This is a genomic window from Mesorhizobium sp. M0016, assembly GCF_040324035.1.
Lineage (GTDB): Bacteria > Pseudomonadota > Alphaproteobacteria > Rhizobiales > Rhizobiaceae > Mesorhizobium.
In genome coordinates, this window is the sequence record NZ_JAMYVM010000004.1 from 265,001 (window position 1) to 375,498 (window position 110,498).

The window sequence follows — 110,498 nt, forward strand, 5'->3', positions numbered from 1 at the left end:
ATTGGTCAAGCTCCTGGCCTCCGGCGTCGACTTCCAGTCCAGGCTCAATCCATCGGACCGCATCGACGTGCTGTTCTCGCAGCCGGACGGCGACGACCAGGCCTCCGACGAATCGGAACTGCTCTATGTCTCGTCGACCTTCGGCGGCCAGACACGCAATTTCTACCGCTTCCAGATGCAGGACGGCTCGACCGACTATTTCGACGAGGACGGATCGAGCGCCGAGCAGTTCCTGCTGCGCAATCCCCTGCCGGCCGGGAAATTCCGCTCCGGCTTCGGCGCCCGCCGGCATCCGATCCTCGGTTATGTCCGCATGCATACCGGCGTCGACTGGGCGGCGCCGATCGGAACGCCGATCATCGCCGCCGGCAACGGCACCATCGAAAAGGCCGGCTGGGCCGGCGGCTACGGCAAACAGATCATCATCCGCCATGCCAATGGCTACGAGACCTCCTACAATCACCAGAGCGCCTTTGCCAAAGGCATCGAACCGGGCGTTCATGTCCGTCAGGGCCAGACCATCGGCTTCCTCGGTCAGACCGGCCTCTCCACCGGTCCGCATCTTCACTACGAGCTGATCGTCAACGGCACCAAGGTCGACCCGATGCGCGTGCGCCTGCCGGTCGGCAAGGTGCTGAAGGGCGACGACCTGGTCGCTTTCAAGCGCGAGCGCGAGCGCATCGATGAACTGCTCAAGCAGGAAGACAGCAATCCGCTGAAGGTCGCGAGCGCCAAGATCGAAGGCTAATGCATGTCGCCCAGAAGTGTGCCGCGGCTCTGGGACAAGGACATGCGTCAAAACGAACACTTAAAGCGCGTCGTATGAATCCGTTTCAGCGCGACGCGCTTTAAGCCGTCACACTCGACGCCGGCGAATCATAATCGCCCCATCAGAGCATTCCGAATCGGGTCGGCTCCGAATCAGGTCGACTGCTCCTCTTCGGCTCGTGACCAAGGCAGCTTTTGCCCCGAAACGGTGGCCCAGGCGATAACAGCGGCAAGCAGGCAAAGCACGGCCGTCACTGTCGACACGGCCGCGAACGCCGCATCGCTGGCGGCGAGCCGTGTTGCATCAAGGTCTGGCGCCAGGCCGGCCAATGCCGGTTCGCCGAATCCCGGAATGCCCGGCCTAGCGCTGGTATCGAGCATCGTCGAATAGACCCAGGCCGCGAGCGAGCCCATCGCCGCCACAGCAATCAGCCCGCCAATGCGCGAAACCGCATTGTTGATGCCGGAAGCGGCGCCGGTATCCTTGTCCTCGACCGCGGTCATGACCGCCGTCGACAGCGGCGACACCACCAGCGCCATGCCGAGCCCCATCACCGCCATCAGCGGAAAGACACCGGTCCAGAAATTGTGCATGCCGGCATGAGTGAGCAAAGCCAGCCCGGCAAAGGCGATGGCGACCACCAGGCAGCCGCTGGCGATCGGAAAACGCGGACCGATGCGATCCGACCACTGGCCGACGAGACCCGACAGCAGCGCGATCGACGCTGACAGCGGCAGGAAGATGAAACCGACCTCTTTGGTGCTCAGCCCCCATCCGGCGATCAACAGCATCGGCAGGTAGAACAGATTGGCCGACAGGGCGAAATACAGGAAGAAGGTGGCGAGGTTGGCGCCGGCAAAGGCGCCGATCCGAAACAGCTTGAGATCGATCATCGGCTCGCGCTGCCGAAGCTCGAAGACGATGAAGATGATAAGCAGCACGGCGCCTGCGGCGATGCTCGGCCCCGACATCAGCCCGCTGCCTTCGGCGCTCATCAAGGTCAGTCCGTAGGCAAGCGCCCCGAAGGCAAGCGTGGCGAGAGCGGCGCCGCCGAGATCGAGGCTTCGCTTCTCCGTCGGCGCGTCGGCGGGAATCTTGGCCAGCAGGAGATAGATCGAGATCAGCCCGAGCGGCAGGTTGACGGCGAAGATCGCCCGCCAGATACCGCCGCCAAAGGCCGACAGAGCGAAGCCGCCGAGCACCGGACCGAGCGCAGTCGTCAGCGCCGAGGCGGCGGCCCAGATGCCGATCGCCCGGCCGCGCTCCTTCTTCGGATAGGCCTTGGCGATGATGGCGAGGCTGCCCGGCACCATGATCGCCGCACCAATGCCCTGAATGGCGCGAAAGGCGATGAGCACCAGCGCATTCGGCGCCACCGCGCAGGCCAGCGAAGCGACGATGAACAGCGCAATGCCGGCAACGAAGGCGCGCCTTAGGCCAAACCGGTCGCCGGCGGCGCCGCCGGCCAGAATCAGCGCCGACAGCGTCAGCGCATAGGCGTTGGAAATCCACTGGACCTCGGCCAGGCTGGCGCCGAGGTCGACGCGCATTGCCGGCATGGCAATGGCCAGGATCGACCCGTCGATGAAGCCGAGCGCTGACGCCAGGATCGCCGCTACCAGCACGAACTTGCGCTGCGACTGCGGGCAAAATGTACCGTTGGAAAGCGACCTGGTCAGGGGAACGGCTGCGGCTTCGCTCGGAGACTTCATGAGCGTCTGCTTAGACTTGTTGCGGGCCGGCAACAACCAGCCAGCACCCTGCGCTCATGAATCCAGCTTTGGATATCGGTCTGCCTTATGGGCAGGCCGATATCACTGCGCTGGAGCGCTCACTTGCTCCGCAACATCATCGGCCGAGGGACCGCCGACGAACTCGACGGTGACGCCCGGCGACACCAGCTTGGCCAGTTCACGCGCATCCCAATTTGTCAGGCGCACGCAGCCATGGCTTTCGGTCTTGCCGATCTTGGAGGGATCGGGCGTGCCGTGAATGCCATAGGTCGGCTTGTCCAGCGCGATCCACACCGAGCCGACCGGGCCGTTCGGACCCGGCGGGATGGTCAGGATCTTGTCGTTCTGGCCCTGCTTGAAATTGATGCTGGGGTTGTAGGTGTAGTTCGGATCGAGCGCGACGCGCGACACCGTATGAGTGCCGGTCGGCGAGGGCGTGTCGGCTGAACCGATGGTGGCCGGATAGGCCGCGACCAGCTTGCCACCGGCGTCATAGGCGAACACCTGCTTCTTGTCCTTGTCGGCGACGATGCGGGCAACCGGCGTCGCCACCAGCCTGCCGAAATTGGCGACCTTGATGATGGTGCCGGGACGGCTGAAGTCGGCCTCGGGATTGAGCCCCTTCAGGTAGTTCTCGTCCATGTGGAACCGTTCGGCCAAGGCTTCGGTGACGGAGGTGTAAGCCATGCGGTCGAGCTGCGCCTTCTGGCTGTAATCCTCCGGTATCGAGGCGACATAAGGCCCGGCCGCGTCTTCGGGCGTGATCGTATAATTGGCGAAAGCATCGCCACCGGTTTGCGCCAGCGCAGCCTGGATGCCGACCGCGTCGGTCGAGCGCAGATTGCTGCCGGTGATCTGGTTATAGGCGGCAAGCGCCTTGTCGACATTGGAGCCGAAGCGCCCGTCGACGACGCCGGGTGAAGCGCCGGCGCGGTCGAGCAGCACCTGCAAGGCGGCTACATCCTGGCGTGCGTCGAGTGAAAGCGAGGGATCGACCACGGTCTTGCCACCGGCTTTCGGCGGCAGCGCGGCCTGGTCGGCGGGCGCCGCCGGTTCGGCGGGATCGATAGAGGCTTCGTTCAGCGGCTGGCGCTTGACGGGCCGCGGTTCAGCGGATTTCGGCGCTTCCGGATAGGTGTCGCTGTCATTGGCATCATCCTGCGGAGCGGCCCCCAGGAATCTGTCGCTTTCAGGATCGTATTCATCAACCGGCGGGCCGGGGATTCGTCCCTGATCGTCCAGTTGCCTGCGGCGGAAACGCGCCATGTCTTCGGGATCGTCGAGATAGTAGCGGTCGTCGTCTTCGACCGGTGCGCGTCCAAGCTCACGTGCCCGCATTTCCCGGCGCAGCGCGCGGCGGTCGAGCCTGGTCTGCGGCGGCTGGATGGCGATGACCTTGCCGGTCTCGGCATCGACGATGACGCGGTTGCCCCTGGCGTCGTAATAGATGTCGAGATTGCCGTCCTGGGCAAGCACAATGCCGCCGCTATCGGCGGCGCGGACGGCCGGCAGTGCGTTGTCCACAGTCGGCGATGCCATGGCGCTGGACGTGAGCAGCCCGGCGGCGAGCACCGAAAAGGCAAGGATCGTGCGGAACATGGTGGTCAAACTCTCCGGTACTTACAGCGCCGCGCGTCCGTTTGGACGCGCAAAGGACGCTGTAACACTTCATGTCTGCGCATGATCCTTTCCGAAAATCGAATTTCGATTTTCGGGGTCATGCGTAATTGCCGCCGCCCGGCAGTGTTCCCACCAGAACGTTCTCGCCACCGTTTGGATGCGCAAGGAACGCCCTGATCGTCAAAAGCCTGCAGGCAAACCCCTTCGCCAGCAAACCACAACATAAGCTTTCCAACATGAACCGGGCATGAAGATGGCGGATTACTGGTTGCTACAGGCCCAATTCCTTGCGCGTCTGCTTCGTCAGCTTGAGGACGACGAGGCGGTGGCTTTCGCCGAGATAGTCCTTCAGCGCATCATCATCCATGCTCTGGCTTGTCTGACGCTGGATCCATTTCATGCCGCGCGAGGCGAGATAGGGCGCCGGCCGGCAGCCGGGCTGATCCTTCAGCACGTCATAAGCCATTTCAGAGCATTTGAAGGTGACGAAGACGCCACCCTCCCGGTCATGGCCGGCGATGGTGAAGACCTTGCCACCGACTTTCCAGACATCGGCCCCGCCCCACTGCACGACATGCGTCGTCTGCGGCAGCGAGGCGCAGAAGCTGTTGTAGTCGTCCAGCGTCATCTGCACCCCCGTCAAAGGATTGTTGTTTCATAAGAAAATGCCGCGCGTCCGGTCGGACGCGCGGCGTTGGATCAGGCTGCCGCGTCGGTCGGCACCACAGTGGGCCTGGACCGGAAATTCAACCGGTCGGAGCCGGCGGTGACCTTGACGGTCGAGCCGTCGAGTATCTCGCCAAGCAGGATTTTTTCCGCCAGCGGATCTTGCAGGTCCTTCTGCATCACCCGCTTCAGCGGCCGCGCGCCATAGGCCGGGTCGTAGCCCTTCGCCGCCAGCCAGTCGATCGAATCCTGGTCGAGCGACAGTGTGATCTTGCGGTCGGCGAGCAGGCTTTCCAGCCGCTTGAGCTGGATCTCGACGATGCGGCCCATATCCTGCCGGCGCAGCCGGTGGAACAGGATCACCTCGTCGACGCGGTTGAGGAACTCCGGCCTGAACGAGGCTCTCACCACGCTCATAACCTCGTCGCGCACGGCATCGACGTCCTGCTCTTCGCCGAGATTGACCAGATATTCGGCGCCGAGGTTCGACGTCATGACGATCAGCGTGTTGCGGAAGTCGACCGTGCGGCCCTGCCCGTCGGTCAGCCGCCCGTCGTCGAGCACCTGCAACAGCACGTTGAAGACATCCGGATGCGCCTTCTCGATCTCGTCGAACAGCACGACCTGATAGGGCCGGCGCCGCACCGCTTCGGTCAGCGCACCGCCTTCCTCATAGCCGACATAACCGGGAGGCGCTCCGATCAGCCGGGCGACCGAGTGCTTCTCCATGTATTCCGACATGTCGATGCGCACCATGGCGCTCTCGTCGTCGAACAGGAAATTGGCCAGCGCCTTGGTCAGTTCGGTCTTGCCGACGCCGGTCGGTCCGAGGAACATGAACGAGCCGATCGGCCGGTTCGGATCCTGCAGCCCGGCCCGGGCACGACGCACGGCCTTGGACACCGCCTGTACCGCTTCGCCCTGGCCGACGACTCGCTTGCCGATCTCGTCTTCCATGCGCAGCAGCTTGTCGCGCTCGCCCTGCAGCATCTTGTCGACCGGAATGCCGGTCCAACGCGACACGATATGGGCGACGTGGTCGGGCGTGACCACCTCTTCGACCATGCCGGCCTTGCCGTCCTGGGCTTCGGCTTCCTTCAGCTTCTTTTCCAGTTCCGGGATCTTGCCATAGGCAAGCTCGCCGGCGCGCTGGAATTCACCCTTGCGCTGGGCAATGGCGAGGTCGTTGCGGGCCGCGTCGAGCTGCTTCTTGAGGTCAGCGGCGAGGCCAAGCTTCTGCTTCTCCGACTGCCATTTGGCGGTGATCTCGGTCGATTCCTCCTCGAGGCCGACGAGTTCCTTTTCGAGACGCGCGAGCCGGTCCTTTGACGCCTCGTCCTTCTCGACCTTCAGTGCCTCGCGCTCGATCTTGAGCTGCATGATGCGGCGATCGATTTCGTCCAGCGCCTCGGGCTTGGAATCGACCTGCATCCTCAGCCGCGACGCGGCTTCGTCGACAAGGTCGATCGCCTTGTCCGGCAGGAAACGGTCGGCGATGTAGCGGTTGGACAAGGTCGCCGCCGCGACCAGCGCCGAATCCGAGATGCGCACCTTGTGGTGCTGCTCGTACTTCTCCTTCAGGCCACGCAGGATCGACACGGTATCTTCCACCGACGGCTCGTTGACGAAGACCGGCTGGAACCGGCGGGCAAGGGCCGCGTCCTTCTCGACATGCTTCCTGTATTCATCGAGCGTGGTCGCGCCGACGCAGTGCAGTTCGCCGCGCGCCAGCGCCGGCTTCAACAGGTTCGAAGCGTCCATGGCGCCATCGGCCTTGCCGGCGCCGACCAGCGTGTGCATCTCGTCGATGAACAGGATGATGCCGCCGGCCGCCGAGGTGACTTCGTTGAGCACGGCCTTCAGCCGCTCCTCGAACTCGCCGCGATATTTGGCGCCGGCAATCAGCGCGCCCATGTCGAGCGCCATCAACTGCTTGTCCTTCAGCGATTCGGGCACGTCGCCATTGACGATGCGCAGCGCCAGACCTTCGGCGATCGCCGTTTTGCCGACGCCCGGCTCGCCGATCAGCACCGGGTTGTTCTTGGTACGCCGCGACAGCACCTGGATGGTGCGGCGGATCTCGTCGTCACGGCCAATCACAGGGTCGAGCTTGCCGGCGCGGGCATCGGCGGTGAGGTCGCGCGCGTATTTCTTCAGCGCGTCATAGCCCTGCTCGGCGCTCGCCGAATCGGCGGTACGGCCCTTGCGGACGTCGTTGATCACCTGGTTCAGCGCCTGCGCTGTGACGCCGGCCTTGGACAGGATATCGGCCGTCTTGGCCGACTTCTCCATCGCCAGCGCCTGCAGCAGCCGCTCGACCGTGACAAAACTGTCGCCGGCTTTCTTGGCCAATTCCTCGGCGGTCGAAAACACCTTGGCCAGCGGCTGCGCCAGATAAAGCTGGCCGTTGCCGCCTTCCACCTTGGGCATGGCCTCAAGGGCGGTCTCGACGCCAAGCTTGACGTCGCGCACGTTGCCGCCGGCGCGCTCGATCAGCGAGGCGGCCAGCCCCTCGTCGTCATCGACGAGGACCTTCAGCATATGTTCGGGAGTGAATTGCTGGTGATTGCGCGAGAGCGCCATGGTCTGGGCGGACTGAATGAATCCGCGGACGCGCTCGGAGTATTTCTCGAGGTTCATATCTGTCTCCTTCCATCACCGGCCCGCTTTGCGGCACCGGATCAGATTGCGGTGACGGACCCGCTCATCCGAGCCGGGTCCAGTTCACGCCAGATATGGGGCGCAAGCCATTGCCGCTCAAGACGTCCGGCTGATGATATTGCATGGCCGAGCAAACGAAAACGGCGGAGATTTCTCTCCGCCGTTTCATCGACTTATGTCTTGTGGGTCAGTTGTTGGCGTCGACGGCGGACGGGTCGCCGGCAGGGCTTTCGGCCGGCGCCGCATCAACCACGTCAACAGCGGCAGCGGTCTCGCCGGCGCCATCCACCACCTGGCCACCACCAGACTGTTCGTCACCGACCTGATCGGCATTGTTGCGCGGACGGCGCGGACGCCGCGGGCGACGGGCAGCGCCGCTCTCGGCGGCTGCCTCATTGAGTTCGGCCCGGGCGGCAAGAGCCGCCGGCGACAGGTTTTCGTACAGCGGCGCCGACTCGGAGAAACCGCTCTCGGCTTCGGGCTCAACCGCGGAAACGGTTTCCGCCTGTGCCGGGGTTTCGGTGAAGCGCTGCTGGTCGCCGCGCTGGCCGTTCTGCTCGCCACGCTGGGCAAAGTCGCCACGCTGGTCGTTCTGGCCATAGCCGCCATTGGGGCGGCGGTCACGGTTGCGGCCATTGTTGTCGCGGCCGTTGTTGTTGCGGCCATTATTGTCACGGCCATTATTGTCACGGCCACTGTTGTTCTCGCGGCCGTTTTCCTGGCCGTATGCGAGCTCGGCCGGCGTGCCCTCAATCGTCGGCTGCGGACCGTTGCCGTGGTTGGCCATCGGCGCTTGAGTCTCGCCGCCATTGCCGCTGCCGGCATTGTCAAAATCGTCGCGATCTTCATCGTCGTCGAATTCGTCGCGGTTCTGCGGGGCATTCTGGATCGGCATCTGCGCCTGTGCGGCGGCAATGATGCGGTTGTAGTGCTCGGCGTGCTGGAGGTAATTTTCCGCCATAACCCGGTCGCCGGAGCTTTGCGCATCACGGGCCAGAGTGGCGTATTTTTCGGCGATCTGCTGAGCCGATCCACGGATTTTCACGTCCGGGCCGTTGCTCTCGTAGTTGCGCGTCAGGGGATTTGGGCCCTTGCGGTTGTTATTGTTGTTATTGTTGTTGCCACCGCCGCCGCCATTGTTGTTGCGACCGCGCATGCGCCTGTTCTGCTGTTGTGGCCTCATAAGACTCTCTTCATTTTGAAATTTTCGAAAAACGTTTCGCGAACGGAGGCGCTCATGCAGCCAGCCGTTTCGTTTCTTCACCGGCGTTCGCCCGCATCAATTGCGTTGGCGCCACGTGTCATCCTGTTCCGGTTACATCACTTGCCGGACGATTCCCGCACGAAGCTTGGGCGTCGTTTGCGCAAGAAGGCAGCTATTTCCAAGGAAAACCGAATCGCTAAGAGCACTGCCTGCTTCGTCTCATCCGGTTAGGGCGGACCCTAGCCGCATTCCCCGGCATTGCCAAGCGCTTTTTTGCACTGCGTCAAGGCTTTCCCTGTTCAAACATAAGAACCCTGTCGTTTCCGCCAAGATCGACAAATGCCCCGGCCAGCCTGTAGCCGGCTGCCGCGAATATGTCTTTGACCTCATTGCGCTGCGTGTGGCCGATCTCGACCGCTATCTTGCCTTCTGCTTCCAGAAACTTTGCCGCCTCGGCGGCGATGATCCTGTAGGGGCCAAGACCGTCCACACCGCCATCAAGGGCTCTGTGCGGATCGAAATCGCGGACCTCGTCCTGCAGATTTCCAATGTCTCTAGACGATATATAGGGAGGGTTTGCGGCAATTACATGGTATCGGCCCGAAACTTTTTCGAACCAGTCAGACTGCAGCCCCACGAACCGGCCGGCGAGTCCGAGTTGCTCGGCATTGCGTATCGCGGTTGCCAGCGCGTCTTGTGAAATATCGACCCCGGTGGCGGTCGCGGCCGGAACCGCGCTGAGCAGCGCCAGCGCAATCGCGCCGGTACCGGTGCCGAGATCGAGGATACGGCATTCCCCCAGCCTTTCGGCCGTCGCGCCGGCAAAAGGGAAGACCGCCTCGACCAGCGTTTCGGTGTCCGGCCGCGGCTCCAGCGTTTCCGGCGACAGCGACAGCCGCAGGCCGTAAAACTCGCGAAACCCGAGGATGCGGTGCACCGGTTCGCCGGCCATGCGGCGCTGCAGAGCAGCGTCGATTGCGGCAACCGCACCCGCATCGACCGTCCGCTGCGGGTCGGCGATCGCCTGCGTACGGTCCGTGCCGGAAAAATGTTCGACGATCAGCCTGGCATCCAGCGCCGGGTCGGAAAGGCCGGCCGCGGCAAGCCGCTCCCGCGCCACCCGCAACAACGGCCCGAGCGCGCCGGGCAACATGTCAGCCATCGAGGCCAATATCGGCGAGCAGCTTCGACTGATGGTCGGCAATCAGCGCATTGATGACCTCATCGAGCTCGCCCATCATCACCCGGTCGAGCTTGTAGAGCGTCAGGTTGATACGATGGTCGGTAAGGCGGCCCTGCGGGAAATTGTAGGTGCGGATGCGCTCCGAACGGTCGCCCGAACCAACCTGCGATTTGCGTGACTCCGAGCGCTCCTCGTCCGCCTTGCTGCGCTCGAGGTCGTAAAGCCGCGCACGCAGAATCTGCATGGCTTTCGCCCGGTTCTGATGCTGCGACTTCTCCGCCTGCACCACCATGATACCGGTCGGCAAATGGGTGATGCGCACGGCCGAATCGGTGGTGTTGACGTGCTGGCCACCCGAACCCGAGGCGCGCATCGTGTCGATGCGGATGTCTTCGGCGCGGATGTCGATGTCGACCTCTTCGGCTTCCGGCAGAACGGCCACCGTCGCCGCCGAGGTGTGGATGCGCCCGCTGGCCTCGGTCGCCGGCACGCGCTGCACGCGGTGCACGCCGGATTCGAATTTCAGATGGGCAAAGACGCCCCTACCGGAAATGGTGGCGATGATTTCCTTGAAGCCGCCGGCATCGCCGTCGCTGGCCGACACCGTCTCGAAGCGCCAGCCGCGTTCGGCGGCATAGCGCTCATACATGCGAAACAGGTCGCCGGCGAACAATGCCGCCTCATCGCCGCCGGTGCCGGCGCGGATTTCAAGGATGGCGTTCTTGTCGTCGGCCGCATCCTTGGGCAACAGCAGGATCTGGATGTCCTTTTGCAGCTGTTCGATACGCTCTTCGACGCCGGGCAAATCTGCCTCCGCCAGGGCCCGCATCTCGGCATCGGTGCCCTTGTCGGCAAGCATCGCCTCGAGGTCGGCTTGCTCGCGCTCGACTGAGCGCAGTTCCCTGACCTTGGCCACCATGTCCTGCAACTCGGCATATTCGGAGGCCATCTTCACATAGGCATCGGCCGTCGGGCCGGCCGACATCTGCGCTTCGAGCATCTCGAAGCGCTTGACGACCTGATCCATACGCTCGCGGGGAAGATTGACCATGGCTAATGCTATAGCGGGATGGAGCGGTCGTCGGCAAAGGCCTGCAGCAGCGCCCGCATCGGCAGCCCTTGAGCCGGCGCCATCAGATTGTCGGCAAAGAAAGCCTCCAATTCCTCCAATGGCAGTTCGGTTAGCATCGCCTTTACCGGGCCGATCGAGGCTGGAGACATCGAGATCGAGCGGTAGCCAAGGCCGATCAGCGCCATGGCGGAAATGGGTTTTCCGGCAAGCTCGCCGCACAGCGTCACCGGCGTGTGGTTGCGAACCCCGGCGTCGGCGATCTGCTTCAGAACCCGCAGGAAAGGCGTCGAAAGCGTGTCGAAGCGGTCGGAGAGCTGCGTGTTCCCCCGATCGACCGCCATGACGAACTGGAACAGGTCGTTGGAGCCGACCGAGACGAAATCGACCGCCTTCATCAACTCGTCGAGCTGGAACAGCAGCGACGGCACTTCCAGCATGGCGCCCACCTTGAGGCTGGTCGGCAGATGGTGGGCAAAGCGGGAGAGATGCCGCACTTCGCGGTCGATGATCTCGCGCGCCTGGGCGATTTCGCCGAGTTCGGTAACCATCGGCAGCATCAGCTTCAGTTCGCGCCCGCCGCAGGCCTTCAGCAGAGCGCGGATCTGGGTCCTGAGCAGACCCGGCCGGTCGAGCGTCAGCCGAATCGCGCGCCAGCCGAGCGCAGGGTTTTCTTCCTGGATGGCGCCCTTGAAGTAGGGCAGCACCTTGTCGCCGCCGATGTCGATGGTGCGGAAGGTGACCGGCTTGCCGCGCGCCGCGTCCAGCACGTCGCGGTAGAGCCGCTCCTGCGCCTCGGCACGCGGGAAGGTCGAGGCGACCATGAACTGCAATTCGGTGCGGAACAGGCCGATGCCGGCGGCACCCGCCTCGGCCAGCTGAGGCAGGTCGACGGCCAGGCCCGCATTCATCAGCAGGTCGACCTGGACGCCGTCCTTGGTCACCGACGGCTTCTTGCGCAGTTCCCGGTAGACTTCCTGCCGGCGCGCCCGGAAGCGCACTTTTTCGGCATAGGCAGCTTCGAGGTCGGGCTGCGGCCGCAGATGGATGGTGCCTTCCTCGCCGTCGACGATGATGGCATCGCCGTTTTCCGCCATGGAAACGGCGCCCTTCATCTGGCCGGCGACCGGAATGCCCATGGCGCGCGCTACGATGACGACATGGCTGGTGGCAGCGCCGTCTTCCAGCACCACGCCGCGCAGCTTGTCCCTGGGATAATCAAGCAGTTCGGCCGCGCCCATCGAGCGCGCGACCAGGATGGCATCCTTCGGCAGTGACGCCGCGACGTCGTCAGGCCCGCGCCCCATCAGCTGGCGCAGCAGCCGGTTGGCGAGATCGTCGAAGTCGCTCATCCTCTCGCGCAAATAAGGATCGGTCATGTGCAGCATGCGGGCGCGCATGTCGCTTTGGACCTTTTCCACCGCCGCTTCCGCTGTCAGGCCGTTGCGGATCGCCTCTTCCAGCCGGCGCACCCAGCCGCGGTCGTTGGCAAACATGCGATACGCTTCGAGCACCTCGCGATGTTCGCCCTCGAAGGCGACATCGCGCCGCTCCAGCATGTCGTCGATAGAAAGCCTGAGCGAACCGAGCGACGTCTCCAGCCGGCGCACCTCTTCCTCACTGTCCTCGTTGAACAGATTGGTGACGACGATGCGTGGCTCATGCAGCACGACATGGCCGAGGCCGACGCCCTCGTTGAAGGACAGGCCGGTAAAGCTGACGGGACGGCGCAGGTCGAGTTCGAGGCCGGGCCGGGTCAGGCGAGCGAGATCGCCGGTGGCGATCATCTCGGCGATCACCATGGCGGTCGTTTCCAGCGCCTCGACCTCGTCGTCGCGGTAGTGGCGCATGGTCTTGTTCTGCACCACCAGCACGCCCAGCGTGCGCCCTGCCCTGAGTACGGGCACGCCGAGGAAGGAATTGTAGATCTCTTCGCCCGTCTCCGGCAGGTAGGCGAAGGCCGGATGTTCCTGCGCATTTGAGAGGTTGAGCGGCCGCGCGCTCGCGGCAATGGTGCCGACGAGGCCCTGCCCCAGCCGCAGCTGCGCCAAATGGACGGCGTTCGGGTTCAGACCTTCGGTGGCATAGAGTTCGAGCACCGAATCGGCGCGCAGCACATAGAGCGAGCAGACCTCGGCGACCATGTTGGAGGCGATGTCGCGCACGATCCGGTCGAGCCGCTCCTGCGGCTCCAGCGGCTCCTGCATGAGCTCGCGGAGCCGTTTCAGCAGAACGCGCGGGCCACTGGCCGTATCACGCATCGCGGCTTCTTCTCCAATGGGCATTTTGCCCGCCGCAGTTTCCACTGCGACCGGCGCACACGCAACAACTCAAATCGCTCTCGCTACTGCTTATCCAGACCGTACACGGAATGCAAAGTACGAACCGCGAGTTCCGTGTAGGGACCGTCGATCAGTATCGAAATCTTGATCTCGGAGGTAGTGATGGCGCGGATGTTGATCGCCTTGTCGGCCAGCGCCTTGAAAGCGGTGGCGGCCACACCGGCATGGCTGCGCATGCCGATGCCGATGACCGAAACCTTCGACATGCCGGCTTCCGACTGCACCACGTCATAGCCGATCGAAGCCTTCAGACGCTCCAGCACGGCCAGCGCCTTGTCCACGTCGCCGGACGGCACGGTGAAGGTCATGTCGGTGAACTTGCCGTCCTCTGAGATGTTCTGGACGATCATGTCGACATTGATGTTGGCCTCGGCCAGCGGGCCGAAAATGCCGGCGGCAACGCCCGGGCGGTCGCCGACGCGGCGCAGAGAAATCTGCGCTTCGTCCTTGGCGTAGGCAATTCCGGTGACGACCTGCTGTTCCACGATCTCTTCCTCGTCGCAAATAAGCGTTCCCGGAGGATTGAGCAAATCCCCCATTCCGGGCGCATCGGGATCGTCGAAGGACGACCGCACGAACGTACGCACCCTGTGCACCATGGCAAGCTCGACCGAGCGCACCTGCAAGACCTTGGCGCCGAGCGAGGCCATTTCGAGCATTTCCTCGAACGAAATCTTGTTGAGCCGCCGCGCCTTCGGCTCGATGCGCGGATCGGTGGTGTAGACGCCGTCGACATCGGTGTAGATGTCGCAGCGGTCGGCCTTGACCGCCGCGGCAATGGCCACCGCGCTTGTGTCGGAGCCGCCGCGGCCGAGCGTGGCGATGCGGTTGTCCGGGCCGATGCCCTGGAAGCCGGCGACGACAGCCACCTGGCCCTCGCCGAAGCGCTTGATCAGGAACGCGCCGTCAATTTCGAGGATGCGCGCCGCGCCATGCGCGTTGTCGGTCTTGATCGGGATCTGCCAGCCCTGCCAGGAGCGGGCATGGACGCCCATATTCTGCAGTGTGATCGCCAGCAGGCCGGCAGTCACCTGCTCGCCCGAGGCGACCACGGCGTCATACTCGCGCGCGTCGTGCATGGGCGAGGCTTCGCGCGTCCAGCCAACCAGTTCATTGGTCTTGCCCGCCATCGCCGAAACCACGACAGCGACCTCATGGCCGGCATCGACCTCGCGTTTGACGTGACGCGCCACATTGCGGATGCGGGCGATGTCGGCGACGGAGGTTCCGCCGAATTTCATCACGATGCGCGCCATGGAAGCGAAATGCCTTTGACTGAAGCCGGCCCAGGACCGAAAGGGGAAGTAAGCGCTCGACAGAAGCCGGCCGCTGAATGCGCGCCTCCTTAGCCAAATGATCACGGTTTCGCAAGGCTGGCGGCGGATGCCGGCTTCAGGATCGCGGCATATTGCGTTCGGCCCCGCCGCCGCTTACCAAATGCTGCCCGCGGGAAACTCCTTTTGGTCCGGCATATCGAATGATTGTTCGCCTTCGACGCGCCATGCGGTGGCAATCGCTGCCGCTGTTCATCGGCTTCGCCGTGCTGGCGTTGATCGTCGGCACACGCGCCGTGCTGGTCGAGACCCAGAGAGCCAATCGTGAGGCCGCGCGCGAGGCGGTCGAGTATCAGGAATTGCTTTCCGGTTTGCTTGCGATGGCTCAGGAGGCCGAGACCAGCCAGCGCGGCTATCTCCTGACCGGCGAGAAATCCTACCTCCAGCCTTATCGGCAGGCGGTCGACGCCATTCCGGGCCAGCTTGCCCGCATCCACGGCATGACCGCGCCGGACGACGAACTCGTGCAGCAGATCAACCACGTCAAGGACGCGCTTTCACAAAACCAGGCCGAATTGGCTGAGACGATTGCACTCTACGATCGCGGCGATGCGGCAAAAGCTCTGGAACTGGTCCGCAGCGGCCAGGGCAAGGCCGCCATGGACCAGATCCGGGCCAGCATGGACACGATCCGGCGCATTGGCGGCGCAGCCATCGCCGCGCGCGACGCTCATACCGACCGGGTCGAAAACTGGCTGCGAATCGGCTCGATAGCGGCGCTGCTGGCGATCTTCCTGCTTGGCGCCTACACGGTTCGCCTTTCGCGCCGCCGGTTCCGCGCAGTGGCGATCGCCCAGGAAGAGCTGATGCGCAAGAACATCGAGCTCGGCAACGAAATCCAGACGCGTGAAAAGGCCGAATCGCAGATCCGCCAGATGCAGAAGATGGAGGCTGTGGGCCAGCTGACCGGCGGTATCGCCCACGATTTCAACAACATGCTGGCGGTGATCATCAGCGCCATGAACCTCGCCCAGCGCAAGCTGACGCGGGGCGAGCACGACATCATGAAATTCATCGAAGCGGCGACCGATGCGGCGACCCGGGCCGCAAACTTGACGTCACGGCTGCTTGCCTTCTCGCGCCAGCAGCCGCTCGCGCCTCAGGTTGTAGACGCCAATCGTCTGGTCGCCGGCATGTCGGACCTGCTTCGGCGGGCGCTCGGCGAAACCATCCGCATCGAAACCGTGCTGGCTGGCGGCCTGTGGAAGACCCATGCCGATCCGAGCCAGCTCGAAAATGCCATTCTCAACCTGGCGGTCAATGCGCGCGACGCCATGGGCGAGGACGGCAAGATGACCATCGAGACCGCCAACAGCCACCTCGACGAGGGCTACGCCGCCACCCATGCCGAGGTCAAAGCCGGCCAGTATGTGATGATCGCGGTCAGCGACACCGGCGCCGGCATGCCGGCGGACGTCATGGAGCGGGCTTTCGAGCCGTTTTTCACCACCAAGCCGGTCGACAAGGGCACCGGCCTCGGGCTGAGCCAAGTGTTCGGCTTCGTCAAACAGTCCGGCGGACACGTCAAGATTTACTCGGAACCCGGCCAAGGCACCACGATCAGGATCTACCTGCCGCGCTTCTTCGGCCCGGAAGAGGCCGCCATATCTTCGGAACGAGCCGGAAATCCTGCCGTGCCGGTCACCGAAACCATCCTTGTCGTGGAGGACGATCCACGCGTGCGGGCTTCCACCACGGATGCCATGCGCGAACTCGGCTACACCGTCATTCATGCCGCAAGCGGCCAGGAAGCGCTGGAAAAGCTGGGCGACAACCCTGGTGTGGCGCTCATGTTCACCGATATCGTCATGCCGGTGATGAATGGCCGCAAGCTCGCCGAGGAGGCGCTGGCGCGCATGCCGAAGCTGAAGGTGATCTTCACCACCGGCTTCACCAGGAACGCCGTCGTCCACAATGGCGTGCTCGACCATGACGTGCATTTCCTGGCCAAGCCCTTCACCATCGAGCAGCTGGCGGCGAAATTGCGCGACGTGCTGGACGCAAGATGACCGAGGCCCTGGAAATCGTCACCTTTCGCCTCAAACCTGGAGCGGAAGCGGGCTTTGCCGCCGCCAACAACCTGGTCGCCGACTGGCTGGCGCGGCAACCTGGTTTCGTAAACCGCTGCCTGGCGCGGCGGGACGATGGCGGATGGGTCGATGTGGTGCGCTGGCGAAGTCGCGAGCAGGCTCTCGCCGCCGCAGGCCGGATCATGGCCGAGATCGGCGATTGCGAAGCGATGCGGGCCATCGATCCCGCAAGTGTTGCGATGGAACATGCGGCGATTGTGATCTCGAGGCCATAGGTCGACTAGCCAGCAGTCGCAAAAACCGGCCTTGACTTTCTTGCCCCGGCACCCGACTTCCTAGCGTCCGAGGAGACCCGCCCCATGCCAGAGGCCCGACGATCGACAATCGATGCCGGAGAAGTGGAACGCTTTTCCGCGCTTGCCGCCGAATGGTGGAACCCGAACGGCAAATTCCGTCCGCTGCACAAATTCAACCCGGTCCGGCTGGCCTATATCCGGGACCAGGTGGCGGCGCGCTTCGGCCGCGATCCGCGGGCGGCGCGGCCGTTCGAAGGCCTGCGTTTCCTCGATATCGGCTGCGGCGGTGGATTGTTGTGCGAGCCGATGGCAAGGCTTGGCGCCGAAGTGGTCGGCGCCGACGCCTCGGCAACCAACATCGAGGTGGCGAAGCTGCACGCGGCCGAAGGCGGCGTGACGGTGGATTATCGCGCTACGACCGCTGAGGATTTGGCCGATTTCGGCGAGAAATTCGACGTCGTCCTCAACATGGAAGTCGTCGAGCATGTTGCCGATGTCGACCTGTTCATCGGCAAGTGCGGCGAGATGGTCAAGCCCGGCGGCATCATGTTCGTCGCCACCATCAACCGCACGCTGAAGGCACTGGGCCTGGCCATCATCGGCGCCGAATATGTGCTGCGCTGGCTGCCGCGCGGCACCCACCAGTTCGGCAAGCTGGTGCGGCCCGAAGAGCTTGAAAAGGCGCTCGGCAGCGCCGCCATGACCATCATCGACCGCACCGGCGTGACCTACAATCCTCTCGCCGACCGCTGGGCACGCTCCAAGGACATGGACGTCAACTATATGGTGCTGGCGGAAAAACGATCGGTCTGAACGAAAGGGGGCGGCCGTGGACACTATGAGGGCCCGAGAGCTGGCGCTCGATCTTCCCGAAACGGTCGAGCAATCGCATTTCGGCAAGGCTGACTTCCGCGTCCGCAACCGTATCTTCGTCTCGCTGCCCGAAGCCGACCGTGCTGTCGTCAAGCTCGACCGCGACCAGCAAGAGATGATGGCCGCGGCTGAGCCATCGGTTTTCAGGCCCGTGACAGGCGGCTGGGGCCAAAAGGGATGGACGTCGATCATGCTCGAAGCCTGCGACGAACAGACATTCCGCAGCGCCGTTCGGACGGCCTGGCGAAACGTCGCCCCGCCGGCGCTACGGAAGCGCCTCGACGCGAGCCAAATTTAAGCTTGAGCAGTTCGAGCAAAGTGTGAAGCGGTTTTCCCGGGAAAGCGCATAGCGCTTTGCCTAGGGAATTGCGTAAACCAAAGACCCTATGCCTTCTGGCTCTGCGCCTTGGTGGTGATGATCACGCCGATGGTGATGATCACCGCGCCGGCCCAGGTCAGCAACTGGTAGTGCTCGCCGAGGAAGATGGTTCCGGCAAACAGGCCGACGGCCGCCGCCACATAGCCGATCTGGCTGAGATAGACCGGACCGCCCACGGCCTGCAGCCGGAAGAAGAAGGCAAACATCGCCGAGGCCGAAGCGACTTGCGCCACGACAACCAGCGGCACGGCCCTGAGCGGGGCGAAAGCGCCGACGCCGAACAGCGCGAGAATGCCGATCAGCAGCAGCGTCGCCGAGGCCAGGTGGCTGCCGACGGCCAGTTCGATCGGACCGGTGCCTTCGGGCCAGTCGACGGTGCGATAGATATTGCCGGCGGCAAGGCTGACCGGGATCAAAAGTCCGACCAGCACCCAGTAGACATCGGCCGGCTGGCCGGCCTCGCCGCGCGTCACCGCCACCATGATGGCGCCGATGAAGCCGACGGCGATACCGATACTGCCGAGCGTATTTGGCCGTCGAACGCCGAGCAGGATCGAAAACACCAGTGTGATGACCGGCGACAGCGTGAACATGATGCCGGTATAGCCGGCGCCGAGATGCGGGATAGCCGAAAACATCAGCAGATTGGGCACGGCGTAGGACACGGCGGCGGTGATGAAGAAATAGCGCAGTCTGTGCGAGGTGAGCCGCATGCGCTCGCCGTTCGCGAGCAACGCGCACAGCAGCACGCCCCCGGCGCCGAACGAGATGACGAAGGCCCAGACCATGGCCGGAACGCCGGCAGCCGTCGCCAGCTTGCCGAACGGCAGGGTCAGGCCGAGCAGGCCGCCGGTGACGACCAGCAGGCCAAGCGCCGATTCCCAGAGAAATTTCATCGGATGGTCCCGTCACTCACTTGCGGCACTGGGTCGAAACTGTATCTTTAGGTAGCATACCACAAAGATTCTTAACGTCAAGATACTTAGCGGTGAGACAGATGGATCGCGCGGCAAAGGCGGTGGAGCAATGGAAGCGGGAACGGCCGGACCTGGAGGTGTCGCCGATGCTGGTGCTTGGGCGGCTGAACGAAGCCTCTTCGCTAATCGCCCGCGAGCGCCTCGCCCCGCTGTTTGCCCGTTTCGGACTGCAGGCCGGCGAATTCGATGTGCTGGCGACGCTGCGCCGCTCCGGCCAGCCTTACGCGCTGACACCGACCGCTCTCTACGAGGCGACGATGGTGACCTCCGGCGCCATGACCAACCGGCTCGACCGGCTTGAGAAGGCCGGACTGATCCTGCGCGGCCCGCACCCCAACGACCGGCGTGGCATTGTCGTGCAACTGACCGAAAAAGGTCTGGCCTTGATCGACGAAGCCCTGACCGCCCACGTCGCCAACGAGCATGAAATCCTCGCCGGGCTCACCGGCACGGAGCGGGGGGCACTGGCTCAGTTGCTTGGCAAATTGATCGATAGCGCCAGCTGATCGCTCAATTGCGCTCCTCGGGAAAACTCGGGATCGGCATGAAATCGATGCCATCCTCGGCCAAGCTCTTGGCTTCGTCCAACGTCGCCTCGCCATAGATGCCGCGCGCATCGCTCTCGCCGAAATGGATCTTGCGCGCTTCTTCGGCAAACTTGTCGCCGACATAGTCGGCATTCTCGCGCACCTTCTCGGCCATCGCCTTCAGTTGCGCCAAAGCCTGCTTCTGGGTTTCGCCCATGGCCAGCGCAATTGTTTCCTGCTTCCGCGCGGTGGAGACGGCTGGCGCCATCAGCGCCTTTTGCACCTTGTGCGAGCCGCAGCTCGGGCAATCGACGAAGCCGCGCTTCTTCTGCGTGTCGAAATCGTCATTGCTGCGAAACCAGCCCTCGAATTCGTGCTCGTGCTCGCAGATCAGGGCAAAGCGGATCACGAAGCCGCGCCCCTGAGCCGCGGCGCTTCCACTGCGCCGGCATTGACGGCAAAATCGCGCGCATTCCTAAGGTTGGGGATTTTCTTACGCGCGGCCCACGACTGCGCCGTGTCGATCTCGGCGATGATCACCTCCGGATCGTCATGGTCGGCCTCGGCGAGAATTCGACCCCATGGGTCGACGATCAGCGAATGGCCATAGGTTTCGCGGCCATCCTCATGCAGGCCACCTTGTGCTGCAGCAACCACATAGGCGCCGTTCTCGATGGCACGGGCTCGCAGCAGCACATGCCAGTGCGCCTCGCCGGTCTGGCGGGTGAAGGCGGCAGGCACCGACAAGAGGTCGGCGCCGGCCATCGCCTCGGCGCGGAACAGCTGTGGAAAGCGTAGATCGTAGCAGACGGCAAAGCCGAGCCTAGCGCCGTCGATCTCGGTGACGACAGCCTCGGTGCCCGGCTCATAGGCGGCGGATTCGCGCCAGCTCTCGCCATTGTCGAGGTCGACATCGAACATGTGGATCTTGTCGTAGGTGGCAAGGGTGGCGCCGTCCGGCCCAAACAGCAGCGCCCGGTTGGCGAGCTTGCCGTCGGTGCGCAGGATGGCGGTCGAGCCGATGTGCAGGAAGACGCCGAGTTCGCTGGCGAGCTTGCGCGCGGCCGCCACGACGATGTCCTTGTCTTCCGAGGTGAAGGAAGCAGCCCTGGCTTCCTTGTCGCGGATCAGCGCACCGGTCATTTCCGGGGTCTGGATGTAGGTTGCACCGAGGCCTGCCGCTTCGCGCACCAGCCGTTCGAGATCGACCGCGTTGCGCTCGGGGCTCTCGCCCGAACGCATCTGGATCGCCGCCGCCTTGAAAATACCCATCGTCACGTCCTCTTTGAGCAATTCCAGGAAAAGTGTGTAACGGTTTTCCGTCCGGAATTGCGTAAAAACAAAGACATAGAGCGGCGCTACGAACCGCTCTTTGTCGTCGAGCCGTTGGCAAGCAGCCTATCCAGCTGCCCCCGTGCCTCCAACTCGTGGAGGTCGTCGGAGCCGCCGACATGCGTGTCGCCGATGAAAATCTGCGGAAAGGTCGAGCGGCCATGCGCCCGCGAAATCATTTCCTGGCGCAATTCCGGCGAAAACGAAGCGTCATGCTCGGTGTAGGCGACGCCCTTGCGGTCGAGCAACCGCTTGGCCGCTGCGCAATAGCCGCACATCATACGGGTGTAGATCGTCACATCGAGCATCGGTCCGTGCCTTTCCTCGACCTTATATAGTCGCGGACTCGTCGGCCCGAAAGTCCCCCGGCAGGACACGCGCAAAGGTCAGCACATCGACCGCTCCGGCGCCGCCCTTCTTCAGCGCCCTGGCGACCGAGCGCACGGTAGCGCCGGTGGTGTAGACATCGTCGACCAGAAGCACGCGGCGCCCAGTGATCTCGATTTCGGCTTCCGCAGGCACACGGAAGGCGGCGCGCACATTGTCCTCGCGCTCCTGCCGCTCCAGCCCGACCTGCTGGCGCGTGAGCTTGACGCGCCGGACCGCCGAGGGCGAGAAAGGCAGCCCGCTAAGCTGCGCAACCGCCCTTGCCAACTCCGCCGACTGGTTGAACTGCCGCCGAAAGAAGCGCCGCCAGTGCAGCGGCACCGGTACGACGACATCGGCGTCTGCAATTACCTCAGCGCCGGCGCGCAGCATCCAGCGCGCCATCCACGGCGCCAGATCGGTGCGATCCTGGTATTTCAGACCTTGCACCATCTGGCGGGCGACACCTGAATAGGCCACGGCCGCCCGCGCCCGCTCGAACGGCGGCGTATCGGCGATCGCCTCGGCCGACAGGAATCCCTCGCCCATATCGTGCGTGAATGGCGTGCCCATCACCGCGCACCATGGCCGCTCCAGCAGCCTGAGTTTCGGCCAGCAGGCACCGCACAAAACACCGGGTTGCGAGACGTGCCTGCGACAGCCGGCACAGACCGGCGGGAACAGCATCCGCGCCGGCCAGTCCAACATGGCCAGTTTCAACATGGTTTGAGCGAGGCTCTTGATCTCCATCACCGGATCGGCCACGTGGGTTTTGTCGTCCGCGCCAGGATATCACTAGACGGACAAACAGGGATGTCTACCGTTGCAGCCGATCATCGATACTGAACTTTGGCTGGTGCGCAAGCGCAGGGCGCTGGCCCACCCCGTAGCCGGCGCGGATTTTCTGATGCGGCGGGCGGCGGAAGACCTTGCCGACCGGCTCGGCGCGGTCGAGCGGAAATTCGGCAAGGCCGCGGTGCTGTTTTGCCAGACGCCGGACGCAACGGACGTGGTCGCTGCAAGCGGCAAGGCAGCGGAGATCGTGCGCGTCGAGGCAGATCCAGCGTTTCTGGACGGCCGGCCAGGGCTGATAGCACCGCTGGAAACAGTGCCGTTCCAGCCGGAAAGCCTCGACCTCGTCGTTTCACTTCTGTCGTTGCAGGCGATGAACGACATTCCCGGCATGCTGGTGCAGATCCGCCGCGCTCTGCGGCCCGACGGGCTTTTCCTCGGCGCCTTTGCCGGCGCCGGCACGCTTTCCGAATTGCGCGAAAGCCTGCTCGCCGCCGAGACCGAACTCTATGGCGGCGCCAGCCCGCGTGTCATCCCCTTCACCGATGTTCGCGACGCCGGCGCACTGCTGCAGCGCGCCGGACTGGCGCTGCCGGTGGTCGACGTCGAAACGGTGACCGTCCGCTACGATACCCTCTTCGACCTCATTGCCGATCTCAGGGCGATGGGCGAAACCAGCGCGCTGACTGATCGCAGCCGGCGACCGGGAGCGCGAAAGCTTTTTACCCGTGCCGCCGAAATCTATGCCGAACGCTTTTCGGACGCTGATGGCCGCATCAGGGCAAGCTTTTCCATCGTCTGGATGTCGGGCTGGGCGCCCGATGCCTCGCAGCAAAAGCCCTTGAAACCGGGTTCGGCGAAGGTCTCGCTGAAGACGATACTGGAAAACCCCGGCGGGCGGTGACGGCGCTCCGGATCAGTGCTCGGCGAAGGCGTTTGCGAGCCTGCTGTTGTTGTCGCTGAACAGAAACTGGATCGCATTGCTGGCCTTGCCGACACCCCCGACGATGGCAAGCGACAGCACCGCAACGATCAGGCCATATTCAATGGCCGTGGCGCCTGTTTCGTCCTGCAAAAATCGGCGCAGCAATGGCTTCATGATCGTCGATCCCTCTCATCCCCGACCATATCGCCGACCTGTTAAGAAAGGTTAACGGCACAAGCTTAACAGGCTGTGAAATGGGCCTGCGTTGAGGAAGTTCTCAAGCTGGTGTCGACCTTGTTGGTCAGCAGTCGCCGCTGCGTTGGCCGTCGGCGCGGATGATGCAGACTGAGCTCGGTGAGGGCTGCAGCACGCTTCTGCGCAGCGTATAGGTGGCCCGCGAGCCGATCGAACCCGTGCTCATCGGGTCGAGACCGCCTGCAAGAGCATCGCGGCTGGATGATCGCGTCTGGTTGTCCAGCACGGGGACCGCGATCAGCGCCAGCGCCACTGCGGCCGAGCCGAACAACAGCGTGACGCGCAATAAGCCGACGCCGGCGGCGCGAAAGCTGCGATCTGGCCGGATCGAGTCCCATTCCCTGTCGAGGCTCATGCAATCGCTCCCCGCGAACCCGCTTTGCCGCAATTTTTCACGACGAGATAAATCTTCCATTAACGCTGGCTAGATCAGACCGCGAAATGGCTTTGTATCACAACAGGTCGATGAGGAACTGGATCAGCGGCGCGTCGGCCGGCGGCATGGGATAGTCGCGCATCTGCTTTGGCCGCACCCATTTCAACGCCTGCCCTTCCCTGGGCTGCGCGATGCCGCGGAAGCGGCGGCAGACGAACAGGGGCATCAGGAGATGGAAATCATCATAGGAATGGCTGGCGAAGGTGAGCGGCGCCAGGCAAGGAATGTCAGTCTCGATGCCGATTTCTTCCTGCAGTTCGCGGATCAGGCATTGTTCCGGCGTCTCGCCTGGCTCTACCTTGCCGCCGGGAAATTCCCACAGGCCGGCAAGCTGTTTGCCCTCGGGCCGCTGCGCCAGAAGCACGCGGCCATCGGTATCGACCAGCGCGCACGCGGCGACCAGCAGCAGGCGTTTGCCGGTGATCTCGCTCATGCGCCCGGCGGCCGGCGATAGTGGTAGCGATAGACTTCGTCGAAGCCCAGCGAGCGATAGAGCGCCAGCGCCGGCGCATTGCCGGCCTCGACCTGCAGCCAGGCTTCGCGAGCGCCACGCAGCCTCGCCCACTTCAGCGCCGACAGGATCAGGTTGCGGCCATGGCCCTGATTGCGCGCCGACTTGGCGGTGGCGATCTCGAACAGACCGGCAAGATCGCCGTCATGGACGCAGATCAGCACCGCCAGAGGGTCGGCCCCTTCCTCCAGCGCAAACAGCCCGACTTCGGGTTGGATAGCGCCGATGATTTCCGAAAGACCCGGCCGCAGCGATGCATCCGAGCCGCTGACCTTGAGCGACGCGCCGAGAAAGCGGCTGATATCCTTCAGCGGAATCTGGTCCATGGCCGGCGCCAGTTGCGCGTCCGCCAGCGGCAGCCGCATCACCAGGGATTCGTCGAATGTGCTCCAGCCCTCATTGTCGAGATGCTTGGCCAGGTCCGGCCCCGACAGCGGCGAGATGCGGAAGGTCAGCGGCCTGCCATAGGCGTCGAAGCGCCGGCTGGCGCGGCCGATGCGCTCGGCAATGTGCTGGGTGTCGCCGGGATCGAGCGGGTTGACCGAGTTCAGCCGCTTGGCCGGATGGCCGGCTGTCAGCCGCACCACCCAGGTGCCGTCATAATGCACGGCCGCCGCCGGCCAGGCGCGAAACCCCGCAGCCTCGTAGCGGCGCACGATGGCGAGCATGCTTGCCGGATGCCTGGAAGCCAACTCCATCAGCTCCGGTAATCGCCATTGATGGCGACATATTCCTTGGTGAGGTCGCAGGTCCACACCGTCGCCTTGCCGCGGCCGATACCGATATCGGCGCGGATGCGAATGTCGTCGCGCTTCATATAGGCCGAGATCGCTTCCTCGGAGTAGCCCGGGTCGCGTTCGCCCTCATGCGCCAGACGGTTGTCGCCGAACCAGATCGACAGCCGGTCGCGATCGGCCGGCTCGCCGGCCTTGCCGACGGCCATGACGACGCGGCCCCAATTGGCGTCCTCGCCGGCAACCGCCGTCTTGACCAGCGGCGAATTGGCGATGGACAGCGCGATGCGCTTGGCCGAGCGCGCCGATTTGGCGCCGGTAACGGTGACTTCGACCTGCTTGCGGGCGCCCTCGCCGTCGCGCACCACTTGCAGCGCCAGCGATTTGAGCACCTTGCCCAGCGCCCGGCGGAACGCGCCGAGACGCGCATCCTTGGGATCGCTGATGGCGGGCGCGCCGCGCTTGGCAGCGGCTCCGGTGGCGAACAACAGCAGCGTGTCGCTGGTCGAGGTGTCGCTGTCGACGGTGACGGCGTTGAAGGTCTTGGCCGTGCCGCGCGACAACAAGGCCTGCAGCACGGGGGCGGCGATCGGCGCATCGGTGGCGATGAAGGACAGCATAGTCGCCATATCGGGCGCGATCATGCCGGCGCCCTTGGAGATGCCATTGATGATGACGTCGGTGTCGCCAAGCTTGACCGTCGCTGTCGCCACTTTCGGATAGGTGTCGGTGGTCATGATGGCCTTTGCCGCCTCGGTCCACAGATCCGGCTTGCCGTCCTTGACCAGTCCGGCCAGCAAATGGCTGAATTTGGTGGTGTCGAGCGGCTCGCCGATTACCCCGGTAGAAGCGAGGAACACTTCACCTGGCGTGCAGCCTGCGGCCTTGGCCGCGGCCTCGCCGGTCAGTTGGGTGGAGGCGCGGCCCTTCTTGCCGGTGAAGGCGTTGGCGTTGCCGGAATTGACCACAAGCACCCGCGCCTTGCCGGCGCCAAGGTTCTCGCGGCAGAAGTCGACCGGCGCCGAGGGGCATTTCGACTTCGTGAACACGCCGGCAACCGCTGTGCCGGCATCGAAGACTATGGCCAAGAGGTCGGTACGGTTCTTGTACTTGATCCCGGCCTCTGCGGTGGCGATGCGCACGCCCTCAATGGCAGGCATTTCGGGATATTTCTTCGGCGCGAGCGGCGAAATCGTTGCGTACATTGGGGACCTCGGGCGACGGAAAAACGCTAGGCGAAGGCCGGTTTGCCCGATAGCACGGCCCGGCGCAAGGGCGTTTTCTTGGCCGCCGCTGTGGGCAAGCCACCAGGGATTAAGCTTGCATTTCAAATCCGTTGGCGTCGGCGGGGCCTCTGGCGTTATGATATCGGCCATGGGCAGGCTGGTGATCTTGGCGGTGGCGTTTATGGGGCTTTTGCTCCTGAGCGCCGATGCGCAGCCGGAACGGCGCGTGGCGCTGGTCATCGGCAATGGCACCTATGCCGAAGCCGGCACGCTCACCAATCCGGTCAACGATGCGCTCGATATTGCCGGCAAGCTGCGCTCGATCGGCTTCGACGTCATCGAGGGCAACGATCTCGGCAAGCGCGAACTCGAGCGCAAGATCGGCGAATTTTCCGATGCGCTGGAAGGTGCGGGCGTCGGGCTTTTCTATTACGCCGGCCACGGCTTGCAGGTGGAAGGGCGCAACTACATCGTGCCGGTCGACGCCCGGCTCGACATGCCGGTCAAGCTGCAGCTCGAAGCCGTGCCGATCGACGAAGTCCTCGACATCATGGAGCAGCAGACCAAGGTCAGCCTGGTTTTCCTTGACGCCTGCCGCAACAATCCCTTTGCCCGCAGCCTGAGCCGCACCGCCACCACGCGCTCGGCAACGGCGCTTGCCGGTCTGGCGCAGTTCGATTCGACGCGCGGCTCCTTCATCGCCTTCTCGACGGCGCCAGGCGCTGTCGCCATGGACGGCACCGGGCGCAATTCGCCGTTCGCCGCCGCCCTGCTGCGACACATGGCCGAGCCCGGCCAGAGCATCAACGACATGATGATCGCGGTGCGCCGCGACGTGGTCTCCGAAACCCGCGAGGGACAGCGCCCATGGGAACAGGGTTCGCTGCTCGAACGGTTTGAGTTTGTGCCCGGCGGCGAAACGGTTGCACAGCCGAAGCCCGCCGTCCCCCCGGCGCCCGAAACAAAGGTTGCGGCACTCGAACGGTCTGTAGGCGACGACAAGACCGCAATCGAGAAATTCCTGCGCGACGACTATCTTGCGCCCGATGCCGCGGCGATCGGCGAGACCGTCAAGCGGCTCTATGCGCCTTCCGCCACCATCTTCGGCACGCGCTATGACAGCGACGCCGTCGTCAAGCTCAAGACGGGCTGGTTCGCGCAATTTGCATCCTGGTCGTTCAGTCTCGAGCCCGGCAGCCTCGAGGTGACGCCGCAGGGCGAGAACCGCGCCGAAGCCGTGTTCGCGATGAGCTACGACTATATGCCGAAAGACAAATCGGCGGCGCGCATGACCGGCAAGGCACGCGTCACGCTTGGGCTGGTGAAGAGCGACGGCCAGTGGCGGATCGCCTCGGAAACCTCGCAAGCGATGAACTGAAAATCCCCGCGCAGGGCGAATGTGAGGCCTGCTTCTACAAGCGCTGGAAACGGGCCGTTTCGTTTGCCTGCCAGCTCACCTATATTGCCGGCGAGATTGTTGGCCAGGATTGCCGGCGAGATTGTTGGCGAGGACAGACATGGGCGAGGATCCGGCGCGCAGATCGATCGGGGCGCGGCGCAACCCAGACAGCGCCGAGGCCATTCTCGAGGCCGCGGAGGCGGTGCTGGTCGAGGCCGGCTATGCCGGCTTCTCCATAGAGGCCGTGGCGCGGCGGGCGCGCGCCGGCAAACCCACGATCTATCGCTGGTGGCCGAGCAAGGCCGCCTTGCTGTTAGAGGTCTACAAGCGGCAAAAGCGTGTCGACGTCCCCGATACCGGCAGTCTCGAAGACGACCTCGTCGGTTTCCTGAGGAACCTCTTCGCGCATTGGCGCGACACATCCTCGGGCAGCGTATTCCGCTCGCTGATCGCCGAGGCCCAGTCGGACGAAGCGGCGGCCGCGGCCCTGACTGGCTATGCCGATGGGCGCGTGTCCCACACCGCTCGGATCATCGAGCGCGCCAAAGCGCGCGGCGAGGTTGCGGCCGATATCGACGCAGCGCTGGTCGCCGACCTCATCGCTTCCTATGCCTGGAAACACCTTTTGACCAACCGGCTGGACGAAGATGAGGCGACAATCCTTGCCACTGTCCGCTATGTGATGTCAGGCATCTCCCGCAATTGAAAAGGGCGCCGAACGGCGCCCTTTGCATGTTTTCGGTGCCGGCCTTACTTGCCGGCTTCCATCGTGTCGACGGCCTTCTTCAGATTGGCGTCGGGGATTTCAACCTTTGCGGCGCCGCGCAGCTGCTTGACCAGTGCGAAATACTTGTCGCGGATCACCGCCTGCTTGGCCTGGTCCTTGACGTCGTCGAAGGCCGGCGGCTGTTTGGTGCGCCTGTCCTCGAGCTTGATGACATGCCAGCCGAATTGCGTTTGCACCGGCTCCTTGGTGTATTTGCCGATTTCGAGCGCAACTGCCGCCTTGTCGAATTCCGGCACCATCTGCCCCGGGCCGAACCAGCCGAGATCGCCGCCATTGGTTTTGCCCGAGGGATCGCTGGTATGCTCGTTGGCGAGCTTCTGGAAGTCGGCACCGCCATCGAGCTGCTTGATAATCGCCTCGGCCTCTTCCTTCGTCTTCACGAGGATGTGACGGGCATGAATCTCATTGACCGGCGGCGTGCTGGCGATTTCCTGATCGTAGCGGGCGCGCACCTCGGCATCGGTAACCTTGTCGACGACGCCCTTCTCGACCATCTCGCCATGCAGCGCGCGCTGCTGCAGGAACGCCATGCGGCGCTGGAATTCGGGATCCTTGTCGAGCCCAGTAGCGACCGCCTGGGCGGCCATGACGCGGATTTCGATGGCCGCCGAAAGGGCGGCGGCGCGGCGCTGCTCGGGTGGCAACTGCGAGAACTGCTGCGACAGCTCGCCCTCGGCAAGCCCAAGGTCCGCCTCGGTCAGCTTCTGGCCATTGACGGTAGCGATAACGGCGTTCGGATCGACGGGGGCTGCCGCCGGCGCTGCTGCGGCATCGGCCGGGGCGGGAGCGGCTTCCTGGGCCATCAGCGGAGACAGCGACAGGACCGACAGGCCGAAAGCCAAGCCAAGGCTGGCGAGCGACGCACGGCGAAACAGTAAGGACATCAAGATTAACTCCAAGGGGGGATTGGTAGGCTTGCAGATCAGCCGGATTGTGGCGGAATTTGGCGCTGCCCATAGGGCTAACGCGGCGTTGACATCAGTTGAGCCCCCTCTTATCTGTCCAACGACTTTGCGTCCAGAACCGTTTTCCGGGCGCTTTTTGTGTTTGTCCGCGTTTCACGCGGAATTGATGGGGCCGGCCGGCGCTCATCTCAAAATTGAGAATTCTATCGAAAGGACCATCGGATGGTCAGTCTCGGCGGTCTCGCCCGTAAGGTTTTCGGTTCCTCCAACGATCGTCGCGTAAAATCGACCCGGCCGCGTGTCGAGGCGATCAACGCCATGGAAAACGAGATGCGGGCGCTGTCCGACGCCGAGCTTCAGGCCCGCACGGAAAAATTCCGCCAGGATATCGCCAACGGCGCCACGCTCGATGACCTGCTGGTGCCGGCCTTCGCCACCGTCCGCGAGGCATCCCGCCGCGTGCTCGGCATGCGCCCGTTCGACGTGCAGCTGATCGGCGGCATGGTGCTGCACAATGGCGGCATCGCCGAAATGCGTACCGGCGAGGGCAAGACCCTGGTCGCCACCCTGCCCGTTTATCTCAACGCGCTTGCCGGCAAGGGCGTCCATGTCGTCACCGTCAACGACTATCTCGCCACCCGCGACTCCGAATGGATGGGCCGCGTCTACAAATTCCTCGGCCTCTCGGTCGGCGTCATCGTCCATGGCCTGTCCGACGAGGAGCGCCGCGTCGCCTACGCGTCCGATGTTACCTATGCCACCAACAACGAGCTCGGCTTCGACTATTTGCGCGACAACATGAAGTATGAGCGCGCGCAGATGGTGCAGCGCGGCCACAATTACGCGATCGTCGACGAAGTCGATTCCATCCTGGTCGACGAGGCGCGCACGCCGCTGATCATTTCCGGTCCGCTCGAAGACCGTTCGGAAATGTACAACACCATCGATGCCTTCATGCTGCAGCTCGGCCCAGCCGACTACGAGATCGACGAGAAGCAGAAGACCTCGATCTTCACCGAGGAAGGCACCGAGAAGCTGGAAAACCTGCTGCGCGCGGCCGGCCTGCTCAAGGGCGAGTCGCTCTATGACGTCGAGAACGTCGCCATCGTCCACCACGTCAACAACGCGCTGAAGGCGCACCGGCTGTTCCAGAAGGACAAGGACTACATCGTCCGCAACGACGAGATCGTCATCATCGACGAATTCACCGGCCGCATGATGCCGGGACGCCGCTATTCGGAAGGCCTGCACCAGGCGCTCGAAGCCAAGGAGCATGTGGCGATCCAGCCGGAAAACCAGACGCTGGCCTCCGTCACCTTCCAGAACTATTTCCGCCTCTACAAGAAGCTGTCCGGCATGACCGGCACGGCGCTGACCGAGGCCGAGGAGTTCGGCAACATTTACGGCCTCGAAGTCACCGAGATCCCGACCAATCTGCCGGTCATCCGCAAGGACGAGGACGACGAGGTCTACCGGACGGTCGAGGAGAAGTACAAGGCGATCGTCAAGGAGATCAAGGAAGCGCGCGCCAAGGGCCAGCCGACGCTGGTCGGCACCACCTCGATCGAGAAATCCGAGCAGTTGGCCGAGCGCCTGCGCAAGGAAGGGTTCAAGGATTTCGAAGTGCTGAACGCCCGCCATCACGAGCGCGAAGCGGCCATCGTCGCCCAGGCCGGCAAGCCCGGCGCCATCACCATCGCCACCAACATGGCGGGACGCGGCACCGACATCAAGCTCGGCGGCAACGCCGAGATGCGCATCGAGGACGAACTGGGCGACATGCCTGCTGGTCCCGAGCGAGAGGCGCGCGAAAAGGAAATCATTGCCGATGTCGAGCGCCTGAAGGAAAAGGCGCTGGCCGCCGGCGGCCTCTACGTGCTCGCCACCGAGCGCCATGAATCGCGCCGCATCGACAACCAGCTCCGCGGCCGCTCCGGCCGCCAGGGCGACCCCGGCCGTTCGAAATTCTTCCTGTCGCTGCAGGACGATCTGATGCGCATCTTCGGCTCCGAGCGCATGGACGGCATGCTGCAGAAGCTTGGCCTCAAGGAAGACGAGGCCATCATCCATCCGTGGATCAACAAGGCGCTGGAAAAGGCGCAGAAGAAGGTCGAAGCGCGCAACTTCGACATCCGCAAGAACCTGTTGAAATACGACGACGTCTCGAACGACCAGCGCAAGGTGGTGTTCGAGCAGCGCATCGAATTGATGGACGGCGAAGGCCTGTCCGAGACGATCGCCGAGATGCGCGAAGGCGTCATCGAGGAGATCGTCACCAAGAACATCCCCGAAAACGCCTATGCCGAGCAGTGGAACGTCGCCGGCCTCAAGGCCGAGGTCGCCGAATTCCTCAATCTCGACCTGCCGGTCGAGGACTGGGTCAAGGAAGAAGGCATTGCCGAGGACGACATCCGCGAGCGCCTGACCAAGGCCGCCGACGCCGCCGCCAAGGAGCGCGCCGAGCGCTTCGGCCCAGACGTGATGAGCTATGTCGAACGCTCGGTGGTGTTGCAGACGCTCGATCATCTGTGGCGCGAGCACATCGTCAACCTCGACCATCTGCGTTCGGTCGTCGGCTTCCGCGGCTACGCCCAGCGCGACCCGCTGCAGGAATACAAGAGCGAGGCGTTCGAGCTGTTCCAGGCGCTGCTCGGCAATCTGCGCCAGGCCGTCACCGCGCAATTGATGCGCGTCGAACTGGTCCGCCAGGCCGCCGAAGCGCCGCCGCCCGAAGCGCCTGAAATGTTCGGCAGCCACATTGACGGCACCACGGGCGAGGACGATTTCGAGGGTGGCGAGACCGCACTTCTGGTCCGCCAGGAGAGCAACGCCATCGTCGCTCCCGAAGACCGCGATCCGAACAACCAGGCGACCTGGGGCAAGATCGGCCGCAACGAAGCCTGCCCCTGCGGCTCCGGCAAGAAATACAAGCACTGCCACGGCGCGTTTGCTTGATCATTAGGTCGGCGGGACAGCACCCCCCTCTGGCCTGCCGGCCATCTCCCCCTCAAGGGGGGAGATCACGCAGTTGCGGGCCCCACTTCCTTTTCAACTTCGACAATTGGCGAAAGCCTTGATCACAGCCAATCTCCCCCCTTGAGGGGGAGATGTCCGGCAGGACAGAGGGGGGTGCGAAGGATCGCGACCTCTCGGTCCAACCCTCGTCAAAACCTCACAACAACCCCGAATCGCGCGCGGTCGCTGTCGCCTCGCCGCGCGACACCGCATCCAGCTTGCCCAGCACCGCCGAGACATGGTGATCGACCGTCTTTGGCGAAATCGTTAATTGCTCGGCGATCCGCTTGTTGGAGAGGCCGCGTTCGATCAGCTGCAGCACCTGCATCTGGCGCAAGGTGAGGCCGGCGAGGTTGGCGCGCGTCGAGCGGCGCGGGCCGCGGGCGATGCCGCCAACGCCGTTCTTGCGCATGATATCGCGCAGGCGCTGGGCTGCCGGCCTTGCCCCCAGGCCGTCAAAAATATCCAATGCCAGCCGCTGCCCCTCGTCGTCGCCGAGGATGAGCGCCAGTCCGCGCTCGTATGGCGCATTCAATTCGGCCCAGAGTGCCGAAGCCGAACGCCAGTCGCCGGTTAGAAGCAGCCGGTATGGTGTCGCCATGTCGGCGGTGTCGCCGGCCGGCATATCGGGAGAGAGCAATGTTCGCCACAAAGCCAGCTCCCCGACATGGGCACGCGAGCGCACCGGCGCTTCCGCGCGGGTGATCAGCGCCAACGCCTCTTGCCTGTCGGCCAGGCCCAGCCATGCCTGCTCCGCCATCAGCGCCGCGTAAGAGCTCAGCATCTGCAGGTCGCCGCCGCTTCCGACCAGGCGCGCCATTTCGGCGAACAGCGGCTCGGCCGAGGGATCGCCGCGCCTCAGGCGCAGTTTCGCCAGTGCCAGCAGCGCCGGAAACCGGCCCACGGTGGTTGTCCGCTCATTGTCGATGACATCGCTTGCCGTCGCGGCGGCCTCATCCCATTGGCCCTGACGCAGTTGCACATCGGCCAGCATGCCCCTGAGATAGTCGCGCCAGGTGCCGAGGTCGTTCTCGGTGCAATAGTGGATGCCGCTCTCGAGCACCGGACGTGCCGCGTCGTAGCTCATCTGGGTGATCTCGAAACAGGCGCGGTTGGTGAAGGCGCGCGCGGCATGTTCCTGGAAATTGCCTTGGAGCGCAATTTCAAGGCTTTCGTCGAGGCGCAGGCGTCCGGCATCCGGATTGAGCCACTGCTCGACGCAGCCGACATTGTTGAGGGCATGCGACGCGATGTCGGGACGGTTCATGCGCGCAGCCAGCGCCGCTGCCTTCTCGCCATAGAACAGCGTGTCTTCCACCCTCTCCGAAAGCATCGCCAGATGCGAAAGGTTCGAATAGGCCATGGCGAGTTCGGGACCGGCGGGAGCCGCTTCCAGCATCGCCACAGCCTCGGCGCCGAAGGCGGCCGCCGCCTCGCGGTCATCGCCCATTTCGCTCAGCCGGGAGAGCCATCTCAGGCTGTCGCCCTCCTTCAGCCTGTTGCCGTCTGCCTGATGCAACCGGCGCGCCTGTCCCTGCGCTGCAAGCGCATCATCGATCTTGCCGATGAGATGGCACTCGAAGGCATGACTTTCGTAGAGCGCGGCGCGCTCGATCACCGGCAGGCTGTCGGCCTGCTGCAAGGCGATCTCGTAATAGCCGGCGGCATCGCGATGGGCGCCGACGCGCGACGCCTCGCGCGCGGCGATTGGCGCAAGTTCGCGCACCGCCGCCAGATTGTGCGCCTCGACCGCATGATGCACCAGGCGGCCTGTGGAGACGTCGCCATTTTCGAGCAGTGCCGCCAGCGCACGCTGGTTGAACTGCCGCCTGTGCGACGTCGTCAGCATCATTTCGATGGCGCGTCGCGCGATGTCGTGGCGGAAGGCGTAGCCGTCGCCCAGATCGTCAAGCAGGCCGTTGGCGACACACTCGGCCAACTGGCCGGCGCTGGCGACGCCGCACAGGCCTTGCAAGGCCCAGGCGTCGGCGCGGCGCGGAAACACCGACACCGCGTCGAGCATGGCCCGGGCGCCAACCGACAGCCGCTCGGCCCGCGCCAGCACCGCGTCGCGCACGCTTGCCGGCAGCGCCATTTCGTTTTCGGCGCACAACAATTCGGTGACGAAGAAGGCATTGCCTGCGGTCGCCCGGTAGATGGCGTCGCCATCGCGGCCGGCCGCATCGGCGAGCGACAGCACGGCCGCCTCGCTGAGCAGCGGCACGTCGATGCGCGCCACGCTGCCGGCCGGGATTTCGCCCAGGGCGCGGCGCACCCGCATCTGTCCTTCGCTGCGGTCGGTGCGGGCCGTCAGCAACAGCAGGATGTGGGTGTTGACGATACGCCGGCCGAGGAAGCGCACGAAATCGAGCGTGGCATCATCGGCCCAGTGCAGGTCTTCGATCACCAGCAGGCTCGGTCCCTTGGCCGCAAAGGCGTCGAGCGCATCGGAAAACAGCGGCAGTCTCTGCCCATGCCGGGCGTCGATTGCGCGCGGCAGCGCCCATTGCGCCTCACGGGCCAGATCGTAAAGCGGCCCCAGCGGATCGGGGATCGACAGATCCTCGCAAGCGCTGCGCAACATTGCCGCGCTCTGCCCGACACGGGCCGCGAACGCCTCGACAATCGCCGTCTTGCCGGCGCCGGCCTCCCCCGCCAGCACCGCGACTCGGCCATGGCCGCCTATTGCATCGCCAAGCAGTGTCTCGAGCTGCTGCAGCTGCGTCTGCCGTTCCAGAAGCATCATTGTCATCGTCTCACAGGATCGGAGTTTTCCCACCATGGCGGGCCGCTCACGATTAGCCCGTGAAGAAAGCGACGCAATGTGACTTTGCACACATTGCCGTGCCTCTTTCCACAAAGAACGACGCCAATATAGGGAATCGTCCCGTCCAATATGGGGAATCGTTCCGATGCGCGGGCCGGGCCGGCGTGGTCAACGTCCAGCCGCGCTCCGATCGAGCGTGAACCAATGGAAAAGGAAGTCTTCCATGCCTCGCTATCTGATTGAACGCACATTTCCGGACGGCCTCAACATTCCGATGACCGACATCGGCGCCACTGCGGTCGGCGGCGTCGTCATGCGCAATGCCGAAAAGGGCGTCACCTGGATCCAGTCCTTCGTCACGCCCGACAAGAAGCACAGCTTCTGCATCTACGACGCGCCGACGCCCGAAGCGATCCGCAGCACCGCTCAGAAAAACTCGCTGCCGGTCGACAAGATCACGGAGGTGCGGGTTCTTGACCCTTACTTTTACCTCTGATCCTGCGTTCGGTCGCCACGACGATGAGCATCAAACTGTCCTTCGCGGCCGTGGCGAACTGCCTGATGGCCTGCCGCTCGGTGGAATCGGGCCTGTCCTGGGAAAAACCGGCCGGCCAATCTCCGTGCTCGGCCGTCTATGGCGGTTCGCGTCGAAGCTGCCTGCGTATCTGTCTGAAAGGCGGCGCTTGCCCCCGGAAGGCGACTATCTGAGGCGCGACATCGGGCTCTCGGAGCGGGACGTCCCGCAGGAATATTGGCAATATTACTTTTGGGATCGTTGATTTTGCACGGTTTTTAAGGGTTGCGGCCAAAGCCCGGCAACGGAAGCCGCATCGCATGAACCGGGACGGACAAACCAAATCCTAAACCAACGCCGCAGCGTTTCGGGCAGCCTGATCGGCCGCCGTCGCCTTAAGCGTCAACAAACGGACGGAAGACCATGACCATAACTCTTTGGACGACACGCTTCGCGGCTTTCGCCGCCATCTCGATCGCGGCGGGTGCGGCCGCCCAGGCGCACGACGCCAATCCGCTGGCCGAAAAGGTGCGCGCCGCCAACAGCCGGTTCGAGAATGTGGCAACCGCCACCGCCGAAGGCTACGCGCCGATCCCTTGCGCCAGCGGCATCACCGGCGGCGCCATGGGCATCCACTATGTCAACGGCGCCTACCTCAAGGACGATGCCGTCGATGTCGCCAAGCCCGAAGCGGTGATGTACGAGCCGACGGCCGACGGCAGCCTGAAGCTGATCGCGGTCGAATACATCACCTCGAAAGGCCCGGCCTCGCTCGAAGGCCAGCTGTTCAACTTCAACAGCGCCCCCAACCGCTACGGCCTCGGCCCGTTCTACGAACTGCACGTCTGGGCATGGAAACAGAACCCGACGGGCGCCTTCGCCGACATGAACCCGAACGTGTCGTGCGACGCCATGAAGGGGATGTAACGCCTCACATGTGACACCTCGGGCACCGGACATCCGGTGCCTGGCCATCCCCCTTGGCGGGGGAGGGGCGAGCGAAACGCCGACCGGCTCCCCAGTCTTCCCCGGCGTTCGCTCGCCTTTTGTTATGCCCCGGCACACGATGACGCACCTTGCACACGCGGCCGTCCTTGGCCCCTCGGCGCACCCGCACCTGCCCACCCTTTCTTAAGGTGTTTCGGATACATCGAAACCTTGAAAAGAGGCGGAAAACGGAGAGACATCGGGGTGCGCTTTTCCGCGGCGACGACGGCCGGGCGGTTCTTGCCGCAGCGCTTGGCGCTGCGCATGGGGCCTCTGCTTGGCCGCATCGATGCGGTGCTGTTCACCGCCGACGAACGCGGCGAAGCCGGTCGCATGTCGCTGATCGCCTTTGCCATCCGCATCGTCAGCGCCGTCATCGCCTTCATCAGCCAGGTGCTGATGGCGCGCTGGATGGGCTCGTTCGAATACGGCATCTTCGTCCTCGTCTGGGTGACGATGGTCATCGTCGGCAACCTCGCCTGCCTCGGCTTCCACACCTCGGTCATCCGCTTCATCCCCGAATACCGCGAACGCAACATGATGGCCGAGCTGCGCGGCATCGTGGTCGCCAGCCGCCTGTTCGTGCTGATTGCCTCAACCGCGATCGCCGGGCTTGGCGCACTGGGCGTCTGGCTGTGCGCGAACTGGATCGAGAGCTACTATGTCATGCCCTTCATCCTCGGCCTGTTCTGCCTGCCGATGATCGCCATGGGCGATCTGCTGCAAGGCCAGTCACGCGCCAATTCCTGGGCGTTGTTTGCGTTGTCGCCGACCTATCTGGTGCGGCCGGTGCTGATCCTGGCGCTGATGGCGCTGATGCTGGCAGTGGGCTATGCGCCCGAAGCCAGGACAGCGATCTTCGCTTCGATCGCCGCCACCTACGCCACCACGCTCGGCCAGCTCATCGGCGTGACCACACGCATGGGCAGGAATATCCCGGCCGGGCCGATGAAGGTGCATTTCAGCGAGTGGTTCATCGTCTCGCTGCCGATCTTCCTGGTCGAAAGCTTCTTCTTCCTGCTCACCAACGCCGATGTGCTGATGGTCGGCGCCTATCTTCAGCCCAACGACGTCGCCGTCTATTTCGCCACCGTCAAGACGCTGGCGCTGGTGCATTTCGTCTATTTCTCCGTCAAGGCCGGCGTTGCCCAGCGCTATGCGCAGTTCACCCATGGCGAGCCGGAAAAGCTCGCCGCCTTCGCCCGCGAGACCGTGTCGTGGACGTTCTGGCCGTCGCTGCTGATGGCGCTGCTGGTGCTGGCGCTCGGCGAACCGATGCTGGTGCTGTTCGGCCCCGAATTCACCGCCGGCTATCCGCTGCTGTTCCTGCTGGTGTTCGGCGTCGTGGCGCGCGCCGCCGTCGGCCCGTGCGAAAGCCTGTTGACGATGAGCGGCAACCAGAACATCTGCGCCGCCGTCTATGCCATGACGCTGGCCTTCAACATCGGCCTCAACGTGGTGCTGATCCCGCTCTTCGGCCTGTGGGGGGCGGCGATCGCCACCAGCCTCGCCATGGTCTTCGAGGCCAGCGCCCTGTCCTTCACCGTCTGGCGCAAGCTCGGCATCGTCATGCTGATCTTCGTGCCCGCTGCCGAGGGAGCCGCCTGATGGCCGCCATCCCGCTGATCGAGGAAACCAGCGGCGGTCCGGCCGGCGCAATGGTGTCGGGCCTTGCCGGCCTGGCGCGCGACGCCGATCCGGCGCATCTCGAGATCCTCGCCAACAACCGGCCGCTGCGCAAGCTGGCGATCTATCCGGCTTCGGCCGGCTTCGAACTGGTCGAGGAACTCGACTATCTGTGCACCCGCACGATCGAGCCCAACGTCTTCTTCAACCCGCGCTTTCTGGCGCCGGCCATGCCCCGGCTGGAAGATCGCGAGGTCAAGCTGGCCGTGATCCGCGACGGCGACGAATACCGCAACCGGCTGCGCCTGCTGGTGCCGTTCTCGGTCGAACGGCCGGCGGTGCCGCTCGGCGTTCCGGTGATGCGCACCTGGTCGAGCCCGTTCGGCCCGATCGGCACGCCGCTGGTCGACCATGACGACCCGATCGGCGTCGTCGAGGATTTCTTCGGCATGCTGTCGCGGCCGCATCTCAAGTTGCCGAAGGTCTTCGTGCTGCCCGACATGCGCCTCGACGGCCCGTTGGCCAGCGTGCTGGCCACCGTTGCCGAGACGCGCGGCCTGACAATGGTCACCACCGGCAAGGCGGACCGGCCGGTGCTCGAAAGCACCCTCGACGGCGAGGCCTATTTGAAAGCATCGCTGCGCGCGCACCACTACCGCGAATTCCGCCGCCTGAAACGGCGCCTGGAGGATCTCGGCAGGCTGGAGCATGTCGTGGCGCGGGGACCGGACGAAATCCGCCACGCCATCGAAAGTTTCCTGACGCTGGAGGCGGCCGGCTGGAAGGGCCGCGAGCGCACCGCCATGGCCATCGACCGCTACCGCGCCGCCTTTGCCCGCGAAGCCGTGCACCGGCTGGCCGAGCACGACATGTGCCGCATCCATTCGCTGACGCTGGACGGCCGCACGATCGCCTGCCTGGTCGTCTTCGTCGAGGCCGGCGTCGCCTACACCTGGAAGACCGCCTATGACGAGACCATGGCGACCTTTTCGCCGGGCACGCTGCTGATGATCGAGGTGACCAGGCAGCATCTCGACGACCCCAACATCATGATGACCGATTCCTGCGCCGTGCCCGACCACCCGGTGATGAGCCGGCTGTGGAGCGAGCGCAAGCCGATGGGCTCGCTGGTGATCGGGCTGACGCCGGATGCCGATCGGCTGACCCGCCAGGCCGCCTCGCAGTTGCATCTCTACCGCGAGACCCGCAACATGGCCCGCCTGCTGCGCAACCGCGTGAAGAGTTTGCTGGGACGGCGATAGCCACTGGATCAACGGCAAGACACCAGCTATGGCTCCGGCGGCAATTTCGGCCGGCCTTCACGACAAGCCATCCTGATGATCAGAACCTTTTTGCGTCACGCCGGTCCCCGTGCGGCCTTTTCGCTGCTTGCACTGCTGCCTGTCCGCGCCCGGGCCGATAGCTGCCCCGAGGATTGCAGCGAGCCCGCGCCGTCCATCAACATCTACAGCCACACCGCCGCCGGCCATCTCAGCCCGGCCACGCTGGGTGCACTGCCGCGCGTCTATGTGCCGAACCGCTCCTCCAACAGCGTCACGGTGATCGACACCATGACACTCAAGGAAGTCGACAGGTTCCCGGTCGGCAGCAAACCGCAGCACGTCGTGCCGTCCTGGGACCTGAAGACGCTCTGGGTCGCCAACAATGGCACCGGCAAGAACGGCAGCCTGACGCCGATCGACCCGATGACCGGCAAGCCCGGCCCGCAGATCGCCGTGGACGATCCCTACAATTTGTATTTCATGCCGGGCGCGGCCATCGTCGTCGACGAAGCCCTGGAGCGGCTCGATTTCCGCGATCCTCACACCATGGCGCTAATGTCGAGCCTGCCGACGCCCACTTGCCCCGGCATCAACCACGCCGAATTCTCGGTCGACGGGGCCTACGCGATTTTCACCTGCGAATACGGCAATGGCGGACTGGCCAAGATCGACCTGAAGAACCAGAAGGTGCTTGGCCATCTCGACTTTTCGAAAATGGGCATGCCGCAGGACATCCGCCTCTCACCCGACGGCAAGGTTTTTTACGTCGCCGACATGATGAATGACGGCGTGTTCCTCGTCGATGGCGACAGTTTCAAGGAAATCGGCTTCATCCCGACCGGCATCGGCGCCCATGGCTTCGTCGTCAGCCGCGACGGCAAGCGGCTCTATGTCTCGAACCGGGGCTCGCACAAGATGGAGCAGGGTCAGGCAAAGGGACCGGGCAGCGTGACGGTGATCGACTTCGCTACCCGCGCGGTCGTCACGCAATGGCCGATCCCCGGCGGCGGCAGCCCCGACATGGGCAACGTCAGCGCCGACGGCAAACAACTATGGCTGTCCGGCCGCTTCGACAGTGCCGCCTACATGATCGACACGACATCAGGCGCGGTGACCAAGTTTCGGGTTGGCTCAGAGCCGCACGGCCTGACGGTGTGGCCACAGCCGGGGCGGTATTCCCAAGGCCATACGGGAAATATGCGCTAAGTCCGCGTTCGAGGCGCGCTCGAACGCAAGAGGTCGCAAAGGGCGACCGCTCGTCGGCCCGGAACGAGCAGGGGCTTTCCTTGGACACCGCGAAGCTGTAGCTCCACACACTGGTTTCGGATACCGCCAGAAGATGAACCTCCGCCGCATCGTCCTCATCGTCGCGCTTCTCAATCTTGCCTATTTCGGGATCGAGTTCGCTGTGGCGCTCGCCATTGGATCAGTGTCCCTGTTCGCCGACAGCATCGACTTTCTTGAAGATGCTTCCGTGAACCTCCTTATCCTGCTCGCACTTGGGTGGTCTGTGCGCTCCCGTGCGCGGGTGGGGATGGCATTGGCGCTCATCCTCCTCATGCCGGGTCTGGCAACGCTCTGGACGGCTTGGGAAAAGTTCAACGTGCCGGTGCCGCCGCAGCCTATCGCCTTGACCTTGGCGGGACTTGGCGCTCTCGCCGTCAACCTGTCCTGTGCCTACATGCTGGCCGCGCACCGGCATCGTGGCGGCAGCCTCACAAAGGCGGCCTTCCTGTCGGCCCGCAACGACGCCTTGGCCAACATCGCCATTGTTGCCGCAGGGTTGGTCACGGCCTTGCTCTGGCATTCCGCGTGGCCCGATTTGGCGGTGGGATTGGGGATCGCGGTCATGAACGCCGACGCGGCCCGCGAAGTGTGGGAAGCTGCCCGTGAAGAACACCGTGCGGCGGCCTGAGAGCACGTAGAGCGGGGCTACCGGCCGCCGCTGATTGGCGCTATCGCTGTCATCCTCAGCAGCCGCGGTTGGCTCTGTGTTCGAGGCACTGTTCGAACCCGGAGGGTTCGCAAGGGCGACCGCCCGTCGGCCGGTCAGGCCGCCCCATCGGAGCCCGTGAGCGAAGCGAACTGGCGTGAGATAAAAAATGGTGCCCCTAGCCGGAATCGAACCAGCACTCCTTGCGGAACTCGATTTTGAGTCGAGCGCGTCTACCAATTCCGCCATAGGGGCTCAGGCCCAAAGGCCTGGATGGGCGCGGACTATACGGTTGGAGGCGTGTTCGTCAACTGGCCAAATGCGCCGCCGTGCCCTGCTTGCGGCAAAAGCCCGCCTTTCTGTTTCGTGAAGCTCCTGCCATTGTGCGGCGCGGAAAATCTTTCTAGACAGACGCGCATCAAAGCGCGTTGCGTCTGGGCAACCTGCATCCAGGAGAGCCGATGCTTCGCGGACTTTACGACTGGACCTTGTCGCTGGCGGCCCGCAAATCCGCCGAATGGTGGCTGGCCTTCATCGCCTTCGTCGAAAGCTCGGTGTTTTTCATACCTGCCGACGTCTTGTACCTGCCCATGGCGTTGGCGCGGCCCGAACGCGCCTATCGCTACGCGTTGACCGCTACTGTCGCGTCCGTGCTGGGCGGCATTGCCGGCTGGCTGATCGGTTACTATGCCTACGACACGATAGCACGGCCGATGCTGGAGCACTTTGGCGGCCTTGACGCGTTCGAGAGGTGGCAGTCGGCCGGCACCGGGCTGATGCTGGTGCTGCTCGTCACATCGGGTGCCGCCCACCTGCCGCCGATCAAGGTGGTCACCATTCTGGCAGGCGCCCTCCACGTCAATCTTGTCGTCTTCATCGTCTCCGCCATCCTGGCGCGTGGCGCTCGTTTCCTGCTTCTGGCCTGGCTGCTGCGCCGCTATGGCGAGGAGATCAAGGAGTTCATCGAGAAGCGTTTGGGATTGATCGTCGGCGCCGGCGCCGCCGCCCTGATTTTGCTCTATATCGTCGTCAAATACGCCTTCTGACCGCCCAAGGCGGGCGGTGGGTCAGGACTATGCCGCGGACGGCGAATTAAACGGACGAAACATGACAGCCACGATGACAGCCGATACCGGACGCCAGCGGACGCGCACCGCTTTGTTTCTCGCCGTGGCCATGGCCGCCACGGTCGGCTCCGCGCTCGCCTTCCAGCACATAGGCGGCTACATCCCCTGCCATCTCTGCCTGGAACAGCGCACGCCCTATTATATCGGCGCCCCGCTGATGCTGCTGGCGGTGATTGCCTCGATGCTTAGCGCGCCCGCATGGCTGACGCGCGGCCTGCTTGCCGTCGGCGGCCTGCTGATGCTCTATGGCCTCTATCTCGGCGTCTATCATTCGGGCGTCGAATGGGCCTGGTGGCAGGGCCCGGCCGATTGCACGGCCGGCGCCGGCCCGGTCGATACCGGCGGCAAGGGCGTGCTCGACGCGCTCGACAAATTCGTGCCGCCATCCTGCGACAAGGCCGCTTTGCGCATCCTCGGCCTGTCGCTGGCCGGCTGGAACGCCATCGCCAGCTTCATCCTCGCCGCCGTCGCCTTTCGCGGGGCAATGGCGCGCGATTAACCAAGTGCGAGGTCGCGCCATGCGGCCAGTCTCTAAATGTTGGCACCGCCCCTCATTGCCCTGCCGGGCATTTCTCCCCGTGTAGTGACGGGGAGAAAGACGCAGTCATCAATGGTTTCGCCAATCCCGAACGCTGAAAGAAGGGCGCCAGATTTGCAGCCAATTCCCTTCTCCCCGTCACAATACGGGGAGAAGGTGGCGCAGCCGGATGAGGGGCAGCACCTGACATCGGCGATTGCCCTGGCAAGGCCGATCGGGCCAATCCCTACGGCTCCAACTCCACATCCCAGTAGAGATAATCCATCCAGCTTTCATGCAGATGGTTGGGCGGGAACAGCCGGCCATTGTTGTGCAGGTCGTGCACGGTCGGCTGGTAGGGCTTCTGCAGCGGCCACATCTTGGCGTGCGCCGGCATCATGCCGCCCTTCCTCAGATTGCAGGGTGAACAGGCGGCGACGACATTCTCCCACGTCGTCGCCCCGCCGCGATGGCGCGGGATGACGTGGTCGAAGGTCAGATCCTCGGGCGTGCCGCAATACTGGCACTGGAAGCGGTCGCGCAGGAACACGTTGAAGCGGGTGAATGCCGGGTGCCTCGACGGCTTCACATAGGCCTTCAGGCTGACGACGCTGGGCAGCTTCATCGAAAAGGTCGGCGAAGACACCGCATGCTCGTATTCGGCGACGATGTTGACCCGGTCGAGGAACACCGCCTTGATGGCGTCCTGCCAGGACCAGAGCGACAAGGGGTAATAGCTGAGCGGACGGTAATCCGCATTCAGCACCAGCGCAGGAAGCCCATCCGGAGATACGGCAACCGTCACTTGTTGACCTCCTCGTTCTAGAACCGATCGGCGCGGATACTGTAAGCCCGACATGACAGGGATGTGAAGCGGATTGTCATCAGCCAAAAGCGGCAAAAATGCAGGATTTTCATGCTTTTTTACGGTTTCAGGCCGGAGGTGCTGCGTCCCGGCCCCTGGTTTCGCGATAATAGGACCAGAAAAGCCGCGATGCGACGCCTCGCCACGGGCTCCATGATTCGGCCAGAGCGATCAGCGTTTTCTCCGGCGGACGCGGCTCTATGCCGAGCGCGTGGCCAACCGCGCTCTGCAGCGCGACGTCGCGCGCGGGGAAAATATCGGGGTGGCCGGCGGCAAACAGGAGATAGACTTCCGCCGTCCACGGGCCGATGCCCGGCACCGCGATCATAGCCGCGATCGCCTCTTCGGCGTCGAGCGAACAGAGGTGATGCAGGTCGAGCCCCTCAACCACGGCCTGCGCAACCGCGATCAGACCGCGCTGCTTCGGCCGCGACAGCCCAGCCTCGCGAAACATGTCCTCGCCGGCGGCAAGGATCGCCTGCGGCGTTAGCGGATCGACCAGTTTCACCAGCCGGCCGAAAATGGCATCGGCGCTCGCACGGGATACTTGTTGCGAAACGATAATGGAGGCCAGGCTTCGAAAGCCGGGCTCCGACAGCCGCAGCGGCACCTCGCCGGCCATGCCGCGCACCTTTTCCAGGCGCGGATCGATTGCGCAAAGCGCATCCAGCCCGCGCGCAATATCGTCCAGTGTCGCGATGCGTTGCATGTTTCTTGTTCCTGAACCGACCGCACGGTAGCAATTGGCAAAACCGCTGCACAACCCGATTGCCGCTTGTGAGATGATGCTCCTGACATTCCGCTTCGCGCCGAGCCCGAATGGCGAAATGCATCTCGGCCATGCCTATTCGGCACTGCTCAACCAGCAACTGGCGCGTGCGGCCGGCGGCCGCCTGCTGCTGCGCATCGAGGACATCGACACGATCCGCTGCACGCCTGAATTCGAGGCCGGCATCTTTCGCGACCTCGAATGGTTAGGTCTCGAATGGGAACAGCCGGTGCGGCACCAGGCCGAGCATTTCACCGACTATCAGGCCGTGCTCGACCGGCTGGTCCGCGAAGAACTCGTCTACCCTGCCTTCATGAGCCGTGGCGAGATCAGGGCCTTCATCGCCAACAGCGAAAAGCGCGGCCGCGACTGGCCGCGCGACCCGGACGGCGTGCCGCTTTATCCCGGCGCCGACAAGGCGCTGCCGATCAGCGAACGCAACCGCCGCATCGCCGAAAATGCGCCCTTCGCCTGGCGCCTCGACGTTAAGGCGGCGCTGGCGCGCGTCGGCACGGATTTGTCCTGGCGCGAATTCACCAACGAGACGCTTTCGGCGACGCAGCGCGTCGAGGCGCGTCCGCAGGACTGGGGCGACGTCATTCTGGCGCGCCGCGACATACCGACCAGCTATCACCTGGCCGTCGTCGTCGACGACGCCCTGCAAGGTGTGAGCCATGTCGTGCGTGGCCGCGACCTCTATTCCGCGACTGGCATCCAGCGCCTGCTGCAGGAATTGCTCGGCCTCGGCCAGCCGCAGTATTTCCACCACCGTCTCATACTCGGACCGGATGGGCGCAAACTGTCGAAGAGTTTTGCTGATACCGGCCTTGCCGCGCTGAGGCAGGCAGGCATGTCGCCGGACGATGTCAGGCGGCTGGTCGGGCTATGACTAAAGCCGGGCCAGCCCCGCCTTGAGCAGCGCCAACGCGCCGATAAACGCGAAGGCGCCGCCCAGTCCCCAGGCAACCGCGAGCTTCAGATCTCTCAGGACGATGCCATGTTCGTTCGCGGCCATGACCGCGACGAAAAAGCCGAGCGTGAACAGCAATGTGTTGCCGGTCGACCCAAAACCGTCCTCCTGCATGATGGCGTCGAGCGCTGAACCGAAGAAGAAGCCAAACACGGCCACACTGGCCACCGTCATCAAAAGCCAGCTTGTGTCGAGATGCAACAGCATGCGCGCTCCCTGTCGAAGCCAAAACGCCATGTCGCCGGATCCATCGACAGAAGTCGATTGCCCTGACGCCGCCCTTTGAATTCGGCCACCTCCTACATCAGGATGAGCTTATGTACCAATTGTTTCGCTTTGCTTGCCGGATTGAACCGCATTAGAGCAATTGCCGTATTTGTCTCTTCACCGAATCGGACCTCTCCACCGGAAACGGCTTCCCCGAAAATGCACAGTCTCAAGCGGTTCATCCCCGCCTCGTTTGTCGTCCTATGGGCGACAGGTTTCATCGGCGCGCGCTACGCCATGCCCTGGGCGGAGCCCTTCACCTTTCTGGCAGCCCGCTTTGTCATCGCCGCCTTGCTGCTTGCCGGGCTGATGCTCGTGCTTGGCTCGAAGCGAGCCACAAGGGCAGAAGCGCTTCACGCCACGGTCGCCGGCATCCTCATGCATGGCATCTATCTCGGCGCCGTGTTCTGGGCGATCCACAGGGGCATGCCCGCCGGGCTTTCGGCGCTGATCGTCGGCCTGCAACCGCTGATCACCGCCGTGCTTGCCGGCCGGTTCCTCGGCGAGGACATCCTGCCGCGCCATTGGGCCGGCCTTGCCGTCGGCCTTGTGGGAGTGATCATCGTGCTGTGGCCGAAGCTCGGCGCTCTCGGCGGCGGCGTTACGCCCGAAACCCTGACGGCGTCGCTGGTCTCGGTGCTGGGCATGAGCGCCGGGACCATCTGGCAGAAGCGCTATGCCTCGGGTGGCGACCTGGTGGCGGCGACGATGTGGCAATATATCGGCGGCGGCTCGCTGATGATCCTGGCTTCGCTGGCCCTTGAGACCCACACGGTGATCATCAACGGCGAACTGATCTTCGCCATGGCCTGGCTGGTCCTGGTGCTGTCGATCGGCGCCATCTTCTTGCTGATGGTGATGATCCGCGACGGCGAGATGTCGAAGGTCGCGTCGCTGTTCTACCTGGTGCCGGCCGTCACCGCTGTCATCGCCTGGGCGCTGTTCGGCGAACGGCTCAGCCTCGTGCAGATCGTCGGCATGGCAATCGCGACGCTCGGCGTCGGGCTGGCCACGGCTCGGCCAGCCAAAACCTAGCTGCCGACACGCGCGCGCGCTTCGAGAAAGCGGCTGATCGCCGCATTGAGTTCGCCGCCGAGGATGAAGATCGCCGACAGCATATAGAGGAAAACGACGGCGATCATGATCGAGGCGAGGCCGGCATAGGTCGTCACATAGGACGAGAAATGGTCGAGGTAGGTCGCGAACATCGTCGAGCCGACAAGCCACGCAGCCAGAGTGAAGATGATGCCAGGCACCAGCGAGACAAAGCGGCGCTTGCCCGCCGGCAGCCAATAGTGGACGGCAAACAAGCCACCAATGATGACGGTTGAGGCGATGACGTAACGCCATAGCGTGATCGTGCCCGTATAGGGTTTGATCCACTCGAAATGAGCTTCCGCCAGCCGCGCCAGCAAAGGCGCAAAGACCAGGAGCACGCTGATCGCCAGGAAACCGGCCGTCGCGATCAGCACGAAGAAAATGCTCTGCACCCGGCGGTAGATGATGCCGCGCGTTTCGGCGACGCGGTAGGCGCGGTTGAGCGAGGTGCGCAGCGCCTCGATGCCGTTGGAGGCGAAATAGGCCGCCAGAAGCACGCCGTAGGTCAAAAGATCGGTGCGCCGCACGGTCAGCACGTTGAGCACCTCGCGCGCGATAGGCTTGGCGATCTGTTCGGGCCAGGTGTCGAAGACCAGGTGCACGGCAGTATCGGCGAACGCCTGCGCGCCGAGGAAGCTCGCCAGCGTGGTGGCGAAGATCAGGAATGGGAACAGCGCCATGAGCGAAGTGATCGCCAGATGGCTGGCCATGGCCCAGCCGTCATCGGTGTTGAAATGGCCAAGCGCGTCATAGAGCACGCGGCGCAGCACGACGATATTCCGCATCAAGAGCCGCGTTCCCTTCGATTGTCTCGACGCCGCGAATATGGGAAGGGATTGTGGCAAATGGCAACCCTTGCTCAAACCACGATGCCGCCTGCCAAAGAGTTGCGCACCATCATCGTCACCGGCGCCTCGTCCGGGATAGGCGCCCACTGCGCCCGTGCACTGAAGGCGGATGGCTGGCGCGTGTTTGCAACGGCGCGCAAGCCGGATGACATAGCCGCACTTGAAGCCGACGGCATCGAGGCCTTTTATCTCGACTACCGTGAGCCGGATTCCATCGCAGCACTTGCGGCATCGGTGCTGGAGCGGACAGGCGGACGCCTCGACGCCCTGTTCAACAACGGCGCCCATGCACAGCCCGGCGCCGTGGAAGACCTGCCGGTTGCGGCATTGCGCGAGCAGTTCGAGGCCAATTTCTTCGGCTGGCACGACCTCACCCGACGCATCGTACCGGTAATGCGTCGCCAGGGACATGGCCGCCTCGTTCATTGTTCCTCCATCCTTGGGCTCGCGCCGGTGCCTTTTCGCGGCGCCTACTCAGCCTCCAAGCACGCGCTCGAAGGCCTGATGCTGTGCATGCAGCAGGAACTCAGGGGCAGCGGCATCCATGTCTCGCTGATCGAACCGGGGCCAGTGACCTCGAAAATCGCCAGCAACGGGCTGTTCTGGTTCCTGAAGAACATCGACCACAAGAATTCCGTCCACCACCTCGCCTATGCCTCGCAGCTGGCGCGGCTTCGGGCCGGCGGCAGCTCATCGCGGCTGAAAAAGGGGCCGGAGGTGGTCTATGCGGCCTTGCGCCATGCACTTCTGTCGCGGCGCCCGCGCCCGCACTATGTGGTAACAGTGCCGGCCAGGATCGGCGTGATGCTCAAGCGCATCCTGCCGGCATCGATGCTCTACCGCGTTCTGGCCAGACGCGCCTGACCGCAACAGAACTGGGAACAGATCATGGCAACCGTCATCAAAGTCCTCCTCGTCCTCGTCATGGTCGCCGTGGTGATCGTGCTTGTCCGCGGCCTCATCAACATGATGCGCGGCGGCTCCGGTGTGAGCTCGAACAAGCTGATGCAGGCGCGCGTGCTGTTGCAGGCGCTGGCGTTGGCACTGATCCTGCTGGTGGTGTACTTCACCCGCAAGTGACGGCCGTTCGGGAGGCGACGTGGTCAAGCTCAACAAGATCTACACCCGCACCGGCGATGACGGCACCACTGGCCTCGGCACCAGTGAACGCAGGCTGAAATCCGACCTGCGCGTCGATGCGTACGGCACCGTCGATGAAGCCAATGCCTGCATCGGCATCGCCCGCCTGCACACAGCGGCAAGTTATCCCGCCATCGACGCCATGCTGTCCCGCATCCAGAACGATCTGTTCGACCTCGGCGCCGATCTCGCCGTGCCCGACGACGGCAAGCCGCTCGGCTACGAGCCGCTGCGCATCATCGCCTCGCAGACCGACCGCGTCGAAAAGGATATCGACCTTCTCAACAAGGATCTGCAGCCGCTCAAATCCTTCGTGCTCAATGGCGGCACGCCGGCGGCGGCAGCACTTCATCTTGCCCGCACCGTGGCGCGACGGGCCGAGCGGATCATGGTGGCGCTGGCGCAGGACCCGGCCGAACATGTCAATCGCGAGGGGCTGAAATACATAAACCGCGTCTCCGACTTTCTGTTCGTCGCCGCTCGTGCGGTCAATGACAACGGAAATGCCGACGTGTTATGGGTGCCCGGCAAGAACCGCTGAATTTTCTCGAAGGCGGGAAAGGGCTTGGGGCATGTTCATCCCGCTTTACGACTCCAACAGGTTGCGCCACATCCGGCTGCAATATGTGACGATCGGCCTGATCGCGGCCAACGCGTTGGTCTTTCTCATCACCACGATCGGCGGCGAAAATTTCAACAACGCCGCCGTGCTCGGCCTCGGCTTCATCCCTTCGGTTGTCCACGACACGGCAGAACTCTCGCCCCAATTCGTCGTCATTCCGGAGAGCCTGAGTTACCTCACCTATGCCTTCCTGCATGCCGATATCATTCATCTCGGCGGCAACATGCTGTTCCTGTGGGTGTTCGGCGATAATGTCGAGGACGCACTCGGCCACATCCGCTACCTTATCTTCTACCTGCTTTGCGCCATCGCCGGCGCCTTCTTCCAAGGGCTCGTCGCCTGGAGTTCGGAGGTGCCGCTGATCGGCGCCTCCGGCGCCATTGCCGGCGTCGTCGCCGCCTATCTGGTCCTCTACCCCCGGGTGAAAGTGTGGGTGCTGGTCTTTGCCCGGATTCCGCTGCGTATCCCGGCCTTCATCCCGCTGATCCTGTGGATCGGCTTCCAGGTGGTGATGTTTGCCGCCGGCGGCGAAAACCAGATATCCTGGGCCTGCCATATTGGCGGCATCATTGCCGGTGGCGTGCTGGTGCTCATTATGCGCAGCCGCGGCGTGCCGCTGCTCGCCGGTGGCGACGGCGAGCCGCAACCCGCCGATCAGCCAGCCGCTTCTACTGGGCCGGCGCCAGCCGGTCCCGCTCCCGTGCAACCTGAGACGCGTTGGGGCCGGGGTGGCGCTTCCGGTCACAAGTGAACCGATTTGGGTGGTTTGGCCGCTGCCGTGGCATATTGACGTGTTGCGTCGCCACAACTACGGAGAGCGCCACCGCTAGGCGGCAGAAGACCAGAATTCGTCCGGCCAGGATTCCGTTTGGCCGGAATTCAGTCAGGAATGTCGGCTTTCGACAACTCTGCGGAGGCGCACGCTGCTATAGCGCGCCCGGATATCTCAGGAGAGGTGACAGACAATGAAGATCCTTGTGCCCGTGAAGCGGGTTGTGGATGCGAACGTCAAGGTTCGCGTCAAGGCCGATGGTTCGGCGGTGGAACTCGCCAACGTCAAGATGGCGATGAACCCGTTCGACGAGATCGCGGTGGAAGAGGCGCTCCGGCTGAAGGAAGCCGGCAAGGCCGAAGAGATCATCGTCGTTTCGGTCGGCCCGCAGCAGGCGCAGGAAACGCTCCGCACCGCGCTCGCCATGGGCGCCGACCGCGCCATCCTGGTCAAGACCGACGAGCAGACCGAGCCGCTCGGCGTCGCCAAGGTGCTGAAGGGCGTCGTTGACGCCGAACAGCCCGGTCTCGTGATCCTCGGCAAGCAGGCGATCGATGATGACTCGAACCAGACCGGCCAGATGCTGGCCGCCCTGCTCGGCTGGGCACAGGGCACTTTCGCCTCCAAGGTCGTGATCGACGGCGACAAGGCCAAGGTGACGCGCGAAGTCGACGGCGGCCTGCAGACGGTGGAACTGAAGATGCCGGCGATCATCACCGCCGATCTTCGCCTCAACCAGCCGCGCTATGCCTCGCTGCCCAACATCATGAAGGCCAAGAAGAAGCCGCTCGACGAAAAGAGCCCGGCCGATTACGGCGCCGACGTCAAGCCGCGCCTGAAGGTGCTCAAGACCGAGGAGCCCAGCGGCCGCAAGGCGGGCGTGAAGGTCAACAGTGTCGCCGAACTGGTCGACAAGCTCAAGAACGAAGCCGGCGTGCTCTGAGACTGGAAGGAACAGATAAAATGACCATTCTCCTCATCGCAGAACACGACAACGCCAGCCTTTCCGACCAGACCGCGAAGGCGCTCTCGGCGGCGCTGCAGATCGGTTCGGACGTGCATGTGCTGGTCGCCGGCAAAGGCGCCAAGGGCGCGGCCGACGCCGCTGCCAAGCTCGAGGGCGTGAGCAAGGTGCTGCTGGCCGAGGCCGTCGAACTGGCCGAGCGCCTCGCCGAACCGCTCGCCGCACTCGTTGTCTCGCTGGCCGGCGCCTACGACACCATAATCGCGCCGGCGACCTCGTCGGGCAAGAATGTCGCGCCGCGCGTGGCGGCCCTGCTCGATGTCGCGCAAGTCTCCGAGATCATCGAAGTGGTTTCACCAGACACGTTCAAACGGCCGATCTATGCCGGCAACGCCATCCAGACGGTGCAGTCGAGCGACGCCAAGAAGGTCATCACTGTGCGCACCGCCTCCTTCCAGGCTGCCCCGGAGGGCGGCTCGGCAGCTGTCGAGACGGTCAAGGCCGCGGCCAATCCCGGCCTCTCCACTTTCGTCGAGAACAAACTCTCGGAAACCGACCGTCCGGAGCTGACCTCGGCCAAGATCATCATTTCGGGCGGCCGCGCGCTCGGTTCCTCGGAAAAGTTCCAGGAAGTCATCCTGCCGGTCGCCGACAAGCTCGGTGCAGCCGTCGGCGCCTCGCGCGCTGCCGTCGACGCCGGCTACGCCCCGAATGACTGGCAGGTCGGCCAGACCGGCAAGGTCGTGGCGCCTGACCTCTATATTGCCGTCGGCATTTCCGGCGCCATCCAGCACCTTGCCGGCATGAAGGATTCGAAGGTCATCGTCGCCATCAACAAGGACGAAGAGGCGCCGATCTTCCAGGTTGCCGATTATGGCCTGGTCGGCGACCTGTTCGTCATCCTGCCGGAACTGCAAAAGGCGCTTTGACGCTTTCTGCCAAAGCGTATTAAATTGTGAAAGGGTGGGGTAGACGAAGCTGCCCCACCCTTTTAGTTTGCACTGCACAAAAAGCAGGCCGCAAAGGCCTTTTCGACGGGATCGCTGCAAATGGCCAAGATCGAGACGATCGGCATCATCGGCGCCGGCCAGATGGGCGGCGGCATCGCGCATGTATCAGCACTTTCGGGTTTCAAGGTGCTGATCTACGACGTCTCGCCCGACCGTATCGAGAAGGGTATTGCCACGGTCAGCGGCAACATGGCCCGCCAGGTCGGCTCCGGCAAGCTTGAGGAAAAGCTGCGTAACGAAGCGATGGCGCGCATTTCCGCAGCCCCCACCATGGCTGATCTCGCCGGTGCCGATCTGGTGATCGAGGCGGCGACCGAGGACGAGACGGTCAAGCGCAAGATTTACGCGCAGCTCTGTCCCCAGCTCAACCCGGAAGCCATTCTGGCGACCAACACCTCGTCGATTTCGATCACCCGGCTTGCGGCGCAGACCGACCGTCCCGAGCGTTTTATCGGCATACATTTCATGAACCCCGTGCCGCTAATGAAGCTGGTCGAACTGGTGCGCGGCATCGCTACCGAGGATCAGACCTTCGAGGCGGCCAAGGCCTATGTGAAACAGCTCGACAAGACGATCACCGTCTCTGAAGATTTTCCGGCCTTCATCGTCAACCGCATTCTGTTGCCGATGATCAACGAGGCGATCTACACGCTCTATGAGGGGGTCGGCTCGGTCGATGCCATCGACACCGCCATGCGGCTCGGCGCCAACCATCCGATGGGACCGCTGCAGCTCGCCGATTTCATCGGCCTCGACACCTGCCTGTCGATCATGCAGGTGCTGCATGACGGCCTGTCGGATTCGAAATATCGCCCCTGCCCGCTGCTGGTGAAATATGTCGAGGCCGGCTGGCTCGGCCGCAAGACCGGGCGCGGCTTCTACGACTATCGCGGCGAGCATCCGGTTCCGACGCGCTAACCACCAGAACGAAAGTTCCGTGCTCCCTCAGGACGCCGCTGCAAGCGGCGGCTCTGCTTGGCCTCTTGACCCGGTATCGTCAGGCGCCACGGAAACACAGCCGCGGCCGGCGGCCTTGGCCGCATAGCAGGCAGCATCGGCCCGGGCGATGATCTCGTCGACTTCACCGCTGTTGCTGTGGATTGGCGCCAGCCCGATGCTGGCATCGATCGCATGCGGCCGGCCGTCCCAGCTGAACTGCAGGCCGCGGATGGCGTCGATGACCGAGCGTGCGGCAATCCTGGCGCCGGCGCTCGGCCCGGCTTTCAGGATGACCGCGAATTCGTCGCCGCCGAGGCGGGCCACGATATCCTCCGGCCCAAGCGCACCGCGAATGGCCTCGGCAACCCGCTTCAGCAAGGCGTCGCCGGCGGCGTGCCCGCCAGTGTCGTTGACCAGCTTGAAATGGTCTAGATCGATGAACATGAAATGATGTTCGCCCGCCGGCCTGGCTGTGCCGGCCTTGCGGCTCCGGTCGACCAGTTCCTCCATGGTGCGGATAAAGCTCGAACGGTTGGCAAGGCCAGTCAGCGCATCATGCGCCGCGGCATAGGCGAGTTGGCGCTGCAAGGCGCGCGCATCTGTGAAGTCTTGGAAGACGATGACCAGGCCGCAGAACTCCTGGCGGTCGTTCATGATCGGCGACACCACCTGGCGGATGCTGCAGCGCGTGTCGTCGCGACGGATGAGGACGGCGCGACTGTTCTGGTCGGCAGGGCTGGCGCTGCCGAGCGCCGGCCGCGTCATGCCGATCCTTTGCCCGGTTTCTTCGTCCACCGCCCAGTAGACATGGCCAAGCGTCTTGCCGAGCGCCTCTGCGCCAACAACGCCGGTGAGCTTTTCGGCGACAGGGTTCATGAAGGTGATGCGGTTTGCGGCATCGGTGCAGATGACGGCGTCGCCGATCGACTGCAGCGTCACCCTCAGCCGCTCCTTCTCGTCGGCCAGCATTGCCGCCGATACGATGAGGCTTTCCTCGGTTTGCTTGCGCTGGGTGATGTCGGTCAGGCTGCCGATGGCCCTGACCAACCTTCCGTCCTTGTCGCGTTCGAGCGTCTTGCCGCGATCAAGGATCCAGACCCAGTGGCCATCCTTGTGGCGCATCCGGAACTCGGCTTCGAAGAACGGTGTCCTGCCCTCCAGATGGGCACGATCGGCTTCGGCCACGTTTTCGCGATCGCCGGGGTGGATCATCGCCAGCCAGCGGTCGGGGTCGCCGTCCAGCTCGCCATCGGCATAGCCCAGCATCTTCACCCAGGTGGCGGAGTAGGTGGTGCCACCCTTGCGCATGTCGAGGTCCCAGACGCCTTGTCCGGCGCTGGCCAGGGCAAAATTCCAGCGCGTTTCGGCCTCGGCTATGCGCGCCTCGGATTGCTTGCGCGCATCGATATCCTCGATCTGCGAGACCAGGTAGAGCGGGCTGCCGCTCTTCTCGTCGCGAATGACGGAACCGGCAAGATGGGCCCATACCGGCGTGCCGTCCTTCCTGAGGTAGCGCTTTTCGAAGTGGAAGGCGTTGACGGTGCCCGCTCGCATGCCGTCCATCGTCTCACGGCCGATCTGCACATCGTCGGGATGGGTGATCTGAAAGAAGGTCAGCGCCTCGATCTCCTGCTTGCTGTAGCCGAGCATGGCGGCGAAGGCCGGGTTGGTTTCGTGGATGCGGCCGTCGAGGCCGACAATGGCGATGCCGATCGCCGAATCCTCCATGGCGCGGCGGAAACGCTGCTCGCTTTCGGCGATCTGCCGGCGATCGTCCAGTATCCGGTAAATGAACAGGGCGGCGAGAATCAGCGCCACGGCGGCGACCGGCACCGATATCTGCAGGCATAGCTTCAGCACTTCGGCGCTGACATCGAGCCGCGACAGCAGGAGCGCGACCACGGCAGCGCAAAGCCCTCCGGCCGCAAGCACCAAAGCCACGTGACTGTCAGCCCGCAGGCTTTTTCGCTCTCGCCGCATCACTGTGCATGCCACCCCATGCGCAACACATTTCTGCAAAAAACACTGGATGATCGATTTTAAGGAAAGGTTGCGCCGGAGCCACCGGCAACACGGTGAACCCGCAAACAATTGCCGGCATGATTAAGGATCGGTGATTATTGGGCGATCTTGAACGGCCCGGTCACCAGCGCACGAAGAACCGTCCCCCGAGCGCGCCCAGACCGGCGAGGACGGCGATGGCGAGCGTGTACCAGGTGGCGACGAAAAGCGGCGAATCGTCGAAGCAGTGCGCGGCGTAGAAGGTCGCCGCCAGGCCGCCGGCGAGCAGTCCCGCGACCGCCCCGGCCAACACCGGCCGCGTCGGCGCGCCATAGCGCAGCATCCACAGGAAGACGGCAAGCGGGCCGATGCCGATCAGCGGGATGAACCCCATGCAGATCATCATGTTGGAGCCGACCATGCGCGTGCTCCACATCGGCTCCGGCACCATGAACAGTTCGAGAGCCACCGCCACGGCCACCAGCAGCGGCGCCGCCAGTATCCAGGCCGCAGCTCTCGCCGTCGAAGCGCCCGGCGTCGACAACGCCCGGACCAGGCCAAAGGCGGTGACGGCGAGCACGATGGTGAACACGAACTTCGCCAGGAACCGCATCGTGTGCATGGCGGTCATGATGTCGGGACGCGGGCCGATGGTGAGAAAGAAGACCAGAGCCGCGATCACCGCCGCGGCTGCCGCCGCCATCAACCAGGCCGAGCGCAGCGGCATCGCCTTGCTGCTTGTGTCGGCGTCGAGTGCCTTGATGAGATCCTCCGTCCTCATGTCACTGCCGCCCGAAGCGCCCCTGCCCAAATCGCTTGGCGATCGCGGCAAGCCCGCGATGCAGCGACACCCGCACCGCCGTCTCGCTGACGCCGAGCCTGGCCGCCGTCTCGCCGATGGAGCGGCCGTCGACCGAGATCGAAGAAACGACGGAACGCTGCGCAGCCGGCAGTCCGTCCAGCGCCCGGTTGATGTCGCGTTCGCTGACGGTCTCGGTTTCCGGCTCGGCAAAGGTCTCGGCGATCTCGTCGATCTCGATTTCGATGCGCCGTCCGCGCCGCCGGAAAGCATCGACCAGCTTGAAGCGGGCTATCGCATAGATCCATGGCAACACCGGCGCGTCCTGGCGCCAGGTATGCCGTTTCACATGAATGGCCAGCAAGGTTTCCTGCACGACATCCTCGGGATCGACCCCGCCCTGTACGATCTTGCGCCTCGCAAAGCCGCGAACCAGCGCGGCGATCCGGTGCAAAAAGTCGGCGTAGGCCCTTTCATCTCCCGCGATCGCGGCCCGCATCAGCCGGGAAAGCTCGGCCTCATCCTTGCCGCTCACAAGAGTTCACTCCCCGATCTTCGCGCCTCGGCACCGATTTGTTACGTGTCCGGCGAAATGATGTCCAAGCCAAAGTGCCGCAAAATCACGAAAGTTTGCGGGAGCGGCGACCGATTGAAGCAGCCGAGCAATGTTGACTACTGCTGTCAGGTATCGATAGGTGCAACCTGCGAAACCAGAACCACCGAGATTGAGGATGACGCCATGAGATACACGCTCTCCACCCTAGCGGGGGCCACAGCGCTGGCCGTGAGCATGATCGCCGGGCCGGCGATGGCCGCGGATGCCGGCATCATCGTCTACAACGCCCAGCATGAGAGCCTGGCCAAGGAATGGGTCGAAGGTTTCACCAAGGAAACCGGCATCAAGGTCACGCTGCGCAATGGCGGCGACAGCGATTTCTCCAACCAGATCGTCGCCGAGGGCGCTTCTTCGCCGGCCGACGTGTTCCTGACCGAGAACTCGCCGGCCATGACTCTGGTCGAAGCGGCGGGCCTTTTCGCGCCGGTCGACGCCGACACGCTGGCGCAAGTCCCGGCCGAATTCCAGCCGAGCAGCGGCAAATGGGTGGGTGTCGCGGCGCGCAGCACCGTCTTTGCCTACAACAAGACCAAGCTCACGGCCGAAAAGCTGCCCAAATCGATGCTCGATCTCGCCGATCCCGCCTGGAAAGGCCGCTGGGCAGCCTCGCCTTCCGGCGCCGATTTTCAGGCCATCGTCAGCGCGCTGCTCGAGCTCAAGGGCGAAGCCGCAACCGCCGACTGGCTGAAGGCCATGAAGGAGAATTTCACCGCCTACAAGGGCAACGGCACGGTGATGAAGGCGGTCAATGCCGGCGAGATCGAAGGCGGAATCATCTACCACTATTACTATTTCGGCGATCAGGCAAAGACCGGCGAAAACAGCAAGAACGTCGAACTGCATTATTTCAAGAACCAGGATCCCGGCGCTTTCGTCTCGATCTCCGGCGGCGGCGTGCTCGCCTCGAGCAAACACCCGAAGGAAGCCCAGGCGTTCCTCAAATGGGTGACCGGGAAAGGCGGCCAGGACGTGCTGAAGACCGGCACGTCCTTCGAATACGCTATCGGCAAGGACGCGCAGTCCAATCCCAGGCTGGTGCCGCTGGCCGACCTGCAGGCGCCGAAGGTCGATCCGGCGACACTGAACTCCAAAAAGGTGACGGACCTGATGACGGCAGCCGGCTTGCTTTAGGCTGGGTTCGTCCTAAAAGGGCAACGATTGCGCTCCTGCCGGACTTTCCGCAGGAGCGCTCTGTTTTCGAGATGGCATGTCCATGACAACACATTGCGTTTCCGGCCGCGCCTGCGGCGCCCCCGCCCCGGCGGCAGTGGCGCGGTCGAGCTGATGCAAACTGCGGTCGATCTCGAACGTTCAGGCCAGACAGTCGGGCGGTCCCGCCGGAAGCCCATGTCCTGGATCGCGCTTGCCGCCATAATTGTCTCGCTGCTGTCGCTGCTGCCGCTGGCGTTCATCATCTGGATCGGTGTGCAGATCGGCTGGGACACTGCTTCGGCCCTGGTCTTCCGGCCGCGCGTCGGCGAACTTCTGGTCAACACCGTGCTTCTGGTGGCGCTCACCGTGCCGATCGCCACCGTGCTGTCGGTGACGCTGGCATGGCTGACCGAGCGCAGCGACCTGCCCGGCGCCGGCCTGTGGGCTTGGCTGTCGGTGGCGCCGCTCGCCATCCCCGCCTTCGTGCATTCCTACGCCTGGATCACCATGGTGCCGACCTTGCACGGCCTGTGGGCCGGCGTGCTGGTCTCGGTTCTCGCCTATTTCCCGTTCCTCTATCTGCCGCTGGCGGCGGCTCTGCGCCGGCTCGATCCTGCTTTGGAGGACGCAGCCGCAGCACTCGGCCTTGGACCATGGCGGGTGTTTTGGCGTGTCGTGCTGCCGCAGCTGAGACTGGCCATTTGCGGCGGCGCGCTGCTGGTCGGCCTGCATCTGCTGGCCGAATACGGCCTCTACGTCTTCATCCGCTTCGACACTTTCACCACGGCGATCGTCGACCAGTTCCAGTCGACCTTCAACGGTCCCGCCGCCAACATGCTGGCCGGCGTCCTGGTGACTTGCTGCTTCGTGCTGCTCGCGCTGGAGGTGCTGGTGCGCGGCGAGGAACGCTATGCCCGCGTAGGCTCGGGTGCCGCGCGCCGCCAGCAGCGCACCAGGCTCGGTCGCGCCACCCTGCCCTGCCTGGCTCTGCCTGCCATCGCCACGCTTCTCGCCATCGGCGTGCCCTTCGTCACCATCGGCCGCTGGCTGGTCGCCGGCGGCGCCGATGTCTGGCGTTTGGACGAGATCGGCCTGGCGCTTGGCCAGACGCTGTTCCTGGCGCTGGCTGGCGCCTTGCTTGCGACCATCGCCGCCATGCCGATGGCCTGGATCTCGATCCGCGCGCCGGGACCGCTGCAGCGGCTGCTCGAAGGCTGCAACTACATTGTCGGTTCGCTGCCCGGCGTGGTCATCGCGCTGGCCTTGGTCACCATTACCGTGCGCATCGCCATGCCGCTCTACCAGACGCTGTTCACAATCCTGGTCGCCTATGCCCTGATGTTCCTGCCGCGCGCCTTGATCAGCCTCAGAGCCTCGATCGCACAGGCGCCGGTCGAGCTCGAACGCGCCGCCGCCAGCCTTGGCCGGCCGCCGCTGAAGGCGCTTTGGTCGACAACGATTCGCCTGTCGGCGCCGGGGGCTGCGGCCGGCATGGCGCTGGTCGCGCTCGGCATCATGAACGAGCTGACCGCCACCCAGATGCTGGCGCCCAACGGCACGCGCACGCTGGCCATGGCGTTCTGGTCCTATAGCGGCGAGATCGACTATGCCTCCGCCGCCCCTTACGCCTTCATCATGGTGGCGATGTCGCTGCCGCTGACCTGGCTGCTCTATGTCCAGTCGAAACGGATGGCCGGGCGATGAGCTTTCTCGAAATCAGTGGCCTCACCAAGCACTACGGCCCGGTCGCAGCCCTTGCCGGCATCGAGCTCAGCGCCGCAAGCGGCAGTCGCACCGCGATCGTCGGCCCGTCCGGCTGCGGCAAGACGACGTTGCTGCGGCTGATCGCCGGCTTCGAGGCGCCCGACCAGGGCCGCGTCGTGCTCGACGGCGAGGTGCTGGCCAATGGCGGCCATGCGGTGCCGGCGCACCGCCGCGGCATCGGCCTGGTGGCGCAGGATGGCGCCCTGTTCCCGCATCTCAGCATCGGCGACAATATCGGCTTTGGCATGGCCCGCGGCGAGGACCAGCGCGCCGAGCGCATCGCCGAGCTCGCCTATACCGTCGGGCTGGACAAGGCGATCCTCAAGCGCCGCCCGCACCAGCTCTCCGGCGGCCAGCAGCAGCGCGTGGCGCTGGCCCGCGCCATGGCGATGAAGCCCAGGCTGATGCTTCTCGACGAACCGTTCTCGGCGCTCGACACCGGTCTGCGCGCCTCGATGCGCAAGGCGGTCGCCGAACTGCTCGAAGCCGCCGGCATCACCACCATCCTGGTCACCCACGACCAGGCCGAGGCGCTGTCCTTCGCCAGCCAGGTGGCGGTCATGCGCGACGGAAAGTTCTCTCAGATCGGCACACCGCGAGAACTCTATCTGCAGCCGAAAGACCGCATGGTTGCCGAGTTTCTTGGCGACGCCATCATCTTGCCGGCAAAGATTTCAGGCGGCTTCGCCACCTCCTCGCTTGGTCGCATGGCCGTCGACTCGAAGGAGCGGCGCGACATCGCCCGCATCATGCTGCGACCGGAGCAGGTGCAGGTAAAGCGCACGTCGCGCGAAGGCATGTCGGGTCCTGCGGGCACGATATTCGCCGAGGTGACGGACTCGGAATTCGCAGGCTCGATGTGCACCATTGCCGTGCGGCTGTTGAACAACCCCGATCCGCCGGACGCCGCGGCGATCGGCAGCACACCGCTGACCTTACGCAAGCCGGGAATCGACGCACCTGCCGTCGGCGAGATCGTGCGTCTGACAGTTTCCGGCAAGGCGCATGTCTTCGCCTGAACTGCCGACGCGTCGGATTGGCGCGAGCGGCTGCGTCAATCGACTCGTTTCCCAGCATTGTCGAACCAATGCAGCTTCTCGGCCCTGGCCACGACGCGCAGTTGATCGCCGGGTTTGGCCGTGGCGCGGCCGGCCACACGCACGACGATGCGGTTGCCGCCGGCGGCACAGTGAAGAAAGCTTTCGGCTCCCACAGGTTCGACCGCCTCGACCGCCGCAGGCAGAATAAGCGCGCCGGATGATGCCTCGGCACTGAAGGTGACGTCGGCATCCTCAGGGCGGAAGCCAAGCGTGGCGGCGTTCGTAGGCGCGAAGTCAACCGTCTTGCCGTCGGTCAGCGCCGGACCAGCCGGTCCTTGCGAAAGAGGCAGAAGGTTCATCGGCGGCGCTCCGATGAAGGAGGCGACGAAGGTCGATGCCGGCTTCTCGTAGATGTCGAGCGGCGCGCCCGTCTGCTCGACCAACCCGCCATTCATGACGACGAGAATATCGGCCAGCGTCATCGCCTCAAGCTGGTCGTGGGTGACGTAGACCGAGGTGACACCGAGCGAGCGCTGCAAATTCTTGATTTCGACCCGCATCTGGCCGCGCAGTTTGGCGTCGAGGTTGGAAAGCGGCTCGTCGAACAGGAAGACTTTCGGATTGCGCACGATTGCGCGACCCATGGCCACGCGCTGGCGCTGGCCGCCGGAAAGCTCGCGCGGGCGCCGGTCGAGCAGCGCCGTGAGCTCCAGCACCTTGGCGGTCGAGCGAACCCTGCTGTCGATCTCGTCCTTGGGAGTACCCCGGTTGCGCAACCCGTAGGCCATGTTGTCGTAGACCTTCATATGCGGGTAGAGCGCATAGTTCTGGAACACCATGGCGATGTCGCGCTCGGTCGGACCGATCGTGTTGACGATCTTGCCGTCGATGGCGACGGTGCCGGAAGAAATGGTCTCAAGCCCTGCAATCATCCGCAACAGCGTGGACTTGCCGCAGCCGGACGGCCCAACCAGCACGCAAAGCTCCTTGTCGGGAATGGCGATCGAGACCCCCCTCACCGCCTCGACGCCGCCGGGATAGACTTTCTTCACATCCTTCAGATCGATGGTCGCCATCAGCTTCTCACTTTTCGGTATCGACCAGTCCGCGCACGAACCAGCGTTGCATCAGCACCACGATCAGGATCGGCGGCAGTATGGCCAGCATCGCGGTGACCATGACCAGATGCCATTGGGTATCGGCATCGGCGAAGGAGACCATCTTTCTAAGTGCGATGACGATGGTGTTCATGTCATTGCTGTTGGTGACGAGCAGCGGCCACAGGTACTGCGTCCAGCCATAAATGAAGAGGATGACGAACAGCGCCGCGATGTTGGTGCGCGACAGCGGCAGCAGGATGTCGAAAAAGAATCGCCATGGTCCGGCGCCGTCGACACGCGCCGCTTCCACCAACTCACCTGGGATGGTCATGAAGAACTGGCGAAACAGAAGCGTGGCGGTGGCCGAGGCGATCAGCGGAATGATCAGGCCGGCATAGGTGTCGATCATGCCGAGATCGACCATCACCTTGTAGGTCGGCAGGATGCGCACCTCGACGGGAAGCATCAGCGTGATGAAGATCAGCCAGAAGAAGACCATCCGAAGCGGAAAACGGAAGAACACGATCGCATAGGCCGAAAGGATCGAGATGAAAATCTTCCCCACCGCGATGCCGAGCGCCATGATCGTGGTGTTGAGCAGCAATCGGCCGACACTGACGCCGCCGATGCGGCCGACACCGCCGAACAGCGCCTCGCTGTAATTGTTCCAGACCTGGTCGCCGGGCAAAAGAGGCAATGGCGGCTTGAGGATGGTCTGCAGCGTCTGCGTGGAGGCAACGAAGGTGTAGTAGATCGGGAAAGCGACGATCAGGATGCCCAGGATGAGCACGGCGTGGGCGATGAGGGCGCGAAGCGGGGACTGACCAATCATCGCTCGCGCTCAACCGTAGTGGACTTTGCGTTCCACATAGCGGAACTGGATGGCCGTGAGTGAGATGACGATGACCATCAGGATGACCGACTGCGCGGCCGAATCGCCGAGGATCAAATTGACGAAACCGTCATTGTAGACCTTGTAGACCAGCGTCTCGGTGGCCTTGCCTGGCCCGCCGCCGGTGACGGCATGAACGATACCGAAAGTGTCGAACAGCGCATAGACAGTGTTGACGACCAGCAGGAAGAAGGTCGTCGGTGCGAGCAGCGGGAAGACGATGGTCCAGAAGCGCTTCGTCTCCCCGGCGCCGTCCATGGCCGCCGCCTCTATCAACGTCTTCGGCACCGCCTGCAGCCCGGCGACGAAGAACAGGAAATTGTAGCTGATCTGCTTCCAGGCAGCCGCAGATACCAGCAGGATCATGGCTTGGTTTCCGTTGAGCAAGGGATCCCAGGCGATGCCGAGACCTCTCAAGGCGTAGGCCAGCGAACCGATCGAGGGGTTGAACAGAAACAGCCACAACATGCCGGCAATCGCCGGCGCCACCGCATACGGCCAGATCAGCAGCGTGCGATAAAGGCCTTTGCCGCGCACCACCTTCTCGGCCATGACGGCAAGCAACAGGGCCACACCCATGGCGACCATCGCGGTCGCCAGAGAGAACACCAGCGTGACTTTGATCGAGTTGAGGTAGGCCGGGTCGGCCAGCACCTTGCGAAAATTGGCGAGCCCGACGAACTTGCTCTTCAGCCCGAACGGGTCTTCCCTAAGCATCGACTGGTAGAGCGCCTGCCCGGTCGGCCAGTAGAAAAAGATCAGCGTAATGGCGAGTTGCGGCGCCACCAGCAGGTAAGGCAGGGTCTTGTTGGGAAAGACGACGCGTGGAGACAGGGTGATTCCCTCGCTGTTCAGGAAATCGTCCACGCGGGTCCGCGTGGACGAGGTTCAACTGACAATCTCTTCAGTTTCCGATCGCTTCCTGAATCGCCTTGTTGCCGCGTGCGACCGCGTTGTCGAGCGCCTGCTGCGCAGTCTGCTGGCCGGCCAGCATCTTCTCGAACTCCTCATTCTCGATGTCGCGCACCTGCGGCAGGTTGACGAGGCGCACGCCCTTCGAGTTCTCGGTCGGCGCCTTGCCCAGCATCTGCAGGATCGGCGTCTCACGGCCCGGGTTCTTGTCATAGAAGCCGGACTTCTTGGTCGCCTCATAGGCAGCGAGCGTCACCGGCAGATAACCCGACTTCTGATGCAGATACTCCTGCACTTCGGTCTTGGACAGGTAGGAGAAGAACGCCGCGACGCCCTTGTATTCCTCGTCCGATTTGTTGCCGAACACCCACAGGCTGGCGCCGCCCGGCGTGGTGTTCTGGGGCGCGCCCTTGGCGTCACTATCATAGGGAAGCTGGCCGATGCCGTAGTTCATGCCCGACTTGACGATGTCACCGAGACCCCCCGACGATTCGGTGAAGATGCCGCATTCTCCGGCAAGAAAGATCTGCTTGGCTTCGGATGTACGGCCGCCATATTTGAAGGTGCCGTCCTTGGCCAGGTCGGCGAGCGCCTGGAAATGATTGACGAAGATCGGCGCATTGATCTTGAGCTCGACGTCGGTTCCGGCAAGTCCGTTCTGGTTGGTGCCATAGGAAACGTCGTTCCAGGCCGCGAAGGCCTCAAGGTGGATCCAGGTCAACCACGTCGAGGTATAGCCGCAGGAAGCGGCGCCGCTCGCCTTGATCTTCTTGGCGGCTTCCCACACCTCGTTCCAGGTCTTTGGCGGGTTGTTCACATCAAGCCCGGCCTTCTGGAAAATATCCTTGTTGTAGTAGAGGATGGGCGACGAGGAATTATAGGGGAAGGACAGCATGGTCCCGTCCGGCTTCGAATAGTAACCGACGATGCCGGGCAAATACTGGCTCTTGTCGAAGGTCACGCCGGCGCTGGTCAGCACATCGGCCACCGGTTTGATCGCACCTTCGGCTGCCATCATGACGCCGGTACCCACGTCGAACACCTGGATGATGTCGGGCGCTTGCCCCGCACGATAGGCAGCGATGCCGGCATTCAGCGTTTCGGGATAGGTGCCCTTGAAAACAGGGAGAATTTCATAGTCGCTCTGGCTGGCATTGAAATCCTTGGCGATCTTGTCGACCACCTCGGCATTCGCGCCGGTCATGGCATGCCACCAACTGATCTTGGTGGCGGCGAAGGCGGAGGTGGTGGAAAGCAGGGTCAAGGTGGCGGCAACACCGGCCGCAAAGCCGAACAACTTCATGTTTCATCTCCCGTTTGTCATTGGCGAAAGGGGCACTCCCGCAAAGGCAATATGTGTCGCTGATGACAATCGGACAACGGATTTGTTGCTGTTTCGTGAATTTCATACCCGGCTAACTTCGCGCCCCCTCGCCTTGCAACGAGGACAGAGAGAAATGCCAAGCCGGCTCAGCGATAGAATGGGGCATGGTGGGCCTGCAAGGATCGCCGACCGCCCAGCGATGCGTGAAGGGCCCGCGTGACAGCGCCACGCACCTGCACCGTGCGGCCGCCATACCGGCGCTCGGCCAGATCGAGATCGGCCGAGCGGCATCGCGCCAGGCGCTGCTGTAACCGTGTGTCTGGAATGAGACAGGATCGCCGCAAGGTACAACCCGAAAAACCCGCTGTAGTTGTAGTTCGCATAACCGATTCTTCGTCAAGCGCGGCATACTAATCAAGTGGACGGCTTGATTGCTGTGGGAGAGCAGGTGGGGCGAGATGCTGACGGTCTATAATTGTATCGTGCATGAGCACGATCTGAGACTGGTCGCACTGGCAGCGCTCATTTGCGGTATTTCTTCCTTCTCGGCGGTCAACCTGCTTCGCCATGTCGACCGCTCGAGCGAGCGCAACCGCTATACCTGGCTGATGATAGCAGCCACTTCCACCGGCTTCGGTATCTGGGCGACGCACTTCATCGCAATGCTTGCCTTTTCTCCCGGAATCCCCAACGCCTACAATACGGAAATGTCGGCGCTTTCGCTCGCCGGTTCCGTCGCCCTGACCGCTGCGGGCATGTGGATCGCCACCTTGCGCCGGGGCATCGACTACCCTCTGGTCGGCGGCGCGGTCCTCGGCGCTGGTATCGCCGCCATGCACTATATCGGCATGGCCGCCTTCGAGGTCGAAGGGCGCATCGTCTGGAACCCGCTGCTGGTCGGCGTCTCGGTGCTGACAGGCGTCACCCTCGCCGCGCTGGCGCTGCTGGTCGTGTTGCGACGGCCGTCCATGCAGGCCACAATCGCCGCCGCCATCCTGTTGACGCTGGCGATCTGCAGCCTGCACTTCATCGCCATGGGCGCGGTGTCGATCTTCCCGGACTCCTCCATCGAGATATCGCAGTTCACGGTCGAACCGGTGTCGCAGGCCTTCGCCGCCGCTGCAGTCAGCATGGCTATCCTGGTGCTTTCAGCCGCAGCATTGTGGATCGACCTTCGCTTCCGGCGTCACAAGCTCGAGGCCGAGCGCATGCACGGCCTCGCCAACGCCGCCGTCGAGGGGCTGATCGTCTGCGACGGCGCCCGCATCGTCAGCGCCAATGACAGCATCGCCGCGCTAACCGGCATTGCGCCGGAAGTGCTGAACGCGATGCTGCTTGGCGATCTCTTCGGCGAACGCACCGCGGCCGGCATGTCCGACTGCAGCGGACAGGCACAGGAAGCGGAGCTCAGAGCCCATGACGGCGCCACCATCCCCGTCGAACTTATCGCCAGGAGCATCGACTATTGCGGCAAGCGGCACAGCGTGGTCGCCGTGCGCGACATCCGCGAACGCAGGAAGGCCGAGCAGGAGATACTGCGCCTCGCCCATTTCGACCCGCTGACCGGGCTCCCCAACCGCCGCAGTTTCTCCGGCCGGCTCGAGGCCGAAATTGCCGCAATGGACCGCGGCGGCAAGGGCGGGCATCTTGCGCTGCTGCTGCTAGACCTCGACCGCTTCAAGGAAGTGAACGACCTGTTCGGGCACGGCGCCGGCGATGCCATGCTGCAGAAGGTGGCGCTATGCGCCTCCGCCGTGCTCCGCCACGGACAGATGCTGGCGCGTCTCGGCGGCGACGAGTTCGCCATCATCGCTCCGAACCTTCCCGATCCGCAGGCGGCCGGCCGCATCGCCGAGGCGGTGCTGGCGGCCATGCGCGAGGAAAACCGGCTGTCGGTCGGTGGCGGGCTGGTGTCGGCCAGCATCGGCATTGCACTTTATCCGCTCGACGCCGATGAGCCGACACTCCTGGTCAGCCACGCCGACACCGCGCTCTACCGCGCCAAGGCCGAGGGCAAGGACACCTACCGTTACTTCGAGGCCTCGATGGGCGCCGAGGCGCGAGACCGGCGCGTGATGGAGCACGAACTGCGCCAGGCCATGGCGCGCGATGAGTTTCGCCTCGTCTACCAGCCACAAAAGGAGATCAGCAGCGGGCGGATGGTCGGGTTCGAAGCGCTGATCCGCTGGCGCCATCCGCAGCGCGGCGACGTGTCGCCGGCGACCTTCATCCCGGTGGCCGAAGACAGCGGCGTCATCATCCAGATCGGCGAATGGGTGCTGGCGACGGCCTGCGCCGAGGCTGCGCGCTGGAAGAACCCTCTCACCGTAGCGGTCAATGTCTCGGCGGTGCAGCTCCACAATCCGAATTTCAGCCGCAAGGTGCATGAAGTCCTGCTCGGCTCCGGCCTGACGCCCGGCAGGCTCGAACTCGAGATCACCGAAACGGCGCTGGTCAAGGACATGCCGCGCGCGCTGGCGACCTTGCGCCAGGTGAAGGCGCTTGGCGTGCGTGTGGCGATGGACGATTTCGGCACCGGCTACTCCTCGCTGTCCAATCTCCGCGCCTTCCCCTTCGACAAGATCAAGATCGACGGCTCATTCATCAAATCAGTCGACAGCAACGGCCAGGTGGCAGCCATCGTGCGCGCCGTTCTGGGGCTTGGCCGCGGTCTCGGCCTGCCGGTTCTGGCCGAGGGCGTCGAGACGCTGGGCGAGCTGAAATTCCTCGACGCCGAGGCCTGCGAGATTGGCCAGGGCTACTATCTAGGCCGGCCGAGCCCGATCGAGGCGTTCAGCGAACTGACCGGCGTCGCGGCGCCGGCGGCACACGACGACGCCAGCGTCAAACAACGCGGCGGCAGCATCTTGATGCTGCCGCCGGCGGCGGCCCTGCGCTCAGCCTAGAGCAATTTCAGGAAAAGTGTGAAACGGTTTTCCGTCCGAAATTGCGTCGAAACAAAAAAGTTAGCGCGGGTAGCCGTTTCGATGAAACGGTGAACCGCTCTAAGGGGCGAGTGCGGCCTCGACCAGGCGCTTGGCATCCGGTCCCGACCATTCGGCCGGTCCGTTCATATGCGCGATCAGGCAGCCTTCGCCGTCGATCAGCATGGTGACGGGGAGGCCTAGCGCCAAGCCACGCGTCTTGACGTCGTTGAACAGCGCCAGCGTCGAATCGCGGTAGTAGCCGAGCGACCCGATGCCGATATCGGCTAGGAACTTCTTGGGCTTCACATCGTCGCCGGCATCGACATTGACCGCGACCACTTCGAAGGCATCGCTGCCCTTTTCCTTCTGCAGCGTATCGAGCGCCGGCATTTCGGCGCGGCAGGGCGCGCACCACGTCGCCCACAGGTTGAGCAGCACGGTCTTGCCGACATGATCGGCGAGCGTCATCGGCTTGCCGTCTGGGCCGTTGAAGGCGAGGCTTTTCAGCGATTGCGGCGGATCGGCGGGCAGCAATGCCGCCACCTGGCCGGTGGCTGCGGCGGCAACCTTTTTGGCGCGGTCGCTCTTGGCGGCGCAGGCGACGTCGTCCTTGCTGTTGCCCGCGCCGGCCGCAGGTGCGCTGCCGGTGGCTGCGTTGTTGCCAGACCCGCTCTCGCTGACATATACCGCGACCGCGCCGGCCAGCACGCCCGCCAGCAAAGCGGCGAGGATCAGGCGCGGGGCCGGGAAGTATCTGTTACCGTCTGCCATTTTTCTAAGACTGCTCCGGAGCACGGGTTATAGCGATGAGCGACAAGAAGGCCAGCAACCAGATGTGGGGCGGACGTTTTGCCTCGGGTCCGGCCGCGATCATGGAAGCGATCAACGCGTCGATCTCGTTCGACCGCAAACTTTATGCGCAAGACATAAGAGGTTCGGTCGCCCACAGCGAGATGTTGGCTGAAACGGGCATTATTTCGGCGGCCGATCAAGAAAAGATTGCTCACGGGCTGAACACGATCCTGAAAGAGATCGAGGCCGGCACGTTCGAGTTCTCGACCCGGCTGGAAGACATTCACATGAACATCGAGGCCCGCCTCGCCGATCTGATCGGCCCGGCCGCCGGCCGCCTGCACACGGCGCGGTCACGCAACGACCAGGTGGCGGTGGATCTCCGGCTCTGGGTCAAGGACGAGTGCTTTCGGGTCGCCGAGGCGCTGAAGGGGCTGATCTCAGCCTTGCTCGATCGCGCCGAGGAGCATGCGGCGACCGTGATGCCCGGCTTCACCCACATGCAGGCGGCGCAGCCGGTGACCTTCGGCCACCATTGCATGGCCTATGTCGAGATGTTTTCGCGCGACCTGTCGCGCGTCCGCGACGCCATCGAGCGGATGGATGAAAGCCCGCTCGGCGCGGCAGCGCTTGCCGGCACCAGTTTTCCGATCGATCGCCACAAGACCGCGAAGGCGCTCGGCTTCCGCGAGCCGATGCGCAATTCGTTGGACAGCGTCTCCGACCGCGATTTCGCGCTGGAGTTTTTGAGCCTGGTGGCGATCTCCGCCACGCATCTGTCGCGGCTCGCCGAAGAAATCATCATCTGGTCGACGCCGCAATTCGGCTTTGTCAGGCTGTCGGACAGTTTCTCCACCGGCTCCTCAATCATGCCGCAGAAGAAGAACCCGGACGCCGCCGAACTGGTGCGCGGCAAGACCGGCCGCGTCACCGGCCATCTCGTCGGGCTGCTGACGGTGATGAAGGGCATGCCGCTGACCTATGGCAAGGACATGCAGGAAGACAAGGAATCGGTCTTCGACGCCGCCGAGACGCTCGATCTGATGCTGGCGGCGATGACCGGCATGGTGCGCGACATGACGGTCAATGCCGCCGCCATGAAGAAGGCCGCCGGCTCGGGCCACGCGACCGCGACCGACCTCGCCGACTGGCTGGTGCGAACGCTGGGCCTGCCCTTCCGTGAGGCACACCATGTCACCGGCGGCGCAGTGGCGTTGGCCGAAGAGAAGAAGGTGAGCCTTGAAAAGCTGTCGCTGGAGGATCTGCAGTCGATCAACCCCGGCATCACGGCAGACATCTTCTCGGTTCTGGCGGTGCAGAATTCGGTGAAGAGCCGCACCAGTTTCGGCGGCACGGCGCCGTCGGAGGTCAGGAAGCAGATCCGCAGCTGGAAAAAGCGCATCGCCAAGGCATGATGCCGGGGTGCAATGCGCCTAAAACTCGGTTAAAAGCGCAGCATATAAAGTTTCGGACGGATGGATCGATGACCGCAAGCAGGATTTTGGTGACGCTGACGCTGCTGACGGCGATGGCTGCCGTGACCGCTTGCGGCCGTAAGGCTGGTCTCGACACGCCCTATGAAGCGGCCGTCCAGGCCCGCAAGGACGCCGAGCGCGCCAAACAGCCGGTGCCGCCGGAGCCGGAAAAACCGGTCGTGGACAAGAAATTCATCCTCGACCCGCTGATCTAGGGCCGATGAGACCGGCTTGGTCTTTCTGACCAGGTCTCGTGCTAACCAGGTCTCGTGCTCCAACTTCCGGAAACACTCTCGTGAACCATTTCGATTACCGCGACGGCGTGCTCCATGCCGAGGACGTGGCGATACCAGACATCGCCGCAAGCGTCGGCACGCCGTTCTATTGTTATTCGACGGCAACCTTGACCAGACACTACCGGGTGTTCGCCGGGGCCTTTGCCGGGCTCGACACGCTGGTCTGTTACGCCTTGAAGGCGAATTCCAACCAGGCGGTGCTGCGGACGCTGGCAAAGCTCGGCGCCGGCGCCGATACCGTCTCGGAAGGCGAAATGCGCCGCGCGCTCGCCGCCGGAATCCCGGCCAACAAGATCGTGTTTTCCGGTGTCGGCAAGACCGCGCGCGAGATGGATTTCGCGCTCGAGGCCGGCATTCTCTGTTTCAATGTCGAATCCGAGCCGGAGCTTGAATTGCTGTCGGCCCGCGCCACCGCGCTCGGCAAGGTGGCGCCGGTGTCGCTGCGCATCAACCCGGATGTCGACGCCAGGACGCACAGGAAGATCTCCACCGGCAAGGCCGAGAACAAGTTCGGCATTCCCTGGCAACGGGCGCGCCAGGTCTATGCCCGCGCGGCCGGTTTGCCGGGCACCAAGCCCATCGGCATCGATACCCATATCGGCAGCCAGATCACCGAGTTGCAGCCCTTTGACGATGCTTTCGCGCTTCTGGCGGAACTGGTCGGCGCGCTGCGCGCCGATGGCCACGCCGTCGAGCATGTCGATCTCGGCGGCGGCCTCGGCATCCCCTACCGCACCGACAACAGCCCGCCGCCTCTGCCCGATGCCTATGCCGAGATCGTCAGGAAGCACCTGACAAAGCTTGGAGTGAAGGTGATGTTCGAGCCGGGCCGGCTGATCGTCGGCAATGCCGGCATCCTGGTCTCGGAAGCGATCTTCGTGAAGGAAGGCGACGCCAAGAACTTCCTCGTCGTCGACGCCGCCATGAACGATCTGATCCGGCCGACGCTCTACGATGCCTTCCACGACATCAAGCCGGTGGTGCAGCCGCCGGCCGACACGCCGCGCATGGCGGTCGACGTCGTCGGCCCGGTCTGCGAGACCGGCGACTATCTCGGCCTCGACCGTGACCTGCCCCGGCTCAAGTCTGGCGACCTCATTGCCGTCACCACCGCCGGCGCCTATGGCGCGGTGCAATCCGGCACCTACAACACCCGCCTACTTGTGCCTGAGGTTCTGGTCGACGGCGACCGTTTCCACGTCGTGCGCCGGCGCCAGACCTATGACGAGCTGATCGGCCTGGATTCGGTGCCCGACTGGCTGAAATAGAAGCCGCAGCGCCGGCTGCGCTACAGCCGGTTCTGGATGAGCATCCTTGTGTCGGCGATCCTGTCCTCGTCGCGGCGGTAGAACGTCCATTGCTTGATGCGCTTGGGGCGCAGCAGGCCGGCCTGGGTAAGCACGCGCATATGTTCGGAGAGCGTCGCCTGCGTAATGCCGAGCTTCTCCGCGATCAGCAGCGCGCAAACGCCGTCCTCGACCAGATCGCCGTCTGCCTGGGCCGGGAAATGCGCCTGCGGATCCTTCAGCCAGTCGAGGATCTGCAGCCTGCGTTCGTTGGCGATCGCCTTGAAGACATCAACCTCTTGCATTTAGCCATTTTGCCAAGTTACTAATTGCTGTCAATCCCAAGGAGATGGTCATGACGAACGGCAACACCGTCACGCGCGAACGCATTGCCGCGATGGAACCGCGCATCCGCCGCTATATCAGGCACACGCCGGTGCTGCGCGTCGACATGGCCGATTTCGACCGGCCGCCGCTGGCGGTCGACCTCAAGCTCGAATGCCTGCAGCATTCCGGTTCGTTCAAAGCGCGCGGCGCCTTCACCAATCTGCTCGAACGGCCGGTGCCTGCGGCCGGCGTCGTCGCCGCATCGGGCGGCAATCATGGCGCCGCGGTCGCCTATGCCGCCATGCGGCTTGGCCACAAGGCGACGATCTTCGTTCCCGAAGTCAGCCCGGCGGCCAAGCTGCAGCGCATCCGCGGCTACGGCGCCGAACTGATCGTCGGCGGCGCCCGCTATGCCGAGGCGCTGGCCGCCAGCGAGGCTTTTGCCGAAAAGACCGGCGCGCTGCAGATCCATGCCTTCAACCAGGAGGAAACATTGGTCGGCCAAGGCACGCTCGGCCTCGAAATCGAAAACGATCTGCCCGACATCGACACGCTGCTGGTCGCTGTCGGCGGCGGCGGCCTGATCGGCGGCATCGCCGCCTGGTTTGCCGGCCGCATCAGGATCATCGCCATCGAGCCCGAAGGCGCGCCGACGCTGCATCGCGCCTTCGAAGCCGGCCACCCCGTCGATGCGCCGGCCGAAGGCGTCGCCGCCGATTCGCTGGCGCCCAAACGCGTCGGCGAGATGATGTTCCCGATCGCCGAGGCCTTCGTCGAACGCTCCATCCTGGTCACCGACGGCGCCATCATCGCCGCGCAAAAGGCGCTGTGGGAGCGGGTGCGGATCATCGCCGAGCCGGGCGGCGCAGCGGCCTTCGCAGCGCTGCTGTCCGGCCGCTACACGCCGGCGCCGGGCGAGCGGATCGCCGTCCTTGTCTGCGGCTCGAATACCGATCCGGCGAAATTCTAAACCTTGCTTCGACTGAAGTGGGACGCAAACCCGTCAAAGCTTTTCAAGTTTTCCGGAACCGCCTCGCCTTTGCCGTGTTTGCTGGTAAACTTCTGCTTGTTGAGTCCGGGCTATCCCGCCCGGGCAGGAAGGGCCGATGACGGAACGCCCCATTTCCAGTGGCGATCGCAGCCTGGCCGGGCGGCTTGCCCTGAGCCGGCTGGCGACACGGGTCTCGATGACGGTCGAGCGCGGCTGGCCGCTGCTTCTGCCGCTGCTCATCATCGCCAGCCTGTTTCTCAGCCTCTCCTGGCTCGGCCTTTTCCCCCGGCTGCCTGACATTGCGCGCATTATCCTGGTCACTGCGTTCGGTATTGCCACGCTGGCGGCGCTCTATCCGCTGCGTTTCTTCAAGCTTCCATCCGCCGCCGAAATCGACCGCCGTATCGAGGCGGCCAACCAGTTGCAGCACAGCCCGGTGCTGGTGCAGACCGACCGTCCCAGCGGCAAGGAAAGCATCTTTTCCCAGGCGTTGTGGCGCGAGCACCAAAAGCGCATGGCCGACAAGCTCGGCAGCCTTGGCGCCGACCTGCCGCGTACCCGCGTGCCGGAGCGCGATCCGTGGGCATTGCGTGCCGTGGCGGCGCTGCTGTTGGTCACCGCTTTTGCCTTCTCCTTCGGACCGTCCGGCGGCAGGCTGTCCGATGGTTTCAGTGCCCATGCGGCGCGCGACATCGTACCGCCGCGCATCGATGCCTGGGTGACCCCGCCGGCCTATACCGGCAAGCCGCCCATCTTCTTGACCGCGCCAGTCATCGATGGCAACGCCAAGCAGGCGGTTGCCACCTTCACCGTGCCGCAAGGCAGCGACGTCTCGCTGCGCGTGACCGGCGGCTCCGGCGAGGAAACCCTAAGCTTTGCCGACAAGGGCGGCAATGCTCGCGCCATCGACCCGTCGGGACCACAGGTGGCGGCCGTCAAGGCAGCGGCGGTCAACCCGGCGACCCCCAAGCTGCGCCAGTTCACCGGCAAGCTGACCGCCGACGGCACGCTGACGCTGAAGTCGGGTGAAGCCGATCTCGGTCTTTGGGGCTTCGCGGTGATCCCCGACAAGCCGCCGACGATCCGCTTCGTCGGCGAGCCCAAGAGCGCCGTCAACGGCGCCTTCGAGCTCAACTACCAGATCGACGACGACTATGGCGCGGCCACCGCCAAGGCGGTTTTCGCGCTGGCCGATCCGGCGGCGCCCGATGCGCATCCGCTCTACGGTCCGCCTGACCTGCCGCTGGCGCTGCCGCGCCGCGGCGGCAAGGCGAACGCCGCCAAGACCACCAAGGACCTCACCGAGCACGTCTGGGCCGGCGCCAGCATCAAGCTGTCGCTTGTCGCCACCGACGATGCCGGACACACCGCAACCAGCGAAACCAAGACTATTGTGATGCCGGAGCGGCCCTTCGCCAACCCGCTGGCGCGGGCGGTGGTCGAGCAGCGCCGCCTGCTGGCGCTCGACGCCAATGCCAAGCCGCGCGTGCTCGACCTGATGGACGCCATCACCCTGCGGCCCGAGGACACGTTCGACAACATGTCGCATTACCTCGCCATCATGAGCGCCCGCAGCCGGCTGAAGATGTCGGACAGCGACGATCAGTTGCGCAACGAGGTTGCCTATCTCTGGGAAATCGCGCTCGGCATTGAGGAAGGCAATCTCTCGTCCGCCGAAAAGCGGCTCCGCCAGGCCCAGCAGGCGCTGCAGGACGCCATCAAGCGCGGCGCCAGCGACGAAGAGATCGAAAAGGCGATGAAGGAACTGCGCGAGGCGATGAACGAATTCCTGCAGGAATTCGCCGAGCGCGCCAAGCAGAACCCGAACGCGCCGCAGATGCAGCAGAATGGTCGCGAGCTGCGTCAGAGTGATATCGACCGCATGATGGACCAGATCGAGAACCTGGCGAAGTCGGGCGACCGCGACAAGGCGCAGGAGCTGCTGTCGCAGCTGGAAAACATGATGAACAACCTGCAGGCCGGCCGTCAGCAGCAGGGCGGCGAGCAGGACAGCGAGATGCGCCAGCAGATGGACAAGCTGGGCGAGATCATGCGCCGCCAGCAGGAGATGATGAACGACACCTACCGCATGGACCAGATGCAGCGCGGAGATAATCAGCAGCCCGGCGAAGGCAATGGCGACGACCCGGACCAGCCGGGCGTCGGCAAGGATCGCGATCCTCTCGCCCGGCCGAAGTCGATGACACCGCAGGAATTCGCCGATGCGATGAAGCAGCTGCAGGAAGGCCAGGGCCAGTTGCAGAGCGAACTCGACAAGCTGAAGAAGGGCCTGGAAGGCATGGGCATGCAGCCCAATGAGGGGTTTGGCGACGCTGGCAAATCCATGGGCAATGCCGAAAAGTCGCTTGGCGAAGGGGAAGGCGACCAGGCGGTCGGCCACCAGGGTCGCGCGCTGGAAGCGCTGCGCAAGGGCGCCAAGGAGATGATGAAGCAGCTGCAGGCGATGCAAGGCGACCAGGGCGGCAGCCAGGAAGGCGGCCGCCAACAGGACGCCGGCCGCGATCCGCTGGGCCGGCCGCGCGCCAGCCGCGGACCCGATTTCGGCGATTCGGTGAAGGTGCCCGACGAGATCGACGTGCAGCGCGCCCGCCAGATTCTCGAGGCGATTCGCAAGCGGCTCGGCAACGCGCTCAGCCCCGACATCGAGCGCAGCTACCTCGAGCGGCTGCTGGAGCTGAAGTAGCCTCCAAGGCAACATCCGTCGAACTGAATGGTATCAGCGCCATGCCGAAACTCGGTGCCGTCACGCCCATCCTGCGCATCTTCGACATCGCCAAGGCACGCGAATTCTATGTCGACTTTCTCGGCTTCAAGGTCGAGTTCGAGCACCGCTTCGACGACAATGCGCCGCTCTACATGGGTGTAATCCGCGACGGCTGTGTCCTGCATCTGAGCGAACATCATGGCGACGGCGCGCCGGGTATAGCCATGCGCATCAAGGTCGAGGACATCGCGGCATTGCACCGCGAACTGATCGGCAAGAGATACCGCTACGCCCGGCCGGGCCTCGAAACCACGTCGTGGCAGACCCGTGAAGTGTCGGTCGGCGACCCCTTCGGCAATCGGCTGCATTTCTACGAGGATGCAACAGACTAAGCCGGCCTGTTGACGAACGCCTCGCGTATTGCTTCCTGCATGCCGTCGATCGCCTCGCCTGAGGCATTGGGGTTGCGATGCATCACCACATTCGAGGAATCGATGTGGCCGAACCCGTCCGCGGCGGTGAGCTCGCGGCAGCCATCGGGAATGTTGCTGTGCGAGATCGGCGCGATCGCCAGGCCGGAGGTGACGGCGAGCTTCAGGCCGCCGGTGGTGTCGCTGGTATAGGCGACACGGTAGGCCAGCCCACGCTGCTCCAGCGATTTGATGGCGAAGTCCTTGCACCAGCCGGCCCGGTTGTAGAGCGCGATCGGCACCGGCCGCTCCTCATGCATGTGATGCAGGCTCGATGTCACCCACACGGTCGGATCGTGCATCAGCACCTCGCCGCCGGAAGGATCCTGCCATTCGAACACCACGGCGAGGTCGAGTTCACCGGCCGCCAACGCTGCCAGCTGGGCGCCCGAATGTGCATAGCGCACGGTGACCTCGACCTTGGTGTGACGCTTCGAGAAGGCGCCGAGCGCGCGCGACAGGATGGCGTGACCATATTCCTCGGGAATGCCGATGCGCACAGGCCCGCCAAGCGGTGCCGCCGCCATCGATGCCGCCGTCTCGTCGAGCAGAGAGACGATGCGGCGGGCATTGACGATCAGCTCGCCGCCACGGCGCGTCAGCGCCACGCCGCGCGAGCCGCGTTCGAACAGGCTGTCGCCGACCAGCTCCTCGAGCTTCTTCATCTGCATCGACACCGCCGACTGGGTGCGCCCGGCCTGCTCCGCCGCCCGGGTGAAATTGCCCGCTTCGGCAATGGCGACGAAGGTGCGCAGGAGATCGCTGTCGAGGGGTGGCCGCATTGAATCCGTCATAAGCAAATTTGATCGCTGGTATCATTCCAATTCGTTTGCAACATGTCAAACGCCGCAGCATAGTCCGCTCGCCCATTGGATATGCCGCCGCGAAACCGGCTGCGGACCAATCAAAGAGTCCTCACTCATACCCGCTGCCCGAAACGGTGGCGGGTTCTTTTTACCCCATGGCCGGGCGGCTGCGGGCAGTCAAGGCAAGGGCCGGCAGAACAACATGCGCAACCGGATCGTTCTCGGCATCATCAGCCTGTGCCTTGGCGTGCTGGTGTTCTCGCTCCAGGACCCGCTGGTCAAGGCGGTGTCGGCCGGCTATCCCGTGACCGAGGTGATGTGGATCCGCTCGATCATCGCTTTGCCGATCCTGATCTTTCTCGTTCGCGCCGACGTCGGCCTGCGGGCCATCGCCTCGAAGCGGTTCGGCCTGCTGACGATACGCGCCTTCATCCAGTTCTCCTCCTATACGGTCTACTATCTGGCCATCGCTGCCTTGCCGCTCGCCGACGCGGTGGCGCTCTATTTCATGGCGCCGCTGTTCATCATGGCGATGGCCGGGCCCTATCTCGGCGAGCGCGTCTCCTGGCAGGCTCTCGCCACCGTGCTGATCGGCATGCTGGGTGTGGTCGTGATGCTGCGCCCGGGCGCCGGCCTGTTCGACTGGGCGGCGCTGCTTTCGTTGGGCTCGGCTTTGCTCTACGGCTTTTCACAGCTGATGGCGCGCAAGATCGGCGACACCGAATCCTCCACCGTCATGGCCTTCTACCAGAACGGCGCCTACCTGGTCGGCGCCGCTGCGGTTGCCGGCACATTTTGGCTTGCCGGCATAACCCATGCTGTCCACCCCAGCCTCGAATTCCTGGTGCGGCCGTGGGTCTGGCCGACGACACCGGATTTCCTCAAGATGGCGGCCTGCGGCTTCGTCGCTTCGGCCGGCATGATCCTGCTGTCGCAGGCCTACAGGCTGGCGCCCGCCAACCGCGTCGCCACCTTCGAATACACCGGCATCATCTGGTCGCCGCTGTGGGGCTTCCTGTTCTTCGACGAGGTGCCGCGCTCGACCACTGCCATCGGTGGGGCGCTGATCATCGGCGCCGGTCTGCTGGCGCTCAACACCGAACGGCGCCGGAGCGCTGCGCCTGTCCTCGCCGCGTCTCAGGATGTCGCCTGAAGCGTGTCAGGCGAAGCAGGCGAGCGCCTGGTCGACCCGCGAGCGGATTTCGGCCAGCGTGAAAGGCTTTTGCACGACGTCGATAATGATGCCGTTCAATTCCTCGGCGCGCTCGCGCTGGTCGGCATAGCCGGTCATCAGCAGGATCTTCATGTCAGGGAAAAGCCTGGCTGCGGCGATCGCCATCTCGATGCCATCCATTTCCGGCATGCGGATATCGGAGACGACGAGGTCGTAACCGCCGCCTGCAGCACTGACCATCGCCAGCCCCTGCGCGCCGTCGGCGGCGATATCGATCGAGTGCCCGGCGCGTTCGAGCGCGCGGGCGGCGAGGGTGCGGACGGACTCATCGTCCTCGACGATCAGAAGCTTTGCCATGGGCCGGAATTTGGCGGGCAAAAGTTGACTTTTTCTGAAAATTTGAAGCGTCGGGGGCCTTTTCTCAGGCATCGCCTTTGACGACACCGACAAACGGCAGTTCGCGAAAAGCGTGGGCGACGTCCATGCCGTAGCCGACAACGAAGTAATCGGGACAGTCGAACCCGACATAGTCGGCGTTCAGCTCCGTCTGGCGGCGCATGCGCTTGTCCAACAGCACCGCGATGGCGCAGCTTTTGGCGCCGCGCGACAGCATCAGGTTGCGGGTGAAGGACAGCGTCTTGCCCGATTCCAGGATATCGTCGATCAGCAGCACGTCGCGGCCGGCGACCTCATTGTCGATGTCGCGTAGCACCCTCACCTCGCCGCTGGTGGTGCCGGCGCCATAGCTGGAAATGAAGATGAACTCGACCTCGGGCGACAGCCCGACATCGTGCATGGCGCGGATCAAATCGGCGGCGAAGATGAACGAGCCCTTCAGCACCGAAATCACCAGCAGGTCGTGATAGTCGTGCTCGGCGATCTCCTTGGCGAGTTCGAGATTGCGCCGCGCGATCGCGGACGCCGAAAAGAGGACCTCGATGTCCTTGCCGCGCACAACTGGCATCAACAACCTTTCCAGAGAAACCGACTAGCCGGCGAAGGTGACCGCCACGGCCTTGACGCCGTTTCTAGGCACATCGAGGCGGCTGGAAAAGCCGAATCTTTCGCCGGGCGCCAGAGAACGGTTGGATGTCCCCAGAGTATAGCGGGTGATGCGGGTGTCATTGCCGGTGACACGTATCTCCAGCGGCGGCAATTGTCCCGCCTTCAAACCGTCATTGACGGCCTCGCCATCCACGAACAGCACCGGGGTGGGTCCTGACGCGTCGACACGCGTGGTGACGCCGGCAATGCTGAGTACGGCGCCCTCCGGCTGTTCGACTGACCAGAACGGCGTCTGGCGCACCAGCGCGTGACCACCCGAGACCCAGAAGGCGGCAAGCGCCGCACCGATGCCGGCAATCCAGAAGATCGGCCCGCCACGCGATGCCGGCCGCCCGGCTGACGCATCTGATTTGCGCAGCATCTCCATGCCTTCGATCGACGGCGTCGCGATGTCGCGCGCCGGCGTCGGCATGGCTTCTACCCTTGGGATCGGCTGCGGCAGCACCTCATAATCCGCATCGACGATGTCGGTCGCCACAGGACGCGATTCCGGTGCGACACTTGTCCCGGTCATGATTTCGCCGGAAACCGGGCGCGCGGTTCGTTGCTCAGCCATCATGGCCCCGCTGTTGCCTCTTCGTTTCTTTTGCGTAAATGGAAATGGTTAACGCTTCCCCACCGGAACCCTTGTGACGCACTCAAAACCAGCGAAAATTAACCGACGGTTAACCATGGCGGCCGATGGTCGTTGGACAGAAAGGGCTGGCACGCCGCCGCCCTCAGGTCGTCGCACGTGATCCGCTTCGAAAATGTCGGCCTCCGCTATGGCATGGGTCCGGAAATCCTCCGCGACATCTCCCTGCACATTCCGGAGAGCTCCTTCCAGTTCCTGAGCGGGCCCTCCGGCGCCGGCAAGACGACGCTGCTGCGCCTTTTGTTCATGTCGCTGAAGCCGACGCGCGGGCTGATCACCATCTTCGGCAAGGACCGCTCGCGCATCTCGCGCGCTGAACTGCCGCATCTCAGGCGCCGCATCGGCGTGGTGTTCCAGGATTTCCGTTTGCTCGACCACATGACCACTTATGAGAATGTCGCTCTGCCGCTGCGCGTGCGCGGCCGCGAGGAAGCGAGCTACCGCACCGACGTCACCGAACTTTTGAAATGGGTTGGCCTGGGCGAGCGCATGCATGTGCTGCCGCCCGTCCTTTCGGGCGGCGAAAAGCAGCGCGCGGCAATCGCCCGGGCCTTGATCGAACAGCCCGAAATCCTGCTTGCCGACGAGCCGACCGGCAATGTCGACCCGCCGCTGGCGCGCCGGTTGCTCAGGCTGTTCATCGAGCTCAACCGGCTCGGCACCGCTGTGGTGATCGCCACTCACGATCTCGGCCTGATGGAGCAGGTCGACGCGCGCCGCATGATCCTGGCCGGCGGAAGGCTGGATATTTATGACTGAACTATCGGCCGAACAGTTGCATGGAGACGCCGCCGATCTCGCGACGACGACGCAGCGCGTCCAGCGCCGCATGGCGCCGATCGTGCCGGCGCAGAATATCGCCGGCCGCGCCTTGGTGCTGGTCATCGCCATCATGACCTTCCTGTCCTGCCTAACTTTCGGCGCCGTCACGCTGGTGCGCGACACTGCCTCGGTCTGGGAAAACCAGATCTCGCGCGAGGCCACGATTCAGATCAAGCCGGTCGACGGCCTCGACATGGAGGCAGCCCTTGCCCAGGCCTCGCAGATCGTCGGCGAATTCCCCGGCGTGAAGGAAACCCGGATCATCGATCGCGACGCCACCGCGCGCCTTTTGGAGCCATGGCTGGGCTCGGGCCTGAATATCGACGAATTGCCGGTGCCGCGCCTGATCATCGTCACCATCGACGAGACCAGCCCGCCCGACTTCAGCGCCATCCGTGCGGCGCTCACGCCCAAGCTGCCGAGTGCTTCGCTCGACGATCACCGTACATGGGTCGACCGGCTGGTCGCCATGGCCCGCACCACGGTCACCATCGGCATCGCCGTGCTGGTCCTGATGCTGTCGGCGACGGTGCTGACCGTAGTGTTTGCGACGCGCGGCGCCATGGCGGGTAACGGCCATATCATCGAAGTGCTGCATTTCGTCGGCGCCGAGGCGCGCTTCATCGCGCGCGAATTCCGCTGGCATTTCCTGGTCACCGGGATGAAGGGCGCGGCCGCCGGCGGCGCAGCCGCGATCCTGGTTTTCATCGTCTTTTCCTGGTGGTCGTCGCGCAACATGGCAACGCCGCAGGCCGACCAGGCCACCGCTTTGTTCGGCAATTTCGCCATCGGATCGGCAGGCTATCTCGGCGTCGGCCTGATGGTGCTGGTGATCGGCGGACTGACGGCGGCGACCTCGCACGCCACCGTCGTCGCCTATCTCAGCGACATCGATGTCCGCCAGCCGGATGCGGGGTGACCCGTGAGGGCAGAAGCGAAAACAGTTCGGGGGCAAGGACAGGAATGGAAGGGACGATCACGGATCGAAAACCGACGTAACGCAATGTGCGCTTTTTTCCTTACCAAAAAGGCATTTCAGGATTAACCATAGGATGATGAACGCGCGGGAGTCGACCGGAACGGCTGGACAGATGCCAGTGGTGCGTTTGCGTGTGCGTACCGGGCTGGGCCGTTTGCGCACCGCCCTGCGTCTCGCCTCCCTCTGTCTACTGCTGCTGGTGGCCCTGTTTGCCGGTGGCTTCGGCTGGTTCGCCAGCAAGGTCAGCCACATGACGACCCCGACCAACCCGGCCAAGGCCGATGCGATCATCGTCTTGACCGGCGGTCAGGCCCGCCTCGACGCAGCACTCGATCTGCTTGCCTCCGGCAAGGGCGAGCGGCTGCTGATCTCAGGCGTGCATCCCTCTGCCAGCCGCCGCCAATTGCAGGCTGCTACCGGCGGCGACAAGGCGCTGTTTTCCTGCTGTGTCGACATCGACCGCGCCGCGCTCGACACGATCGGCAATGCCGAGGAAAGCGCTAAATGGGTGGAGAGCCACGCCTATGGCAGCATCATCCTCGTCACCAACAATTACCACATGCCGCGCAGCCTGCTCGAGATGGGCCGCCTGCTGCATGGCGCCAGGCTTGAACCCTATCCGGTGGTCAACACCAATCTGGACAATGGCGACTGGCTGACCAAGCCGGAAGCGCTACGCGTGCTTCTGACCGAATACAGCAAATACCTGCTGGCGCTTGCGCGCGGCGTCGTCCCGGTCCGCCAGACTGCCGACAGCGTCGCACTGGCCGAGGTTTCGACCGCCAAGGACTAAAGCAATTCCAGGAAAAGTGTGTAGCGGTTTTCCCGGGAAAAGCACGTACGCTTTCCCTTGGGAATTGGACAGACGACTCTGACGGCGCTCGATTACCCCTTGGCCGTGCCGTCTTCCGCGCCACGCAGCCGCGCAATCTCCTGTTCGAGGCTTTCAATCCGCTTGTCGCCTTCGGCGAGTGCGGCCGCGACATCGGCGGCCTCGAATCGCTGCGGAATGTGTTGCGGGCAATTGGCATCCCAGGCCGAGACGGTGAACAAGATGACCTGCTCGGGGCGCGCCTTGTAGTCCTGCGGCATCAGCCTTGCCAGAAGCTCGGCATCGTCCTCGACGACGCGCGCCGTGCCCCAGATCTTGACGCGCTGGCGATGCGCATAGTCGATCAGGAACAGGAATGCCTGGTTGTTGTCGGCGAGATTCCCCTGCGTGATGAACTGCCTGTTCCCGGAGAAATCGGCAAAGCCGATGGTCTTCTCGTCCAGCACCTTGAGGAAGCCGGCTGGCCCGCCGCGATGCTGGATGTAGGGCTGACCCTCGCCATTTGCCGTCGACAGGAAGACGCTGGTCTGCGCCGCGATGAAGTCGGCGAGGTCGGGCGTCATATGGGCGCGCCATCCGCCGCGCTCCTCGGCGCTGACATAGCCCTTGCGCGAACCTTTGCGGGTCTGGATCGCCTTGACCGTCGGCGTGAAGGCGACATCGCTGGTGAAAGTATGAGCATTCATGGAAGCCTCCGCGAGGCCGAAACAGGGCCATTGTACGCGAAGAGGTAGATCCTTCCATGTTTTGGATGTAGATGGCATAGTTGCAAGCTATCCTTCCAATTTCCGGAAGAAAGTATGGATCGTCTCGAAGCCATGTCGCTGTTCGTCGCCGCGGTGGAAGCGGGCAGCCTTTCCGCTGCCGGCCGCCATTTCGGCATTCCACTGGCAACGGTCAGCCGCAAGGTTTCCGACCTCGAAAAGCACCTCCAGGCGCGCCTGCTGAACCGTTCGACCCGGCAGCTCACGCTGACCGATGCCGGCCAGGCCTATCTCGCCGCCTGCCGCCGCATCCTCGGCGAGGTCGGCGAAGCCGAACGCACCGCTGCCGGCGAATACAGCACGCCGACCGGCGACCTGTTCATCACCGCGCCGGTCGTCTTTGGTCGCCTACACGTGCTGCCTGTCGTCACCGAATTCCTGGCGGCTTATCCTCAAGTCAACATTCGCCTGGCGCTGGCTGACCGGATAACCCAACTGGCGGAGGAACATCTCGACCTTGCCATCCGCATCGGCGAGCTTGCGCCTTCGAGCCTCATTGCCATCCGCGTCGGCGCGATCCGTCGCGTCGTGTGCGCCAGCCCCGCCTATATCGCCGCGCATGGCATGCCGCGGACGCCGGACGATCTGGCCGCGCATGAATGCATCAGTTTCGAAGGGCCTGCAGCGCTCGCCAGCTGGAGCTTTGCCGGCGACAAGGGCGAACTGATCGTGCCGATCCACTCACGGCTGCGCGTCAACACGGCGGAAGCTGCAATCGATGCCGCGATTGCAGGCGCCGGGATGACGCGGGTGCTCTCCTACCAGATCGCGGACGCAGTACGTTCCGGCGTGCTCGTCCCGGTCTTGCGACCCTTCGAGCCGCAGCCGTGGCCGGTGAGCCTCGTCCATGCCGGCCAAGGCCTGCTGGCGGTGAAACTAAGGGCGTTCCTCGATTTCGCCGCTCCGCGGCTGAAGCAGCGGTTATTGCAGGCGACGTGGTGAGTTGAGACTGGCTTGAGTCAGTGGCGAGCCGGCCTATGTCAGGCCATTGCGGCGTTTCCTTTTTGCCCGCGCTTGGTGTAACCAACGCACACCTCCTCAACGGGCCCTTCCCCGCATGCTCTATATCCGCTCGCTGGCGTTCAACTTCGTCTTCTATGTCAATCTGATCGTCCAGATGGTCCTCTGGACCCCTTACTACTTCCTCTCGCCACGCCATCGCGCCTGGTTCGTGCCGAAATTCTGGTCGCGCACCAGCCTGTGGCTCTACGACAAGATCGCCGGCACCAGGAGCGACATCACCGGCGTCGAGAACCTGCCGGAGGGCTCTTTCATCCTGGCGCCGAAACACCAGTCGTTTTGGGACGCGATCGCTTTCTTTCCCTTCCTCCACGATCCGCTTTATATCCTGAAGCGCGAGCTGACCTGGATCCCCTTCTTCGGCTGGTACATCCTGAAGATGCGGATGATCCCGGTTCACCGCGGCAGCCGCTCCAAGGCGTTGAAGCAGGTCGTTGCATCGACAAAGCAGGAGATGGGGCGCAATCCGCGCCAGCTGATTATCTACCCCGAAGGCACGCGCCGAGCGCCAGGCGACGAGCCGGCTTACAAATACGGCATTGTCGAGCTCTATACGCAGCTTGGCGTCCCGGTGGTACCGGTCGCCCATGTCGCCGGCCTCTATTGGCCTCGCCGCAAATTTTTGCGCTTTCCCGGCACCATCAAGGCCCGCTTCCTGCCGCCGATCCCGCCCGGGCTCGGCAAGGACGAATTCATGGACCGGCTGATCGGCGATACGGAAGCCGCCTGCGACCAGCTGCTGATCGAGGCATCGCAGGCTCCTAACCCGCCGCAAATGCCGCCGACGGCGGTCAAGCGGCTGGCCGAACTCGCCGCGGCCGCCAAAGCAATTCCAGGAAAAGTGTGAGCGGTTTTTTCCGTCCTGAATCGCGCCAAAACAAAAAAGACCAAAGCTTGATCTCTTCTGCGGGCCGGCTCAAGGCCACGCCGCCAGCGCCGTGGTCAGCACCAGCGTCGCCGCGAAGGCCAGATTGATGATCCGCGACGTCAGCGGCTGGCGCAGGGTGCGGGCGAAGGCCGCGCCGGCCAGCAGCCACAGCACATGGATGGCTACGATCATCAGGGTGAGAACCGCCAGCCTGGCCGGGATGCCGAGAGCTGCGGTCGCGGAGCCAGCAAGGACCGCAGCAATCGCCAGATAGGCTTTCGGGTTGGCAACGGCGAGCAGGAAGCCGCCGAGGAAGGTCGGCAGAACCGCGCTGCTGTCACGCGCGGCCAGCGGCGGCGCTGTCGCTATTCTGTAGGCGAGGTAGAGAATATAGGCGGCTGAAGCGACCGCCAGCACTGGCGCTACGCCCGGCATCGAGGTGAGGATAGCCTTGATGCCGGTGGCCACGACCAGCAGCACCGCGACCGTGCCTAAAATGATCCCCGATGTGTAGTGAAGCGAATTGCGCAGGCCGAAGGCGGCCCCTATCGCCGTGACGCTGATCGTCGCCGGGCCAGGACTGCCCATGACGACGGTTGCCGCCAGCACCAGCGCCAGCAATTGCTGCCAGGGCTGCGCCTGCGAAAGAATGTCTGCGGCCATGCTGCCTCTTCTCCACAATAATGGAGAACAGTGTGGCAAGGCGGACAGCCGTCGTCTTGAACGATCGTGCCGAACCTGCGCGGCTAGGCGCTGGCCTTGTCCAGCGCCACGAGATCCTCCGCGCTGAGCTTCAGCGATGCGGCGCGCACCAGGCTGTCGACCTGGTCCAGCGTCGTGGCGCTGGCGATCGGCGCAGTGATGCCGGGCTGCGCCATCACCCATGCGAGTGCTACTTCCGCCTGCTTGGCCGAATGGCGCGCCGCCACAGTGTCGAGTGCGGCCAGAATGCGCATGCCGCGCGCATTGAGATAAGCCTTCACGCCGCCGCCGCGTTCACTTTTGCCGAGATCGGCCTCGCTACGGTATTTGCCGCTCAAAAACCCCTTGGCGAGACTGAAATAGGTGATGACGCCGATATCCTCGGCCACGCACACATCATGCAGCGGCCCGTCGAAGGATGAGCGATCGTAGAGATTGTATTCCGGCTGCAGCACGCTGTAGCGCGGCAGCCCGCGCAGGCTGGCAACATCGAGCGCGGCGCGCAGCTGGCCGGCGTCGAGATTCGAGGCGCCGATATGGCGGACCTTGCCGGCAGCGAGCAGCTTCTGGTAGGCGCCGAGCGTCTCTTCATAAGGCGTGGTCGGGTCCGGCCAGTGCGACAAATAGAGGTCGATGACATCGGTCTGCAGTCGCTTGAGCGACGCCTCGACTGCCCTTTCGATATGGGCAGCGGACAGATCCTTCTTGCCTTGTCCCATATCCGAGCCGACTTTGGTGATGACGATGATCTTGTCACGGTTGCCGCGGCTTTTCATCCATTTGCCGATGATGGTCTCGGACTCGCCGCCCGCGTGGCCGGGCACCCAGCGCGAATAGGCATCGGCCGTATCGATAGCGTTGAGGCCGGCGCCGCCGAACCGGTCGAGCAGGTCGAAGGAGGTCTTCTCGTCCGCGGTCCAGCCGAAGACATTGCCGCCCAGGACCAGCGGCGCGATGGAAAGGTCGGTTTGACCGAGACGGCGTTTTTGCAAGACGGGGCTCCGTGGGCTGGCGGCGGGCGACCCGAATGCTTCGGGCCGCAGCTAAGCTAGGTCTCGCCGCGCCGAGGTCAAAGGCCTCAGCCAATTTTCCAGCGGGCCAGCGCTTCACAAAGGCGCGAGCGCTTCGCCTGCAGGCTCGCCGTGGTCCACTGGCTCACGAGGCGATCCGCTTCGCCACCTCTTCCAGCCAGTGGTCGCTGATACCCAGCGCCGCGAGATGCTGCAGCGTGTTGAGCACATAGTCCTCGTTGTTTCCGGACTGGCCGACGGCGCCACGGATAACACCTGCCGCATGCGCGGGGTCGAGCCCGCCGGCATACTGCTCATGCTGGCGGTCGACGATATAGGCAACCGCTTTCACTCTCTCTCCCGCGGCCGCCCCATTCCCGTCGAGGCTGATATCGAGCACACGCTCGAGGTAGACGCTGGTCACCAATTCGCGCTCGCGCAGATAGGTCAGCACCTCATCGCGCAGCTCGCCGGGCACGCGAAAGGCCAGCCCGATGCAGGAGCCGCCACGGTCGAGGCCTAGCACCAGGCCCGGCCGCTGGCGCGTGCCGCGATGCACGAAGGAATAGACGCAGAGCGACCGGCGGTAGCCGTAAAGCCGCGCGCGCCGTGTCTCGACATGGGCGAATCCCGGTCGCCAGATCAGCGAGCCGTAGCCAAAAACCCAAAAATCGCCCATATCGCCAAGCCTGATTGTACGAGAGTGACGCCGCCGCATCGGAATCGGTGCTCTTCTGTTCTTTTTGCTTTTGCGTAAGCCACAGTCCACCCGCAACACGCCCGCGTTAATGAAAGCCGCAGCATGACGTCAAGTGACGAGCGTCCGTCGAAGTTTCGCCGCCGGCTGATGTGGCTCGCTGCCTTGCTCGTTATGCTGTTCGGCGTCTACAGCGCAGTCTGGTTCTATGTCGCCGGTCGCGTCAGCAGCGAAGCCGACAAGGCGGTGGCCTCGCTCAAGGACAAAGGCATCGAGGCCGGCTGCGCCAACCTCACCGTCAGCGGCTACCCCCTGAGTTTTGCCATCTCCTGTGACAATCTGGCTTACGAGGACGACGCCAGGAACGTTGCCGCCTCGGCAGGCAGCTTCAACTTCGTTGCAGAGCTCATCCGGCCTTTGTCGCCTGCCGCCGAGTTGCGTGGGCCGCTGCGCACCTCGGTGCCGGGGATGGCGCCGCTATGGATCGACTGGGACAATCTGCAGGCCAATGCCAAGCTCTTCTGGCCCCTGCCCCGGAGCATTTCGCTGCAGGCGGAGAGCTTGTCCGGCCAGACGGATCCGGCCGACGACACTGATCCGGTTTCACTGTTCAGCGCCGGAACCGCGGCGGGCGAGTTGCGGCCCGACGGCCAGGACATCGGCTACGTCGGCAGCTTCACCGATCTTGAGATCGACGCCGACGCGATCGGCGGGCGCGTGCTGCCGCCGCTCGACGGCAGCGGCGACGCGACGCTGAAGAACGGCGTCGCGCTGATGAAGACGCAGGCCAGGAGCCTGCGCGGCCAGGCGGCCGACATCCACAAGCTCGATCTGTCGTCGGGAACCGCGCGCATCACCGTCTCCGGCCCGGTGTCGGTCGACGCCAACGGCCTGGTCAATGCCGACCTGACGATCAAGCTGCAGGATCCCAAAGCCGTGGCGGCAATCCTCGCCACCGCAATCCCCGAGCAGAAGAGCCAGATCGAGCAAGGCTTTGCCGGTCTGGCGCTGCTCGGCAACGAACCGTCGATGCCGCTCAAGGTGGTGAAGGGCAAGGTCTCGCTCGGCTTCATTCCGCTGGGCAAGATCAAGCCGCTCGATTAGAGCAATTCCAAGAAAAGTGTGAGCGGTTTTCCGTCCGGAATTCCGTTAAAACAAAGAGATAGAGCATGATCGCAAAGAGCGGGAACGGCTTTTGGGGAGAGATCATGCTCGAGCAAGCCGACGCATGAACCGACCGGTGAAACTGCTGAGCGTTGGCGCGCTGACGCTGGATACCATCCTGCGCGTCGAAACCCTGCCCACGCATCAGGGCAAGTTCATCGCCTCGGACGGCATCCAGATCGCCTCGGGCATGGCGACAAGTGCTGCCTGCGCCGCCCGCCGTCTCGGCGCCGAGGTGTTCCTGTGGGCAAGTGCAGGTGACGATGCCGTCGGCGACCAATTGCTGGCCGGCATCGAGGCCGAGGGCGTCGATTGCGGCTTTGTCCGCCGCGTCGAAGGCGCCCGCTCGGCGCTGGCCGCGATCCTGGTCGACGCTCATGGCGAGCGCATCATCGTGCCCTTCTACGACCCAAAGGCGCAGGCCGACCCCGAGGCGGTGCCTGTCGCCGATCTTTCCGGCTTCGATGCCGTGCTGGTCGATGTGCGCTGGCCGGGCGCCGCCGCTCTTGCCTTGACCGCCGCGCGCGACGCCGGTTGCCCGGCAATCCTCGACGCCGACACGGCGCCGCTGGAGGTGCTGGAGCATCTGTTGCCGCTGGCGTCGCACATCGTCGCTTCGGAGACGGCTGCACGCATTGTCTGCGGCCACGCGCTGGATCCCGAAACCGCCTGCGCCGACCTCGCCAGCCGCACAGACGCCTTCGTGGCGGTGACCGGCGGCGCCTCGGGAAGCTGGTGGCATGACCGGTCCGCCGGATGCGTGCGCCACATCGCGGCGCCGAAGGTCAAGGCGGTCGACACGCTGGCCGCCGGCGACGTTTTCCACGGCGCCTTTGCCGTTGGACTTGCTGAGGCCATGTCGGTCGAGCACGCGTTGCGCTTTGCCAGCGCGGCGGCCGCGCTCAAATGCCAGCGCTTCGGCGGCCGGCTGGGCGCGCCGGACCGGGCCGAGACAATGGCCATGGTCGCGGCGACCTGGCCCGTCTGAAACAGATTTAACTTTTCACCGGGTGCTCGACCGCCTGCCGGCCGAAATCCGGCACGTCGATATCCTGGCCGGCCTCGATGATCGAACGGCGAACGGCCCGGGTGCGGGTGAACAGGTCGAACAGCTTGTCGCCGTCGCCCCAGCGGATCGCCCGCTGCAGCGAGGCGAGGTCCTCCGAAAAGCGCGCCAGCATTTCCAGGATGGCATCCTTGTTGTGCAGGCACACGTCGCGCCACATGGTCGGGTCGGAGGCGGCCAGACGGGTGAAGTCGCGGAAACCGGAAGCCGAATATTTGATCACTTCCGACTTGGTCACCGATTCCAGATCGTCGGCCGTGCCGACGATGTTGTAGGCAATGATGTGCGGAAGATGCGAAACGATGGCCAGCGTCATGTCATGATGCTGCGGGTCCATCGAGTCGATGTTGGAGCCGCAGCGCCGCCAGAATTCCGACAGCTTTTCCAGCGCGGCCGGATCGGTTCCCGGCAGCGGCGTGAAGATGCACCAGCGGTTTTCGAACAGGTCGGCGAAACCCGCATCCGGGCCCGATTTCTCCGTACCTGCCAGCGGGTGCCCCGGAATAAAGTGCACGCCGTCCGGTACATAGGGCTGCATTTGCGCAATGACGGAGGCCTTGGTCGAACCGACATCGGTGAGGATGGCGCCCTTTTTCAGCCCCGGCGCGATCTCTTGCGCCACCTCGCCCGACGATCCCACAGGCACCGAGACGATGATCAGGTCGGCGTCGCGGACCGCTTCCCTGGCGCCGGTGGTGTAGCTCTCGCCAAGACCGAGCTCCTTCGCCCGCGCCAGCGTGGCCGGGCTGCGCGTCGCGATGGCGACATGGCGGGCCAGGCCCTCGCGGCGGATAACGCGGGCCAGCGACGAGCCGATCAGGCCGATGCCGACCAGCGCGATCTTTTCAAACATCGGTGATGTCATTGTTTCAGCTTTTCAGGAACGTCGTGAGGGCGTCGATAACGCCGCGATTGGCTTCTTCGGTGCCGACGCTCATGCGCAGCGCATTGGGAAAGCCATAGCCGGTAACGCGCCGCAATATATAGCCGCGCTGGGTGAGGTAGTCGTCCGCCGCCTCAGCCGAATGCTTCTTGTCGTCGGGAAAGTGGATGAGGACGAAATTGCCGACGCTGGGCGTCACCCTGAGCCCAAGCTTCGTCAGCTCTTCATTCAGCCAGGTAAGCCAGGTCTCGTTGTGCAACGAACTGCGCTCGACATGGGCGCGGTCGCGGATGGCGGCAATGCCGGCCTCGATCGCTGTTGCGTTAACGTTGAAAGGGCCGCGGATACGGTTGATGGCATCGACGATGTGCAGTGGGCCATACATCCAGCCGATGCGCGCGCCGCCAAGGCCGAGCTTGGAGAAGGTGCGGGTCATGACCACATTCTGTGCGCTGCCCGCCAGCTCGATGCCGGCCTCGTAGTCATTGCGCCTGACATATTCGGCATAGGCCGCGTCGAGCACCAGAAGCACGTTGCCCGGGAGCGTGGAATGCAGGCGGCGGACCTCCTGGAACGGCAGATAGGTGCCGGTCGGATTGTTGGGATTGGCGAGGAAGATGATTTTGGTCCGCGGCGTCACCGCGGCCAGGATCGCGTCGACGTCGGCGCGCTCCTCGGTTTCCTTCACAGCAACCGGCTTGGCCCCCGCCGACTGAATGTAGATCTTGTAGACCATGAAGGCATGTTCGGTAAAAATCGCCTCATCGCCTGGCGCCAGATAGGTCTGCGCCAGCAGGCCCAAAATCTCGTCGGAACCGTTGGAGCAGATGATGTTTGCCGGGTTGAGGCCATGCACCTCGGCGATCGCCTCGCGCAGCCGGCGGGCGGTGCCGTCGGGATAGACATCGAGCTTGCCAGCCACTTCGCGCGCGGCCTCGATCGCCTTCGGCGACGGGCCGAGCGGGTTCTCGTTCGACGACAATTTATGGACCTTGGCGACGCCGGCCGGTGCCGTGCTCTTGCCCGGCACATAGGCGTCGATGTCCATAATGCCCGCGCGGGGCGTCGGCCGTGCCTTGTCCGCTGTCTTGTCCATGTCGCAAATCCATCGAGAATGCCTCCGTCCGGAGGCCGCAGCGGAAATACAAGCCGTAGCCGCGAATGTCGAGAGGCGGGCAATAGCTGGCCGTTGACGCCGGGCCGCACGAGTTCTAGAAGAACGCAACAGTTCCGTGGTGATTTGGCCGGTCGGCTTGCAGCCACGTTAAACAACTCGCTAAAGGGCCGTTTGCGTGACGTAACCGGCTTTGCGATCGCACTGCCGGTTTTTTATTGCCTGACGGCGGGCAAGGAGAGTCACATGGCCGCGCTCCGCGCTACAAAAACCAACAACGAGGCCGACAACCCGTCGAGCCCTGTGTTGCGTTTTGGCCCTGACAAGCCGCTGAAGCTCGACGCCGGCACGCTTTTGTCGCCGTTCCAGATCGCCTACCAGACATATGGCGCCCTCAACGATGCCCGCACCAACGCCATCCTGGTCTGCCACGCGCTGACCGGCGACCAGCATGTCGCCAGCACCAATCCGGTGACCGGCAAGCCCGGCTGGTGGGAAGTGCTGATCGGTCCCGGCAAGATCATCGACACCAACCGCTTCTTCGTCATTTGCTCCAACGTCATCGGCGGCTGCCTCGGCTCCACGGGTCCGGCCTCGACCAATCCCGCCACCGGCAAGCCCTACGGCCTCGACCTGCCAATCATCACCATCCGCGACATGGTGCGGGCGCAACTGATGCTGGTCGACCATTTCGGCATCGAAAAGCTGTTTTGCGTGCTCGGCGGCTCGATGGGCGGCATGCAGGTGCTGGAATGGGCATCGTGCTATTCCGAGCGCGTCTTCTCGGCCCTGCCGATCGCCACAGGCGCACGCCATTCCTCGCAGAACATCGCCTTCCACGAGGTCGGCCGGCAGGCCGTCATGGCCGATCCGGACTGGCATGGCGGCAAATATTTCGAGCACGGCAAGCGCCCGGAAAAGGGGCTCGCCGTGGCGCGCATGGCCGCCCACATCACCTATCTGTCGGAAGCCGCCCTGCATCGGAAATTCGGCCGCAATCTGCAGGACCGCGAAGCGCTGACCTTCGGTTTCGACGCAGATTTCCAGATCGAAAGCTATCTGCGCCACCAGGGCATGACATTCGTCGACCGCTTCGACGCCAACTCCTACCTCTACATGACCCGTTCGATGGATTATTTCGACCTCGCCGCCGACCATGGCGGCCGGTTGGCAGATGCCTTTGCCGGGACCAAGACCCGCTTCTGCCTGGTGTCCTTCACCTCGGACTGGCTGTTCCCGACCGAGGAGAGCCGCTCGATCGTGCATGCGCTCAACGCCGCCGGCGCCTCCGTCTCCTTCGTCGAGATCGACACCGACCGCGGCCATGATGCCTTCCTGCTCGATGAACCCGAACTGTTTGCCGCCATCAAGGGCTTCATCGGCTCGGCGGCCCGCGCAAGGGGGCTCGCCTCATGAGCGTCAATGGCAGCCAGCGCGTCGACCTCGAAGTCGTGGCCAACCTGATACCGCCGCAGTCGCGGGTGCTCGATGTCGGCTCCGGCGACGGCCTGCTGCTCGAACTCCTGCAGGAGACCAAGCAGGTCGACGGCCGCGGGCTGGAGCTGTCACAGCGCGGCGTCAATGAATGCGTGGCGCGCGGTCTCTCGGTCATCCAGGGCGATGCCGATACCGACCTCGAATTCTATCCAGACAAGGGTTTTGACTTCGTCGTCCTGTCTCAGACGCTGCAGGCGACCCGCAACCCGAAGCTGGTGCTCGACGAGCTGCTGCGAATCGGCAACCGCGCCATCGTCTCCTTCCCCAATTTCGGCCACTGGCGGGTGCGGCTGTCGCTGTTCGTCAATGGCCGGATGCCGGTGACCGCGGACCTGCCCTATTCCTGGTACGACACGCCCAACATCCATTTCTGCACCATCCGCGACTTCGTCAATCTGGTCGAGGAACTCGGCGCTTCGGTCGAGAAAGCCACCGCGCTCGACGGCAACGGCCAGAAGATCGGACTGTCGATGCCATGGTGGTTCTGGAATTTCTTCGGCCAGCAAGCGGTGTTCTTGCTGAAGCGGTAGTTTGCCCCTATTCCAGCACGTCCGTCGCCTTGTGCGGGTGCTGAACGCCATCGGCGATGATCACATCGGCGTGGGAGTTGTCGGTGCGCAAGGCCAGAATCTCCCGATAGGCTGATGAATCGTACCAGCCCCACGCATGCGCCCTGTCCGGAAACTCGATGACGATCAGATGCCCGGGCCATTCGTTTTCGACCACGTCCATGTCGCCGCCGTGGACAAGGAAGCGGCCGCCGAACGGCTCCAATGTGGCGTCGATCCTCTGCAGATACTCGACAATCTGCGGGCCCATTGTGACTTGACGCATATGGGCGACGGCGTAGGCGGCCACGGCTGAACTCCCTGTGAGATCGAAGCCCGACGACCGGCTTCGTTGGCGCAATCTGCAGACATGATGGCCATCGGTCGATTACGTCTGGGGTAATCGGCCGGCTTACGGCGTCCTGGCTCAACAGTTTGTGATGACATTGCCGCTGGTTTTTTGTAGCGTCGAATCGAATGCCATCCCGGGGTAAGGCTTGGACGGCGACCATCAAAACCTCCGGCCTCCAGGCATTTCGGGGCACAATCGAAGCAACATGTCCAAGGCAACCGACCTCGCTCCGCTGATCTCGGTGATCACACCGACGCACAATCGCCGCAGCAAGGTGGTGCGCGCCGTGGAGAGCGTGCTGGCGCAGAATTTTCCCCGGTTCGAACACATTGTCGTCGATGACGGCTCGACCGACGGTACGGCAGCCGCACTTGCCGAAATCCGCGATCCACGGCTGATCTATGTTGGCTCGAAATGGCGCGGCGCCAATGCCGCCCGCAATGCCGGCATCGAGCGGGCGCAGGCGCCGGTGGTGACATTCCTCGATTCCGACGACGTCTATTTGCCGGATCGCCTGGCGCGGACGCTGGAGCAGTTCGACAACAATCCCTCACTCGAAGTGCTGATCAGTTCCTTCGTGTCGCTGAAGGGCAATCGCCGCACCAACTGCGTCAACCGCGAGGCGCTGCTGAGCCGCGACTCGCTGGAGCGGGCCCTTGTCGCGCAGACCATCTTCATTGCCGGGTCGGCAATCACCGCCCGGCGCGAGTCGCTGCTGGCCATCGGCGGCTACGACAGTGACGTCACGCGCATGCAGGATCGCGAATTGTTGCTGCGCTTTGCCCGTCGCAGCGGCGCGCAGCTGTCCGAAGTGATCGACTGGAAAAAGTACAACTCGGAGAATTCGATCTCCGGTCGCCGGGACGGCTATGTCGAAGCCTATGCGAGCTTGATCGACAAGCACCCCTATATCGCCGACCGCTACCCCTACATTCCGCCTTACATGATCGCCCGGCAGCTCATCGCCGATGCACTCAAGGGCAGGGTTTCGCAGGCGTTCTCCGGCTATATGGCCAACCGGTCGTCGAAGGCGCTTGGCTATTCGCTGCCGCAGCTGTTGCGTGGCTATGTCGGCGGCCGGCGCTGGCGCCGCGATCTCTATGCCGAATTTCGCGACAAATACGGTGCACGGCCGGCCTGAAGTTTGCCGACAAGCCGCGCAGCGGCTTTCCCCTCCGAACTGCCTCAAACCTCATTTGTCGAGTTCCGGCAGATATGGGTCGGAATATAGCCGCCGGTCGCGTTCGCCCTGTAGGCAGTCCATGGGTGCGGCGGCATCGATCGGGACCACGGTCGCATCGGCGATGCCGCTCACCTCCAGGATCAGCTTGCGGCGTATGGCGGTGGCGAATTCCGAGGCCGCATAGATCGGCAACACGAAGGAGCCTGGCCCACCGGTGACGCAGTCGTCATAATACTGGTCGAGATGGCTGAACGTCGGCGACGGGCTGATCAGGATCGGCAGGCCGTTGATGACGATGCCCTTGGCCACCGCCGCATCGCGTGTCGTGGCGACGGGCAGCCCGGTGTTGTTGGGACCGTCGCCGGAAATGTCGATGACGCTGCGTGGCGCATCGAACCCCGTGCCCTCGAACAGCCCGGCGCCGAAGGCAAGCGCACCGGAAATCGAGGTGCCGCGAAAGCTGCGGAACGGCCGCGCTTCTATTCTGTCGGCGAAGGCGTTGGCGCTCTCTGCGCTGTCGATCACCTGCCAGGCGATGACGCCATCCTCGCGCACGACGCCCGCCCATTCGAAATAGGCAAGCGCGATGCGCCCGGTGGTTCCCGAGCGCACGGCCTTGATGAAATCGGGATGCCTGAGCGCCTCGACATAGCCAGCGCGCTGCAGCGCGAACTCCCTCTCGTCCATCGACTGTGATATGTCGACGGCCAGCACCAGTTCGACATCCACGGCAACGGCCGGGGCAGCCACGGGCGTGGTGCAGGCAAGGCAGGCAAGCAGGCTGAGCGCATCGAGCATGGCCGCACCACGGATGTTTCGACCCGTGAATCTTCGCCGCGATCGCGGCGAAATAAAGCCCCTTCTACTTCTTTCGCCGCACGGCCGCTTTCGGCGGCGGGTCGATGGCGCCGGTCCTGACTCGGGCGGGTTTCAATGGCGCAGCACCCGTATCCTTCACGATGTTCAATGCGCGTGGAAAGAAATGACCATTGTGCAGTCCGCGCCCGATGTTGAGGATCGCGGTTTCCGGCAGGCGTTTCTCCAGCATGGACAGTACCCTTCGCAGCGAAGGACCATCGAACGCGTCCATCGCTTCGTCGATGATCACCCATTTCGGCTGCCGCAAGGCCAGCCTGGCGAAGGCCAGCGACCGCTGTTCGTCATCGTTGAGTTCCCGCTCCCAGCGTGCGGAACGGTCGAGCAAGGATGACAGCCGCTCGAGGCCGACCTCGGCCAGCACCGCCCCAAAATCAGCATCGCCAGCCGGCGCCGAGCCATTCGGATGCAGCACTTCGCGTAACGTGCCGGCAGGAAAATACGGAACACGCGGCACGAAAATCGGCGTTTCTCCGGCCGGCAAGCCGATCCGCCCGCTGCCCCAGGGCCAAAGGCCGGCAATGGCGCGGAAGAACAATGTCTTGCCGGCGCCTGGGTCGCCGGTGATCATGACGCGCTCACCGGGATGGATCTCGACATGGCTGTCTGAAAGTTTGGTGCAGCCCTCCGGCGAGGCCACTTGGAGCTTCTCGAAGGTCAGGCTGCCATTGGCGTTATCGCCGAATTCGATGCGCTTTTCCTTGTCGTGCAACACATCGGTTTCATCGAGCGCAATGCGGAAGTCGGCAACGCGCATCAGCGTGGCGCGCCAGTCGGCGATGCCGCCGATATTGTTGATGAACCAGCGCAGCGACGAGTGCACCTGGTTGAAGGCGCCGACCGCCATCATCAACCCGCCAAAGCTGATATCGCCTGAAAAATAGACCGGCGATGCCACAAGGATCGGCGCCACCACGGTGATCCAGCCATAGGTATCGGTCACCCAGGAAAGGTTGATCTGCGCTTTGTAGATGTTTCGCAACGCGCCCAGCACCGTGCCAAGGTCGATTTCGAGCCGTCTCTTGGCATCGGCTTCGCCGTGATAGAGCGCGATGGCGTCGACATTCTCGTTGACGCGCACCATCCCGGAACGCAGCTCGGCCTCGCGGGTGTAGCGGTCGCTGTTGAGGCGGATCAGCGGCCGCCCGACCAGCCAGCTCAGCCAGGAGGCGATGCCGGCATAGAGGAACGCGGCCCAGACCATGTAGCCCGGTATCGCCAGCGACCAGCCGTTGATGTGGAAGACGAAGCCCGACGAGAGTTGCCAAAGCACGCCGACGAACGACACCAGCAGGATGAAGGATTGCAGCAGGCCGACGCCGAGGTCCGTCGACAGATCGGACAGATGCGCGGCATCCTGCTGCATGCGCTGGTCGGGATTGACGCCGATGGCGCCGGCATTGGCGAGCCGGAAGGCCCGCGCCGGCCGCATCCATTGGTCGATCAGGTCGAGCGTCAGCGCCTCGCGCAGCTTCAGCCGGATCATCTGGTTGAGCCAGGTCTGAGCGATGTTGAGCAGGAGCAGCGTGCCGGCAATCACGGCAAAGATCATCAGCTGATGCAGGAAGGCCGCCATGTCGCGACGCGCCAGCGCATCGTAGAAAGGCTGGTTCCAGCGGTTGAGCAGAACCTGGCCGATCGACGTGGCGACGATGACCGCCATAATGCCGACCGACGTCCAGACCAGCCACTTGCGCACCGGTGAGCCTACCAGCGCCCGTTTGATCGTCGCCACCTGATCGCGCAGGCTGCTGGCTTCGACGGTTGCCGGCTGAGCGGTGGCGGACTTGTCCGGTTGATCAGCCATGCACGAGGTCCTTGCGTTCAGAAGCGTTGCTGAACCAGATGGAGAGACTTGAAGGCATCCGCCGCTCAAACGGACCGCGAATGCATCTGCGACAGATAGGTGGGAAAAACCCACGCAACACCAGTTTTCATGATGATCACGAAGGTGTCACCTGACGCGTCGTCGATGTCACCCCTTCCGCCCGGCGGCCAAGCCGCGTCGCACCGTGCGGTGACAGTACCGGCACGAAGACACGGCGCGAGGCGCGCTGCGCGACCGGCACGCCCTGATAGAGCCGCTTCTGCGCCTCGACCACGATGACGCCGGAAAAGATCGGCCAGAACCGCCGGCCGGCGCGCTCCAGCACATTGTGGAACCGCATCATGAAGCGCCGCGGCGATGGCGGGAAGAACAGCGCGTCGGACCAGGAAGCCGGTGTGAAATTCGCCTCGCGCAGCAATTCTGTCAGCTGGCCGCGCGAGAACGGCCGGCCATTGCCGAACGGCGTGTGCTCGAACCGCGCCCAGACACCGCGCCGGTTGGGCACGACGATGACGACGCGCCCTGCCGGCGACAGCACCCGCCAGATCTCGTTCAGCGTCTCGCGCGGGTTTTCGACATGTTCGAGCGAATGCACGAGCAGCATGCGGTCGATGCAGGAATCGACCAGCGGCAATTCCTCGTCGAAGACCAGCGCCGTAGCCGTCGGCCCGTTCGCCGGCCAGACGACGGCGCCTTGCGTAGCAGGCATGAAGGCAAACACCCGCTCGGCATCGGTGCCGAACCGCTCCAGCCACGGCAAGGTATAGCCGAGCCCGACCAGCCGCTCATTGGGCACTGTTGCCCATATTGAGGACAGCGCCATGGTGATCGAGCGTTCAGCCAGGCGGCCGAGCGTGGTCGAATAGAAGGAGCGGAGATCGACGATATCGGAATGCATGCGCGGGACGGTAGCTGCGATGCCGCCCAAGTTCAACAAAGCCGGCACGTTCTGCAAAGCTAGATGACATCAGCGGCCAAGCGCCCTATGTCTGCGCCAACAGATGGAGAGATGCCAATGCCCGTCGAAATCGAACAGTTCATGTGCCGCAGCGACAATTTCGGCGTGCTGGTGCATGACCCGAAAAGCGGCGAGACCGCCATTATCGACGCACCCGAAGAAGCGCCGATCATTACCGCTATCGAGCGTACCGGCTGGAAGCCGACAATGATCCTGACCACCCACCACCATGTCGACCATGTCGAGGCCAATCTGGCGCTGAAGGAGCGCTTCAAGCTGCGCATCGTCGGACCGGAGGCGGAAAAGGAAAAGATCCCCGGCATCGACGAGACCGTCGGGCAAGGCTCGGTCGTCCATCTCGGCGGTGAGCGGATCGATGTCATCGCCACGCCCGGCCACACTGCGGGCCATGTCTCCTATCATTTTCCGGCCTCGAAAGTGGCGTTCACCGCCGACACTTTGTTCGCGCTCGGCTGCGGCCGGCTGTTCGAATGCAAGCCGCCGGTGATGTATGAGTCGCTGAAGAAGCTCGCCGCACTCCCGGCCGACACGGTCATCTATTGCGGCCATGAGTATACGCTTTCGAACGCCCGCTTTGCGTTGACCGTCGACCCGACCAATTCGGCGCTGAAAGAACGCGCCGCCAAGATCGAGACCCTGCGCGCCGACAACAAGGCGACGCTGCCGACCACGATCGGCGAGGAATTGTCGACCAATCCGTTCCTGCGCTGGCACGACCCGGCGATCCGCAAGCATCTCGGTATGGAGGCGGCCCCGGACGCCGAAGTGTTCGCGGAAATTCGCAAGCGCAAGGACAATTTCTGAGCATCGTTCCGGGATCAGCCATGACCAGCGCCGCTGAAATCATCGCCACGCTCGGCCTCAAGCCGCATCCGGAAGGCGGCTGGTATGCCGAGACCTTTCGCGACGGCGCCGGGCGGGGCCATTCGACGGCGATCTATTTCCTCCTTGAACAGGACCAGATTTCGGCCTGGCACCGGGTCAAGGACGCGGCCGAGGTCTGGCATTTCCATGCCGGGGCGCCGCTGGCGCTGTCGATGTGCGAGGAAGGTAGTCCAATGCTTAACCAGGTGATCGAGCAGGTGCTCGGCATTGAACTTGCGGCGGGCGAGCGGCCGCAGATCGTTGTGCCGGCCGGCTGGTGGCAATCAGCGCGCAGCCTCGGCGAATGGACGTTGGTCGGCTGCACCGTGGCGCCGGGCTTCGACTTCGCCGCGTTTGAAATGGCCGAGCCGGGCTGGCAGCCTTAGGCCAGAAGAAAACCAAGAGTTATGCAGAGCTGGGCGGCATAGTAGAGCACCCAGACCGCATAACGGATGCCGGCGCGATAGGGTGCTATTGCCGGAACCAGGAATTTCTCCGCGGCAAGCAGCCCGTCCGATGCCATGAACATAACAGCGCCGCCGATGACCCACGGATTGTCGAGCGTCAACGCCGAGATGCCCATCGCCAGAATGGCCGCGATATAGACGGCGACCGGCACCCGCAGGCCGGGACTGACACGGCGCCAGAGCGCCGCCAGCATGACGACTGCGAAGGCCGCCATGGCAAGCGCGATGGCGCCGCGCCATGTCTCGGTGCTGAGCACATCCAGCCCGCCGCCGCCGCGCAGGAAAAGCGGCACATAGAGGACATGCGCCGCAAGGAAGCTGGCCAGCCCGCCGAGGAAGGCCTTTTCGCCGTCACGCGACAGGAAGGCGTCGCCGACGGCGCTGAGCGCCAGCGCCGCGACGAGCAACAACTGCCCACCTTGCATGAAGGCCAGCGCCGCAAGCATGGCCACGGACAGCGTCTTTGCCGCCGAGCGGGCCAGCGTCGGCCGCATATCCAGGGTGAGGGCGTAGATCACCGCCGCCACCAGCGAAAAAATCAATGTGGCGTTGGCATTGGCGTCGATGCCGCCGGCAAACGGCATCGTCATGCGCTTGCTCCACCCGTTGCCGCCTTGCGCAGGAACAACGATTTCGCCGCCAGCGCCGCGCCGCCGGTGATCAGCACGCAGGCCGCCAGGATACGCAGCGACGGCTCGGCAACGCCCGCCGCGATCAGCACCAATGTCGACAGCAGTGGCGCCGCATAGCTTGCCGCGCCGAGCACCTGGATGTTGCCTCGTTTGACGCCGATATCCCAGGCGTAGAAGGCGGCACCCACCGGCATCAACCCCAAACCAACCACCGACAGCCACTGGCCAGGGCCATCGGGCAGCACCGTCTTTTCCAGCAGAAGATGGCAGATGAGGGACAGGGCTGCCGTGGCGGCGCAGAACCAGGTGACGATCGAGGTCGGCACCGCCGGAAAGCGCCGCGACAGCAGCGAATAGGACGACCACAGCAGCGCACAGACGGCCGCCATCGCATAGCCGAAGGTGTAGCGAGCATCGAAGGCGAGGCCGCCACCCTTGGTGACGATCAGCACGGTCCCGGCGAGCCCGAGCAGCGCGCCGACGACATGGTTCCAGGCCAGCTTCTCGCCCGGCATCAGCGCTGATCCCAGCACGATCAGCAGCGGCCACAGATAGGCGATCAGGCTTGCCTCCACCGCCGGCGCGTTGCGCAGCGCGGTGAAATAGAAGAAATGGTAGCCGAACAGTCCGGCAATGCCGATCACCCAGACCTGGCGTGGGATCTTCAGGCTTTTATCGGCCGCCGGCATGAACAGCCGGGCAGCCATCCCGACCGCGGTGCCGATGGTGAAGGTGATGGCCGAGAGCAAGAATGGCGGCACGGCGCCCGACGCATCGGTGAGCAACGCCAGCAGCGCCCACATGGCGACCGCCGAGAAACCGATCAGTGTTGCGCGCCCCATGCCCGTCTCCGGCGACTCGCCCCATTCTATTCGGGTGGGCGCGTCTATTCAGTAGCTTCGAACCGCCCCGCGCTGACAGTCAAGGTGCCGATCTGCGTCCCGACCGTGGCGTGGATCGGCGCATATATGCCGGTTTGGCCGAGCGGTGCAAACGTCACCATCATCTGGCTCTTCTTCTTCAGGTAATTCAGCGCCTTGCGGCCCTTGCGGTAGCCTGCCACCGGCTCGAAGCTCATCTTGCAGGTAACGGTGTCGCCCTTGTAGCCCTTGACCGAGATCGATCCTTTCGAGGCGTAGGTCAGCGTCAGGTCGGCGCGCATCTCGCCGTCATAGAATTTCACCTTGCGCCCACAGACCTGGTCGAGGCTGTCAGCATGGATGACGGTAGCCGCCATCGGATCGAGCACCGATGCCAGATCGTTGCTGCCCAGCGGTATCCAGTTTTTGGGATTGCGCTTTTTCGGCTCGGGAATGATCTGGGTGGCGGTCACCGCGCCGTTGGCAAAGCGGATATCGACCATGGAAGCCTTCTTGCCGGACTTATAATCGGCGCGAAATACCTGCGGCTGCATCTGCTTGCCCAGGATCTTGCCCTTTGACGAGATCGTGCCGCTCGTGTCGTCGAACAAGGTGGCGAGACCCGCGCTGGAGACGGTGCCGTCTATGGAATAGCTATCGCCTTCGTAGTGGCTGGAAAATGTCGCCTTGGCCACGGAAAGGCCCAGGAACGACACCGTGTATTCGCCCTTGAAGGACTGTGCGGTGGCTGCGGGCGCGGCGGCAAGGGTTGATGTTGGCAAGGCGGCGACAAGTATGGCGACAACGGCATGTGACGGGCGAAGCATGGCGGGCTCGGTCCTTGATTTTTTTAACCGGAGGCGGGCGACTCCGGCTTGAAATGTCCCTGTCCGACCGCTTATAGGCTGAATTCCGGCCTTTATGTGAAACGCCCGTCACAGTCGTGGGCAAGCCGGAGCTTGACGCATTGGCGAAATGCAACTAAGGAACGCCAACTTTTCCATAAGGCCGCCTGACTGAAACCGCGCGCCACCCGGCGCGGGCGAACAAGGTTTGGCAGGCTAGACAGAACTGAAGGTTAGAACCATGTCCCGCACCTGCGAACTCACTGCCAAGGCAGTCCAGACCGGCAACAATGTGAGCCACGCCAACAACAAGACCAAGCGCCGCTTCCTGCCGAACCTCGTCAATGTGACGCTGATTTCGGAAGCGCTGAACCAGAATGTGCGCCTGCGCATTTCGGCCAACGCGCTGCGTTCGGTCGAGCATCGCGGCGGCCTCGACGCCTTCCTGGCCAAGGCCGACGCCAAGGAATTGTCGCAGCGCGCGCGCCTGTTGAAGAAGCAGATCGCCAAGAAGCTGGCCGACCAGCCCGCCGCTTAACGATATCAAGGCGGGGGACGACCGCCCTGAGCATCGGAGCAATCCGATGCTCAAAACTTCTAAGGCAGCAGCATCGGAGCAATCCGATGCTCAAAACTTGCAAGGCAGCGCGACCCGAACTTCGGCTAGCGCCTGGCTGGTTCCATTACCCAGGATAAAAAAATGACTTCCTTCTCGCGATATCTGCCCTTTGTGGCCGCCATGGCGCTTGTCGTCGTGGCATCGAACATCCTCGTGCAGTTCCCGATGCAGGGCCAGGCCGGCGGTCTGTCGCTGGGCGACATCCTGACCTGGGGCGCCTTCACCTATCCCTTCTCCTTCCTGGTCACCGACCTTGCCAACCGCCGCTACGGGCCGACCGTGGCGCGCCGCATCGTCCTTGTCGGCTTCATGACCGCTGTGGTCTGCTCGATCCTCGTCCCGCCCTTCCTGTTTCGCCACGGCCTGATCGAGTTCGAGACATCAGCCGACCGGCTGGTGCGCATCGCCACAGCTTCCGGCGCGGCCTTCCTTTGCGCGCAATTGCTCGACGTCACCGTGTTCAACCGGTTGCGCCGGCAGAGCTGGTGGCGCGCGCCGATCGTCGGCACGCTGGTCGGCTCGGTGTTCGACACCCTGGTGTTCTTCAGCATCGCCTTTTCGGCCGCCTTCGCTTTTGCCGGCCCGAACGACAGCTTTGCGCTGGAGACGGCGCCGCTGATGGGCGTGCTGCCGGTCGAGTCCATGCGCTGGGTCTCCTGGGCGCTGGGCGACCTCTCGGTGAAGCTGATCATCGCTGTTGTGGCCCTGATCCCCTACCGGCTGCTCGCCGCCCACTGGAGCCAGCCGGCCGTGGCTGTCTAGGCCGTGATTCCCTGGGTCCAGCTCGGCTCGGCCAAAACGCCTGACGGCGGACAGGAACTGCGCCTCAAGCAGCGCGGCAGCGAATTCTCGATCATGCTCGGCACCAATGAGCTGATGAACAGCCGCCTCAGCGGCTCCGAGGAAGCGCTGGCCAAGCTCTCCTGTGAAAAGATCGGCGGCCGCGCCCAACCGAAAATCCTGATCGGCGGCCTCGGCATGGGTTTTACGCTGCGCGCTGCGCTTGCCCAAATGGGCGCCGACGCAGGCATCACCGTTGCCGAGCTTGTCCCCGCCGTCATCGCCTGGGCGCGCGGCCCCATGGAGGCGGTCTTCGCCGGCTGTCTCGACGATCCCCGTGTGACGGTTCGCGAAGCCGACGCCGGGCACATCATAAGATCCGACAAGGCAGCCTGGGACGCCATCCTGCTCGATGTCGACAATGGCCCCGAAGGCATCGTCTACAAGGGCAACGACGCCCTCTATGGCGCTGCCGGCCTCGGCGCGGCGCGTGCAGCGCTCAGGCCCGGGGGCGTGCTGGCTGTTTGGTCGCAAGGCCCCGATGCCGGCTTCACACTTAGGCTCAAGCAGGCGGGCTTTGTCGTGGACGAGGTGAAGACGCGCGCCAATGGCAAGCGCGGCGCGCGCCACGTCATCTGGATCGCCACCAAGCCTTAGGGCTCTCAATCCTGGTGCAGGATGAATTCCAGATAGAGGTTGCGCTGCAGGATCGAATGGTTGTCGTCCGAGATCAGCGACACCATCAGCGCTCTGTCATCGCGGGTCCAGACGTCGAGTCCTTCCATATTGTCGATCTGGTAGCCCATGTCGGCTTCCATCAGCACCGGCCCGTCGGCAACCGCGCCCTTCTCGACGCTTTCGCCATAGATGCGCCTTAGCCGCATCCTGACACCGCCGGCCATCGAGAAACTGCGCTCCAAAAGCAGCAGGTCGCCATCCGGCAGGAAGGCGCCGTCAGTGATGTCGAAATCACCGTTGCGCTTGACCGTGAAGACGCCCTTGTGCGGCCCTTCGATGATGGCGGCATAGATGTTGCCAGCCTTGTCCAAGCTCTTTTCCGAGACCACGACGAGGCCGCCCTCGTGCTGGCCGTTGGGATTGGCGTGGGTGACGGTCTCGAAACCGCGGTTCTGTCGCAGTTCGCGGGCTGGAACCAGAAAGTTCAGTTGCTTGAACGGGGCCGTCATGTTGCTGGGGTCAATCTTGAACTGGGCGACGCGGTGATCGCGCTCGAAGCCGACGGTGGCGATGCCGTCCTTGACTGCAAGGCCCTCGGCATCGACTTCCCATTTCCTGTCGATCGGCCGGCCCTTTTCATCGACCATCTGCTGCATGCGGAAATTCTGGATGCCGGACGGCCGCTTGTCGGCATCATGGGTGATCGAGCCGAAGAACCAGAAGCCCGTATCGGCGACGCCGATGAAATCGCTGCCGGGTTTGACGAACCGAAATGCCGACAGCGCGCCGAAATCGCGCGTCGTCGAGTTCATCTCAAGACCGCCGACGAATTCCAGCAGCCCAAACTGCTTGTCGGCGCTGCCGATATTGAAGGTGGTGATCGGCCGCGCCGAGACTTCGACCGGCTCGACCGCGCTTGGGCCGGCGGCGATGGCCGGCGCAAACGCCATGCCGAACAAGGCAGTGACCGCGAAGAGCATCTGCCGAAACCCGCCGCGCAAAAAAATCATCCAGCGCGCCGGTAGCCGCCGCGGCGTGTATCGCGCACGTTTTCCTCGGCAAACAGCGAGGCCAGCTGCTCGGTCATGGCGCCGGCCAGTTCCTCGGCATCGACGATGGTGACGGCGCGCCTGTAATAGCGGGTAACGTCGTGGCCGATGCCGATGGCCAGCAGCTCGACCGGCGAGCGCGTCTCGATCAGCTCGATGACGGCGCGCAGGTGCCGCTCGAGATAGTTGCCAGGATTGACCGACAGCGTCGAATCGTCCACCGGCGCGCCGTCCGAGATCATCATCAGGATCTTGCGCTGTTCGGGCCGGGCGATCAGCCGGTTGTGCGCCCATAACAACGCCTCGCCGTCGATGTTTTCCTTGAGCAGGCCCTCGCGCATCATCAGGCCGAGATTGCGCCGGGCGCGGCGCCACGGATCATCGGCGGATTTGTAGATGATGTGGCGCAGATCGTTGAGCCGGCCGGGGTTCGGCGGCTTGCCGTCCTTCAGCCACTTCTCGCGAGCCTGTCCGCCCTTCCACGCCCGCGTGGTGAAGCCGAGGATCTCGACCGAGACGCCGCAGCGCTCCAGCGTGCGCGCCAGAATGTCGGCACAGGTGGCGGCAACCGTGATCGGCCGACCGCGCATCGAGCCCGAATTGTCGAGCACCAGCGTCACCACCGTGTCGCGGAATTTGGTGTCGCGCTCCTGCTTGAACGACAACGGCTGCATCGGGTCGATGACGACACGAACCAGGCGTGCCGGATCGAGATAACCCTCTTCGAGGTCGAAATCCCAGGAACGGTTCTGCTGCGCCATCAGGCGGCGCTGCAGCCGGTTGGCGAGCCGGCCGACGACGCCGGAGAGATTGGCCAACTGCTTGTCGAGGAAGGCGCGCAGCCGGTCGAGTTCTTCTTCCTCGCACAGCTCTTCCGCACCGACCGTCTCGTCGAAGGCGGTGGTGAAAACCTTGTAGTCGATCTCTTTCGGCAGGTTGGCGAAGGGGTTGTCGTTACGGCGCGCCTCGCCCGGCGTTTCGGCGTCCGCATCGTCATCGTCGGAAAGATCGTCGGCAGTGGCGTCGGAGGCCTCAGTCTCGGACGACTGTTCGTCGTCGGCCGAGGCCTCGGCATCCTCGGACTGCGACTGCTCGGAGCCGGAATCGTCTTCACCGCCCTCCTCGCTCTGCTCCTCGCCTTGCGGCTGGTTGTCGTCATTGTCCTCGGAGTCTTCGGTTTCCTGGTCGTCGCCGAGTTCCTCGGCCATCTCCATGGACGCAAGCATCTCGCGCACGACGCGGGCAAAGGCCTGCTGGTCGCCAAGCTTGGCCGACAGTCCGTCGAGATCGGCCTTGGCTTTTTCCTCGACCCAGGGCCGCCAGAGGTCGACCAGCCGTTCGCCGCTCTTCGGGATCGGCCGTCCGGTCAGCTTTTCGCGCACCATAAGCGCCAGCGCCTCCTCGATCGGCGCGTCGGCCTTGTCCTTGACGTCGACAAGGTTGGCCTTGGCGTATTTGTCCTCCAGCATCGAGCCGATATTGTCGGCGACGCCCTGCATGGCGCGGCTGCCGATCGCCTCGACGCGGGCCTGTTCCACGGCGTCATAGATCGAGCGCGCCAGCTTGCCTTCCGGCGCCAGTTTGGTGTGGATGCGCTGATCGTGGCAGGCGCGCTTCAGCGCCATGGAATCGCCCAGGCCACGAGTAATCGCGATATCTGTCTTGGACGCTTTCTTCGGCAGTTCGGGCAGTCGGGCGCGGCTGCCGGCGAGCGCCGGGCGGTCCTTGGCGAAACCGACTTCGAGCTCCTTGTCGCCGGCGATGGCGCGCATGCAGACGGTGACGGCACGCTTGAAGCTGTCGGCTTCAGACCCCGTCTTCGACTTGTTGCGCGTGTTGTCGCCCGGACCCGCCATCGAGGCTCTGCTCAGCCCAGCACCACGTTGGCGGCGCTCTCGGGCAAATCCTCGCCGAAGGCGCGCTGGTAGAACTCGGCCACCACCGAACGCTCCAGCTCGTCGCATTTGTTGAGGAAGGTCAGCCGGAACGCCATGCCGATATTGCCGAAGATCTCGGCATTTTCGGCCCAGGTGATGACGGTACGCGGGCTCATCACGGTCGACAGATCGCCATTGATGAAGGCCGAGCGCGTCATGTCGGCGACGCGCACCATCTTGTTGACGATGTCCTTGCCCTTGCCGTCGCGATAGTGCTTGGCCTTGGCCAGCACGATGTTCACCTCATTGTCGTGCGGCAGGTAGTTCAGCGTGGTGACGATCGACCAGCGATCCATCTGCGCCTGGTTGATCTGCTGCGTGCCGTGATAGAGGCCGGTGGTGTCGCCGAGGCCAACGGTGTTGGCGGTCGAAAACAAGCGGAACGCCGGATGCGGGCGGATGACCCGGCTCTGGTCGAGTAGCGTCAGGCGGCCCGACGATTCCAGCACGCGCTGGATGACGAACATCACGTCCGGACGGCCGGCATCGTACTCGTCAAAGCAGAGCGCGACATTGTGCTGGTAGGCCCAGGGCAGGATGCCGTCGCGGAATTCGGTGATCTGCAGGCCATCCTTGACGACGATGGCGTCCTTGCCGACGAGGTCGATACGGCTGACATGGCTGTCGAGGTTGACGCGCACGCAGGGCCAGTTAAGGCGGGCGGCGACCTGTTCGATATGGGTCGATTTGCCGGTGCCGTGATAGCCAGACACCATGACGCGGCGGTTGTACGCAAAGCCGGCAAGGATCGCCAGCGTCGTCGCCTTGTCGAACAGATAATCCGGATCGATGTCCGGCACATGTTCCGAGGTCACCGAATAGGCCGGCACCACCATCTTGGACTCGAAGCCGAATTTGTCTTTCACCGACACCGTCGTGTCGGGCAAATTGGCGATGTCGCGATCGACCTTGTTCATCTCTATCCAAGTCTCCACGGGCGAAATGCCTGATTTCGCCGGCAATCGATTTTGTCCGGGGGCGGTCTTAGAGCCTTTTCCACCCTTATGAAAGTTGGAAAACGACACGAACCGTTAGGTCGCTCAGCACAAACCCGCCTGCTTGAGCACGCGATAGGCCTGCAGCACATCGCGGAACCGGTCTTCCGAACCTCTATCGCCGCCATTCGCATCCGGATGGTGGCGCTTCACAAGTTCCTTATAGCGCGCCTTGATGTCCTTGCCAGTCGCCTTTGTATCAAGGCCAAGCGTTTCCAGCGCCTTGGCCTCAAGCGGCTTGGCCTTGCGTTCGCGCGCCTCGCGCGGGTCCTTCGGCCCTTTGAACAGGTCGAAAGGATCGCGCATGCGGTTGTAATAGCCGGCGCGACCGGAACGCTGCTGGGCGAAATCGGGCGAGGAGCGCGTCGAGGCGCCGGCGACGCCCATCTTCCATGTCGGCCGGTGGCCGGTCATCGCTTCCTTCTGGAAGCGGGCTATCTCGGTGTCCGGCACGCCGGAGAAGTAGTTGAAACCCTTGTTGTATTCGCGCACATGATCGAAGCAGAACTGAAAATACTCGCCTTCCTTCATGCGTCCGACCGGCGCCCGGTGGGTACCGGCCTCCTTGCAGCCGTCCCACTGGCAGATCGGCGAGTGCGACTTCAGCTCCGCATCCTTGTCGGGACGGACCCGAATTTTCTCGAAATATTTGGGGTACGGTTTCATCTCACCCATTTATGGGCTGTTCGCACGTGCGAAACAAGAATTGACATTTTCGCGATCATCGCCCTAACCGCTGAATCGCGGCATAAAGCAGGGCGAATGGCGATTTTTGAGGCGGCCCGGCGGGATCGATCCCGATTTCCCGATCACGCCTTGCAGATATGGTGAAGGGAGATGGCGATGTCCATACAGGCGACGATGGAAGACAAGCTGAACAAGGCGTTTTCGCCGGAGCGCCTGGCGATCGTCAATGAAAGCCATCTCCATGCCGGTCATCACCACCACGGCTCCGACCATCACGCTGCCTATGACGGCACTGGCGAGACGCATTTTCGCGTCCGCATCGTCTCATCCGTCTTTGCCGGCATGAGCCGCATCGACCGCCACCGCGCCGTCAACGAATTGCTCGCAGCGGAGCTGCAAGCCGGCGTCCATGCGCTGGCAATCGAACCGGCTGCACCCGGCGAAAAGACCCGTTGGTAAGTCTCTCCGCCTCAGATCACCGCTTCAATGAGAAACGGTCCCGGACGCGACAGGGCACTGTCGAGCAGCGCGTCGAACCGCTCGCACGTGTCGGCGCGGGCCGCCTCGACGCCCATGCCTTTGGCCAGCGCAACCCAGTCCAGCGCCGGATGGTCGAGATCGAGCATGCGCCTGGCGTTCTCGCCGATCTCATTGACCCCGACATTCTTCATTTCGCCATGCAGGATGGCGTAGGTCCGGTTGGAAAAGATGATGGTCACGACGTCAAGCTTTTCCCTGGCCTGGGTCCACAGTCCCTGCACCGTGTACATGCCACTGCCGTCGGCTTCGAGATTGATCACCTTGCGGTCCGGGCAGGCGATCGCCGCGCCGGTAGCCATGGGAATGCCGCCGCCGATCGATCCGCCCGTACCCATCATGTAGTCGTGCGGCGCCGCAAAGGCGGATAGCGTGAAGAACCGTCTCGCCGAGGTGACCGCTTCGTCGCAGACGATGGCATTGGCCGGAAGT

Annotated in this window: 111 protein-coding genes, 1 tRNA gene and 1 riboswitch (2 of these 113 running past the window's edge); of the genes, 55 read left to right on the forward strand and 57 right to left on the reverse strand. The window is 63.9% G+C overall.

What is annotated here, in order from left to right; translation table 11 throughout:
- On the forward strand, window positions 1-748 hold the final stretch of the coding sequence (locus NKJ88_RS08585) for a M23 family metallopeptidase (protein ID WP_352443924.1). The gene continues 1,223 nt to the left of window position 1, outside the view; only the last 748 of its 1,971 coding nucleotides appear in the window; its start codon lies beyond the left edge, outside the window; it ends in the stop codon at window positions 746-748.
- A 173-nt stretch (window positions 749-921) separates the two neighbouring features.
- Here the strand turns inward: NKJ88_RS08585 and NKJ88_RS08590 are convergent, their stop codons facing one another.
- The 9 genes from NKJ88_RS08590 to NKJ88_RS08630 form a co-directional block, all read right to left on the reverse strand.
- Window positions 922-2,481, reverse strand: coding sequence for an MFS transporter (locus NKJ88_RS08590; protein WP_352443925.1), 1,560 nt, complete (start codon window positions 2,479-2,481; stop codon window positions 922-924).
- 102 nt (window positions 2,482-2,583) lie between these two features.
- Window positions 2,584-4,101, reverse strand: a complete 1,518-nt coding sequence (locus NKJ88_RS08595; protein ID WP_352443926.1) for a L,D-transpeptidase family protein — start codon at window positions 4,099-4,101, stop codon at window positions 2,584-2,586.
- A 292-nt stretch (window positions 4,102-4,393) separates the two neighbouring features.
- Window positions 4,394-4,750 carry an MmcQ/YjbR family DNA-binding protein gene (locus NKJ88_RS08600; protein WP_023685771.1) on the reverse strand — a complete coding sequence of 119 codons (357 nt, stop codon included), beginning with the start codon at window positions 4,748-4,750 and terminating at the stop codon, window positions 4,394-4,396.
- 71 nt (window positions 4,751-4,821) lie between these two features.
- A complete protein-coding gene (gene clpB / locus NKJ88_RS08605; protein WP_023672968.1) occupies window positions 4,822-7,428 on the reverse strand; it encodes an ATP-dependent chaperone ClpB in 2,607 nt (868 codons plus the stop codon).
- Between the two features lie 208 nt (window positions 7,429-7,636).
- Window positions 7,637-8,632, reverse strand: a complete 996-nt coding sequence (locus NKJ88_RS08610; RefSeq protein WP_352443927.1) for a DUF4167 domain-containing protein — start codon at window positions 8,630-8,632, stop codon at window positions 7,637-7,639.
- 304 nt (window positions 8,633-8,936) lie between these two features.
- The gene (gene prmC, locus NKJ88_RS08615; RefSeq protein WP_023727013.1) at window positions 8,937-9,815 is read right to left on the reverse strand and encodes a peptide chain release factor N(5)-glutamine methyltransferase; all 879 of its coding nucleotides are present in this window, start codon (window positions 9,813-9,815) and stop codon (window positions 8,937-8,939) included.
- Window positions 9,808-10,887, reverse strand: coding sequence for a peptide chain release factor 1 (gene prfA / locus NKJ88_RS08620; protein WP_023727012.1), 1,080 nt, complete (start codon window positions 10,885-10,887; stop codon window positions 9,808-9,810). Before prfA ends, prmC begins: the two co-directional genes overlap by 8 nt.
- Before the next feature lie 8 nt (window positions 10,888-10,895).
- Window positions 10,896-13,166 (reverse strand): phosphoenolpyruvate--protein phosphotransferase, encoded by a 2,271-nt coding sequence (gene ptsP / locus NKJ88_RS08625; protein WP_023693992.1) that lies wholly within the window; start codon window positions 13,164-13,166, stop codon window positions 10,896-10,898.
- A gap of 83 nt (window positions 13,167-13,249) precedes the next feature.
- Complete coding sequence (locus NKJ88_RS08630; protein WP_023672973.1) at window positions 13,250-14,503, reverse strand: aspartate kinase; 1,254 nt, start codon at window positions 14,501-14,503, stop codon at window positions 13,250-13,252.
- Between the two features lie 245 nt (window positions 14,504-14,748).
- On the opposite strand from NKJ88_RS08630, the gene NKJ88_RS08635 reads away from it, so the two are divergent.
- From NKJ88_RS08635 to NKJ88_RS08650, 4 genes are all read left to right on the forward strand, one after another.
- Window positions 14,749-16,590 carry a CHASE3 domain-containing protein gene (locus NKJ88_RS08635; protein WP_023707555.1) on the forward strand — a complete coding sequence of 614 codons (1,842 nt, stop codon included), beginning with the start codon at window positions 14,749-14,751 and terminating at the stop codon, window positions 16,588-16,590.
- Window positions 16,587-16,886, forward strand: a complete 300-nt coding sequence (locus NKJ88_RS08640; protein ID WP_352443928.1) for an antibiotic biosynthesis monooxygenase family protein — start codon at window positions 16,587-16,589, stop codon at window positions 16,884-16,886. Before NKJ88_RS08635 ends, NKJ88_RS08640 begins: the two co-directional genes overlap by 4 nt.
- A gap of 84 nt (window positions 16,887-16,970) precedes the next feature.
- Window positions 16,971-17,720: a bifunctional 2-polyprenyl-6-hydroxyphenol methylase/3-demethylubiquinol 3-O-methyltransferase UbiG gene (gene ubiG, locus NKJ88_RS08645; protein WP_352443929.1), complete on the forward strand. Its 750-nt coding sequence runs from the start codon at window positions 16,971-16,973 to the stop codon at window positions 17,718-17,720.
- Between the two features lie 25 nt (window positions 17,721-17,745).
- Window positions 17,746-18,078: an MmcQ/YjbR family DNA-binding protein gene (locus tag NKJ88_RS08650; RefSeq protein WP_023685781.1), complete on the forward strand. Its 333-nt coding sequence runs from the start codon at window positions 17,746-17,748 to the stop codon at window positions 18,076-18,078.
- A gap of 86 nt (window positions 18,079-18,164) precedes the next feature.
- Here NKJ88_RS08650 and NKJ88_RS08655 read toward each other — a convergent pair whose 3' ends face one another.
- Window positions 18,165-19,055, reverse strand: a complete 891-nt coding sequence (locus NKJ88_RS08655; protein ID WP_352443930.1) for a DMT family transporter — start codon at window positions 19,053-19,055, stop codon at window positions 18,165-18,167.
- Window positions 19,056-19,156: 101 nt separating this feature from the next.
- Here NKJ88_RS08655 and NKJ88_RS08660 point away from each other — a divergent pair, with 101 nt between their 5' ends.
- Window positions 19,157-19,642, forward strand: coding sequence for a MarR family winged helix-turn-helix transcriptional regulator (locus NKJ88_RS08660; protein ID WP_023672979.1), 486 nt, complete (start codon window positions 19,157-19,159; stop codon window positions 19,640-19,642).
- A gap of 4 nt (window positions 19,643-19,646) precedes the next feature.
- Here NKJ88_RS08660 and NKJ88_RS08665 read toward each other — a convergent pair whose 3' ends face one another.
- From NKJ88_RS08665 to NKJ88_RS08680, 4 genes are all read right to left on the reverse strand, one after another.
- A complete protein-coding gene (locus NKJ88_RS08665) occupies window positions 19,647-20,072 on the reverse strand; it encodes a DUF1178 family protein (RefSeq protein ID WP_023672980.1) in 426 nt (141 codons plus the stop codon).
- Complete coding sequence (locus NKJ88_RS08670) at window positions 20,069-20,935, reverse strand: carbon-nitrogen hydrolase family protein (protein WP_352443931.1); 867 nt, start codon at window positions 20,933-20,935, stop codon at window positions 20,069-20,071. Before NKJ88_RS08670 ends, NKJ88_RS08665 begins: the two co-directional genes overlap by 4 nt.
- Before the next feature lie 86 nt (window positions 20,936-21,021).
- Window positions 21,022-21,303: a glutaredoxin 3 gene (grxC, locus tag NKJ88_RS08675; protein ID WP_023672982.1), complete on the reverse strand. Its 282-nt coding sequence runs from the start codon at window positions 21,301-21,303 to the stop codon at window positions 21,022-21,024.
- Window positions 21,304-21,325: 22 nt separating this feature from the next.
- Entirely contained in the window at window positions 21,326-22,111 is a 786-nt protein-coding gene (locus NKJ88_RS08680) for a ComF family protein (RefSeq protein WP_502904742.1), read from the reverse strand.
- A gap of 73 nt (window positions 22,112-22,184) precedes the next feature.
- Here NKJ88_RS08680 and NKJ88_RS08685 point away from each other — a divergent pair, with 73 nt between their 5' ends.
- Entirely contained in the window at window positions 22,185-23,057 is an 873-nt protein-coding gene (locus NKJ88_RS08685; protein ID WP_352443933.1) for a methyltransferase domain-containing protein, read from the forward strand.
- A 12-nt stretch (window positions 23,058-23,069) separates the two neighbouring features.
- On the opposite strand, the gene NKJ88_RS08690 is transcribed toward NKJ88_RS08685, so the two are convergent.
- The 5 genes from NKJ88_RS08690 to argJ all read right to left on the reverse strand — a co-directional run bounded on the left by NKJ88_RS08690 (window position 23,070) and on the right by argJ (window position 26,219).
- Window positions 23,070-23,252 (reverse strand): Flp family type IVb pilin, encoded by a 183-nt coding sequence (locus NKJ88_RS08690; protein WP_023672984.1) that lies wholly within the window; start codon window positions 23,250-23,252, stop codon window positions 23,070-23,072.
- 127 nt (window positions 23,253-23,379) lie between these two features.
- Complete coding sequence (locus NKJ88_RS08695; protein WP_023694000.1) at window positions 23,380-23,688, reverse strand: hypothetical protein; 309 nt, start codon at window positions 23,686-23,688, stop codon at window positions 23,380-23,382.
- 97 nt (window positions 23,689-23,785) lie between these two features.
- Entirely contained in the window at window positions 23,786-24,202 is a 417-nt protein-coding gene (gene mutT / locus NKJ88_RS08700) for an 8-oxo-dGTP diphosphatase MutT (RefSeq protein ID WP_023685791.1), read from the reverse strand.
- A complete protein-coding gene (locus NKJ88_RS08705; RefSeq protein ID WP_023713717.1) occupies window positions 24,199-24,948 on the reverse strand; it encodes a GNAT family N-acetyltransferase in 750 nt (249 codons plus the stop codon). Before NKJ88_RS08705 ends, mutT begins: the two co-directional genes overlap by 4 nt.
- A gap of 29 nt (window positions 24,949-24,977) precedes the next feature.
- Window positions 24,978-26,219 carry a bifunctional glutamate N-acetyltransferase/amino-acid acetyltransferase ArgJ gene (gene argJ, locus NKJ88_RS08710; RefSeq protein WP_352443935.1) on the reverse strand — a complete coding sequence of 414 codons (1,242 nt, stop codon included), beginning with the start codon at window positions 26,217-26,219 and terminating at the stop codon, window positions 24,978-24,980.
- Window positions 26,220-26,388: 169 nt separating this feature from the next.
- Between argJ and NKJ88_RS08715 the strand changes: the two genes are divergently transcribed.
- Together NKJ88_RS08715 and NKJ88_RS08720 are read left to right on the forward strand one after the other, a co-directional pair.
- A complete protein-coding gene (locus NKJ88_RS08715; protein ID WP_352443936.1) occupies window positions 26,389-27,618 on the forward strand; it encodes a caspase family protein in 1,230 nt (409 codons plus the stop codon).
- A gap of 139 nt (window positions 27,619-27,757) precedes the next feature.
- Entirely contained in the window at window positions 27,758-28,345 is a 588-nt protein-coding gene (locus NKJ88_RS08720) for a TetR/AcrR family transcriptional regulator (protein WP_023714960.1), read from the forward strand.
- A gap of 44 nt (window positions 28,346-28,389) precedes the next feature.
- Here the strand turns inward: NKJ88_RS08720 and NKJ88_RS08725 are convergent, their stop codons facing one another.
- Window positions 28,390-29,310, reverse strand: a complete 921-nt coding sequence (locus NKJ88_RS08725) for a peptidylprolyl isomerase (RefSeq protein ID WP_352443937.1) — start codon at window positions 29,308-29,310, stop codon at window positions 28,390-28,392.
- Between the two features lie 243 nt (window positions 29,311-29,553).
- On the opposite strand from NKJ88_RS08725, the gene secA reads away from it, so the two are divergent.
- The gene (gene secA / locus NKJ88_RS08730; protein WP_023672992.1) at window positions 29,554-32,286 is read left to right on the forward strand and encodes a preprotein translocase subunit SecA; all 2,733 of its coding nucleotides are present in this window, start codon (window positions 29,554-29,556) and stop codon (window positions 32,284-32,286) included.
- A gap of 217 nt (window positions 32,287-32,503) precedes the next feature.
- On the opposite strand, the gene NKJ88_RS08735 is transcribed toward secA, so the two are convergent.
- Complete coding sequence (locus tag NKJ88_RS08735) at window positions 32,504-35,092, reverse strand: helix-turn-helix transcriptional regulator (RefSeq protein WP_352443938.1); 2,589 nt, start codon at window positions 35,090-35,092, stop codon at window positions 32,504-32,506.
- A 244-nt stretch (window positions 35,093-35,336) separates the two neighbouring features.
- Between NKJ88_RS08735 and NKJ88_RS08740 the strand changes: the two genes are divergently transcribed.
- From NKJ88_RS08740 to NKJ88_RS08770, 7 genes are all read left to right on the forward strand, one after another.
- Entirely contained in the window at window positions 35,337-35,609 is a 273-nt protein-coding gene (locus NKJ88_RS08740; RefSeq protein WP_023685308.1) for a DUF4242 domain-containing protein, read from the forward strand.
- On the forward strand, window positions 35,587-35,892 hold the full coding sequence (locus tag NKJ88_RS08745; RefSeq protein WP_084624964.1) for a hypothetical protein: 306 nt from the start codon (window positions 35,587-35,589) through the stop codon (window positions 35,890-35,892). The genes NKJ88_RS08740 and NKJ88_RS08745 overlap by 23 nt, the downstream gene beginning before the upstream one ends.
- 158 nt (window positions 35,893-36,050) lie before the next feature.
- Entirely contained in the window at window positions 36,051-36,554 is a 504-nt protein-coding gene (locus NKJ88_RS08750) for a hypothetical protein (RefSeq protein WP_023744028.1), read from the forward strand.
- 264 nt (window positions 36,555-36,818) lie between these two features.
- Window positions 36,819-38,222, forward strand: coding sequence for a lipopolysaccharide biosynthesis protein (locus NKJ88_RS08755; RefSeq protein WP_352443939.1), 1,404 nt, complete (start codon window positions 36,819-36,821; stop codon window positions 38,220-38,222).
- Window positions 38,222-39,502 carry a GNAT family N-acetyltransferase gene (locus tag NKJ88_RS08760; protein ID WP_352443940.1) on the forward strand — a complete coding sequence of 427 codons (1,281 nt, stop codon included), beginning with the start codon at window positions 38,222-38,224 and terminating at the stop codon, window positions 39,500-39,502. The genes NKJ88_RS08755 and NKJ88_RS08760 overlap by 1 nt, the downstream gene beginning before the upstream one ends.
- A gap of 75 nt (window positions 39,503-39,577) precedes the next feature.
- On the forward strand, window positions 39,578-40,729 hold the full coding sequence (locus NKJ88_RS08765) for a YncE family protein (protein ID WP_027050715.1): 1,152 nt from the start codon (window positions 39,578-39,580) through the stop codon (window positions 40,727-40,729).
- Window positions 40,730-40,862: 133 nt separating this feature from the next.
- Window positions 40,863-41,438, forward strand: a complete 576-nt coding sequence (locus NKJ88_RS08770; RefSeq protein WP_352443941.1) for a cation efflux transmembrane domain-containing protein — start codon at window positions 40,863-40,865, stop codon at window positions 41,436-41,438.
- A 188-nt stretch (window positions 41,439-41,626) separates the two neighbouring features.
- Here the strand turns inward: NKJ88_RS08770 and NKJ88_RS08775 are convergent.
- A tRNA-Leu gene (locus NKJ88_RS08775) sits at window positions 41,627-41,711 on the reverse strand.
- A 206-nt stretch (window positions 41,712-41,917) separates the two neighbouring features.
- Between NKJ88_RS08775 and NKJ88_RS08780 the strand changes: the two genes are divergently transcribed.
- Window positions 41,918-42,502 (forward strand): YqaA family protein, encoded by a 585-nt coding sequence (locus NKJ88_RS08780; RefSeq protein ID WP_023685316.1) that lies wholly within the window; start codon window positions 41,918-41,920, stop codon window positions 42,500-42,502.
- 61 nt (window positions 42,503-42,563) lie between these two features.
- The gene (locus NKJ88_RS08785) at window positions 42,564-43,082 is read left to right on the forward strand and encodes a disulfide bond formation protein B (protein ID WP_023737462.1); all 519 of its coding nucleotides are present in this window, start codon (window positions 42,564-42,566) and stop codon (window positions 43,080-43,082) included.
- A gap of 265 nt (window positions 43,083-43,347) precedes the next feature.
- On the opposite strand, the gene NKJ88_RS08790 is transcribed toward NKJ88_RS08785, so the two are convergent.
- Together NKJ88_RS08790 and NKJ88_RS08795 are read right to left on the reverse strand one after the other, a co-directional pair.
- Window positions 43,348-43,905, reverse strand: coding sequence for an HNH endonuclease (locus tag NKJ88_RS08790; protein ID WP_008874122.1), 558 nt, complete (start codon window positions 43,903-43,905; stop codon window positions 43,348-43,350).
- A 127-nt stretch (window positions 43,906-44,032) separates the two neighbouring features.
- Entirely contained in the window at window positions 44,033-44,674 is a 642-nt protein-coding gene (locus tag NKJ88_RS08795; RefSeq protein WP_023685318.1) for a DNA-3-methyladenine glycosylase family protein, read from the reverse strand.
- Between the two features lie 73 nt (window positions 44,675-44,747).
- Here NKJ88_RS08795 and gluQRS point away from each other — a divergent pair, with 73 nt between their 5' ends.
- On the forward strand, window positions 44,748-45,623 hold the full coding sequence (gene gluQRS, locus NKJ88_RS08800; protein WP_352443942.1) for a tRNA glutamyl-Q(34) synthetase GluQRS: 876 nt from the start codon (window positions 44,748-44,750) through the stop codon (window positions 45,621-45,623).
- On the opposite strand, the gene NKJ88_RS08805 is transcribed toward gluQRS, so the two are convergent.
- The gene (locus tag NKJ88_RS08805; RefSeq protein WP_023701414.1) at window positions 45,624-45,911 is read right to left on the reverse strand and encodes a hypothetical protein; all 288 of its coding nucleotides are present in this window, start codon (window positions 45,909-45,911) and stop codon (window positions 45,624-45,626) included.
- Window positions 45,912-46,130: 219 nt separating this feature from the next.
- Here NKJ88_RS08805 and NKJ88_RS08810 point away from each other — a divergent pair, with 219 nt between their 5' ends.
- On the forward strand, window positions 46,131-47,006 hold the full coding sequence (locus NKJ88_RS08810; protein ID WP_031202754.1) for a DMT family transporter: 876 nt from the start codon (window positions 46,131-46,133) through the stop codon (window positions 47,004-47,006).
- Here NKJ88_RS08810 and NKJ88_RS08815 read toward each other — a convergent pair.
- Window positions 47,003-47,854, reverse strand: coding sequence for a YihY/virulence factor BrkB family protein (locus tag NKJ88_RS08815; RefSeq protein ID WP_023671675.1), 852 nt, complete (start codon window positions 47,852-47,854; stop codon window positions 47,003-47,005). The two genes, NKJ88_RS08810 and NKJ88_RS08815, sit on opposite strands and share 4 nt — an antisense overlap.
- A gap of 60 nt (window positions 47,855-47,914) precedes the next feature.
- On the opposite strand from NKJ88_RS08815, the gene NKJ88_RS08820 reads away from it, so the two are divergent.
- The 7 genes from NKJ88_RS08820 to NKJ88_RS08850 all read left to right on the forward strand — a co-directional run bounded on the left by NKJ88_RS08820 (window position 47,915) and on the right by NKJ88_RS08850 (window position 53,343).
- Complete coding sequence (locus tag NKJ88_RS08820; RefSeq protein WP_084026156.1) at window positions 47,915-48,781, forward strand: SDR family oxidoreductase; 867 nt, start codon at window positions 47,915-47,917, stop codon at window positions 48,779-48,781.
- A 24-nt stretch (window positions 48,782-48,805) separates the two neighbouring features.
- Entirely contained in the window at window positions 48,806-48,997 is a 192-nt protein-coding gene (locus NKJ88_RS08825; RefSeq protein ID WP_023671673.1) for a twin transmembrane helix small protein, read from the forward strand.
- A gap of 19 nt (window positions 48,998-49,016) precedes the next feature.
- Window positions 49,017-49,598 (forward strand): cob(I)yrinic acid a,c-diamide adenosyltransferase, encoded by a 582-nt coding sequence (locus tag NKJ88_RS08830; protein WP_023698700.1) that lies wholly within the window; start codon window positions 49,017-49,019, stop codon window positions 49,596-49,598.
- 31 nt (window positions 49,599-49,629) lie between these two features.
- The gene (locus NKJ88_RS08835) at window positions 49,630-50,430 is read left to right on the forward strand and encodes a rhomboid family intramembrane serine protease (protein WP_352443943.1); all 801 of its coding nucleotides are present in this window, start codon (window positions 49,630-49,632) and stop codon (window positions 50,428-50,430) included.
- Between the two features lie 214 nt (window positions 50,431-50,644).
- Entirely contained in the window at window positions 50,645-51,394 is a 750-nt protein-coding gene (locus NKJ88_RS08840) for an electron transfer flavoprotein subunit beta/FixA family protein (RefSeq protein WP_023685322.1), read from the forward strand.
- Window positions 51,395-51,414: 20 nt separating this feature from the next.
- Complete coding sequence (locus tag NKJ88_RS08845) at window positions 51,415-52,344, forward strand: electron transfer flavoprotein subunit alpha/FixB family protein (protein ID WP_023824689.1); 930 nt, start codon at window positions 51,415-51,417, stop codon at window positions 52,342-52,344.
- Window positions 52,345-52,464: 120 nt separating this feature from the next.
- Window positions 52,465-53,343, forward strand: coding sequence for a 3-hydroxybutyryl-CoA dehydrogenase (locus tag NKJ88_RS08850; protein WP_023671668.1), 879 nt, complete (start codon window positions 52,465-52,467; stop codon window positions 53,341-53,343).
- A gap of 27 nt (window positions 53,344-53,370) precedes the next feature.
- Here the strand turns inward: NKJ88_RS08850 and NKJ88_RS08855 are convergent, their stop codons facing one another.
- From NKJ88_RS08855 to NKJ88_RS08865, 3 genes are all read right to left on the reverse strand, one after another.
- Window positions 53,371-55,305: a PAS domain S-box protein gene (locus NKJ88_RS08855; RefSeq protein WP_050590548.1), complete on the reverse strand. Its 1,935-nt coding sequence runs from the start codon at window positions 55,303-55,305 to the stop codon at window positions 53,371-53,373.
- A gap of 202 nt (window positions 55,306-55,507) precedes the next feature.
- The gene (locus NKJ88_RS08860; RefSeq protein ID WP_023824691.1) at window positions 55,508-56,146 is read right to left on the reverse strand and encodes an NrsF family protein; all 639 of its coding nucleotides are present in this window, start codon (window positions 56,144-56,146) and stop codon (window positions 55,508-55,510) included.
- 1 nt (window position 56,147) lies between these two features.
- On the reverse strand, window positions 56,148-56,699 hold the full coding sequence (locus NKJ88_RS08865) for a sigma-70 family RNA polymerase sigma factor (protein ID WP_023824692.1): 552 nt from the start codon (window positions 56,697-56,699) through the stop codon (window positions 56,148-56,150).
- Between the two features lie 204 nt (window positions 56,700-56,903).
- On the opposite strand from NKJ88_RS08865, the gene NKJ88_RS08870 reads away from it, so the two are divergent.
- The 3 genes from NKJ88_RS08870 (at window position 56,904) to NKJ88_RS08880 (ending at window position 60,715) form a co-directional block, all read left to right on the forward strand.
- The gene (locus NKJ88_RS08870) at window positions 56,904-57,911 is read left to right on the forward strand and encodes an iron ABC transporter substrate-binding protein (RefSeq protein ID WP_352443944.1); all 1,008 of its coding nucleotides are present in this window, start codon (window positions 56,904-56,906) and stop codon (window positions 57,909-57,911) included.
- A gap of 153 nt (window positions 57,912-58,064) precedes the next feature.
- Entirely contained in the window at window positions 58,065-59,636 is a 1,572-nt protein-coding gene (locus NKJ88_RS08875; protein ID WP_352443945.1) for an ABC transporter permease, read from the forward strand.
- Window positions 59,633-60,715 (forward strand): ABC transporter ATP-binding protein, encoded by a 1,083-nt coding sequence (locus NKJ88_RS08880; RefSeq protein WP_352443946.1) that lies wholly within the window; start codon window positions 59,633-59,635, stop codon window positions 60,713-60,715. The genes NKJ88_RS08875 and NKJ88_RS08880 overlap by 4 nt, the downstream gene beginning before the upstream one ends.
- Window positions 60,716-60,750: 35 nt before the next feature.
- Here NKJ88_RS08880 and NKJ88_RS08885 read toward each other — a convergent pair whose 3' ends face one another.
- From NKJ88_RS08885 to ugpB, 4 genes are all read right to left on the reverse strand, one after another.
- Window positions 60,751-61,812 carry a sn-glycerol-3-phosphate import ATP-binding protein UgpC gene (locus NKJ88_RS08885; RefSeq protein WP_023673333.1) on the reverse strand — a complete coding sequence of 354 codons (1,062 nt, stop codon included), beginning with the start codon at window positions 61,810-61,812 and terminating at the stop codon, window positions 60,751-60,753.
- Window positions 61,813-61,819: 7 nt separating this feature from the next.
- Complete coding sequence (ugpE, locus tag NKJ88_RS08890) at window positions 61,820-62,668, reverse strand: sn-glycerol-3-phosphate ABC transporter permease UgpE (protein WP_023694018.1); 849 nt, start codon at window positions 62,666-62,668, stop codon at window positions 61,820-61,822.
- 9 nt (window positions 62,669-62,677) lie between these two features.
- Window positions 62,678-63,562, reverse strand: coding sequence for a sn-glycerol-3-phosphate ABC transporter permease UgpA (ugpA, locus tag NKJ88_RS08895; RefSeq protein WP_023685330.1), 885 nt, complete (start codon window positions 63,560-63,562; stop codon window positions 62,678-62,680).
- Between the two features lie 70 nt (window positions 63,563-63,632).
- Entirely contained in the window at window positions 63,633-64,943 is a 1,311-nt protein-coding gene (ugpB, locus tag NKJ88_RS08900; protein WP_023748492.1) for a sn-glycerol-3-phosphate ABC transporter substrate-binding protein UgpB, read from the reverse strand.
- 479 nt (window positions 64,944-65,422) lie between these two features.
- Here ugpB and NKJ88_RS08905 point away from each other — a divergent pair, with 479 nt between their 5' ends.
- Window positions 65,423-67,870: a bifunctional diguanylate cyclase/phosphodiesterase gene (locus NKJ88_RS08905; RefSeq protein WP_023804538.1), complete on the forward strand. Its 2,448-nt coding sequence runs from the start codon at window positions 65,423-65,425 to the stop codon at window positions 67,868-67,870.
- Window positions 67,871-67,969: 99 nt separating this feature from the next.
- Here NKJ88_RS08905 and tlpA read toward each other — a convergent pair whose 3' ends face one another.
- Window positions 67,970-68,662 (reverse strand): thiol:disulfide interchange protein TlpA, encoded by a 693-nt coding sequence (tlpA, locus tag NKJ88_RS08910; RefSeq protein ID WP_023673327.1) that lies wholly within the window; start codon window positions 68,660-68,662, stop codon window positions 67,970-67,972.
- Window positions 68,663-68,697: 35 nt separating this feature from the next.
- On the opposite strand from tlpA, the gene argH reads away from it, so the two are divergent.
- From argH to lysA, 3 genes are all read left to right on the forward strand, one after another.
- A complete protein-coding gene (gene argH, locus NKJ88_RS08915) occupies window positions 68,698-70,098 on the forward strand; it encodes an argininosuccinate lyase (RefSeq protein ID WP_023742885.1) in 1,401 nt (466 codons plus the stop codon).
- A gap of 68 nt (window positions 70,099-70,166) precedes the next feature.
- Window positions 70,167-70,373 (forward strand): hypothetical protein, encoded by a 207-nt coding sequence (locus tag NKJ88_RS08920; protein ID WP_023673325.1) that lies wholly within the window; start codon window positions 70,167-70,169, stop codon window positions 70,371-70,373.
- Between the two features lie 80 nt (window positions 70,374-70,453).
- Entirely contained in the window at window positions 70,454-71,722 is a 1,269-nt protein-coding gene (gene lysA, locus NKJ88_RS08925) for a diaminopimelate decarboxylase (RefSeq protein WP_352443947.1), read from the forward strand.
- Between the two features lie 20 nt (window positions 71,723-71,742).
- On the opposite strand, the gene NKJ88_RS08930 is transcribed toward lysA, so the two are convergent.
- The gene (locus NKJ88_RS08930; RefSeq protein WP_023694025.1) at window positions 71,743-72,045 is read right to left on the reverse strand and encodes an ArsR/SmtB family transcription factor; all 303 of its coding nucleotides are present in this window, start codon (window positions 72,043-72,045) and stop codon (window positions 71,743-71,745) included.
- Between the two features lie 50 nt (window positions 72,046-72,095).
- On the opposite strand from NKJ88_RS08930, the gene NKJ88_RS08935 reads away from it, so the two are divergent.
- From NKJ88_RS08935 to NKJ88_RS08945, 3 genes are all read left to right on the forward strand, one after another.
- Window positions 72,096-73,037, forward strand: coding sequence for a threonine/serine dehydratase (locus NKJ88_RS08935; RefSeq protein ID WP_023735184.1), 942 nt, complete (start codon window positions 72,096-72,098; stop codon window positions 73,035-73,037).
- A 136-nt stretch (window positions 73,038-73,173) separates the two neighbouring features.
- On the forward strand, window positions 73,174-75,762 hold the full coding sequence (locus NKJ88_RS08940; protein WP_352443948.1) for a TIGR02302 family protein: 2,589 nt from the start codon (window positions 73,174-73,176) through the stop codon (window positions 75,760-75,762).
- A 41-nt stretch (window positions 75,763-75,803) separates the two neighbouring features.
- On the forward strand, window positions 75,804-76,175 hold the full coding sequence (locus NKJ88_RS08945) for a glyoxalase superfamily protein (RefSeq protein WP_023685340.1): 372 nt from the start codon (window positions 75,804-75,806) through the stop codon (window positions 76,173-76,175).
- Here the strand turns inward: NKJ88_RS08945 and NKJ88_RS08950 are convergent.
- Window positions 76,172-77,035, reverse strand: a complete 864-nt coding sequence (locus NKJ88_RS08950; RefSeq protein ID WP_023686706.1) for a LysR family transcriptional regulator — start codon at window positions 77,033-77,035, stop codon at window positions 76,172-76,174. The two genes, NKJ88_RS08945 and NKJ88_RS08950, sit on opposite strands and share 4 nt — an antisense overlap.
- 226 nt (window positions 77,036-77,261) lie before the next feature.
- On the opposite strand from NKJ88_RS08950, the gene NKJ88_RS08955 reads away from it, so the two are divergent.
- Entirely contained in the window at window positions 77,262-78,212 is a 951-nt protein-coding gene (locus NKJ88_RS08955; protein WP_023824701.1) for a DMT family transporter, read from the forward strand.
- 6 nt (window positions 78,213-78,218) lie between these two features.
- Here NKJ88_RS08955 and NKJ88_RS08960 read toward each other — a convergent pair whose 3' ends face one another.
- The 3 genes from NKJ88_RS08960 to NKJ88_RS08970 all read right to left on the reverse strand — a co-directional run bounded on the left by NKJ88_RS08960 (window position 78,219) and on the right by NKJ88_RS08970 (window position 79,857).
- Window positions 78,219-78,590: a response regulator gene (locus NKJ88_RS08960; RefSeq protein WP_023673316.1), complete on the reverse strand. Its 372-nt coding sequence runs from the start codon at window positions 78,588-78,590 to the stop codon at window positions 78,219-78,221.
- A 64-nt stretch (window positions 78,591-78,654) separates the two neighbouring features.
- A complete protein-coding gene (gene hpt / locus NKJ88_RS08965; RefSeq protein WP_023673315.1) occupies window positions 78,655-79,197 on the reverse strand; it encodes a hypoxanthine phosphoribosyltransferase in 543 nt (180 codons plus the stop codon).
- 24 nt (window positions 79,198-79,221) lie between these two features.
- The gene (locus tag NKJ88_RS08970) at window positions 79,222-79,857 is read right to left on the reverse strand and encodes a hypothetical protein (RefSeq protein ID WP_352443949.1); all 636 of its coding nucleotides are present in this window, start codon (window positions 79,855-79,857) and stop codon (window positions 79,222-79,224) included.
- A gap of 174 nt (window positions 79,858-80,031) precedes the next feature.
- Between NKJ88_RS08970 and ftsE the strand changes: the two genes are divergently transcribed.
- The 3 genes from ftsE (at window position 80,032) to NKJ88_RS08985 (ending at window position 82,526) form a co-directional block, all read left to right on the forward strand.
- Window positions 80,032-80,691: a cell division ATP-binding protein FtsE gene (gene ftsE, locus NKJ88_RS08975; RefSeq protein WP_023685344.1), complete on the forward strand. Its 660-nt coding sequence runs from the start codon at window positions 80,032-80,034 to the stop codon at window positions 80,689-80,691.
- Entirely contained in the window at window positions 80,684-81,673 is a 990-nt protein-coding gene (locus NKJ88_RS08980) for a cell division protein FtsX (RefSeq protein ID WP_023824702.1), read from the forward strand. The genes ftsE and NKJ88_RS08980 overlap by 8 nt, the downstream gene beginning before the upstream one ends.
- A gap of 133 nt (window positions 81,674-81,806) precedes the next feature.
- Window positions 81,807-82,526 (forward strand): YdcF family protein, encoded by a 720-nt coding sequence (locus tag NKJ88_RS08985; protein WP_023824703.1) that lies wholly within the window; start codon window positions 81,807-81,809, stop codon window positions 82,524-82,526.
- Window positions 82,527-82,618: 92 nt separating this feature from the next.
- On the opposite strand, the gene NKJ88_RS08990 is transcribed toward NKJ88_RS08985, so the two are convergent.
- Window positions 82,619-83,251, reverse strand: coding sequence for a pyridoxamine 5'-phosphate oxidase family protein (locus tag NKJ88_RS08990; RefSeq protein ID WP_352443950.1), 633 nt, complete (start codon window positions 83,249-83,251; stop codon window positions 82,619-82,621).
- 114 nt (window positions 83,252-83,365) lie between these two features.
- On the opposite strand from NKJ88_RS08990, the gene NKJ88_RS08995 reads away from it, so the two are divergent.
- Window positions 83,366-84,271: a LysR family transcriptional regulator gene (locus tag NKJ88_RS08995; protein WP_023673309.1), complete on the forward strand. Its 906-nt coding sequence runs from the start codon at window positions 83,366-83,368 to the stop codon at window positions 84,269-84,271.
- Between the two features lie 115 nt (window positions 84,272-84,386).
- A complete protein-coding gene (locus NKJ88_RS09000; RefSeq protein ID WP_023673308.1) occupies window positions 84,387-85,196 on the forward strand; it encodes a lysophospholipid acyltransferase family protein in 810 nt (269 codons plus the stop codon).
- Between the two features lie 69 nt (window positions 85,197-85,265).
- On the opposite strand, the gene NKJ88_RS09005 is transcribed toward NKJ88_RS09000, so the two are convergent.
- The 3 genes from NKJ88_RS09005 to NKJ88_RS09015 all read right to left on the reverse strand — a co-directional run bounded on the left by NKJ88_RS09005 (window position 85,266) and on the right by NKJ88_RS09015 (window position 87,608).
- On the reverse strand, window positions 85,266-85,880 hold the full coding sequence (locus tag NKJ88_RS09005; protein ID WP_023685346.1) for a LysE family translocator: 615 nt from the start codon (window positions 85,878-85,880) through the stop codon (window positions 85,266-85,268).
- Between the two features lie 83 nt (window positions 85,881-85,963).
- The gene (locus NKJ88_RS09010; protein ID WP_023685347.1) at window positions 85,964-86,911 is read right to left on the reverse strand and encodes an aldo/keto reductase; all 948 of its coding nucleotides are present in this window, start codon (window positions 86,909-86,911) and stop codon (window positions 85,964-85,966) included.
- Between the two features lie 163 nt (window positions 86,912-87,074).
- On the reverse strand, window positions 87,075-87,608 hold the full coding sequence (locus NKJ88_RS09015; protein ID WP_023673305.1) for a gamma-glutamylcyclotransferase: 534 nt from the start codon (window positions 87,606-87,608) through the stop codon (window positions 87,075-87,077).
- A 123-nt stretch (window positions 87,609-87,731) separates the two neighbouring features.
- Here NKJ88_RS09015 and NKJ88_RS09020 point away from each other — a divergent pair, with 123 nt between their 5' ends.
- Both NKJ88_RS09020 and NKJ88_RS09025 read left to right on the forward strand, forming a co-directional pair.
- Entirely contained in the window at window positions 87,732-88,730 is a 999-nt protein-coding gene (locus tag NKJ88_RS09020; protein ID WP_023685348.1) for a DUF2125 domain-containing protein, read from the forward strand.
- Between the two features lie 124 nt (window positions 88,731-88,854).
- Window positions 88,855-89,778 (forward strand): sugar kinase, encoded by a 924-nt coding sequence (locus NKJ88_RS09025; protein ID WP_023685349.1) that lies wholly within the window; start codon window positions 88,855-88,857, stop codon window positions 89,776-89,778.
- A gap of 7 nt (window positions 89,779-89,785) precedes the next feature.
- Here NKJ88_RS09025 and NKJ88_RS09030 read toward each other — a convergent pair whose 3' ends face one another.
- A complete protein-coding gene (locus NKJ88_RS09030) occupies window positions 89,786-90,721 on the reverse strand; it encodes a prephenate/arogenate dehydrogenase family protein (RefSeq protein WP_023685350.1) in 936 nt (311 codons plus the stop codon).
- A gap of 4 nt (window positions 90,722-90,725) precedes the next feature.
- Window positions 90,726-91,835 (reverse strand): histidinol-phosphate transaminase, encoded by a 1,110-nt coding sequence (hisC, locus tag NKJ88_RS09035; RefSeq protein ID WP_023726966.1) that lies wholly within the window; start codon window positions 91,833-91,835, stop codon window positions 90,726-90,728.
- Between the two features lie 126 nt (window positions 91,836-91,961).
- Window positions 91,962-92,039: riboswitch (SAM riboswitch) on the forward strand.
- A 60-nt stretch (window positions 92,040-92,099) separates the two neighbouring features.
- Here hisC and metX point away from each other — a divergent pair.
- Entirely contained in the window at window positions 92,100-93,269 is a 1,170-nt protein-coding gene (gene metX, locus NKJ88_RS09040; protein WP_023685352.1) for a homoserine O-acetyltransferase MetX, read from the forward strand.
- Entirely contained in the window at window positions 93,266-93,880 is a 615-nt protein-coding gene (metW, locus tag NKJ88_RS09045; protein WP_023673299.1) for a methionine biosynthesis protein MetW, read from the forward strand. Before metX ends, metW begins: the two co-directional genes overlap by 4 nt.
- Before the next feature lie 7 nt (window positions 93,881-93,887).
- Here metW and NKJ88_RS09050 read toward each other — a convergent pair whose 3' ends face one another.
- On the reverse strand, window positions 93,888-94,208 hold the full coding sequence (locus NKJ88_RS09050; protein ID WP_023694041.1) for a DUF1330 domain-containing protein: 321 nt from the start codon (window positions 94,206-94,208) through the stop codon (window positions 93,888-93,890).
- 247 nt (window positions 94,209-94,455) lie between these two features.
- Here NKJ88_RS09050 and NKJ88_RS09055 point away from each other — a divergent pair, with 247 nt between their 5' ends.
- On the forward strand, window positions 94,456-95,391 hold the full coding sequence (locus NKJ88_RS09055) for a glycosyltransferase family 2 protein (RefSeq protein ID WP_023673297.1): 936 nt from the start codon (window positions 94,456-94,458) through the stop codon (window positions 95,389-95,391).
- 51 nt (window positions 95,392-95,442) lie between these two features.
- Here NKJ88_RS09055 and NKJ88_RS09060 read toward each other — a convergent pair whose 3' ends face one another.
- From NKJ88_RS09060 to NKJ88_RS09070, 3 genes are all read right to left on the reverse strand, one after another.
- Window positions 95,443-96,231 (reverse strand): DUF1194 domain-containing protein, encoded by a 789-nt coding sequence (locus tag NKJ88_RS09060; RefSeq protein WP_023714977.1) that lies wholly within the window; start codon window positions 96,229-96,231, stop codon window positions 95,443-95,445.
- A 64-nt stretch (window positions 96,232-96,295) separates the two neighbouring features.
- Window positions 96,296-98,116, reverse strand: coding sequence for an ABC transporter ATP-binding protein/permease (locus tag NKJ88_RS09065; RefSeq protein ID WP_352443951.1), 1,821 nt, complete (start codon window positions 98,114-98,116; stop codon window positions 96,296-96,298).
- Between the two features lie 136 nt (window positions 98,117-98,252).
- Window positions 98,253-99,035, reverse strand: a complete 783-nt coding sequence (locus NKJ88_RS09070; RefSeq protein WP_023670688.1) for a class I SAM-dependent methyltransferase — start codon at window positions 99,033-99,035, stop codon at window positions 98,253-98,255.
- Between the two features lie 117 nt (window positions 99,036-99,152).
- On the opposite strand from NKJ88_RS09070, the gene gloB reads away from it, so the two are divergent.
- Together gloB and NKJ88_RS09080 are read left to right on the forward strand one after the other, a co-directional pair.
- Complete coding sequence (gene gloB, locus NKJ88_RS09075) at window positions 99,153-99,920, forward strand: hydroxyacylglutathione hydrolase (RefSeq protein ID WP_352443952.1); 768 nt, start codon at window positions 99,153-99,155, stop codon at window positions 99,918-99,920.
- A 20-nt stretch (window positions 99,921-99,940) separates the two neighbouring features.
- Window positions 99,941-100,366, forward strand: coding sequence for a cupin domain-containing protein (locus NKJ88_RS09080; protein WP_023706325.1), 426 nt, complete (start codon window positions 99,941-99,943; stop codon window positions 100,364-100,366).
- Here the strand turns inward: NKJ88_RS09080 and NKJ88_RS09085 are convergent.
- Genes NKJ88_RS09085 through NKJ88_RS09095 form a run of 3 tightly spaced genes read right to left on the reverse strand, consistent with a single transcriptional unit; the run spans window position 100,363 to window position 102,766 of the window.
- Window positions 100,363-101,037 carry a lysoplasmalogenase gene (locus NKJ88_RS09085; RefSeq protein ID WP_023824973.1) on the reverse strand — a complete coding sequence of 225 codons (675 nt, stop codon included), beginning with the start codon at window positions 101,035-101,037 and terminating at the stop codon, window positions 100,363-100,365. The two genes, NKJ88_RS09080 and NKJ88_RS09085, sit on opposite strands and share 4 nt — an antisense overlap.
- On the reverse strand, window positions 101,034-101,921 hold the full coding sequence (yddG, locus tag NKJ88_RS09090) for an aromatic amino acid exporter YddG (RefSeq protein ID WP_023824974.1): 888 nt from the start codon (window positions 101,919-101,921) through the stop codon (window positions 101,034-101,036). The genes NKJ88_RS09085 and yddG overlap by 4 nt, the downstream gene beginning before the upstream one ends.
- A 44-nt stretch (window positions 101,922-101,965) precedes the next feature.
- Window positions 101,966-102,766 carry a DUF3108 domain-containing protein gene (locus tag NKJ88_RS09095; RefSeq protein WP_352443953.1) on the reverse strand — a complete coding sequence of 267 codons (801 nt, stop codon included), beginning with the start codon at window positions 102,764-102,766 and terminating at the stop codon, window positions 101,966-101,968.
- A gap of 259 nt (window positions 102,767-103,025) precedes the next feature.
- Here NKJ88_RS09095 and rpmB point away from each other — a divergent pair, with 259 nt between their 5' ends.
- The 3 genes from rpmB to NKJ88_RS09110 all read left to right on the forward strand — a co-directional run bounded on the left by rpmB (window position 103,026) and on the right by NKJ88_RS09110 (window position 104,840).
- Window positions 103,026-103,322, forward strand: a complete 297-nt coding sequence (rpmB, locus tag NKJ88_RS09100; protein WP_023670682.1) for a 50S ribosomal protein L28 — start codon at window positions 103,026-103,028, stop codon at window positions 103,320-103,322.
- A gap of 162 nt (window positions 103,323-103,484) precedes the next feature.
- Window positions 103,485-104,165, forward strand: coding sequence for a queuosine precursor transporter (locus tag NKJ88_RS09105; protein ID WP_023731082.1), 681 nt, complete (start codon window positions 103,485-103,487; stop codon window positions 104,163-104,165).
- 3 nt (window positions 104,166-104,168) lie between these two features.
- On the forward strand, window positions 104,169-104,840 hold the full coding sequence (locus NKJ88_RS09110) for a polyamine aminopropyltransferase (protein ID WP_023686729.1): 672 nt from the start codon (window positions 104,169-104,171) through the stop codon (window positions 104,838-104,840).
- 5 nt (window positions 104,841-104,845) lie between these two features.
- On the opposite strand, the gene NKJ88_RS09115 is transcribed toward NKJ88_RS09110, so the two are convergent.
- From NKJ88_RS09115 to NKJ88_RS09130, 4 genes are all read right to left on the reverse strand, one after another.
- Window positions 104,846-105,871: an esterase-like activity of phytase family protein gene (locus NKJ88_RS09115; protein ID WP_352443954.1), complete on the reverse strand. Its 1,026-nt coding sequence runs from the start codon at window positions 105,869-105,871 to the stop codon at window positions 104,846-104,848.
- Window positions 105,868-107,766 (reverse strand): cobaltochelatase subunit CobT, encoded by a 1,899-nt coding sequence (gene cobT / locus NKJ88_RS09120; RefSeq protein ID WP_023824977.1) that lies wholly within the window; start codon window positions 107,764-107,766, stop codon window positions 105,868-105,870. The genes NKJ88_RS09115 and cobT overlap by 4 nt, the downstream gene beginning before the upstream one ends.
- A gap of 11 nt (window positions 107,767-107,777) precedes the next feature.
- The gene (cobS, locus tag NKJ88_RS09125; protein ID WP_023670677.1) at window positions 107,778-108,764 is read right to left on the reverse strand and encodes a cobaltochelatase subunit CobS; all 987 of its coding nucleotides are present in this window, start codon (window positions 108,762-108,764) and stop codon (window positions 107,778-107,780) included.
- Window positions 108,765-108,887: 123 nt separating this feature from the next.
- Complete coding sequence (locus NKJ88_RS09130) at window positions 108,888-109,517, reverse strand: J domain-containing protein (RefSeq protein WP_032887126.1); 630 nt, start codon at window positions 109,515-109,517, stop codon at window positions 108,888-108,890.
- Between the two features lie 168 nt (window positions 109,518-109,685).
- On the opposite strand from NKJ88_RS09130, the gene NKJ88_RS09135 reads away from it, so the two are divergent.
- A complete protein-coding gene (locus tag NKJ88_RS09135) occupies window positions 109,686-109,988 on the forward strand; it encodes a BolA family protein (RefSeq protein WP_023711704.1) in 303 nt (100 codons plus the stop codon).
- Window positions 109,989-109,999: 11 nt separating this feature from the next.
- Here the strand turns inward: NKJ88_RS09135 and NKJ88_RS09140 are convergent, their stop codons facing one another.
- A protein-coding gene (locus NKJ88_RS09140) for an acetolactate synthase large subunit (protein ID WP_352443955.1) crosses the window boundary here: on the reverse strand, window positions 110,000-110,498 show its 3' portion. Its footprint extends 1,055 nt past the window's final position; the window shows 499 of its 1,554 coding nt (coding positions 1,056-1,554); its start codon lies beyond the right edge, outside the window — the gene reads right to left on this strand; the stop codon is at window positions 110,000-110,002.

Excerpts from the sequence above, each read along its gene's own strand:
- NKJ88_RS08600 (WP_023685771.1), bottom strand. The coding sequence starts at position 4,750 with ATGACGCTGGACGACTACAACAGCTTCTGCGCCTCGCTGCCGCAGACG.
- NKJ88_RS08735 (WP_352443938.1), bottom strand. The coding sequence starts at position 35,092 with ATGATGCTTCTGGAACGGCAGACGCAGCTGCAGCAGCTCGAGACACTG.
- cobT (WP_023824977.1), bottom strand. The coding sequence starts at position 107,766 with ATGGCGGGTCCGGGCGACAACACGCGCAACAAGTCGAAGACGGGGTCT.
- NKJ88_RS08945 (WP_023685340.1), top strand. The coding sequence starts at position 75,804 with ATGCCGAAACTCGGTGCCGTCACGCCCATCCTGCGCATCTTCGACATC.
- NKJ88_RS08940 (WP_352443948.1), top strand. The coding sequence starts at position 73,174 with ATGACGGAACGCCCCATTTCCAGTGGCGATCGCAGCCTGGCCGGGCGG.
- prmC (WP_023727013.1), bottom strand. The coding sequence starts at position 9,815 with ATGGCTGACATGTTGCCCGGCGCGCTCGGGCCGTTGTTGCGGGTGGCG.
- NKJ88_RS08835 (WP_352443943.1), top strand. The coding sequence starts at position 49,630 with ATGTTCATCCCGCTTTACGACTCCAACAGGTTGCGCCACATCCGGCTG.
- ugpE (WP_023694018.1), bottom strand. The coding sequence starts at position 62,668 with ATGATTGGTCAGTCCCCGCTTCGCGCCCTCATCGCCCACGCCGTGCTC.
- NKJ88_RS08820 (WP_084026156.1), top strand. The coding sequence starts at position 47,915 with ATGGCAACCCTTGCTCAAACCACGATGCCGCCTGCCAAAGAGTTGCGC.
- NKJ88_RS08660 (WP_023672979.1), top strand. The coding sequence starts at position 19,157 with ATGGATCGCGCGGCAAAGGCGGTGGAGCAATGGAAGCGGGAACGGCCG.
- hpt (WP_023673315.1), bottom strand. The coding sequence starts at position 79,197 with ATGCCAGTTGTGCGCGGCAAGGACATCGAGGTCCTCTTTTCGGCGTCC.
- NKJ88_RS08715 (WP_352443936.1), top strand. The coding sequence starts at position 26,389 with ATGGGCAGGCTGGTGATCTTGGCGGTGGCGTTTATGGGGCTTTTGCTC.
- NKJ88_RS09105 (WP_023731082.1), top strand. The coding sequence starts at position 103,485 with ATGACTTCCTTCTCGCGATATCTGCCCTTTGTGGCCGCCATGGCGCTT.
- gluQRS (WP_352443942.1), top strand. The coding sequence starts at position 44,748 with ATGATGCTCCTGACATTCCGCTTCGCGCCGAGCCCGAATGGCGAAATG.
- NKJ88_RS08760 (WP_352443940.1), top strand. The coding sequence starts at position 38,222 with ATGGCCGCCATCCCGCTGATCGAGGAAACCAGCGGCGGTCCGGCCGGC.
- NKJ88_RS09015 (WP_023673305.1), bottom strand. The coding sequence starts at position 87,608 with ATGGGCGATTTTTGGGTTTTTGGCTACGGCTCGCTGATCTGGCGACCG.
- NKJ88_RS08815 (WP_023671675.1), bottom strand. The coding sequence starts at position 47,854 with ATGCGGAATATCGTCGTGCTGCGCCGCGTGCTCTATGACGCGCTTGGC.
- NKJ88_RS09095 (WP_352443953.1), bottom strand. The coding sequence starts at position 102,766 with ATGCTTCGCCCGTCACATGCCGTTGTCGCCATACTTGTCGCCGCCTTG.
- NKJ88_RS08885 (WP_023673333.1), bottom strand. The coding sequence starts at position 61,812 with ATGGCGACCATCGATCTGAAGGATGTGAAGAAAGTCTATCCCGGCGGC.
- NKJ88_RS09005 (WP_023685346.1), bottom strand. The coding sequence starts at position 85,880 with ATGGCCGCAGACATTCTTTCGCAGGCGCAGCCCTGGCAGCAATTGCTG.
- NKJ88_RS08705 (WP_023713717.1), bottom strand. The coding sequence starts at position 24,948 with ATGCTCGCCATCGTGCGCCGCTACGAGGCTGCGGGGTTTCGCGCCTGG.
- metX (WP_023685352.1), top strand. The coding sequence starts at position 92,100 with ATGGCCGCGCTCCGCGCTACAAAAACCAACAACGAGGCCGACAACCCG.
- NKJ88_RS09130 (WP_032887126.1), bottom strand. The coding sequence starts at position 109,517 with ATGGGTGAGATGAAACCGTACCCCAAATATTTCGAGAAAATTCGGGTC.
- NKJ88_RS09025 (WP_023685349.1), top strand. The coding sequence starts at position 88,855 with ATGAACCGACCGGTGAAACTGCTGAGCGTTGGCGCGCTGACGCTGGAT.
- tlpA (WP_023673327.1), bottom strand. The coding sequence starts at position 68,662 with ATGGCAGACGGTAACAGATACTTCCCGGCCCCGCGCCTGATCCTCGCC.
- cobS (WP_023670677.1), bottom strand. The coding sequence starts at position 108,764 with ATGAACAAGGTCGATCGCGACATCGCCAATTTGCCCGACACGACGGTG.
- NKJ88_RS08850 (WP_023671668.1), top strand. The coding sequence starts at position 52,465 with ATGGCCAAGATCGAGACGATCGGCATCATCGGCGCCGGCCAGATGGGC.
- NKJ88_RS09020 (WP_023685348.1), top strand. The coding sequence starts at position 87,732 with ATGACGTCAAGTGACGAGCGTCCGTCGAAGTTTCGCCGCCGGCTGATG.
- NKJ88_RS08805 (WP_023701414.1), bottom strand. The coding sequence starts at position 45,911 with ATGCTGTTGCATCTCGACACAAGCTGGCTTTTGATGACGGTGGCCAGT.
- NKJ88_RS08780 (WP_023685316.1), top strand. The coding sequence starts at position 41,918 with ATGCTTCGCGGACTTTACGACTGGACCTTGTCGCTGGCGGCCCGCAAA.
- NKJ88_RS08795 (WP_023685318.1), bottom strand. The coding sequence starts at position 44,674 with ATGCAACGCATCGCGACACTGGACGATATTGCGCGCGGGCTGGATGCG.
- NKJ88_RS08920 (WP_023673325.1), top strand. The coding sequence starts at position 70,167 with ATGACCGCAAGCAGGATTTTGGTGACGCTGACGCTGCTGACGGCGATG.
- NKJ88_RS08770 (WP_352443941.1), top strand. The coding sequence starts at position 40,863 with ATGAACCTCCGCCGCATCGTCCTCATCGTCGCGCTTCTCAATCTTGCC.
- NKJ88_RS08960 (WP_023673316.1), bottom strand. The coding sequence starts at position 78,590 with ATGGCAAAGCTTCTGATCGTCGAGGACGATGAGTCCGTCCGCACCCTC.
- NKJ88_RS08860 (WP_023824691.1), bottom strand. The coding sequence starts at position 56,146 with ATGAGGACGGAGGATCTCATCAAGGCACTCGACGCCGACACAAGCAGC.
- argJ (WP_352443935.1), bottom strand. The coding sequence starts at position 26,219 with ATGTACGCAACGATTTCGCCGCTCGCGCCGAAGAAATATCCCGAAATG.
- NKJ88_RS09065 (WP_352443951.1), bottom strand. The coding sequence starts at position 98,116 with ATGGCTGATCAACCGGACAAGTCCGCCACCGCTCAGCCGGCAACCGTC.
- NKJ88_RS08640 (WP_352443928.1), top strand. The coding sequence starts at position 16,587 with ATGACCGAGGCCCTGGAAATCGTCACCTTTCGCCTCAAACCTGGAGCG.
- mutT (WP_023685791.1), bottom strand. The coding sequence starts at position 24,202 with ATGAGCGAGATCACCGGCAAACGCCTGCTGCTGGTCGCCGCGTGCGCG.
- NKJ88_RS08905 (WP_023804538.1), top strand. The coding sequence starts at position 65,423 with ATGCTGACGGTCTATAATTGTATCGTGCATGAGCACGATCTGAGACTG.
- NKJ88_RS08955 (WP_023824701.1), top strand. The coding sequence starts at position 77,262 with ATGCGCAACCGGATCGTTCTCGGCATCATCAGCCTGTGCCTTGGCGTG.
- NKJ88_RS08750 (WP_023744028.1), top strand. The coding sequence starts at position 36,051 with ATGACCATAACTCTTTGGACGACACGCTTCGCGGCTTTCGCCGCCATC.
- NKJ88_RS08845 (WP_023824689.1), top strand. The coding sequence starts at position 51,415 with ATGACCATTCTCCTCATCGCAGAACACGACAACGCCAGCCTTTCCGAC.
- NKJ88_RS08985 (WP_023824703.1), top strand. The coding sequence starts at position 81,807 with ATGATGAACGCGCGGGAGTCGACCGGAACGGCTGGACAGATGCCAGTG.
- clpB (WP_023672968.1), bottom strand. The coding sequence starts at position 7,428 with ATGAACCTCGAGAAATACTCCGAGCGCGTCCGCGGATTCATTCAGTCC.
- rpmB (WP_023670682.1), top strand. The coding sequence starts at position 103,026 with ATGTCCCGCACCTGCGAACTCACTGCCAAGGCAGTCCAGACCGGCAAC.
- NKJ88_RS08630 (WP_023672973.1), bottom strand. The coding sequence starts at position 14,503 with ATGGCGCGCATCGTGATGAAATTCGGCGGAACCTCCGTCGCCGACATC.
- NKJ88_RS08765 (WP_027050715.1), top strand. The coding sequence starts at position 39,578 with ATGATCAGAACCTTTTTGCGTCACGCCGGTCCCCGTGCGGCCTTTTCG.
- NKJ88_RS08875 (WP_352443945.1), top strand. The coding sequence starts at position 58,065 with ATGCAAACTGCGGTCGATCTCGAACGTTCAGGCCAGACAGTCGGGCGG.
- NKJ88_RS08880 (WP_352443946.1), top strand. The coding sequence starts at position 59,633 with ATGAGCTTTCTCGAAATCAGTGGCCTCACCAAGCACTACGGCCCGGTC.
- prfA (WP_023727012.1), bottom strand. The coding sequence starts at position 10,887 with ATGGTCAATCTTCCCCGCGAGCGTATGGATCAGGTCGTCAAGCGCTTC.
- NKJ88_RS09055 (WP_023673297.1), top strand. The coding sequence starts at position 94,456 with ATGTCCAAGGCAACCGACCTCGCTCCGCTGATCTCGGTGATCACACCG.
- argH (WP_023742885.1), top strand. The coding sequence starts at position 68,698 with ATGAGCGACAAGAAGGCCAGCAACCAGATGTGGGGCGGACGTTTTGCC.
- NKJ88_RS08970 (WP_352443949.1), bottom strand. The coding sequence starts at position 79,857 with ATGATGGCTGAGCAACGAACCGCGCGCCCGGTTTCCGGCGAAATCATG.
- NKJ88_RS09085 (WP_023824973.1), bottom strand. The coding sequence starts at position 101,037 with ATGACGATGCCGTTTGCCGGCGGCATCGACGCCAATGCCAACGCCACA.
- NKJ88_RS09060 (WP_023714977.1), bottom strand. The coding sequence starts at position 96,231 with ATGCTCGATGCGCTCAGCCTGCTTGCCTGCCTTGCCTGCACCACGCCC.
- NKJ88_RS09135 (WP_023711704.1), top strand. The coding sequence starts at position 109,686 with ATGTCCATACAGGCGACGATGGAAGACAAGCTGAACAAGGCGTTTTCG.
- NKJ88_RS08995 (WP_023673309.1), top strand. The coding sequence starts at position 83,366 with ATGGATCGTCTCGAAGCCATGTCGCTGTTCGTCGCCGCGGTGGAAGCG.
- NKJ88_RS08655 (WP_352443930.1), bottom strand. The coding sequence starts at position 19,055 with ATGAAATTTCTCTGGGAATCGGCGCTTGGCCTGCTGGTCGTCACCGGC.
- NKJ88_RS08935 (WP_023735184.1), top strand. The coding sequence starts at position 72,096 with ATGACGAACGGCAACACCGTCACGCGCGAACGCATTGCCGCGATGGAA.
- ugpB (WP_023748492.1), bottom strand. The coding sequence starts at position 64,943 with ATGAAGTTGTTCGGCTTTGCGGCCGGTGTTGCCGCCACCTTGACCCTG.
- NKJ88_RS08695 (WP_023694000.1), bottom strand. The coding sequence starts at position 23,688 with ATGAGCCTCGACAGGGAATGGGACTCGATCCGGCCAGATCGCAGCTTT.
- ubiG (WP_352443929.1), top strand. The coding sequence starts at position 16,971 with ATGCCAGAGGCCCGACGATCGACAATCGATGCCGGAGAAGTGGAACGC.
- NKJ88_RS08590 (WP_352443925.1), bottom strand. The coding sequence starts at position 2,481 with ATGAAGTCTCCGAGCGAAGCCGCAGCCGTTCCCCTGACCAGGTCGCTT.
- NKJ88_RS08870 (WP_352443944.1), top strand. The coding sequence starts at position 56,904 with ATGAGATACACGCTCTCCACCCTAGCGGGGGCCACAGCGCTGGCCGTG.
- gloB (WP_352443952.1), top strand. The coding sequence starts at position 99,153 with ATGCCCGTCGAAATCGAACAGTTCATGTGCCGCAGCGACAATTTCGGC.
- NKJ88_RS08725 (WP_352443937.1), bottom strand. The coding sequence starts at position 29,310 with ATGTCCTTACTGTTTCGCCGTGCGTCGCTCGCCAGCCTTGGCTTGGCT.
- secA (WP_023672992.1), top strand. The coding sequence starts at position 29,554 with ATGGTCAGTCTCGGCGGTCTCGCCCGTAAGGTTTTCGGTTCCTCCAAC.
- NKJ88_RS08680 (WP_502904742.1), bottom strand. The coding sequence starts at position 22,111 with ATGGAGATCAAGAGCCTCGCTCAAACCATGTTGAAACTGGCCATGTTG.
- NKJ88_RS08595 (WP_352443926.1), bottom strand. The coding sequence starts at position 4,101 with ATGTTCCGCACGATCCTTGCCTTTTCGGTGCTCGCCGCCGGGCTGCTC.
- NKJ88_RS08950 (WP_023686706.1), bottom strand. The coding sequence starts at position 77,035 with ATGCGGCCACCCCTCGACAGCGATCTCCTGCGCACCTTCGTCGCCATT.
- NKJ88_RS08610 (WP_352443927.1), bottom strand. The coding sequence starts at position 8,632 with ATGAGGCCACAACAGCAGAACAGGCGCATGCGCGGTCGCAACAACAAT.
- NKJ88_RS09030 (WP_023685350.1), bottom strand. The coding sequence starts at position 90,721 with ATGACATCACCGATGTTTGAAAAGATCGCGCTGGTCGGCATCGGCCTG.
- NKJ88_RS09000 (WP_023673308.1), top strand. The coding sequence starts at position 84,387 with ATGCTCTATATCCGCTCGCTGGCGTTCAACTTCGTCTTCTATGTCAAT.
- ptsP (WP_023693992.1), bottom strand. The coding sequence starts at position 13,166 with ATGCGTGATACGGCCAGTGGCCCGCGCGTTCTGCTGAAACGGCTCCGC.
- metW (WP_023673299.1), top strand. The coding sequence starts at position 93,266 with ATGAGCGTCAATGGCAGCCAGCGCGTCGACCTCGAAGTCGTGGCCAAC.
- NKJ88_RS09115 (WP_352443954.1), bottom strand. The coding sequence starts at position 105,871 with ATGATTTTTTTGCGCGGCGGGTTTCGGCAGATGCTCTTCGCGGTCACT.
- NKJ88_RS08635 (WP_023707555.1), top strand. The coding sequence starts at position 14,749 with ATGCGGTGGCAATCGCTGCCGCTGTTCATCGGCTTCGCCGTGCTGGCG.
- NKJ88_RS08650 (WP_023685781.1), top strand. The coding sequence starts at position 17,746 with ATGAGGGCCCGAGAGCTGGCGCTCGATCTTCCCGAAACGGTCGAGCAA.
- NKJ88_RS08825 (WP_023671673.1), top strand. The coding sequence starts at position 48,806 with ATGGCAACCGTCATCAAAGTCCTCCTCGTCCTCGTCATGGTCGCCGTG.
- NKJ88_RS09080 (WP_023706325.1), top strand. The coding sequence starts at position 99,941 with ATGACCAGCGCCGCTGAAATCATCGCCACGCTCGGCCTCAAGCCGCAT.
- NKJ88_RS08990 (WP_352443950.1), bottom strand. The coding sequence starts at position 83,251 with ATGAATGCTCATACTTTCACCAGCGATGTCGCCTTCACGCCGACGGTC.
- NKJ88_RS08980 (WP_023824702.1), top strand. The coding sequence starts at position 80,684 with ATGACTGAACTATCGGCCGAACAGTTGCATGGAGACGCCGCCGATCTC.
- NKJ88_RS08840 (WP_023685322.1), top strand. The coding sequence starts at position 50,645 with ATGAAGATCCTTGTGCCCGTGAAGCGGGTTGTGGATGCGAACGTCAAG.
- NKJ88_RS08930 (WP_023694025.1), bottom strand. The coding sequence starts at position 72,045 with ATGCAAGAGGTTGATGTCTTCAAGGCGATCGCCAACGAACGCAGGCTG.
- grxC (WP_023672982.1), bottom strand. The coding sequence starts at position 21,303 with ATGCTCGATGTGACGATCTACACCCGTATGATGTGCGGCTATTGCGCA.
- NKJ88_RS08785 (WP_023737462.1), top strand. The coding sequence starts at position 42,564 with ATGACAGCCACGATGACAGCCGATACCGGACGCCAGCGGACGCGCACC.
- yddG (WP_023824974.1), bottom strand. The coding sequence starts at position 101,921 with ATGGGGCGCGCAACACTGATCGGTTTCTCGGCGGTCGCCATGTGGGCG.
- NKJ88_RS08690 (WP_023672984.1), bottom strand. The coding sequence starts at position 23,252 with ATGAAGCCATTGCTGCGCCGATTTTTGCAGGACGAAACAGGCGCCACG.
- hisC (WP_023726966.1), bottom strand. The coding sequence starts at position 91,835 with ATGGACAAGACAGCGGACAAGGCACGGCCGACGCCCCGCGCGGGCATT.
- NKJ88_RS08740 (WP_023685308.1), top strand. The coding sequence starts at position 35,337 with ATGCCTCGCTATCTGATTGAACGCACATTTCCGGACGGCCTCAACATT.
- NKJ88_RS08720 (WP_023714960.1), top strand. The coding sequence starts at position 27,758 with ATGGGCGAGGATCCGGCGCGCAGATCGATCGGGGCGCGGCGCAACCCA.
- NKJ88_RS08670 (WP_352443931.1), bottom strand. The coding sequence starts at position 20,935 with ATGGGTATTTTCAAGGCGGCGGCGATCCAGATGCGTTCGGGCGAGAGC.
- NKJ88_RS08810 (WP_031202754.1), top strand. The coding sequence starts at position 46,131 with ATGCACAGTCTCAAGCGGTTCATCCCCGCCTCGTTTGTCGTCCTATGG.
- NKJ88_RS09070 (WP_023670688.1), bottom strand. The coding sequence starts at position 99,035 with ATGCATTCCGATATCGTCGATCTCCGCTCCTTCTATTCGACCACGCTC.